Annotated in this window: 73 protein-coding genes and 2 pseudogenes; 34 read left to right on the forward strand and 41 right to left on the reverse strand. The window is 42.4% G+C overall.

What is annotated here, in order from left to right:
• The first annotated feature begins 199 nt into the window (after nt 1–199).
• From IQO02_RS01025 to IQO02_RS01045, 4 genes are all read left to right on the forward strand, one after another.
• Nucleotides 200–502 carry a hypothetical protein gene (locus IQO02_RS01025; RefSeq protein WP_016795728.1) on the forward strand — a complete coding sequence of 101 codons (303 nt, stop codon included), beginning with the start codon at nt 200–202 and terminating at the stop codon, nt 500–502.
• Nucleotides 503–649: 147 nt separating this feature from the next.
• The gene (locus IQO02_RS01035; RefSeq protein WP_016788690.1) at nt 650–1387 is read left to right on the forward strand and encodes a hypothetical protein; all 738 of its coding nucleotides are present in this window, start codon (nt 650–652) and stop codon (nt 1385–1387) included.
• Between the two features lie 161 nt (nt 1388–1548).
• Nucleotides 1549–2808: an SIR2 family protein gene (locus IQO02_RS01040; RefSeq protein WP_016788689.1), complete on the forward strand. Its 1260-nt coding sequence runs from the start codon at nt 1549–1551 to the stop codon at nt 2806–2808.
• Between the two features lie 133 nt (nt 2809–2941).
• Nucleotides 2942–3664: a hypothetical protein gene (locus IQO02_RS01045; RefSeq protein ID WP_016788688.1), complete on the forward strand. Its 723-nt coding sequence runs from the start codon at nt 2942–2944 to the stop codon at nt 3662–3664.
• Between the two features lie 209 nt (nt 3665–3873).
• Here IQO02_RS01045 and IQO02_RS01050 read toward each other — a convergent pair.
• Nucleotides 3874–4329 (reverse strand): annotated as a pseudogene (locus tag IQO02_RS01050) (transposase); the annotation flags it as partial.
• Between the two features lie 283 nt (nt 4330–4612).
• On the opposite strand from IQO02_RS01050, the gene IQO02_RS01055 reads away from it, so the two are divergent.
• The 13 genes from IQO02_RS01055 (at nt 4613) to IQO02_RS01115 (ending at nt 10781) form a co-directional block, all read left to right on the forward strand.
• On the forward strand, nt 4613–5023 hold the full coding sequence (locus tag IQO02_RS01055; RefSeq protein ID WP_010441004.1) for a hypothetical protein: 411 nt from the start codon (nt 4613–4615) through the stop codon (nt 5021–5023).
• 107 nt (nt 5024–5130) lie between these two features.
• Nucleotides 5131–5508 (forward strand): hypothetical protein, encoded by a 378-nt coding sequence (locus tag IQO02_RS01060; RefSeq protein ID WP_010441002.1) that lies wholly within the window; start codon nt 5131–5133, stop codon nt 5506–5508.
• Between the two features lie 147 nt (nt 5509–5655).
• Nucleotides 5656–6165 (forward strand): ClbS/DfsB family four-helix bundle protein, encoded by a 510-nt coding sequence (locus IQO02_RS01065; protein WP_010441000.1) that lies wholly within the window; start codon nt 5656–5658, stop codon nt 6163–6165.
• Nucleotides 6166–6267: 102 nt separating this feature from the next.
• Entirely contained in the window at nt 6268–6624 is a 357-nt protein-coding gene (locus IQO02_RS01070; RefSeq protein ID WP_010440998.1) for a hypothetical protein, read from the forward strand.
• A 44-nt stretch (nt 6625–6668) separates the two neighbouring features.
• On the forward strand, nt 6669–7199 hold the full coding sequence (locus tag IQO02_RS01075) for a GNAT family N-acetyltransferase (protein WP_010440996.1): 531 nt from the start codon (nt 6669–6671) through the stop codon (nt 7197–7199).
• A 133-nt stretch (nt 7200–7332) separates the two neighbouring features.
• Complete coding sequence (locus IQO02_RS01080) at nt 7333–7797, forward strand: GNAT family N-acetyltransferase (protein WP_010440995.1); 465 nt, start codon at nt 7333–7335, stop codon at nt 7795–7797.
• Nucleotides 7798–7938: 141 nt separating this feature from the next.
• Nucleotides 7939–8376, forward strand: a complete 438-nt coding sequence (locus IQO02_RS01085) for a GNAT family N-acetyltransferase (RefSeq protein ID WP_010440993.1) — start codon at nt 7939–7941, stop codon at nt 8374–8376.
• 109 nt (nt 8377–8485) lie between these two features.
• Complete coding sequence (locus tag IQO02_RS01090) at nt 8486–8683, forward strand: hypothetical protein (RefSeq protein ID WP_010440990.1); 198 nt, start codon at nt 8486–8488, stop codon at nt 8681–8683.
• A 168-nt stretch (nt 8684–8851) separates the two neighbouring features.
• A complete protein-coding gene (locus tag IQO02_RS01095) occupies nt 8852–9256 on the forward strand; it encodes a DUF1801 domain-containing protein (protein WP_010440988.1) in 405 nt (134 codons plus the stop codon).
• 176 nt (nt 9257–9432) lie between these two features.
• The gene (locus IQO02_RS01100) at nt 9433–9765 is read left to right on the forward strand and encodes a hypothetical protein (protein WP_010440986.1); all 333 of its coding nucleotides are present in this window, start codon (nt 9433–9435) and stop codon (nt 9763–9765) included.
• Nucleotides 9766–9827: 62 nt separating this feature from the next.
• Nucleotides 9828–10109: a hypothetical protein gene (locus IQO02_RS01105; protein WP_010440984.1), complete on the forward strand. Its 282-nt coding sequence runs from the start codon at nt 9828–9830 to the stop codon at nt 10107–10109.
• Nucleotides 10110–10198: 89 nt separating this feature from the next.
• Nucleotides 10199–10531: a YnfA family protein gene (locus IQO02_RS01110; RefSeq protein WP_010440983.1), complete on the forward strand. Its 333-nt coding sequence runs from the start codon at nt 10199–10201 to the stop codon at nt 10529–10531.
• Nucleotides 10532–10565: 34 nt separating this feature from the next.
• On the forward strand, nt 10566–10781 hold the full coding sequence (locus tag IQO02_RS01115) for a DUF6434 domain-containing protein (RefSeq protein ID WP_010440981.1): 216 nt from the start codon (nt 10566–10568) through the stop codon (nt 10779–10781).
• A gap of 87 nt (nt 10782–10868) precedes the next feature.
• Here IQO02_RS01115 and IQO02_RS22530 read toward each other — a convergent pair.
• From IQO02_RS22530 to IQO02_RS01140, 5 genes and pseudogenes are all read right to left on the reverse strand, one after another.
• Nucleotides 10869–11115 (reverse strand): annotated as a pseudogene (locus IQO02_RS22530) (hypothetical protein); the annotation flags it as partial.
• An 11-nt stretch (nt 11116–11126) separates the two neighbouring features.
• Nucleotides 11127–11459, reverse strand: coding sequence for a DUF3316 domain-containing protein (locus IQO02_RS01125; RefSeq protein WP_010440976.1), 333 nt, complete (start codon nt 11457–11459; stop codon nt 11127–11129).
• Between the two features lie 566 nt (nt 11460–12025).
• Nucleotides 12026–12991 carry a porin gene (locus IQO02_RS01130; protein WP_010440975.1) on the reverse strand — a complete coding sequence of 322 codons (966 nt, stop codon included), beginning with the start codon at nt 12989–12991 and terminating at the stop codon, nt 12026–12028.
• 173 nt (nt 12992–13164) lie between these two features.
• Nucleotides 13165–13776, reverse strand: coding sequence for a hypothetical protein (locus IQO02_RS01135; protein ID WP_010440973.1), 612 nt, complete (start codon nt 13774–13776; stop codon nt 13165–13167).
• 49 nt (nt 13777–13825) lie between these two features.
• Nucleotides 13826–14746, reverse strand: a complete 921-nt coding sequence (locus IQO02_RS01140; RefSeq protein WP_010440970.1) for a LysR family transcriptional regulator — start codon at nt 14744–14746, stop codon at nt 13826–13828.
• A 404-nt stretch (nt 14747–15150) separates the two neighbouring features.
• Here IQO02_RS01140 and IQO02_RS01145 point away from each other — a divergent pair, with 404 nt between their 5' ends.
• From IQO02_RS01145 to IQO02_RS01155, 3 genes are all read left to right on the forward strand, one after another.
• Nucleotides 15151–16329, forward strand: a complete 1179-nt coding sequence (locus IQO02_RS01145; protein ID WP_010440967.1) for an efflux RND transporter periplasmic adaptor subunit — start codon at nt 15151–15153, stop codon at nt 16327–16329.
• A gap of 12 nt (nt 16330–16341) precedes the next feature.
• A complete protein-coding gene (locus IQO02_RS01150) occupies nt 16342–19470 on the forward strand; it encodes an efflux RND transporter permease subunit (RefSeq protein ID WP_010440965.1) in 3129 nt (1042 codons plus the stop codon).
• Nucleotides 19471–19903: 433 nt separating this feature from the next.
• Nucleotides 19904–20827, forward strand: a complete 924-nt coding sequence (locus IQO02_RS01155) for a LysR family transcriptional regulator (RefSeq protein ID WP_010440963.1) — start codon at nt 19904–19906, stop codon at nt 20825–20827.
• 269 nt (nt 20828–21096) lie between these two features.
• On the opposite strand, the gene IQO02_RS01160 is transcribed toward IQO02_RS01155, so the two are convergent.
• From IQO02_RS01160 to IQO02_RS01260, 21 genes are all read right to left on the reverse strand, one after another.
• Nucleotides 21097–22599 carry an efflux transporter outer membrane subunit gene (locus IQO02_RS01160; protein WP_193838490.1) on the reverse strand — a complete coding sequence of 501 codons (1503 nt, stop codon included), beginning with the start codon at nt 22597–22599 and terminating at the stop codon, nt 21097–21099.
• Between the two features lie 11 nt (nt 22600–22610).
• The gene (locus IQO02_RS01165) at nt 22611–25739 is read right to left on the reverse strand and encodes an efflux RND transporter permease subunit (RefSeq protein WP_016795299.1); all 3129 of its coding nucleotides are present in this window, start codon (nt 25737–25739) and stop codon (nt 22611–22613) included.
• A gap of 10 nt (nt 25740–25749) precedes the next feature.
• Complete coding sequence (locus IQO02_RS01170; protein WP_010440958.1) at nt 25750–26862, reverse strand: efflux RND transporter periplasmic adaptor subunit; 1113 nt, start codon at nt 26860–26862, stop codon at nt 25750–25752.
• A 99-nt stretch (nt 26863–26961) separates the two neighbouring features.
• Nucleotides 26962–27840, reverse strand: a complete 879-nt coding sequence (locus tag IQO02_RS01175) for a LysR family transcriptional regulator (RefSeq protein WP_010440956.1) — start codon at nt 27838–27840, stop codon at nt 26962–26964.
• A gap of 152 nt (nt 27841–27992) precedes the next feature.
• Complete coding sequence (locus tag IQO02_RS01180; RefSeq protein ID WP_016795300.1) at nt 27993–28652, reverse strand: sugar transferase; 660 nt, start codon at nt 28650–28652, stop codon at nt 27993–27995.
• A gap of 9 nt (nt 28653–28661) precedes the next feature.
• On the reverse strand, nt 28662–29849 hold the full coding sequence (locus IQO02_RS01185; RefSeq protein WP_010440952.1) for a glycosyltransferase family 2 protein: 1188 nt from the start codon (nt 29847–29849) through the stop codon (nt 28662–28664).
• Entirely contained in the window at nt 29846–30946 is a 1101-nt protein-coding gene (locus IQO02_RS01190; protein WP_010440950.1) for a glycosyltransferase, read from the reverse strand. Before IQO02_RS01190 ends, IQO02_RS01185 begins: the two co-directional genes overlap by 4 nt.
• Before the next feature lie 329 nt (nt 30947–31275).
• Complete coding sequence (locus tag IQO02_RS01195) at nt 31276–32700, reverse strand: GumC family protein (protein ID WP_010440948.1); 1425 nt, start codon at nt 32698–32700, stop codon at nt 31276–31278.
• Entirely contained in the window at nt 32697–33815 is a 1119-nt protein-coding gene (locus tag IQO02_RS01200) for a glycosyltransferase (RefSeq protein WP_010440947.1), read from the reverse strand. Before IQO02_RS01200 ends, IQO02_RS01195 begins: the two co-directional genes overlap by 4 nt.
• Nucleotides 33808–34593 (reverse strand): acyltransferase, encoded by a 786-nt coding sequence (locus tag IQO02_RS01205; protein ID WP_010440945.1) that lies wholly within the window; start codon nt 34591–34593, stop codon nt 33808–33810. The genes IQO02_RS01200 and IQO02_RS01205 overlap by 8 nt, the downstream gene beginning before the upstream one ends.
• Nucleotides 34594–34686: 93 nt before the next feature.
• On the reverse strand, nt 34687–36060 hold the full coding sequence (locus tag IQO02_RS01210; protein WP_010440944.1) for an O-antigen ligase family protein: 1374 nt from the start codon (nt 36058–36060) through the stop codon (nt 34687–34689).
• Between the two features lie 311 nt (nt 36061–36371).
• Nucleotides 36372–37529, reverse strand: a complete 1158-nt coding sequence (locus IQO02_RS01215; RefSeq protein WP_010440941.1) for a glycosyltransferase family 4 protein — start codon at nt 37527–37529, stop codon at nt 36372–36374.
• Nucleotides 37510–39039 (reverse strand): sigma-54-dependent transcriptional regulator, encoded by a 1530-nt coding sequence (locus tag IQO02_RS01220; protein WP_010440939.1) that lies wholly within the window; start codon nt 39037–39039, stop codon nt 37510–37512. Before IQO02_RS01220 ends, IQO02_RS01215 begins: the two co-directional genes overlap by 20 nt.
• Before the next feature lie 211 nt (nt 39040–39250).
• Nucleotides 39251–39673: an Hpt domain-containing protein gene (locus IQO02_RS01225; protein WP_016792524.1), complete on the reverse strand. Its 423-nt coding sequence runs from the start codon at nt 39671–39673 to the stop codon at nt 39251–39253.
• A 397-nt stretch (nt 39674–40070) separates the two neighbouring features.
• The gene (locus IQO02_RS01230; RefSeq protein WP_010440936.1) at nt 40071–41315 is read right to left on the reverse strand and encodes a quaternary amine ABC transporter ATP-binding protein; all 1245 of its coding nucleotides are present in this window, start codon (nt 41313–41315) and stop codon (nt 40071–40073) included.
• On the reverse strand, nt 41308–42207 hold the full coding sequence (locus IQO02_RS01235) for an ABC transporter permease (protein WP_010440933.1): 900 nt from the start codon (nt 42205–42207) through the stop codon (nt 41308–41310). Before IQO02_RS01235 ends, IQO02_RS01230 begins: the two co-directional genes overlap by 8 nt.
• A gap of 259 nt (nt 42208–42466) precedes the next feature.
• The gene (locus IQO02_RS01240; RefSeq protein WP_010440931.1) at nt 42467–43459 is read right to left on the reverse strand and encodes an ABC transporter substrate-binding protein; all 993 of its coding nucleotides are present in this window, start codon (nt 43457–43459) and stop codon (nt 42467–42469) included.
• A gap of 612 nt (nt 43460–44071) precedes the next feature.
• On the reverse strand, nt 44072–44761 hold the full coding sequence (locus IQO02_RS01245) for a tyrosine-protein kinase family protein (RefSeq protein WP_010440929.1): 690 nt from the start codon (nt 44759–44761) through the stop codon (nt 44072–44074).
• A complete protein-coding gene (locus tag IQO02_RS01250; RefSeq protein WP_010440926.1) occupies nt 44761–46860 on the reverse strand; it encodes an SLBB domain-containing protein in 2100 nt (699 codons plus the stop codon). Before IQO02_RS01250 ends, IQO02_RS01245 begins: the two co-directional genes overlap by 1 nt.
• Nucleotides 46857–47690, reverse strand: a complete 834-nt coding sequence (locus tag IQO02_RS01255; protein WP_016790727.1) for an OmpA family protein — start codon at nt 47688–47690, stop codon at nt 46857–46859. Before IQO02_RS01255 ends, IQO02_RS01250 begins: the two co-directional genes overlap by 4 nt.
• Before the next feature lie 61 nt (nt 47691–47751).
• A complete protein-coding gene (locus IQO02_RS01260) occupies nt 47752–48081 on the reverse strand; it encodes an STAS domain-containing protein (RefSeq protein ID WP_010440922.1) in 330 nt (109 codons plus the stop codon).
• 298 nt (nt 48082–48379) lie between these two features.
• Between IQO02_RS01260 and IQO02_RS01265 the strand changes: the two genes are divergently transcribed.
• Complete coding sequence (locus tag IQO02_RS01265; RefSeq protein ID WP_016793298.1) at nt 48380–49222, forward strand: DNA ligase; 843 nt, start codon at nt 48380–48382, stop codon at nt 49220–49222.
• A 143-nt stretch (nt 49223–49365) separates the two neighbouring features.
• On the opposite strand, the gene IQO02_RS01270 is transcribed toward IQO02_RS01265, so the two are convergent.
• Nucleotides 49366–50736, reverse strand: coding sequence for an MATE family efflux transporter (locus tag IQO02_RS01270; RefSeq protein WP_010440918.1), 1371 nt, complete (start codon nt 50734–50736; stop codon nt 49366–49368).
• Between the two features lie 162 nt (nt 50737–50898).
• Between IQO02_RS01270 and IQO02_RS01275 the strand changes: the two genes are divergently transcribed.
• The gene (locus tag IQO02_RS01275) at nt 50899–51507 is read left to right on the forward strand and encodes a riboflavin synthase (protein ID WP_016793299.1); all 609 of its coding nucleotides are present in this window, start codon (nt 50899–50901) and stop codon (nt 51505–51507) included.
• A 217-nt stretch (nt 51508–51724) separates the two neighbouring features.
• Here IQO02_RS01275 and IQO02_RS01280 read toward each other — a convergent pair whose 3' ends face one another.
• Both IQO02_RS01280 and IQO02_RS01285 read right to left on the reverse strand, forming a co-directional pair.
• Entirely contained in the window at nt 51725–51928 is a 204-nt protein-coding gene (locus tag IQO02_RS01280) for a CPXCG motif-containing cysteine-rich protein (RefSeq protein ID WP_004733789.1), read from the reverse strand.
• A gap of 93 nt (nt 51929–52021) precedes the next feature.
• Nucleotides 52022–52888, reverse strand: a complete 867-nt coding sequence (locus tag IQO02_RS01285; protein ID WP_016768084.1) for a fructosamine kinase family protein — start codon at nt 52886–52888, stop codon at nt 52022–52024.
• A 546-nt stretch (nt 52889–53434) separates the two neighbouring features.
• On the opposite strand from IQO02_RS01285, the gene IQO02_RS01290 reads away from it, so the two are divergent.
• On the forward strand, nt 53435–53779 hold the full coding sequence (locus IQO02_RS01290) for a DUF3802 family protein (RefSeq protein ID WP_010440912.1): 345 nt from the start codon (nt 53435–53437) through the stop codon (nt 53777–53779).
• Nucleotides 53780–53933: 154 nt separating this feature from the next.
• On the opposite strand, the gene IQO02_RS01295 is transcribed toward IQO02_RS01290, so the two are convergent.
• Complete coding sequence (locus IQO02_RS01295) at nt 53934–54419, reverse strand: C40 family peptidase (RefSeq protein WP_016768083.1); 486 nt, start codon at nt 54417–54419, stop codon at nt 53934–53936.
• 104 nt (nt 54420–54523) lie between these two features.
• Here IQO02_RS01295 and IQO02_RS01300 point away from each other — a divergent pair, with 104 nt between their 5' ends.
• Entirely contained in the window at nt 54524–56572 is a 2049-nt protein-coding gene (locus tag IQO02_RS01300) for a methyl-accepting chemotaxis protein (protein ID WP_016768082.1), read from the forward strand.
• A 156-nt stretch (nt 56573–56728) separates the two neighbouring features.
• Here the strand turns inward: IQO02_RS01300 and IQO02_RS01305 are convergent, their stop codons facing one another.
• Nucleotides 56729–57538 carry a sterol desaturase family protein gene (locus IQO02_RS01305; protein ID WP_016784874.1) on the reverse strand — a complete coding sequence of 270 codons (810 nt, stop codon included), beginning with the start codon at nt 57536–57538 and terminating at the stop codon, nt 56729–56731.
• A gap of 74 nt (nt 57539–57612) precedes the next feature.
• Here IQO02_RS01305 and IQO02_RS01310 point away from each other — a divergent pair, with 74 nt between their 5' ends.
• Nucleotides 57613–58353 (forward strand): tRNA-uridine aminocarboxypropyltransferase, encoded by a 741-nt coding sequence (locus IQO02_RS01310; RefSeq protein WP_171343986.1) that lies wholly within the window; start codon nt 57613–57615, stop codon nt 58351–58353.
• Between the two features lie 163 nt (nt 58354–58516).
• On the forward strand, nt 58517–59425 hold the full coding sequence (gene nagK / locus IQO02_RS01315; protein ID WP_010440902.1) for an N-acetylglucosamine kinase: 909 nt from the start codon (nt 58517–58519) through the stop codon (nt 59423–59425).
• Nucleotides 59426–59568: 143 nt separating this feature from the next.
• Here nagK and IQO02_RS01320 read toward each other — a convergent pair whose 3' ends face one another.
• The 6 genes from IQO02_RS01320 to IQO02_RS01345 all read right to left on the reverse strand — a co-directional run bounded on the left by IQO02_RS01320 (nt 59569) and on the right by IQO02_RS01345 (nt 64919).
• The gene (locus tag IQO02_RS01320) at nt 59569–59835 is read right to left on the reverse strand and encodes a DUF2960 family protein (RefSeq protein WP_004733780.1); all 267 of its coding nucleotides are present in this window, start codon (nt 59833–59835) and stop codon (nt 59569–59571) included.
• A gap of 251 nt (nt 59836–60086) precedes the next feature.
• A complete protein-coding gene (locus tag IQO02_RS01325) occupies nt 60087–61904 on the reverse strand; it encodes a bifunctional molybdopterin-guanine dinucleotide biosynthesis adaptor protein MobB/molybdopterin molybdotransferase MoeA (RefSeq protein WP_010440900.1) in 1818 nt (605 codons plus the stop codon).
• Nucleotides 61904–62488, reverse strand: a complete 585-nt coding sequence (gene mobA, locus IQO02_RS01330; protein WP_010440899.1) for a molybdenum cofactor guanylyltransferase MobA — start codon at nt 62486–62488, stop codon at nt 61904–61906. Before mobA ends, IQO02_RS01325 begins: the two co-directional genes overlap by 1 nt.
• A complete protein-coding gene (locus IQO02_RS01335; protein WP_010440897.1) occupies nt 62466–63185 on the reverse strand; it encodes an energy-coupling factor ABC transporter ATP-binding protein in 720 nt (239 codons plus the stop codon). The genes mobA and IQO02_RS01335 overlap by 23 nt, the downstream gene beginning before the upstream one ends.
• A 10-nt stretch (nt 63186–63195) precedes the next feature.
• Nucleotides 63196–63894, reverse strand: a complete 699-nt coding sequence (locus tag IQO02_RS01340; protein ID WP_016784878.1) for an ABC transporter permease — start codon at nt 63892–63894, stop codon at nt 63196–63198.
• Between the two features lie 218 nt (nt 63895–64112).
• Entirely contained in the window at nt 64113–64919 is an 807-nt protein-coding gene (locus IQO02_RS01345) for a substrate-binding domain-containing protein (RefSeq protein WP_102282683.1), read from the reverse strand.
• A gap of 302 nt (nt 64920–65221) precedes the next feature.
• Between IQO02_RS01345 and IQO02_RS01350 the strand changes: the two genes are divergently transcribed.
• The 3 genes from IQO02_RS01350 to IQO02_RS01360 all read left to right on the forward strand — a co-directional run bounded on the left by IQO02_RS01350 (nt 65222) and on the right by IQO02_RS01360 (nt 70620).
• Nucleotides 65222–66685: a sigma-54-dependent transcriptional regulator gene (locus tag IQO02_RS01350; RefSeq protein ID WP_016768074.1), complete on the forward strand. Its 1464-nt coding sequence runs from the start codon at nt 65222–65224 to the stop codon at nt 66683–66685.
• Nucleotides 66675–68702: a cache domain-containing protein gene (locus IQO02_RS01355; protein WP_016784880.1), complete on the forward strand. Its 2028-nt coding sequence runs from the start codon at nt 66675–66677 to the stop codon at nt 68700–68702. Before IQO02_RS01350 ends, IQO02_RS01355 begins: the two co-directional genes overlap by 11 nt.
• A gap of 298 nt (nt 68703–69000) precedes the next feature.
• Nucleotides 69001–70620, forward strand: coding sequence for a methyl-accepting chemotaxis protein (locus IQO02_RS01360; protein WP_102282682.1), 1620 nt, complete (start codon nt 69001–69003; stop codon nt 70618–70620).
• A gap of 143 nt (nt 70621–70763) precedes the next feature.
• Here IQO02_RS01360 and IQO02_RS01365 read toward each other — a convergent pair whose 3' ends face one another.
• Nucleotides 70764–71651: a mechanosensitive ion channel family protein gene (locus IQO02_RS01365; RefSeq protein ID WP_102282681.1), complete on the reverse strand. Its 888-nt coding sequence runs from the start codon at nt 71649–71651 to the stop codon at nt 70764–70766.
• A 1-nt stretch (nt 71652) separates the two neighbouring features.
• Nucleotides 71653–73998, reverse strand: coding sequence for an ATP-binding protein (locus tag IQO02_RS01370; RefSeq protein WP_102282680.1), 2346 nt, complete (start codon nt 73996–73998; stop codon nt 71653–71655).
• Nucleotides 73999–74459: 461 nt separating this feature from the next.
• Here IQO02_RS01370 and IQO02_RS01375 point away from each other — a divergent pair, with 461 nt between their 5' ends.
• Entirely contained in the window at nt 74460–76043 is a 1584-nt protein-coding gene (locus IQO02_RS01375) for an ABC-F family ATPase (protein ID WP_010440871.1), read from the forward strand.
• Between the two features lie 175 nt (nt 76044–76218).
• On the opposite strand, the gene fdhD is transcribed toward IQO02_RS01375, so the two are convergent.
• Nucleotides 76219–77064, reverse strand: coding sequence for a formate dehydrogenase accessory sulfurtransferase FdhD (gene fdhD / locus IQO02_RS01380; protein ID WP_010440869.1), 846 nt, complete (start codon nt 77062–77064; stop codon nt 76219–76221).
• A 353-nt stretch (nt 77065–77417) separates the two neighbouring features.
• On the opposite strand from fdhD, the gene IQO02_RS01385 reads away from it, so the two are divergent.
• From IQO02_RS01385 to IQO02_RS01400, 4 genes are all read left to right on the forward strand, one after another.
• Entirely contained in the window at nt 77418–77882 is a 465-nt protein-coding gene (locus tag IQO02_RS01385; RefSeq protein WP_010440867.1) for a DUF3305 domain-containing protein, read from the forward strand.
• Complete coding sequence (locus IQO02_RS01390) at nt 77872–78543, forward strand: DUF3306 domain-containing protein (RefSeq protein WP_010440866.1); 672 nt, start codon at nt 77872–77874, stop codon at nt 78541–78543. Before IQO02_RS01385 ends, IQO02_RS01390 begins: the two co-directional genes overlap by 11 nt.
• Nucleotides 78544–78843: 300 nt before the next feature.
• A complete protein-coding gene (locus IQO02_RS01395) occupies nt 78844–80505 on the forward strand; it encodes a 4Fe-4S dicluster domain-containing protein (protein WP_046209398.1) in 1662 nt (553 codons plus the stop codon).
• A gap of 9 nt (nt 80506–80514) precedes the next feature.
• Entirely contained in the window at nt 80515–81147 is a 633-nt protein-coding gene (locus tag IQO02_RS01400; protein ID WP_010440860.1) for a TorD/DmsD family molecular chaperone, read from the forward strand.
• Nucleotides 81148–81246 lie beyond the last annotated feature (99 nt).

The raw sequence follows: 81246 nt of genomic DNA on the forward strand, positions 1-81246 counted from the left end.
GCAACGCGTGGCATTTTTACTATGCGTTGGTTTATGTGTTTAAGGTATTATGCGGAGGCCAAGGTATTGCTTTGCTCACACCTTAGCAAGGCGTTATACAACCACACACAAATTTCCTCATATGAGATATCCCCAATAGAAAAATATGCAATCCAATGTACAATAAGCCCCAGTAATTCATCAGGTTATAGGTTGTACAATGGATAAGCAGTTAGCGAAAGAGATCATGATGTCGATCGGTCATGAGTATGAATATGAAGTTTATGATGGCGGTTCTGAAATCCAGATTTATTTTGACCGAACAAAACATGGTATAGCATATCAAATAAAGGATTCTACGCATCCAAAAGCCAGAGAAGGGAATTGGCTTCAGGTACATCAGTGGGAAGACGAAATTAATGATTATGGTCCAGCTTTACATTCATTGCGGACCATGGGTGATGTTATTGCTTTCACACAAACACTTATTACCTTTGCAAGCATAAAATCCAAACGTCAGTAGCTGCATAACAAACTGTTCAAGAGTGATTCGCAACGCGTGGCATTTTTACTATGCGTTGTGTTTAGTGTCTAAGGTGGTATGCGGTAGCTTCGGTATTGCGTTGCTCACACCTTAACAGGGCGTTAGTTGTTTTATGAGGAGTTTTTAATGCGGTGGATATCTGCTTATAGCCATTTGTTTAATATCTTAGATAAGTCAGGGACACCTGCATATCATAGCGGCTCTGCGTTTATTAAGGTTGTTCAACAATTTGATCGCGGTTTACCGGGGTATTCACTCTATATAGAAGAAAGAAACCGATTAAATCAAAGTACTACGCGCCGAGACTTTTACTGGGATATTCTGCAAAATTTGGATGAATCGATACGATTTGAAGTATTTCGTGCCTTTATTGATATTGTTGAGCCTCATTTTCCAACGGAAGCCCAAGATCTCCGAGCGTATATGTTTGGGTATGGTAATCCTGTTCCCAAAGCGAGCATTCCGAATCATCAATGGAGCTCTGATAAACTCAACTCAACGTTGTCAAAAATCGATAATGCAATTGATACGTCGAACTACAATAATGCAATGACTTTGGCTTATACATGCTTAGAGGGTCTGTATAAATCGTATGTGAAAAAGCATATTCCAACTAGCGACCATATCACGGACTTAATGCCACTTTCTAAATTGGTTCGTACAGATATCGATTCAAAACTGTCTGTCACTGGTAGTTATCCTGCGCAAATGGTTACAAGTATTTCAACACTTACAAGTGCTATAGCAAACTCGAGAAATAGTTTTAGTGATTCACATTTCGACAACGATGCGAATAAGTGGTTAGCAATTTACAGTCGAGATCTAGTTAACTCTATTGGTCGTTTGCTACTGCACTTTCTTTGAGCCAAACAACTAACAAATTGTTCAACTGGATTCCAAAACGCTTGGCAATTTTGTATCGATTTGCTTTTGTGATTAAGGTGGTCAAATCAGGTTTAGTGGCAACGTTTTGTCACTAGTTAACAAAGCGTTAGATGTTTTTATTAATAAAGGTACTCGATTAAATGTCGGAAGCTGATAAAAAAAGATTAATGGTAGTAGTCGGGGCTGGCGCATCCATTGAACTTGGAATGCCAAGTGTAAACGAAGTGGACAGATTATTTTGCCAATGGTCAAAAGAACGTTTTCCATTAGCTCATGATGGAGAGGGAAGTTTATATTCATATATAAGGGATGAAGTAAATCGCCACTATAGCTTAAATCCAAAGAATGGTTTGATTAAAACAACAAATTTTGAAGAAATATTATATGTCATACTCCAGTTAGCAGCCGTTTTGAGTGATGATAACTATGACCTTTCGATGAATGCTTTTTTTGGTTTGAAAAAGCTCCCAAAAATAAGGTCATTCCAAGGTGAAAAAAACGTAGATGGTAATGACTTAAGACAACTGAACTCACTCTTAGTTGATAAATTAACTGCTGAATTTAGAGAGAGATGTAAATTTGTAAAAGAAAACTGCCAAACTGATTTTGAACACTTTGGGAATTTCATTAATAATCTGAATGAAGATTTCGATGTTGCATTCATTACGCTTAATTATGACAATTTAATAACTCAAGTATGTCCTGATCTTTTTACTGGTTTCGATCAAACAACAGGTTCGTTCAATACATCTAGTGTTTATGCAAAAGATGGGCGGGGGTTGATATACCATCTTCATGGCTCTGTGCATTTTGATATGCAGGGTGATGATTCAGATATGCATGCAATAAAGTGGAATTATGATCTAAGCTCAACCTTTAGTGGAAATTCATCTGGTCGAAATACACAGGAGACCGCTGAAGGTATAAGCATGCCTACATCAGTTATTGTTGCTGGTTATGGAAAAACAAATCAAATTCAGAGGCTTCCATTTAGAACATATTATTCAAGAGTGGATGAAATAGCTGAAAAAGCAGATGCTATTTTGTTTTTAGGCTATGGGTTTAATGACTTTCACCTTAATAACTCATTCCATTCAATTAGAAATGGAAACGATAAAAAATCAGTTGTAGTTATCGATTGGGCTGATGACAACCAAGACCCAATGCAATTTAGGCATGATGAATGGTCTTATAATCTTTGTAAGTCAATTAAAGTAAGTGCGAGTGAAATGGCTACGCGACAATATAAACATGTTGCACCAGATATAGCTAAACTTAAAAGTAATAGAGAGTTTGAAGTTTCTAGTAATCCTAACTATCCACTTTCTGTTTGGTATTGTGGGTTTATAGAAGCATGTATGAATTACTCAAAAATCAAGTCCGAGTTATTAAACATCTAACAAGAAATTTAAGAGTGATTCACAACGCTTGGCGCTCTCACTTCAAGTAAGTTTAGTGTTTATAGCACAATGGTTTAGTTAAGGTGTTAGCGTTGTTCACACCTTAATTTGGCGTTAGGCAAACAGAGGAAATATGAACAGCAAAATTCAGAATCGAATAGAAAAGAATGAGATGATGCTTTCCAGTATCGTAAACACCTACTTTCTAGCTGATCAAAATCAGAAGTTGTTCGGCCAATTATTAGACAACCCCGATTTACTTGCTCGTTGGGATGGTTCGTACGCAGCCAGTGGAGCTAACAGTATTCGATTTTCTCTATATATGTACGTACTGTCAGAAATGCGAGCAATCTTGTTCGATACGCACAAGAAAGTAGCAAGCATTCATAATGTTTTTAAGAGCCTTGAAGACGAAAGCTTTTTAAATCAATTAAGAAAATGGTTTTGTGACACGAGCCAAAAGGAAATTCTATCATTTGACGGAGATTTATCTGAGGACACAAAAGACTACATCCGCGCAGAGGATAGCAAGTTGAAAGCAACTTGGTTTGATCAACTTCTTGAGCAGGCAACTACCAATTATGAAGTGCTGCTTACTTCTGAAATTGGTTCACGGGTAAATAATGCTAGAAATAAAATGATATCCCATAAAGAATTCCAATCTGCTGATGGTTCGGGGCGAAGAGTGTTTGAAGCCAATGACTTCGGTTTAGTTTACTCTGATGCAAAAGACATTATTGAAATGTCTCATGACATCATTTTTCCACTATATAGCCTATTTACTAAGTCTCACTTTGATAGTGAACACTCAATGAATCATCACAAAATTGTTGCCGAAGAGTTTTGGGCGAAATAGTTTGCCTAACAATAAATTTAAGAGTGATTCACAACGCTTGGCGGTTTCACTTCAGTCTAGTTTTGTGTTTATGGCACAATCCGTTAGGTAAGGTAGTGGCGTTGTTCACACCTTAATTTGGCGTTGTATTGTCATCATTTGATATTGCTTTGACTCGGTGAGTGTTAACCGTTTACATAGTTATTCTTGTACTCTTTTCCTGTTGTTAATCATGCCCATATTATACGAGCATTCTTTGCTGCTAGGGCGACAGCTGCTCGTTTATAGCCTCGTCGTTCAACGAGTTGATTTAACCAAATACTGTTGCGATCGGTTTTCTCTTTACATTGTGCAATAACAGTTCTTACGCCATGAATAAGTAGAGTGCGAATGTGTTTTTCGCCTCTTTTGCTAATGCGACCAAGATGGACATGACCACCTGTTGAGTATTGTCTTGGAACCAACTCTATCCAAGCGGCAAATTGGCGGCTAGAGCCAAATTGTTTGGCGTCATTTACGGTCTCGACACTGGCACTGTGTTCATCGACTCCTGGAATATCCATATCCATCAGGGCTTTGGCTGAAGCCATCTCAGGGACTAAACCAGAGACTCTGCGATCATAGTGCAGTATTTCTAGGTTAAGGTATTAAATCTTGTTCGATAGATCTTGAAGCAGTTCTCTCGCTCAAAGGTGTGCACCAGAGCAAGTCTCGATGCCAATGAGGCAGAGCGGTAACTTAGCGAATGTGTCTAAGATTTTGTTTTTTTTAACAGTTTTGCGTAGGATGCACTTGCCATATGCATCAACGATGTGAATACTAAACGCATTCTTGTCGAGGTCACGTCAATAGTTTGAATGGTGGGTATAGTAACTTCTAGTTCTTAAGCGTGTACTAAATAAGTATGCCACACAGAGTGTCAGGTAGAAGGAGTCTATATCATTCGTTATATTTTTTATCGAGAATTATATGAAAAAATTATTGTTATCAACTATTGCTTTAATAATGGTCGCTGGTTGCCAGTCTACACCGGTTCAGAATGAAGAAACGACAATAGCTGATGTATTAAAAGCTTCAGTTAACGCAATTAACAAAATTGCACCACAAATGGTTGATAGTGAGACCCGAATTGATAGTTCGTATGCAGTTGAAAATAAGTTGGTGTATAAATACACCTTGATAAATTACAGCGTGGATGATTTCGATACTGAAAAAGTCCAAGAAATAATTACTAAGCAAGTAACCGGTTTTGTTTGTACTTCGCCAGGGATGGAATATTTTGTAGATAATGCTATCGATATTTCTTACCATTACTACGATAAAGATAGTAAATACATCACGGAAGCTAATGTAAAAACGGCTGACTGTTCAAAAATCTAACAAGTCACTCAAAAACGGAAAGATTACTGTTAGCTCTCGCTTGTGCTCGCACATTTTAGCCAACCGTATTTTTTCGCCTAGCTTAGCGCTATAAATGAGGCGGTGTAATGGTTATTAAAGCGGTTAAAGCACAGTATCGATTACCGATGAAATATCAAAAAATCACGTCTTATGTTGGCTTTTTTGGTGTAATTTTGGGCATCTTCTTCTGTATTAAATCAAGCATACTGTTAACAGGTTGGTTTGGCGTTGATCTTAATTTACCGTTAAGCCAATTAGATGGTTCAGAGTATGGTGTTTATCAATTTCTAGGTTCACAGATCTTAGTGCTAGTATTGTCGGTGTATGCCGGTGTTGTATGTGTCGCGAGTGTTTTTTCTTTAGTAATGTGCCTTTTAGGCAAGTTTAGTTTACGTGAAGCAATTAGTTATACGTTGTTCTCTAAATTTCCTAAGGCATGGATGAATCCATACTCAAATTTATAACAAATCATTTAAGTAGATTCTCAACGCTTGGCATTTAAGGTTTAAATCAGCTTTAGGGATTACGGCACAATTAAGCACCACATAAGTGTGGCAGATCCCCCCCTGTAGGGCGAATCCATGTCATTCGTTATGTTAATGGAGGTTAAAATGTCTTCTGTACCAAGAAATAAGGATGAATTGGAGCTAGCTATAAACTCGATATTTCCGAAACTCATGGCTGATTATCGTTCAACTCCAGAAAGGAAAGTTCGTACATTTGGAGTAGAGGGGAACGTCAAAGGTACAACCATTAGCGTTAGTGATACAGTGGCTTACTTGATTGGTTGGGGTAAGCTCGTTCTTAAATGGCATCACCAAAGATCTCAGCATCAACAGGTAGATTTCCCGGAAACTGGTTACAAATGGAACCAATTAGGCCCACTCGCCGAAAGCTTCCACGAGGAGTATCGTGATTGGAAATACGATGATTTACTCATTGAACTTGAGTCTACGGTTAACGAGATACTTTTACTCATTTCAAGCTTAAGTGACCATGATTTGTATGGTGTTGCGTGGTATGAACAATGGACTTTGGGGCGCATGATTCAGTTTAATACGTCATCACCTATGAAAAACATACGTACTAAAGTTCGGCGTTTCAACCGAGAATTCACATAACAAGTAGTAAAGCAGAACGTCAATGCTTGGTATTTTACGATACGTTGGGTTTTGTGTTTACAATGGTATGGTATGGTATGGTTAGGTTTAGGAGTATTGAAAATGTTTTTTTCTAGTTCATATCAACCCTTAGTTAATGGCACTCATTTGTGTGAAGAGTTGGCTAGGTTTTTATCCAAAAACAAAAGTAACTTTGAACAGAAACTAGTTCCAGATCTGTCTCACGTAGATCATATGGCTCACAATGTTAATGGTATTGAAGTTGTAAAGATTTCTTACGTGAGTTCCAATCAATATCAACTCGACTATTCATACGATTGGGAAGTCTATCGTGGTTGCTCTGACATGAATGACGCTGGTATCGAGCATGGAAGGGTACTGTTTGTCCTCAATGATAACGGTTCCATTGAAATTGATTTCCCTGAATATGAAGAGCGTGATACATGTGATGAATTTTAGTACTGACAAACGGTTTATAAGCACTTGTTAACATCGGAGTTTAGATGGAAAGTGAAAGATTAAAATTGGAACCTCCTTCCTTAAATTATATCGATGCTATGTATGGAGTCATTGAGGAATGTAAGCAAGATCTCTCCCAGTTTTTGCCTTGGGTTTCAGGCTTATTATCTAAACAAACTTTAGAAGATAACACTAAAGAAGCAATGGTGAATTTTGCCAGCTGTACTGGTGAATTTTGGTTTAATATCATTGAAAAGAAAACAGGGTTGTTTATCGGCGTTGTAGGTTTTATTGCCAGAGATAAATCCGTACCATATTTTGAAATTGGCTATTGGTTACAAACTTCAAAAACTGGTTTTGGCTACATAACTGAAGCTGTTGGTTTGGTTGAACAATACGCTTTTCATGACTTATTAGCACTACGATTAGAAATTAGAATGGCAGCGTCAAACCTTAAGAGTCAGGCTGTTGCAAAGCGTTGTGGTTATAAGGCTGAAGCAACACTAATTAACTCTAGGCGACTGCCGTCAGGTGAGATCGATAGCACGATGATTTATGCTAAAACGCGATGCTAACAAGCCATTTGATCAATCCAAGCAGACAGCCAACACGTGGTATTTTAAATTCCAAATTTGTTCAGAACTCACATTGAATTTCAAAACAAGGCGTTATATCGTTTTCTAAGTTCATCGTTTTAAAGGATTAGACATGATTAAGCTCAGACCAATGACCTCAAGTGAATATCCAGCTTATTGTGATTATTTTATTGATGATTACAGTCGTGAAATTGTTGAAAACTATGGTCATTCATTGGATAGGGCGATTGAATTGGCTAATCAGGATCTTCTTCGTAGTTTTCCAAATGGTTTAGAAACTAACGATCATGCGTTGTTGTGCGTTGAATCGGGTTCAGAATTGGTTGGTTATTTGTGGCATTCAATTAATGCAGCTGACAAATCCACGTTTATTTATGACTTCTTTATTTTTCCAAACTTCCGTAATAATGGTTACGGAAAATTGGCAATCTCTGTTCTTGAATCGCAATTGAAATCGGTTGGTATTGAACAGATAAAGCTGAGAGTCGCTTACCAAAATCAGAGAGCGTTAAAGCTGTATCAAGAAATTGGCTTTGCTATTTCTGGCTATAATATGTCAAAGAAAATAGTCACTTAACATTCTCGAGATAGCACACCCACCCAATTTGCGACCTTCGCCACTCTAGGCTACTTTTGGTTTACCGCGTTGAGTGGTAAGTTTGGACTTAATCGCATAGCAGAGAACGTGTTATGCAGCTATTAGGCTTACGGAGTAGGAATGGATATTTCCCTCAGACAGGCAAGTGAAAAAGATATTCCTTTTTTACTTTCACTGCGCGATAAAACGATGAACCAATATTTGGAAGATGTTGGTATATCAACAACTAACGAAGAGCATGAAAAGCGAATACGCTATGAATTTGCGCATGCGAAAATCGTTGAGTTGGACAATGAACCCATTGGATTATTCAAGGCTACCTACAATAAAGATCTTAACTACTGGCATTTGGTGCAAATTCAAATTGATCCCGAATACCAAGGTTTAAAGATTGGTAGGACGTTGATTAATGGATTGATCGAGAAAGCTGCAATAACGAGCTCTAAAATAGGTTTAAGTGTCATTAAAACCAATCCAGCTCAACAGTTGTATTTGCAGATGGGTTTTGTGATTGTGAAAAAAGCGGATGATGAGTACTTGATGGAGCTGCAAGCGTAACAAATACTTAAGTAGAACTGTCTCTTGAATAAGCATAGAGTCATTGACGCACCAGGTCTAAGTACAACAGTTGAACGATGGTCACGACAAAGAAACCAAGGGAATCAACATGAAACAACGAATATTCAGAAATATGCAGTTAGCTGTAAGTATTGGATCTGGTTTTGCGACCTATCAGTACTTTTTTATGACAGACGGTGCGTTTGATTTTTATGGGCCAATTGTGGTGTCTGCTTTTACGTTTGTAGTTAGCAGTATTGGTACCGTTCTAAAAGAAATAATCATGCGCAAAAAGGAGACTGCGTGAGAATAGTGGAAGCAAGTCGGTCTGATCTAGAGTATTTCTTCGAATATATAGGAGCGCTGCTTCTTGAAAATATGGTTTGGGTTCAACAGGAAACTTAGCAAGCTATATAGCCAAGCATCGTTTGAGTTAGCAACGCCTTTATATCGCAACAAGTGAATCGGAGGTTCAATGGACAAAGCAATCAAAACACATTTCGACGAGTATCCTGATGATGTTCGGGGCCGGCTTGAAGAGTTACGTTCATTAATCTTTGAGCTTTCCTCTGATTTGGGTTTAGGTGACGTCGAAGAGTCTCTGAAATGGGGTGAGCCGAGTTACAGCGTTAAGACAGGCAGCCCAATTCGAATCGACTGGAAATTGAAATCGCCAAACAACTATTTCTTGTTTTTTAACTGTCAAACAAAGCTAGTCGACACATTCAGAGAGTTACATGATGGTACGTTGGCATTTCAAGGTAATCGGTCAATCATCTTGAACCTAACTGAACCACTTCCAAAGGCGCCTATTAAGCAGTGCTTAGAGCTCGCCTTAACTTATCAGCAACGCAAACATCTACCGCTTCTTGGCGCGTAATTCTCACGCGCTGTCATGTGCTTAACTGAATGTGATTCGAATTTGAAAAGTACGCTTGCAACTGATTTACAAGGCTTGGCACTTCTCGTTTAATGCTAGGTTAGTGTTTAACGTCTTATGGTTTAGGTTAGTGGCGTTGCTCGGACCGTAAAGTGGTATATGAACAAGGACAGTTTATGAGTCAACAAGAAATCTTTATAGGGTTTATTGCTTATGGGCTTATCAGTAGCGTTATTGGATTTTTTACATTTTTTGTCATCAAAAACGCTAAGTTCAAACAAGCGTTGTGGACTTTCCAGAATGTTACTTTTGGTATTTTCTTAATTGGATATATCTATTCATCGGGTGGTGGAGGAGCAAAATTGTTGGTCTGGGTTCCATTGGTCACTTTAGTTTCCATTTACAATGTCCACTCTGTAAAATTTTGTAGTTCATGTGGAAAAACTAACACAAGAAAAAGCGGATTCTCGGCCATAAAATCATGTGGCGATTGTGGTAATACTTTATAGTGAAGCATCGACATAACAAGACGTTAGTGTCATCTTGAGTTTCAGCTTAAAAAGGAAGTGGTATGAATTTAGATAAAGCGAAGAAACGGATTGCTAAACAGGTTAAGAAAGGCGACAACGGCTACCCTAAAATTACGTTAGCGTACTTTGGCCCAACAAAAGAGGTTGCAACTCAAGTAGCCGTCCAATTTGTAATGGGCGAGGGAGACAGTGTTCAAGAAGAGCGTTTTTCTTGTGAAACTGAAATTAGAGATAATGAGCTCATTCAAACAACCTTACTCAAGGTAATCGAACGCGCTAATGTTAACTCAGTGATTGAAGTTGAAGGCGTAACTGTTCTCTAGCTTTCAATATCTAGTTTTTATTTTGAGTCTCGATCCTAAGGTGGCTCTATATTTCTGCTAGCTTGATTGGTTAGCCGATAAGGTATTTTGTGATTGAATTTAAAACAGTAGGTCTTTTTGTATTAACTGCGATAGCGGAAATCGTCGGCTGTTATTTACCTTACCTTTGGCTTAGGCAAGATAAGAGTATTCTGATTTTAATTCCGGCTGCAATTAGTCTTGCTGCGTTTGCTTGGTTACTCACTCTACATCCGACAGCGACAGGTCGGGTTTATGCGGCATATGGCGGTGTGTATATCTCGGTTGCATTGATATGGCTGTGGTTGGTTGATGGCGAAAAACCGACAACGTGGGATATGGTAGGTGGCTCAATCGCTCTACTTGGTATGGCGATTATCATGTTTGGTCCTCGAAACGCGTGATTCATGTATTGAGCGAATAGAAGAGGTTAAAGCCATGGAAAAGGTTGATTGGCATAAGAATAAAATTGACGACAGTACCGTTATTACAGATAGCTACAAAACGACTCAGAATGTTCGCCGATATTTCAAATCCCAATTTGGTGAGCAGTTTAAATTCAACCGTGATTTTATGCTTTGGATGAAAAGTGCGACTGGGTTGACAATGGGTGATGCCTTGAAAGAATGGGCTAAGCGACATCCAGACAGTTGAGTTTTATATAATGACAAAAATACCGCTGATCGAGTCAGCGGTATTTTTTATTGAGAGCATTGGTTTGAAGAGTCGCGTATAGCTTCTCTAGTTTGCAGAAACTAATTCGACACTTTGTATTTCACTAGCAACTTGCCAATCTCCACCTAACGCTTTATATACCGCAATCGTGGTGTTGATTATTTGAAGCTTTTCGGCCACTTGGCGCTCTCGTATCACTTTTGTTGCTTTGTGCGTCGAACAAAGGCAAATAATCGACTAGGCCCGCTTTATATAATGACTTCGCTTTGCTTACGGCGTTATCCACGGCGTCTGTTGCTTCATCTATGCGTTTGGGTTTCTAGATTAGTCACGGTCAAACGCAGTGAATGCGTAGTCTTGCTGTAGGTTTGCTTGATATTTACCACTTTCTATTTGTTCAACTGATACATTTGATTCACCTAGGTGTACGTTACGTACAAAGTGATGTTGATTCGTTGGTAACGTTGCTTTTAGCTCTTGATTGCTCATTGTATTTAGTGAAGAAGCAAACTCTTCAGCAGCGTTTTGTGCCTGTTTCTGAGTGGCAAAAACACCCACATTTAGATCGGCTTCACGATCAATTTGAACCCAAGAAGATGAAGCGAAAGAAGCTGAAGTAAATGCAATAGTTGCTGCAAGAGTAATAATGCGTTTCATAATGTAATCCTCAAATAATTTTATTTTCTTGAGGCGCTTAGCCTCGGTACAACGCTATTATTATGCAGAATTGAAGTGTGATAAATATCACATTCTTCTTTTCACTGATGTCAAAAATGCACGAATAAAGGCTTGGTTTTCCATTTTTGACCCAGGTGTGGTGACATTTTTAACGTTGGAGGTGTTTTTATACAGTTTGTGAAGCTTATAGAAACTATTAAATGAAGAGATCATCTAGTGACAATGCAGCTAAAGGTATAGCTACGTAATAATTTTATATTTTCGATTTTTTCTTTGAGAGGTTTATGTTTTTAGTGAAAGTGAAAGTGAAAGTGAAAGTGGCGGGTGTTTGATAGGTAAAAAAAGCAGCAATAAATTGCTGCTAGAATATTTCGTAGTTAATAAGTAACTTTCAAAGGCAGTGGGGAAAGTCAACGAGGTAAATAATATTTTAAATATAGTGATTTGTCTCGATAATAAATAACCATACATTGTGGTAATACTTGCATCAAGCTATCTTTAGATATAAAAAAGCCCACTATAAGTGGGCTTATTCTTGATTAATATTAGAACGAGTAGCGAAGTGCTAACGCTAAAATATCATCTTCACCGTCTACGTCGGTGATCTTGTATTCAGCAAGTGTTTTGAAGTTAGGAGTTAGGTTGTATTCACCACCTAGTGAGTAGTAATCAACTGTATCTACACCGTCTTTCTCTAGGTTGTTATAACCGATTAGAGCGTTAAGCTCTTTAGTTACCTGGTAAGTAATGACTGCTTCAATACCTTCGTAGTCAATATCGTTATCCGTACCATCTTTTTCCCAGTTCTCGCCATCGCTGAACACTACTGCAGCGTACAGATCTTCGTAGGTGTATGAAACTGCTGCCGTTAGAAGTTCAGAATCTGCGCCAGCAGCTGCACCTTCACCTTCGTTGTAACCTAGTGCTACTTTCATGCCAAACGGCAGTGCATAGTCTGCTGCAATGCCGTATGAAGAGGCATCTGTTGAAACTTGGTCATTCTCGCCTTGGTAGCTTACGTGTACATTAAGAGCATCGTAAGAACCCGTTGCTTTGAATACAGAATCTGAACGGCCAGTACCAAATAGATCAGCACTTACACCTGCAGCTTCGTTACCAAACTCTGGGAAGATATCTGTGTAATCAGACACTAGTGTTACTGCACCAAATTGGCGACCGTAGCTAACCGTCCAAAGCTCAGAACCCACACCTACGTAACCTTTACGTACGTCAAATTCGTCTTCGTTTTCGTTGCCGCTATTAGATTTAAATTGCAGCTCGTACAAACCGAATGCATATAAATCATCATTAATTTGAGATTTTCCGTCTAGGCCAACACGGATGTAGCTTTGGTCTCCATCGATATTTTTATCACTAGAAAAATAGTAAGCACCTTGAGCTCTACCGTGAATATTCAGTTCAGTTTCTGAATCAGAGTAAACTTGTGCTGCATTAACTGCAGAGCCAAAGATTGCGGCACCAATTGCCAGCGAAATGATTTTCTTGTCCATATTTTAATTACCACTACATTGTGTTTTAAGTCGAAGTAATTATCTATACACATGGATTATTTAAAAGTGAGTAATTATCAATTAACTATGGTAAATAATAAGCACAAGTATTTGGTATAAAATATTCTATCTTATTATTTTTCGATCTTTTATCAAAAATGATAGGAACTTGGTTATCTTTTTTCTCTTATTAATATAATTCCAGAGAGAAGGAAAGAGTAACCGAAGAATTCTAGTCCTTCTTCAACTAGTGTTTTTATATCTCTATTGTAGCCATCACCTAAAAAATCCATCCAGAAGCCTTTGTAGCCGGCAATGCGAGAAAATATAAAGAACATAAAGAAACCGATGACCCAGATAAGAAAACTATCTGTAGTGAAAAATCGGTTTGCTCCAGCAATGATGCTTTTTTGATTGGAAAGCAGTTTATAGAAGATTATTGCTGATATGACACTAGCGGGGACCTTCCAAAAGCCATGAAAAAAGAACAACTCAAACACTTGGTCAAGTTCTCTCGAAACGAGCAGTAACATGATCAGAGAATGAATTTTTAATATCGATGAAAAGGCATGACTCTCTCGCGCTTTGAAGTAACTGATTAGTGCAGTGCCTAGAAGGATAACAACCTGGCTGATCTCAAGTACAGAGCTCTCTTTGGTATGAGAGTCAAAGTGAATACTAATGTAAGCAACGACTAATGTGAGTACGAAGCTATGTAAAATAATGAACGTATCAAAAATGCGGTTGCCGCGTCGTTCGTCATAAATTGGGCTGATATATTGCATTATATGAATCCAGAAAGTGGTAAAACGATAGAGTAAAACGGGAGCCTTGTTACAAGTAGGTTTCCCAAATCGGCGTTGTACCAATTTCATTCTGTATTGAGTCGATAAACAGCTTGGCGAGAGGTTGTTGATTACGGTGTGAGTACATAGCAAATATATCGCTGTGAGTTGATAGTTGGTATTCAGGTAGAAGTTGTACAAGTCCTTGTTTTTCTAGTTCTTCCTGTAGCATGAATTGCCCAATAACAGCATAGCCAAGGCCGTCTTTCACTGCGTCCATGATGAGATCAGTTTCGTTTACCTTGTACTTGGCATTCATATTGAAGGTTTTGATTTCACCAGCTTGTTCGTCATCGACAATTCTAATCTTGTCCGATATGAAAGATTCACTTGAGTAAACCACCGCTGGTAGCTCTATCAACTTTTCCAGTGTTTGCGGATTACCGTGTCTTGCTAAGAAACCTTCTGAAGCAATGATGGCTAATTTATTGGTCGCAAGTTTGCGCACAATCATGTTCGACTCGCGAATTGGGCCGATGCGAAATACAACGTCGTAACCTTCACTGATCACGTCAACTTTATGATCAGAGAGTAAAACTTCTACCGTAATGTAGGGGTACTTGTGCATGAAGCTTTTGACGGCTTTTTTAAGGTATGTACGACCAAAGAACGACGAACTCGAGATCTTTAAATGACCCCGCGGCACAGCGTGAAAAGTGTCTGCAAGCTTTTTGGTCTCAGTCAGCAGCTCACGTATTTTCTTCGCCTGTTGGACCATCTCTTCGCCAGCATTGGTGAGTGATAGCGATCGGGTCGAGCGGTTGAGCAGTCTTAGCCCTAGGCTGTCTTCTAATTTTTTTATCTGTTTAGACAGTGCGGAACGGTCAATGTGGTTCCTATCGGCCGCCTTTGCAAAGGTGCCGTATTCAGATACGTCGAGCAGTAGTTCCAGTTGAGTAGCTAAGTCCATACTCAAACTCCTAGTAATATTTTTGCAATTAGATGTGATGAAGTGCGCATTCTACAAAACCTATTCGCAAAAATTATGGTTTTATTTGCACTTTACTAGTGTGTTTTGTGCACCAATATCGAGATACTTCGATAACTCTTCCGTTAGGCCATGAAAGTGTACAAAGAGTATGCAAATGTCCTCTAGTTAGACGTAATGGTTATTTTGTAGATGAAAATACAATAACGGTAATAGCTTGCTGGTAAAGAGGCTGAAAAGTGCGTTGAACCCGTGATAACACGGGTTCAACGATCAAGTCGGGTTTTCAATCGTGCAAATTAGGCATTACTAAATGTTTGAATTGGGGGCTTTTCTGCATCACCGCACCTTCTTAGAATAGCCGCCGCAAATAGGTGAGGTTATTTATGTATAAAAAAATGATTGCTGCTAGCGTGTTGTTAGCAGTGCTTAATGGGTGCAGTGGCGAAGAGGCAAAGGCCTTAGCACCATCGAAGGTTCTTCCTGAACTCGATATTGCACAAGTGGCGCAAGAGCCAGTACAACAGTGGTTTACTTACACCACACGCATAGAAGCGCCTAAAGAAGTGTCTTTAATGCCCCGAGTGTCGGGAATGATCGAGACGATTGAGTTTCAGGATGGACAACGAGTGGAAAAAGGCGATCTGTTAGTGACACTAGATGCTCGTCCATTTGCTGCTCGTGTTGAACAGCTTAAGGCTCAGAAGTCGAGTGCACTAGCCGCACTTTCTCAAGCCAAGAGTGAACTTAAGCGTGCGGACGAGTTGATTAAACGCAAAGCTATATCTGCAGAGCAGGCTGAAACGCGTTCTACAGCGGTGAAGCAACGTGCGGCGGAGCTGTCAGCGATTGTGGCTCAATTGAAATTAGCTCAACTAGACTTGGATTTTACACGTATCTATGCGCCCATCAGTGGCACAATTTCTCATGCTTTTATCACTGAAGGTAACAACGTTAATCCCAACCAGAGTGTGCTTACAGACATCGTCTCTAATGGAAAGGTATATGCGTACTTTAATGTGGATGAACGTACTTGGAACCGATACTTTTCTAGAACGACTGTAGAGTCTGAATTACCAGCTCGTCTTACTCTGTCTGGGCTATCTGATACATCGGTCACGGGGAGAGTTGACTTCGTTGATAACGCCATTGACATTAATACGGGTACGTTGACTGTGCGCGCCGTTTTCGATTCAAACAAACATCCTTTGTTGGTAGGTTCGTTTGGCCGTGTGCAAATCACAACCAGTGATGAGCAAGATGTTTTATTGGTTCCAGAGCGAGCAATAGGTACAGACCTAGAAAACCGTTTTGTTTTAACGATGAATGAAGCAAATGTCTTAGAATACCGACCTATAGAGCTGGGCGAGCGCTACGGTAAGTATCGAGCTGTTATTAGTGGCCTAGAGAGCAGTGATTACATTGCGGTAAATGGTCCAGCAAAGGTTGGGCCAAATACTGAGATTATTCCACGTCCTGTGGATCTTGATCTTTCAAGTACGCGATTGACATTGGCGAAGCTAGAAACGCAAGAGCAAAGTGTCTCTTCGATGCAAGGTCAATAGGAGTAGAGAATTATGAAATTTGCGCACTTCTTTATTCAGAGACCCATTTTCGCATCTATGCTTTCACTACTCATTCTTATTGCCGGTGGTATTTCTCTGTTTCAATTGCCGGTCAGTGAGTATCCTGAAGTAGTTCCTCCAACCGTAGTGGTGACAGCCAATTATCCAGGTGCCAACCCGAAAGTGATTGCTGAAACGGTTGCTACACCATTAGAGCAGGAGATCACCGGCACCGAGAATATGCTGTACATGTTTTCTCAAGCGACGAGTGACGGTCGTATGACACTAACGGTTACTTTTGCTCTAGGGACTGATCTGGATAAGGCTCAAGTACAGGTACAAAACCGTGTGAATAGTGCGCTTCCGCGTCTACCGCAAGCGGTTCAACGCCTAGGTGTTATCGCAGAGAAAGCGTCACCCGACTTAACGATGGTGGTTCATATCTACTCGCCAGATGAGAGTCGAGAAATCAGTTACCTGTCTAACTACACAAATCTCTACATCAAGGATGAAGTCGCAAGATTAGGTGGTGTGGGTGACGTGCGGCTATTCGGCGGCGGTGAATACTCGATGCGCCTCTGGCTTAACCCAGATGAACTCGCTTCTCGTAACCTAACCGCGATGGATGTGGTTAATGCTGTACGTGCCCAAAACCAGCAAGTTGCAGCAGGCTCGTTGGGTGCGCAACCTGCTAGTATCGATAACCAATTTCAGATTCTGTTAAATGTAAAAGGCCGTTTGGCAGACCTTGATGAATTTCGAGATATCGTAGTCAAAGTTGGCAAAAACGGTGGAATAACACGTCTTCGCGATGTCGCTGAGGTCGAGTTAGGTCAGAATACCTATGCGTTGAGAGCAATGCTGAATGGCAAACCTGCAGTGGCGATGCCGATTTTCCAGCGACCGGGTTCTAATGCAATTCAATTGTCTGATGATGTACGTTCTGTTATGGCGAATTTATCTGAGAAGTTTCCACAAGGTGTCTCTTATGAGATCGCGTATGACCCTACCGTCTTCGTACGAGAGTCTATTGATGCAGTCATTCACACGTTGTTGGAAGCGATCATTCTCGTTGTGATTGTGGTGATATTGTTTCTGCAAACATGGCGAGCATCAATCATACCGATTATTGCAGTCCCAGTGTCTTTGGTCGGGACATTTGCAGTCATGCAGTGGTTAGGCGTGTCTATTAATACCTTGTCTCTTTTTGGTTTAGTGCTCGCAATAGGCATTGTTGTCGATGATGCGATTGTGGTGGTTGAGAATGTTGAGCGGAATATTCATAACGGTCTCTCTCCATTGGATGCGACAAAACAGGCAATGTCGGAAGTTACAGGGCCAATCATCGCGATCGCTTTGGTCTTGTGTGCGGTATTTGTACCAACGACCTTTATTACTGGTTTATCTGGCCAGTTCTACAAACAGTTCGCATTGACGATTACGATCTCGACCATCATCTCTGCGTTCAACTCTTTGACGCTGTCGCCTGCGCTTTCTGCTCTTCTGCTTAAAGAGAAGGACGCCAAGCCAGATTGGTTGACACGTGTATTGGATACCATCTTTGGGCGTTTTTTATTTGCACCGTTCAATAGACTGTTTGATGCAAGCTCAAATCAATACCAAAGCTTGGTTAAAAAGCTCATTCGAATGAGTGCGATTGTTGTCGTGATCTACTTTGGTTTACTCGGTAGCACAGCGACCTTGTTTAACGCAGTGCCAGGAGGCTTCATCCCGCAGCAAGATAAACAATACTTGGTTGCAATAGCTCAATTACCTGATGCAGCGAGCTTAGACAGAACCGATGCAGTAATCCGTGAAATGGAGCAAATGGCGCTCGAAATTCCGGGGGTGGCGCAGACAATCTCTTTCCCTGGGCTTTCAGTGAATGGTTTCACTAACAGCCCAAATAGCGGCATTGTTTTTGTTAGTTTGGAGTCTTTTGATAAGCGTACGACGCCGGATCTCTATGCTAATGCTATTGTGGCTGAGCTCAATAAGCGTTTTTCTGCTATTGATGAAGCGTTTGTTGGGATTTTCCCACCCCCTCCAATTCAAGGCCTGGGCTCTACAGGTGGATTTAAATTGCAGATTGAAGACCGTTCGAATAAAGGATTCGAAGAGCTATTCAATCAGTTAAACCAAGTGATTCTGGAAGCGCGCTCTCGCCCTGAGCTCATAGGTTTGTATTCGACCTTTAGGGTTCAAGTTCCGCAAATGGAGATCAACATTGACCGCGAGCAGGCTATGTTACAAGGCATTCCGCTTGAGCAAGTGTTTGATGCATTACAGGTTTACCTTGGCTCTTTATATGTCAATGATTTCAATTTGTTTGGTCGCACTTATCAAGTGAACGCACAAGCGGACGCGAATTTTAGGGTCGATCCGAAACAGATTTTGAAATATGAAGTGAGAAACGCTCGCGGTGACATGGTGCCTTTAGGAGCTGTGCTGGAAGTCGTTCCATCAATTGGTCCAGACCGAGTGATGCACTACAACGGATACCCAAGTGCAGAGCTTAACGGTAGCCCAGCATTTGGTTACAGCTCTGACCAGGCTCAAAGTGCTATTGAAGAGGTACTGGCGCAAACCCTATCTGAAGGTATGGCTTATGAATGGACGGAGGTGACATACCAACAGATCATTGCGGGTAATACCATGGTCTATATCTTCCCATTGGTCGTGCTACTGGTGTTTATGGTTCTGGCGTCTCAGTATGAGAGTTTAACTTTGCCATTCTCTATTATTTTGATTGTGCCTATGACCATCTTATCGGCGTTGGCTGGGGTTTGGTATGTTGGGGGAGATAACAACATTTTCACTCAAATCGCCTTGATTGTGTTGGTAGCCTTGGCAAGTAAGAACGCGATCTTAATGGTTGAGTTTGCAAAAGAGCTAAAAGATCAGGGACAAAGCCCACTAGATGCTATTGTGGAGGCGTGTCGGTTGCGTTTACGTCCAATCTTAATGACTTCCATTGCTTTCACTGCGGGTGTTATTCCGTTAATGCTTGCCACAGGTGCTGGTGCAGAAATGCGTCAAGCGATGGGAACCGCGGTTTTCTATGGCATGCTTGGCGTAACCGTATTTGGGTTATTGTTAACGCCAGTCTTTTATATGTTGGTGAATAGAAAGCGGAATTGAATCTAATTCTAATTGAAGATTAGGCCTAAATTGAAAAGCCCTCTAACGTTTGTCGTAAGGGGCTTTGTTTTTGATATCTGTTGTCTGTCGAATAAAGGGGTTACCTTTCTCGGGAAAGCATACCATTAATAGTTTTCTGCGTTAGCTCACTGACTTGATTGATGTTTTTCTGTTTATATCTTTCTAATTTTGCTTGTTGGTGATCTTTTTAGTTGTCTTGTGTGGGGTTAGCAGACTGTATTGCTTTTTCCTTGCGTATGAACTCATTTTGTTGTGGTACATGAAAAACGACCGATCGCCTCATGGCTTGGGCTTGAAGATTAACTACATAGTACTTATTACTGTATTAGGCGCTGCCTAATAATTTTATAAATTTAAGTGACACTTCATGTGCAGTAATATCTTGTACAAAGTGTCAAAGTTGGACGAAACAATGGACTTAGCAACACGATTAGAACTGCTTCTTGAAGTTTCCAAAGCAGGATCTTTTGCCAAAGCTGCAGATAGGCTGAACGTTGATCGCTCTGTTTTATCAAAGCAGGTAAAACAACTAGAGGAGCACTTGGGCGTAAGGTTGATCAATCGCACAACCCGCTCACTTTCGTTTACTCATGTAGGAAAACAGATCGTAGAGCAAGCAGTGAAGGTGAGTGAGTTGCTTGAAGATACGGAAAATATAGCCGCGTGTTTCTATAAAGAACCTATCGGCAATCTCCGTATATCGAGCACGACTCTGTTCGGTCGTCGGTTTCTGCAAAAAGCAGTTGAGGAGTTTCTAACTCGTTACCCAAGAGCGTCGATTGAATTGATACTAGATGATAGCCGTGTTGATTTGGTGGGCGAGGGGTTTGATATTGTCTTTCGTATTGGCCCAATGAGAGATTCGTCGATGATTGCCAAGAAGCTTGCCGACAACAAAACGGTCATAGTTGCCTCAGAAGCATTTATTGATAAGCACGGTATGCCACGTAGCCCAGAAGAGCTGACGATGTTACCAAGCATTATCTACTCACATGCAGGTTTTGTTGCGGACAAAGTTCAGTTCTATCTAGAGAGTAACACTGGGGAGCTTGAAACTTACGCCCTAAAAGGCAACTACCGAGTGAACGAGCCTGAGTTAATTGTCGAAAGTATAAAAGCCTCGCTCGGTTTTGGTCAGATAGGCCAATTTATGCTGAATGAAGGTTTGGCTGAGCAAGGTTTGGTGCAATTGTTGCCAGAGCGCGAAATTCCGTCTTTTGGTGATATCTATGCTATGTACACTCATCGAAAGCAGTCGCCGCTGGTGTTGGCCTTTATTGAAATCGTTCAAGAGATCATTGGTACACCACCAAGCTGGGAGAAGCACTTCGCTTAAAGAGAAATATATATCAATCAGCTACTTGGTAGGCCTAGTTATTAATTATGCATTCAGTACAGCATGGTTTTTTTGTACGGATTGGTGTTGCCTGAGGTTACAGGCCCGTTGACATCCGGAATTACGGATAGTTTTCAGAGATTGAAACCTGCATCTTCATGTTGAGCAGGTAAAGATAGTTGAGTTTTATATAATGACAAAAATACCGCTGATCGAGTCAGCGGTATTTTTATTGAGATCATTGGTTTGAAGGGGTGTGTATAGATTTCCTAGTTTGCAGAAGCTAATTCGACACTTTGTGTTTCACTAGCAACTTTCCAATCTCCACCTAACGCTTTATATACCGCAATCGTGGTGTTGGCCGTTTGAAGCTTGGCGGCTACTTGACGATCTTGCATCGCTTTTTGTTGTCTTTGTGCGTCGAGTACCGACAAGTAATCAACTAGACCCGCTTTGTATAATGACTTCGCTTTGCTTACGGCGTTGTCCACGGCGGCTGTTGCTTCATCTATCCGCTTTTGGTTTTCTTGGCTTCTGCCATAAGCGAACAATGTTGAGTCTACTTCTGCAAACGCGCTGTCTACCGAGTGTTGGTAGTTAAGCGCAGCAGAACGGAATCTAGCTTCGTTCATTTCCACCATGGCTTCACCCCTGCCACCATCGAATACATTCCAACTGATGCCTGCAGATGCAGCCCAACCGAACGAGTCGCTACTGAACAGATCATCAAAGCTACCTGCGGTGATACCTGGTGTGCCCGTTAGGAAGAACTTCGGATAGCGATTAGCAATGCTGGCGCCGAGTTCTTCGTTAATCGCCGCCATTTCACGTTCTGCGATTCGGATGTCTGGGCGTTGTTCCAACAAGTCAGAAGGTAACCCCGTAGGGATAATGTCTATCATTCTTGGCAAGGTAAATTCGACAGCTAAACGCTGATTCACGCTTATGAGTGATTGACCTAACAATACTGCCATACGCTGCTTGTGAACTTGCTCTGCTATCTCCAGTTGCGGCACGATAGACTCTGTTCCGGCAAGCATTGCTTTGGCTTGAGCAAGGTCTAGTTCAGAACCATAACCACTTCTTACAACCTTGGTGACCAGTTCCAGTGTTTGCTTTTGATCTTGAATGTTCTCAAGGGCAATCGCTTTACGTTCTTGAGCGCCACGGTATTGCAGGTAGTTGTGAATCACATCTGCGGTGATCAGTGTGTTCAAACCGGATTGGAATATTTCAGCTTGTTCAATACGAATCGTTGCGGCGTTGGATTGCTTGTCAATTCGACCAAACAAGTCCATTTCCCATGCTATGCTCGCACCTAAGAAACTACCATCGTGTTGCGCTTCCAATAACGACATGCCTGTTGCAGATTCAACTGCGTCTGACGCCCCAAAGACTGGGCCGAGTAGGGAGTCGTTCTCACTCAGTTGATAGTTGTAGTAACCGCCGCCAACGTTCACTGTGGGTACTTTGAACGATTCAACGACACTCTTGTACGAGTTAGCGATCTTGATGCGTTCTGCCGCCAATTTAAGAGGGATGTTTTGGTTTTGAACGTCGGTCACTAATTGGTTTAGCGTAGGATCATTAAATTGCGTCCACCAGTGACGGTGTTGTTGGTTTGTCTCGCTGTGGTTCTCGCTATTCTGGCTGTAGAGAAAAGTTTCAGCCATTGTTGTTTGTGGTTCTTCGTAATCAGGTCCAACCGCACAACCTGTAAGCAGTAGTGCTAGGGCAATAGGAGCCACTTTAAACCGAGGTAATAGATACATGTTTATGCTCCTTATTTGTTAATGTTTGGTTGGTTATCATTTGGAGTTCCACTGACTGTACAATTGGGTGTTGCTTCAAGGGTGACAATTGCATCTTGAATGGCTTCGTTGACCGTAGTCGCACTCTCTTCTGAACGATAGAAGAGCTTATATAACGCAGGCATTACGAATAGTGACAATACGGTTGCAGCGGCAAGACCACCGATAATGGTTGCGGCCATTTGATCGAATAGCAGGTCGGTTAACAGTGGAATCATGCCAAGAGCAGTGGTTAACGCCCCCATTGAAATTGCCATGGTTCGGTTTACGGTAGCTTCTTTAATCGCGTCTGATAATGAACGACCATTGGTACGCTCAAGCTCAATTTGATCCATCAACACGATGCCGTTTTTGATGATCATCCCCGTGAGTGTTACTGCACCAATCAATGCCATAAATCCGAACGGTTTATCTAACAGCAATAAGCTGAACGTTGCGCCAGTTGCAGCTAATGGCAAGGTAGTGAATATGATAACGGGCTGTTTGAAACCATTGAACATCGCGACCAAGATAATCACCATCAACAAGATTGCTTTTGGAAGTTGCTTGAGAATATCGCTTACGGCTTTGTGTTCGTCATAATATTCGCCACCCCATTCAAGGCTGTAACCATGAGGTAGGTGAATCGCTTCGATTTGATCTTTGATGGAGTTTCTGACTGCCGCTGGCGTGGTGTAACGACCCACACCTGCTTGTGCTGTGATAGTTTTCACACGGTCACGACGCCAAATCATAGTTTCTTCACTGGTGAGTTCGAACCCATCAATAACTTGACCTAGAGGCACGCTATGCACACCAAGTAGTGAACGCACAGGCAGTGTTTCTAGTGATTCAATTGAGCTTTCAGTTCCACGTAGTTGGATCGTCACCAACTCATCGTTTAGGTTCATGCGGCCAAGAGGCATGCCTTCAGACGCACGCTTCATTGCAAAGGCGATATCTGCTCTATTAATACCCGCTAGGCGAATTTTGTCTTGGTTGATGATAGGTTCAAGCACTTTACTTTTCTGGCGCCAGTCATCACGAACGTACTTGGTATCGGGGTGCTCCGCTAGAATCGCTTGAGCTTGTTCAGATAGGTTGTGTAGAACGTTAACATCAGGGCCTGAGAAACGAGCTTCAACGCTGAATTTATCTGAGGTTGCGAGTTTTAAGCTTCTAAAGCGTGGGTCGGCGTTTGGAAATTCCTCAGTTAACCATTTGTCACCACGAGCAATTAATGGACTCAATGAAGGGAAGTCAGTCGCGTTGATTAAAATTTGGCCGTACGCAGGGTCAAACGGTTCTGGTTCAATGGTTACGGAGAAACGTGGGGCACCGGCACCGACATAGGTTGAAATGCTGGTCACTTCCGGTTGTTCTAATAACCAAGCTTCGATACGCTTCATGTCTTCCGATGTTTGCTCCACCTTTGCGCCATTCGGTAGCCAATAATCCAAAAACAGGATAGGTCGGTCGGCTTGTGGAATAAAGTTAACAGCAATACTTGGAATTGCGAGCGCCGTTACTAATATCAATGGAACCAGAGCGCTCAATGCTTTTAGCGGGTTATCTACGGTCCAATTAACACTCTTACGGTATAAGCTGATTTTAGTATTTTCTTTTTGCTTCGTTGGCTTGATGAAGATCCAACACATCAGTGCAGTGAAGGTCATCGCGACAAACCAAGATAACAACAGAGATGAAGCGATGATTAGGAATACTGAGCTAGAAAACTCGGCGGCATCTGTTTTTGAGAAGATAACTGGGCTTGCACCCATGATAGCGATGACGGTTGCACCAAACAGCGGTGTAGCCGTTTCTTTTACTGAATCTATTGCCGCTTTAGTACGGTCAATCCCTTTGTTGATTTTAACAATCATCATATCGGTTATAACAATCGCGTTATCGACCAACATACCTAACGCCAAGATGAACGTGCCTAACGAAACCCTATGCAAATCAATAGAAGTTAAGTTCATGTAGATTAGGGTCAGTAGGATAGTCAGGATCAAGCTAGTACCAACGATCGTGGCACTCTTTAGTCCCATGAAAACGGCAAGTACGATAAATACAATCGCGACACTTTCAACTAAGTTGTTGACGAAATTATCAATCGATTTTTGCACTTCATCTGGTTGATTGGCAACGGTTGCGATATCAACACCGAGTGGAAGAGTCGCTTGGAAATCATTCACGATACGGTTGATGTCATCGCCTAACGAAACAACGTTAACGCCAGTAACAGGGCTCATCGCTAAGGTCACCGCGGGTGAGCCGTTATAGCGATTTTCAGTCATCATTGGTTCTTGGTAACCCATGGTGACTTCAGCAATATCACCCAGGCGAATTAGGCCTGTGCCAAATTCACTTACACCGCCTTTAAGCATTAAGTTTTTGATGTCTTCCAGAGACGAAAACTCACTGGATTGTTGAACCCGGATTCTTTCGCTACCCGCGGAAAACTTACCCGCTTCAAATGTTGTGTTTTGCGTGTTCAGTTGACTCCAAACTTGTGCCATCGATAGACCGTATTGAGCCAGCCGTTCGTCTGGGATATCAATATGCACGACGCGAGGTTGAACGCCGTGTAGCTCGACTTTTTTAATGCCATCAACGGTTTTGATGCGTCGTTGTAATTCTTCTGCGTAACGGCGCAATTCGACAGGTGATGCATCTTCACTGTGTATTGAGAAAAGCATGCCATACACTTCAGAGAATTCGTCTTGTACAACGCTGATTTGGGCGGTACTGGGCAGAAGTATCTTCATATCAGACACTTTACGACGCAATAGATCCCACTCTTGTGGTAATTGGTCTGATTGTAGTGACTCCTTCAAGTCTACAAATACCATCGACATACCAGGGCGAGACAGCGAACGAAGTCGGTTTAATGTCGCCATTTCTTGAAGCTTAGTTTCGACGGTGTCAGTGACTTGTTGTTCAACTTCTTCAGCTGAAGCGCCAGGGTATAGAGTGACGACCACAGCGGTTTTGATGGTGAAGCTTGGATCTTCAAGCTTGCCTAAATCGAAATAAGAGAATAGGCCTGCGATCACACTCAATGCAGTGAAAAACAGGATGAAGGTGCGTTGTTTGATCGCAAAATCAGCTAGATTCATCATGGTCTACCTACAGGCTCTTGACTTGGATATTTGAGAAATGCTGACCTTCGATCACGTACTGAGATCCGCTAACGATCACGTAGTCGCCATCTTTCAATGTCGATTCAACACATGCTGAGTCTTTGTTAAGCGATACAACATTAACCATTACACCTTGTGCTTGTTCGTTTTCGATCGTGAACACTTGCTCGATACCCGATTGATTCACGATGGCTGAATAAGGTAGACAGAAGTTGTTAGAGATTTCACCTAGCTGAGTCGACAAGGTTACTGCTTTGCCCGGTAAGAGTTGTCCAGATACTTGTTCATCAGTGAGTAACGCTAAACGGTAAGTCACTGAGTAGGTTTGCTTGATTGGATGTGGCTGAGTCGAGATCTCACTGGCGTAAGCCGTTAGTTGATGTTTTGACCCATACCAACTGATTTGCGATTGTTGATCTGAGCTGAATTTATGAATGAGATTTTCAGGGACATCAATTTTAACTTCAAGTTGGTCCGGGTTGTGAATCGTAAACACAGAGATGCCCGGTAGAACTTGCTCGTACTGATCGAAGTTGGAAGAAGCAACGATTCCATCGAAAGGCGCGAGCAGTTGAGTATAACGAATGGCGTCTTTGGCACGGCGAATGTTTTGCTCAACGACTTTAACGGCTGCTTCGCTACGCTCGTAACCACTAATTGCTCTGTCTAGGTTAACGTTAGCAATGGCGTTGTCATCAATCGCTTGTTTTACGCGTGCGAGTTCTGCCTTGGCAAGTTTGTGTGCTGATTTCGCCTCTAATGCGCGAGCTTGTAACTCCTCTAACGCAACTTGGTAGTCGTGCGGGTCAAGTTCTGCTAAAGGTTGACCTTTAACTACGGTATCACCGGTCGACACTAGGATCTTTTGGATGGTGCCGGGAACACGAAATGCCACGCCTGCGGTTTCAGAAGATTGCAGTTTACCTGTAAACGATTTGTGAGTTTGATTCGCTAGTGGTTCTAGCTGAACGACTTGAATCGGGCGATCTTGTTTTTTCTTCTGACCCATGCCAGATGGTGTAGTTACAACGGATTGGTTACAACCGATAAGAGACAGAAGAGTCGCTGCAAGTAGGGAATAGCGATAGATTGGCATCATGAATTGCTCCTAAATATTGATAGAGCAATTGTATCTAGATGTAAGTCAGAGATAATCAGTGTTAACGGTATAACACTGTCATGCTAATCATGACAATAACTAAAGATTTGGCAGTTCTTGTAACAAGAAATCAATCAATAATTGGCTAGCATGACTCAATGCCTTGCGTTGTGGATACAACAACCAAGCCTCATCTTTTCGCATAGTATCGGTCGGGAAAAGGTTAATCAGTGAACCGTCTTTGAGCTCTTGCCTCACCATGAGTTCTGGTAATAGAGCGATACCTCGATGACGTGTTGATGCGCCTTTTACGAAACCGATACTGTCGCTGACGATAGAAGGTTCGACCTTAACTACTTGGCCTGATATCTCCCATTCTTTGTCTATATCGCCGCTTGGCCAGCGAAAACAAACACACGGAAAACGAGAGAGTTCTTCAATCGTTGAGGGTTTGCCATATTTCTCAATGTATTCTGGACTAGCAACAAAAATACGTTGTAAATCCATCACCTTACGCGCCACCACGTTGGAGTCACTTAAGCGGCCACCATGCATGGCGAGATCTAGTCCTTGGCGGTACATGTCAAGAAAGCCGTTACTGATACTTCTTATATCGAGTTCAACCTCAGGGTATAAATCTTGGAATTTAAAGAGCGTAGATTGAACGATATCGCCTGTCTCTGGAAGCAAACCAATTTTCACACGACCGTGTGGAACTTCTAAAAGGTTAGATGCCATGTGGTTGGCTTTTTCAAGTGCACTTAATGCTTTCAGTAACTCGTTATAATAAAGCTCACCTGACTTAGTGACCGATAAACTTCGAGTGGTACGAAAGAACAATTGGATATTGAGTGTTTTCTCTAAATCGTTGATCCGTCGACTGACATTCGCACGTGGTAGATCTAATGCGTTAGCTGCAGCGGTAAAGCTACCAAGTTCAACAACGGTCGTGAATAGTTTAAGGTCTTCGATTTTCATAATGATGGACGTGTTCGAATGCTGACTTGGGATAATTGGTTGGTATCGTATATCAAATGGTATATAAAATCGAAAAAACCGATGAGTAATTATGTACTCATCGGTTTTAGTTAAATTAGAATCGAGCAATGGTAAGCAACAAAATCCAAAGTTTAGCGACCGCGTCCGTCCAACATAACAACAATTGTTTTAGTAATGATGCTTAGATCTGCTGCAATCCAAGATTTAACAGAGCATAGACTCAGAGCGTAACTGTGATCAAAACCGACTTTACGACGAACATCATCTATGCACGTGTCATAACCTTGATTAACTTGAGCTAGCCCCGTGATACCAGGCATTACGCCGTATGTGCGGTCAGCGAAGTATGGAATTTCATTTTCCAATTTGTTGTAAAAGGTTGGACGCTCAGGGCGAGGGCCGATCAGCGACATCTCACCTTTTAATACATTAAATAGTTGTGGAAGTTCATCAAGACGCGTCTTTCTCAGAAACCGCCCAACAGGGGTGATGCGAGGATCGTTCTGAGTCGCCCAAACCGCACCAGAACGTGTTTCTGCATCTTCGTACATGCTGCGAAACTTCATGATTTCAAATATTTCCATCTTCTCAGGTGTTGATTTACCAACGCGCAATTGACGATAGAAGATCGGCCCGTGTGAGGTTAGCACAATAGCCAGTGCTATAAATGGGAACACCGGAGATAAGATAACTAACGCGAATAAAGAGCTTACAAAATCAAAAGTACGTTTCGCGCGAGCAATTTTATTTTGGTATAAGTTTTGGTTAGATAGTTGGTCAATGTTCATCATGGTCAGTCCTTAACGATTAGCTCGAGTCCAAGGGGCGTTTTCGAGTCCTAGTAGGTAACGTATGCCACCAATGAAGTTGGCATAATGACCAACGATTAAATATGAAATTAAAGAAATCGGTTTATTAGTGATATTCTTAGGCATGATGCAACCCAGTACGCCGATGCTATAAACAGCAATTTGCGCCCAAAGCATGACTTCGAATACTAAATAATCTCTAAGAAGAACTGAGCACACAAAGCAAACAATCATTAAATAGGGTGTTAACAGTCTTAATCCTTTTCCGGAGAAGAACGCAAACGCGATACCTTTAAATTTGGGGTTGAATAGGCCAATTAATCGAATTGCTTGCTGCATATTGCCTGCAGAAATCCTTAATCGACGTTTAAAGTCAGTTCTCAAGTTGGATGCTTCAAGCTCTAATGCCACCATCTGTGCTTCGTATACCGCGATGAAGCCTTGTTTTACGATTTGCATAGGTAAAATGAAGTCATCATTGATGGTATTTAGAGGCAGTGGCTCAAACAAGCTCGTTCTAATTAAATAGAAAGCACCGTGAGAACCTAAACTAGAGCCCATCGACGCTTCGCACTCTTTAACAACGGTTTGATACTTCCAGTAAGTGTTTTCACCTTCGTTTCCAATAGGGCATAGTTGATAAGTCGCATTAACAACACCAACCTTGTCACTTTCAAAATGCGCACTTGCGATTAACAGTGCATCCAATGATATCAACGCTGAAACGTCACTCAATGCTGTGATGTCACTTGTTATGCTCGTCACTTCTTCGTTGATAACAGAAACTTTTCCTCTGTTTTGTACATGGTCATGTATTTCAAAGTAAATATCGCTGCACATCGCTTCTTGAATGGTCATCTGCGCGATTTTGACCGTGTTGTCAGTACATCCGTCGCAGGCAATAATCACTTGCAATTTCTTTTTAGGGTAATCAAGAGCGGATAGGTTACGAATCTTATCTGCTATCCATTGTTCTTCATTAAATGCAGGCACAAGGATAGTGATAGTTGGAAGTGTGCAGTCTTGCTCTACATCTTTATAGCAACGAGAGTTTTCGCTTACAGTACGAGCTGGATGGTGTCGTGCATACCAACGTAACAGTATTGGATATGCTGCGTGGTGATAAACAATCAAAGCGCTAGAAAACAAAAATAAGCCAGCGAGTATCCAATCGTTCATGCGAAAGCTCCTTCAGAAATGTCGTTGTAAGAGGCGACCATTTTTACAATGTCGAAATGTTCAAGTACGTAACTCCGTGGGGATAAAAAGCATTCATTTTGGTTTTCTAACAATGCGTTGGCGAGCCCAGTAATGCTGCCACTTTTAACAAGTGTGCCACTCACTGGGCATAAAGTTTCATCAACCGCTCCAACGTTCATTGCGACCGTCGGGATGTTGCAGGCTTGAGCTTCAAGCGTTGAAAGCGGTAAACCTTCATATCGGGATGGAAGGCAGAATACGTTTAATGCGCCATAGAAGGTTGTCATGTCTTCAACTAAACCAAGAAATATTACGCGCTCATTTAATTGCAGTTTGTTGGTTAATGCTGCCAATTGTTCACGCTTAGAACCGACTCCAGCAAATGCCACTATGGTATTGGCTGGTAGTAGGGCAAGCGCTTTGATGAGTTGGTCTTGGCCCTTAACTTGTTCTAGTCGACCTGCGCAACCAATAATATGTTTGTCGAGTGGCAGATTGAGTTTCGCTCTGGCCTCTGTTATTGGCTGCGGTCTAAATTTGTCACAATCGACGCCATTTTTAATAGTAATGATGTTTTTGTAAGAGAAGGCGCGGCAAAGTTGTTTGTAAACACGAGTAGCATCAGCAACGAGAGTGGGCTGAGCGGCTTTCAATGCAAGAGCTTGCAGGCGACGACGTTTAGTGTTGTTTAGGTGCCATGCGTCGTGCTCGGTGTGAATTCGTGTTGGCACTCCCGTTATGCGTGCAGCATAGCCGGCGTACAGCAATGGGCCAATGTGATGAGTGTGAACCACATCTGGGCGGATAGCTTTGAACGCTTTAATTAGCTTGAGAATGACATTGAATTGAACGCCTGGCTCTTTGTCTAGAAATACGATTTGGTTGTGGTAAGACTCTAGTTTCGGCCAATTATCGATAGATTCTTGCTTTGTTCCCTCTAAGCTTACAATCAGCACCTGGTCATACGGTTTAGCAAAGCGAAGCAAATCTAAGGTAAGTGTCTCTAGACCTCCGGGTGCAAGGTGCTGAACAACATGTATTACCTTCTTTCCATGTGTAGCGAGTTGGTTTCCCATAATTTTCTCCCTGCAATAAAATGGTCTAAGTTTGTTCGATTTTATTCTCTCATTAGACAATTGCACGAGTTATGCCAACTTATTAATCCTTATTTATCATGGCCTTATGTTTTTACTTATGTTGTTGCTTTGTCATTCTCAATATAGGAATCAAAACACAATGATGGAATGAGTGAGTGAAAGCGAAGGTAAAGTACATGCTTAAACTGGCAGATGCTCAAAGATCAGGAATAAATAATAGTCGAAGAGTGAATACGTTTAGAAAGAGAAACACCAGCACTGAGCTGGTGTCTTGGTTAAAAATTAAATCGGCGTAGCTGGTTTTTGAACTAGCTCATTCTCGGAATAACAGTGATCACTGGCACACCTAAAATGTCTTCGATTTCTTCCTTACGTTTAATGGAAGAGTCGAACAACTCGAATAACACTGCCAAACCTATACCTAAACCAATTCCAGCTACTAGTCCTGCTAGGACAAACACGAAGGTTGGCATGTTTGACTTTACGCTCGGAGTGAACGGTAAATCGATGATTTTAACTCGTTTGTTCTGTTCGAATACACCTAACGACCCGGTTAGCTGCGCCATTTCATAACGTTCCGTCAACTCATCGTACAGTTGACGTTTGATATTCACATCACGTTGAAGTCGATACATCTCTTTGGCGTTTTCACCGAAATTGTTAGCCTTGTTTTCTAACTCAAAGATCATTGTTTTCAGGCTCTTGGTCTCTTCGGTTAATGATTCAAATTGAGCTCGAACTAATTGCAAGCTGTGTAATTGGGTCACAAGAAGTGGTTGAGTATCTGATAACTTGTTCAATGTGGTGCTACTGGCAATGTCCCATAACTGATCACTGTTCATACTCGGTTGTTTTAGATCGAGTAGCATTTTTCTTTCGTTCTCAAGGCGCTCTAATTCACGAACTTTTGCTTGCACGGCACTGTGTCTGTCGGTGTATTTGGCTTGTAGCAAAGTGAGTTCACTACGAATATCAATAATCTGATCTTCTAAGCGCCCAATCACGGGGTTGGTTTTTGATAATTGTTGATCAATCGAACCTAAACTTTTTTTAACACCAGATAATTCCGCTTCTTTTTCTGCAAGTGTTTGTTTGAGTGAAGCTAAACGATTCAAGCTCTGACTTTGCACTTCTGGTGTTGAGTGTACGTTTTCATTCACATAGAGCGCTAATGCTTCTTCTGCATCAGCGAGTTCGGCACTGCGCTCATCAATATGAATTTTCAAAAAGTCACTAGAATCTTGAATGGATGAACGTTCCGGGGCTAACAACTGCTCAATAAAGTGTTCGCTGACAGACTGAAGGGTCGCTTCCATACCAATCGATGTGTTTGAGCTTAGGCTGATTTTGAGAAAATCTTTGCCTAGCTGAGTCACGGATAAACGTTTAGACAAATCAGATATAATTTCCTCACGGTCCAAACTCGACATCTCTGGAGTAATCAGTTCAAGCTCTTCTGCTACTGAATAGAGGACATGACGGCTATGAAGCAGTGTTCTAAGTGCACTGATGCGATCTTTAAGCATAGTTGAAACGGCAATGTCCTCTAAAAAAGGGTTCATCTTCGCCGTTTCTTGAATCAACATACTGGTATGAGCATCATATTTTGTCGGCGCTAGCTTACTCACGCCGAAACCAACGAAAGGAAGGATAAGAATCGGTACCATAATTACGTAACGCTGGCGCCACGCCGCGTTCAAAAGAACTAATAGTCGCAATTTAAAATTATTCATAATAGCTCCAACATCCAATGTACGAAGTTACCACGGTTCTGCCAGCTGTCTTTTTCAACGATTGATATCGGTGAATTTGAAAGTTGGCGAGCTCTATCGAGTGCCTTTATCATTTGTTGTGCGTTGTTAACGGTTGTAACGTGTTCTTGATAAGGCAAGAGAGCAGGGAATGGCGTTGTAACAATAGGCGTTCCTGCTGCTAGGTATTCCATGAGTTTTAATGGACTACATGCGCGAATTTGTTCGTTATCAACGAAAGGCAGCAGACTCACATCCCAGTGCTGGGAATAACTTGGTAACGTATGATGTGGTCGTGGTCCAAGGTAATGCACGTTATTAAGTGTCGGCAGCGCTAAGTTATCTAATTCGTTTGGGCCAATAAAGACGAAATCCCATTCCGGCATTGCGCTAGCAACATGTCCAATCATTTCATAATCTAACCACTTAGATAAGCTGCCATAAAAGCCCGCGATTGGTCGATGATTACTCGGCAAATCGTCCGCTCTAACGGTTGGTGTTGAGAAGAGACCAACATCGACTCCGTGTGGCAATAGTTGAGATTTATCTTCAGGAAATTTAGTCATGAGCTTCTTGCTTGCTGCAAAGATTAGATCTGACTTTTCGATGAGTTCAGATTCATGCTCAGTAATGGTTTGATGGTCAACACCGGCTAAGGCGCTGAAATCGTCTCCACAATAATAAACCACTGCAGATTCGCCAAGGTGACCACACAGGTCAACAGCCGTGGGAAGTGATGTCCAAAGAATTGGAGCGTAAAGGTTGAGCTCTGCAATAATCGGCTTAAGTTGTTTCAACATCATTCGTTGCGCCAGCTTTCTTGATAATTTAGACGCTGGTGCCGGTATCGTCTTTAAATTGACGACTGTAATGTTGCTTTGCCCATTTGAGTCGAGCATATTCTGTGTTACTGCGTTTGTCTTACCCAATAGTTTGTTGAACGCACGAGAGACATCTTTTACTGAAAGTTTAGGCTGTCTCAAACCAATTGAATTTACCCAAAGCACTTTGTGTGTTTTAGCAAGATGACGAACAAGATGTTGAGTCGACGACGGAAGACCGCCAAAGTCTTCACCGAATACGATTAAATCACGCATGATCACCTCCACGAGTTTCAAATGAATCAAATGCATCAGATTTCTTCACTTCTTCGGACTTAATTTGACCAACGACTCGAGCAGGATTACCTGCGGCGATTGAAAACGAAGGGATGTTTTTCGTAACCACACTACCAGCTGCAACAACAGCGCCTTCGCCAATGGTCACGCCACCTTTTATAGTGACGTTAGTACCTAACCACACGTCTTGCTCAAGAACAATGTCGCCGATTTGTTGAGGGTCGTCACCTTCACCTGCAGCTCGACGTTTTGCATCAAGCGGGTGGCCAGAGTACCCAAACAAGAATGCACCGCCAGCGATGCGAACATTGTCTGAAATGATGACTTTACCTCCCACGGCAATCGTTGACTGCCAACCAATATCGACATTACTACCAATGGAAAGAAGAGGGTGCTCTAAGCCCTCTAATGGCTGAGTACAGCCTGAAAATGTACTATGGCCAGAGATACGACAGTTATCGCCAATTGAAATCTGTAGTGGACCGCTCACAAATGGCAAGCCACCGTATAGATACAAATGCTTTCCACATTGAGCGATTCTGCCTTTGAATGTGGGCGTCCAGTAGAAGAATCGGGTAAAGCCAGAAACCATATTTGCAACCAACTTGTGTGCTTGGTATAGGCAGCGATTAAGTATTTGTGGGGTAGGTAGTTCGGCGCTTCTTAGGTATTTCAAAATGAAAAATACATTTCTAATTCGAGAATTAGGATGAAATTTAAGCCAATGTTTGAATTGATGTATGGATGCTGACGTCATAATGAAGTTCCTTCTATGTTGTTATATAGATGTACTTTCACATTACGTGCCACTAAATTTATTTATTTATTTCAGTTAGTTAGAGTTTTTCTTTTAGGTTTTCTCATTTTGACAAGCAGTATGAGACACGTTTGATACGCAAACTGTGAGTGCAGCTAGAATGTAAATTGGCCAGTTGAAGCCTTGTGTGAGGAAGGTGCCAGATACTATGGTACCGACTAAACCGGCATACACGGCATAAGCGACGGCATTAAGTTCGGGTACGACAGACGTACCGGCTTGAGATAACCGTGCTAGTGTGGCTCTTGAGGTTCTGATTAACGAGATAATCAAAGTGACAAAAATGACTAAGCCAATAAAGCCTGTTTCTGCCAGAACGCCAAACCATGTGCTGTGAACTGCGTGATTCAAGCCGTCCCAATAGGAGCTATAGAAGAAGTAGTTTGAGTAGAAGTTATTTAAGCCAACACCTGTCAATGGATTTTCTACCGCCATTTTAAAGGCCGCTTCCCAAGCGTAAATTCTCCCCATGGCAGATTCATCAATACCTTGTTCCGCTGCCCCTCCAGATGATCTATCGCCTATACCTGCGACAAAATAGAGTACTATCGCGCCGACCGCCCCCAATGATATTAATAGCACTTTTGAACGAATGAGTTTCAGAGCAAAGATACCAACAACCGCAATCGAGCCAAGTAACCCACCTCGGCTTTGAGTAGCGATAATCGCAACTAACAATAAGACACAAACTAATGCACTAATTATCCGCTTGAAATTGGAAATACCGGGTGTAATGGTTTGGCTAATGGCGAATGCGAGCGGGAAAAGCAACACCAAGGCGAGATCGTTCGGGTCACCGAGCATCGAGCCTAAATCTCGTCCAATAGTCACCCTAGAACCTTCGACAATACCAATACCGTTTACTGAATTATAAACAGCGATGATACTCACCAAAGCCCCGGCATAGATAATAGTCATCGCTGTCTTTGCGAGGTTTTCCGTCGTATTAACCAACCAAGTAATGGCGAGCGTCATGACGATGATCTTCCAATAAATGCTTTTAAATTCTGCAAATGCGATTGAACGGCTAGATGCGAACACAAGGCCAACAATGGTCAGCAACCAAAAGATGGCCAGCCAGCTCAGTGAATGGTGCCAGAATATCTTAAGCTCTCTACTGATTAACGAATGCCATAGCAGTGCCGATAATGCTCCCAAAGATAATAGTAGAGGTATCTTTAATGGGTAAAGTTGAGGTAGTGCCTCATGAATTCTGAAGAATGAAAATACGACGAACAAAAGCACAAACCAAAACGCTTTATTGATAACGAATAAAGCGCCCAGCGGTATAAAGGCAAGCACGATAACCACCGCAGGATGAGGAACTAAATACCAAGCAGCACCAATTATTAGACTCATGGTTGAAAGCCCAATAATGAGTGGTGTTCTGTTGGCTTGGTAGTTCATCGCATCTCCTTGCGGCTTGCACATCAACGGATTCAGGTAGTCGAACTTTCTGAAAACTATCATGATTAAAATTTACGAAATATCGGCTTCTAAACTCAATAGAAAAATTTTGCGCGTATTAATAGATAGCAAGGTGAGTGCCACATGTGAATTGTAATTAAATCATTGAATTTAATGATTATTTACCTGGCAGGTTTCGATGGGTTTTGAGGTTATTTCAAATTGAGAATCAGATTGAATAGAAGCGTTACAGAGATCGAATTGGTTAACTAGACAGGATCTATCGACGAAAAGCGTTGATTCGATGACAATTAGCAATCATAGCAATCCAATATTTGGGGAATAACCGCTTGTGGAGAGTACCTTTCGACGATCGTGTTTCTTGCTTTATGACTCATCGCTGTTTTTCCTTTAAGTGAAAGTCGCAACCAATTTTCTAAGCAAGTGTTGAGTTCAGTTTCATTTTTGGCAATGTAACCACTGGTTTGATGTTCAATCAATTGTGGTAAATTACCAACCGCAGCCGCGATTACTGGAATACCACGTACCATTGCTTCGAGTGCCGCCATCGGTAATCCTTCATATCGAGAAGGTATCACCAACACATCGATGATTTGCCAAGCATAATCCATACATGATTGGTGTCCATGGAAAGTAAGATTGGTAGGCGGGTTGTTCTCTAATATTTGCCTTTCTGGGCCATCTCCGAAAATATGAAATCGATGACTTGGGTGTGAGTTGGCCAGCGTCACGAACCTATCGGCTGCTTTTTCGTGACTCAAACGCCCAACAAAACCTATATCATAGATAGTTGTCGTATCTTCTTTAACATCTTTAACGAAACCAGAAGCAAAAAGGGACGATGGGCTTTCTGGAATTGAAATGAAATTATTGAGCAGTGTCGTTTGAGAGGGGATCTTATCCTTTATTTTGTCGCTCACTACTAAAGAGTGATTTGAGATAAAACCACTGTATCGATCTAAAAAATCGTACAACCACACTTTTCCTGTTGGCGTTTCACCGGCATGGTAAGTGGATACCTGATACAACTTGTTGGGCTTGACCAAGGATAACTTTGTCACCTTACTCATGATACTCGCTTTATAGCCGTGAGCATGAATGAGACATGGTCTATGTTGGTCAACTGCTTGTCTGATCTGCGACAACACATTCGAACCATTCGGTGCAAGATCGCAAAGGTTACAAAAGGGGATTTGTAATTGAGTTAAGCGTTGAATGATTGGAGGTTCTTGGGTGAACTTGGTGAGAAGGACGACTCTTACTTGTTTTTGGTGCTCAATTAAACCGAGGGCTAATTCAATAACATGAGTTTCGATTCCTCCAAAGGTTTGGCTGTCGATCAACAACCAAATCTCGTTTGACTTAATTTTATTTGGATCAAGAGCCAATTGTTCTTGATCCGATGTAAGGTGTGTTAGGACCGTATGACTAGGCTTGATTGTACTCATCTTCCGATTCCCAAGCCTGTTTCTTACGATAAACAGTAGAAGGGCTTAGCTCTAGCAATACTGCTGCATTTAGTACATTACCATCACAATGATTAATCGCGTGTTGAATGGCTTCGCGTTCAATTTGCCACATCGGACGAATTGCACCGTCGGTGGTCACTAATGGCGGTGTCATTGGTGCCTGTTGCGCTGGTATTTGATGATGTTGAGTTGCAGAGTTGAGTTCGAGTTCCTCTGGTGTCAAGGGTGGTAACTTGGTTTCAGGGGTCGCTGAATGTTGGGGTACTGCTACTGGCGACATATTTCGTATCGGATTGACACTTTTGGACGTTCTGATGTCCGTTTTATTAATTGGTGGCGGCACCATATCTTTAGTCACACTGGTTTCATTGTTCAACACCACGATATTTCTAATGACATTCTGCAATTGACGAACATTGCCTGGCCAAGGATAACGCTTCAACAACGCTTGCGTCTCTTTGTCTATCGATCTGAATTTTTTCTTATCTTGCTTGGCATATAGCTTCAAGAAGTGGTTCGCCAAGGTGACAATGTCACTCCCGCGTTCTCTTAGTGGTGGCATCTCGATAGGCACAACGTGCACACGGTAGTATAGATCTTCACGGAACCGGCCTTCTTCCACTTCAACCAGTGGATCGCGGTTGGTTGCGCAGATGATTCGAACGTCGACTTTAATCTCGCGGTTACCACCGAGTGGTGTGAAAGTACCTGTTTGTAAGAACCTGAGGAGCTTTTTCTGCATCTCCAGTTCCATTTCACAAAGCTCATCGAGAAATAAGGTGCCGCCATGAGCTTGCATGGCTGAACCTTTTCGATCGGTTGTCGCACCAGTAAAAGCACCTTTGATATGACCGAAGATTTCACTTTCCATTAGGTCTCGAGGTATAGCGCCACAGTTAATCGCAACGAACGGTTTATCGCTACGTTGACTTTCTTGGTGTATCGCTTCCGCACAGACTTCTTTACCTGTACCACTCTCACCATTGATAAAAACACTGGCTGTAGTTGGCGCAACTGAGTCAATGATTTTGTAAACGGCTTGCATCGGTAGGCAAGAGCCTATGAAATTATGGAATCGGTCACGATCGAATTTGGTTTGAATATCGTCGACCAAGTTTTCGAGCTTCGCTCTGCGCAAGTGAAGATTAACCGATGTTTTTAAGCGATCTGCTTGAATGGGTTTTTCCAAGAAATCTTCTGCACCTCGTTGAATGAGGTCAACGGCGATATTCACAGAGCCGTGTGCTGTTGCAATGATAACCGCAGTCGGAACCTCGTTCTCACTGATCCAATCTAAGACCTCTTCGCCTGGCATATCCGGTAGTTTTAAATCGAGGATGACGAGCTGTGGTGCATGTCTCTTTATAAATGTTTTGGCTTCAGCGCCAGTTTCGACATGAAATATGTCGTATGGCTCATCTTTAACGTACTGTTTATAAAGTACGGCAAGGGAGGTGGAGTCTTCAACCAACAATACTTTAGGGCGCATTGTATAATTCCTTTTGAAACTTTATCCTAACCAATCAATAACATAGTGATATGTGGCCATCAATACGAAACTAGTGTAATTGTTACCTACCGCATGCAATATTCTAATAAACAATTGGCTTTAGCGATCGCTGACACTGACTATGCTTAAGTTTGTCTTTACAAGAGTGATGTTATAGCGGCAACTAGCCAACATTGATATTCAAATAGGTTTAACCAAAGCCTTGGTCTTTTCTTTTTAGTAGGGCTTTAATCGAACGTTCTGCAAGCTCTAACAGTTCATCAACTCTAAGAAATACTTCATCATGCTTTTGTTCTAAACATTGTTTTTCTAACGTTCGAGCGAGCACAGACAGAGGGCGGTTACCTAACGCGAGTGCAGTGCTGCCGACGGTATGAACTTCAAACTCTAGAGCTTGAATATTGTTATTTTTGGCTGCTTGTCTTACTGCGGCCAAACGGATTTGTGATTCTTCTACGTAATGATCGATTAAAATTGGAATAATCTCTGCACTCGTATCACGAATCATTTGTTCTAAGATACTTTCATCTACAAGCTCTGTATCGGCCAGTTGTGCATTCGCTTGTTCATTCAAACCAGCAGATGTCTCTGAAGCTAAAGTCGAATTATTCACACTAAATCCTTTCATTGTGTGTTGAGGAAATACGTTAGCTTGAGGCTAATATCCATGAGTATTATTAAGTTTTAGTCATTTTCTAGAATAATTTCAACTGCTTGGCTTAAAAACTATGGCATGAATCAGTTAATATGGAAGTGTGTATCTAGTAAAGTTATAGAAGTAATACTCTGATTTTTCTAATATTTACTCAAGAAATATGAACTTAGGTGATTAGTAAACGAATTTGCATTAGATTGAGTCAGAATGACAAGCAAAGAGACGCACGCTGAAAGCTAAGAAAAGAAAAAGGCCACTGCATTTATTCATACAGTGGCCTAGGCTATTGCAGTTAGTTAAGTGCCAACTAACGATAAACTCCGAAGCTTAAAAGCTTAAGAGCGAACAAATTAAGCTAAGAAGCCTTATCAATATCAATCTTTGGTTTCGGCTTTGGGGCTGGCTCTACTTCTTCCTCGCTATTCTCAGTGAATATTTCAGCAACAGCACTTCGTTCTAGTTCGCCTTTAAGATTACCATCTTCATCAACAACAGGTAGGGAGTAATCACATGACATTGTATCAGGCAATATTTCTTCGATAACAGCATCAGGAAGTACCGCTGGTACTTCCTCATATATCTCTTCACTGAAGTCGTGTACTGACACATCTTCCACGGCGTCTTGCAGGCTTTCTTGAGTGACTAAGCCTTGATAGCCCTCATCTGTTACGTGGTAAGCGTAATCGTTTTTCAGCATCTTCATTTGAGCAAGCGCACCTTCAATCGTTTCTGAAGTGATGCGGTAAAGAGGAGGCTGCATCACCGTCTCAACCGTTAATGCACGCGCGCGGTTCACGTCTTTTACAAATGCTTCAACATAATCATCCGCAGGGTTAAGCAGAATTTCGTGAGGCGTACCTTGTTGGACCAACTCACCATCTTTCAAAATTGCAATTCGGTCACCTAAACGTAGTGCCTCGTCGAGATCGTGGGTGATGAAGATAATCGTTTTATGAAGTTTCTCTTGTAGCTCGATCAGTTGATCTTGCATTTCGCTTCGAATCAACGGATCGAGCGCCGAGAAGGCTTCATCCATCAGTAGAATTTCAGCGTCAGTACATAAAGCACGCGATAAGCCGACACGTTGTTGTTGACCGCCAGAGAGTTGAGCAGGGTATTGTTGCTCATAACCCTTAAGCCCAACGGTTTCAAGCCACTCAGTCGCCTTTGCTAGCCGCTGCTGTTTCTTGATCCCTTGAACTTCGAGACCGTACGCAACGTTTTCAATGACCGTTCGATGGGGCATTAAACCAAAACGTTGAAAAACCATCGACATTTTATGGCGTCGAAACTCTTCTAGTTCTTTGGTATTAAGGTTCATGACATCAATACCTTCGACGGTGATCTTACCTTGAGTCGGGTCAATTAGGCGGTTGAAGTGACGAATTAGTGTCGATTTACCAGAACCAGAAAGCCCCATGATAACGAATATCTCGCCACGGTTAATTTCTAGGTTAATCTCTTTTAAACCAACAGTGTGACCAGTGTCTGCCAATATGGCATCTTTGTGCTCGCCGTTGGTAACTCGGTTCATCACTGACATTGGTTTTGGTCCAAACACTTTGTATAGACCACTAATTTCAATCAATGGTTTAGTCATGTTTGAATCCTCCTAGGTGTGCGTTGGTTCTACGTGCATAAGCTTGTGAAGCTCGGTCAAATAAGATAGCCAAAGCCACAATCGCGAAACCATTCATTAGGCCTAAAGTGAAATATTGGTTAGTGATTGATTTAAGAACCGGTTGCCCTAAGCCTTTAACGCCAATCATTGAGGCGATAACAACCATAGACAGTGCCATCATGATGGTTTGGTTGATACCGGCCATAATCGTTGGCATCGCAAGCGGTAACTGAACACCCCACAAACGTTGTTTCTTACTTGCCCCGAATGCTGTCGCGGCTTCTAACACTTCTTTATCTACTAAGCGTATACCAAGGTTAGTAAGACGAATTACTGGTGGGATAGCGTAAATCACAACGGCGATTAAACCTGGGATTTTACCAATACCCAAAAGCATCACTACTGGGATTAGGTAAACGAACGCAGGCATGGTCTGCATGATGTCGAGGAGTGGTGTCACGATTGATTGCACGCGATTAGAACGAGCCATCGCGATACCAATTGGGATCCCTAGGAAAATGGAGACTAAAGTACATACTGTTATAATACTGAGTGTCCGCATCGTATCTTCCCACATACCAAAGTAACCGATGAGAAGCAGGGAGCAGACACAACCCAAAGCCAATTTCCAAGAACGACTCGCGGCGTAAACTAGAGCGGTACAAACGCCAAGTACGATAAGCCAAGGGGTCGAAATAAGGAGTTTTTCAAACCAAACAAGGAAGGAAAGAAGGGGATCAAATAGTGATTCGATCATTTCTCCGTATTCACGGGAAAATTCACGGTATGCGCCATCTAGCGCCTTTTTTATTGCTCGCAAATCAGAGCGTTCCATCTCAGGAAAGCTTGATAACCAATTGCTGTCAGCCATTTTTATATCCTTATAGTCCGGAGCCACTTGTTCGTTAAGCTAACCCCATTTTTATAAGTTAGGGGTAATTAAAGTAGTGTTAGCGAACAAGGCTCCGAATCATGAATAACATCAAGTATAGCGACGTTATTTCCATTTTATTGAGCGTAATGATTGTTGAACTGCAGTTATCGTTGACTCCTAGCTATCAGTGAATCTAGCGATGTTCAAAAATAACGGCGATCAAACTTAGTAAGTTTGGCTATTGCCAAACGTAGTATTACAGCTCAGCTTCAACTTTCTTAGCCACTTCTTCCGAAACCCATGGGTGCCACACTTCTGGGAACTCGCTCAAGAAATGGATACTCGCTTCTTCACCATCTGCTTGGTTATCTTCCATCCAAGCAAGAAGTGAGTTCATTTTGTCGTTAGTGAAACCACGCTTAGTAAAGTAGTCGTACGCTTCGGGTGCGCGTGACGCAAAACTTTCTGTCGTAATAGTATGGACTGGCGAAGGCGGGTACATGGTAGCTTTCGGTGAGTCACAGTCTTCTTTAGTTGTACAGTTAAGGAACTCTTGTTCGTCAACGCCACTTCCAAAGTCAACTTTCACCATGTCGTATTTACCAAGAACGGCAGTCGGTGCCCAGTAATAACCAAACCAAGCTTCTTCGCGTTCGTAAGCTTTTGCGATCGACCCAGATAAACCGGCACTCGATCCTGGGTCAACAATAGTGAAGCCGCTATCTTCTAACTTAAGCGCTTCAAACAAGTTTCCGGCACTAATTTGGCAGTTCCAACCAGCTGGACAGCTGTAGAATGCAGATGTATCTGGGTCCTCAGGGTGTTTAAACATGCTTGCGTTTTTACGTACACCTTCGATGGTCGCCATCTCCGGGTACTGTTTAACTAAGTAAGCTGGAACCCAAAAGCCTTCTTCACCACCGTTTACTAGTGCTTTTCCTGCATAGCGGAGGCGTTTCTCGTTCACACCTTTATCAAGTGCGTCTTTAAGGCTGTTACTCCAAAGTTCTGGTGCGACATCGGGTTGGCCTTTTTCAATCATAGAAGTGCCAGTTGGCATGGTGTCACCAGGGATAAGTTCAGCGTCACAACCATAACCATGTTCTAAGATGAATTGGTCGATATTGGCGATCAGTGTTGCAGAGTTCCAGTTCATATCTGCGATTGTTACGCTGCCACATTCTCCAGCGTTAGCATTACCGCTGGCTGCTGCTACTAACAAAAATACGGAGCTTAACTTGTATTTCATATTGAGTTTCCTTTCTCTTTAATAATACAACCAAGCTAATCAAGGTCACTTGACTAACTAAATTGCTCGATGGTGATCCTTTCTGTGTATTGAACCATTTGAGCAGAAGGAGGGATGGGATAAAACAGAGTAGATAAGCGCGCAAAGCAGATAAGTGTGATTCGCTTGATTCATCCACTGTGTTTCACAGCCATCGGATAACTTTGTCAAACTATTACAAATTCGTCAAAAACCACCTCTATTTATAATCTTAGGGAATAATCGTACAAATTCCATCTTTGATGCGATCTACGTGGCACTTTAACAGTCTGGGTCACATTCCAGCGAAATTAGGCACAGAGGTGTTGATTTTAGAGTGGATTTGAAGGTGCTAAGACCATGATTGGCGAGTGTGAAATGCGTTGAATTTGCTTTAAAATCTGATTTTAACAGTTAATTTCGGCAAAAATTATCAATTTTGATTTGAGTGAAAAGTAAAGGGAAACGACTAAACAGGTCTCTGTCACTTTAGAATGGCAGCGAGTAAATGCTATTTAAATCTTATTATCTGACGAGCTCGAAGTATTTGATACAAATGGTGCCGAAACCTAATTCTGTTGAAGAATTAGGCCATCACATTGGTAAATTCAAGAATTCATTGCGATGAAGTCTATTCGCCAAGTTGTCGCGAACTTTTTGAGGGATAAACTTCATCCGATTCACCTGTCTAACAAGCTCTTGAGCAAAACTAGGGTGTTGTTTCATGTTCATCACACAACCCATCATAGAAATACTCTTCGCTTCGAGTAATTTCTTCGCTTGAGCAAGGTGATGGATTGATGTTTCTCCGTAAGCAACAACCAGCAGCGCACCATCACAAGCACTCGCAACCGATTGAGCTGGAATATTGCCTTTATTAATATTGAGCAAAGGTGAGGTGTCAACGATCACACGGTCATACTTTTCTAACCATTGAGTCACTGCTTTTTGAAGCGTTGCTGGGTCTTTATATGCCAATTGAGTCGATACCACGTCCGGAGCTGGGACGCCTATGAACATGCGCTGTGATTCGATGTGTTCAATAAGTTGCCCCGACTGATCTTCTTCAAGCACGTTCACATTCTTAAAAGCGGGATTAAACAAGTTAAGATCAACATATAGAGTCGAATGACCCGCCAATAAGAAACGCTCTGCAAGTGCAGTAGCAACAGATGTTACGCCGTCACCAGAGTGGCAAGCAGTGACACAAATTGAACGTTGATCGTTAAGTTCTGAAGCTAGGTACAATTGTTCAACTTCGGCATGTGTTGCTGAAATAGTCATTATAACGCTCCTATTAGGACGATAGTGGTCGTGATGCGTAAGATGTCGTCTAAACCTACACGTGCTTTTTCAATAAAGCTTTCACGGCGGTCAGGGATGTAAATCGTGTCTCCTGCGCGCAGCACCGGTAGGTTGTAAATATTGGCAGTTTTACTAAATTCAACAAGGTCAAAGGTGCGAGCTTGCCCTTGGCAGCAAGACATGTTCACAATGGTAATTTTTTCTACGTAAGCACTGTCTGTAGGGCCTGCGGCTTCGGCCAAGATATCAAGAATGGTCATGTTGTCATTAAACACATATCGACCAGGGTTGTTAATGGCACCAAGGACACGAACCGTCTCTTCTTTTGGTGTATCTAACCAGTTTTTGCCTTTTTCTGGGATGTAGATTGTATCCCCAGTAGTTACGTTTGGCAGTAACGATTCATCACCTGTTTCAAAATACAGCGACAGGTTCAGTTTACTGACCTTAGAATAAGTTTTATCGCGGTGTGTAACACGAACATTATGTATGTCAGCGTCCTTAGTTGGACCATCAGCTGCTGACAAGATATCTAAGAAGTGCATGTCTTTTGTAAAGCGGTAACGACCTGGCGCATTCACTTGTCCAAAAATGTAGATTGAAGCGTCTGAGCTTTGACGTACCCATTGTGATTTATTGTCGGATGGGTCTTGTGGTAAGTCGTGCACTCTTACGATAGAACCTGATCGTATATAAGGCATTTGATCACGCGGTGCGCCATTTTTAATGAACTCATCAAGATTAAACACAACTAACTTTCTACCTGTCACAACTTCAATCTTTGAGGTGTCTGCACGTAGTGTTGGACCGCCAACGTGTGCTAACAAGCCCATGAAGTTCATTTCATCTGACCATTCGATACGGCCAGGTCGGTTCACTTCACCAATCACGTTAACGGCTCTGTCTGGTGTGATTTTTAACCATGATTTTTCGTTCATGTCTGTTTTCTCAGGAACAAAAATCGCATCACCCGCTTGAATTGAAGGGGGAGCTGAATTTGCAAGACCTTCTGTATAAGCGGCCAGATCGAACTTAAGTACGCGACCGTTGGATTTGATCACACGGATTTGTCTCGATTCAGCAAAGCGAGTAGGGCCTCCTGCGTTAGCCAATATATCCATAAAGGTCGCGCCTTTTTTTCCTTCAAAAGCACCAGGCGCAGCAACTTCACCCATGACATAAACCGTGTTCGCACCAGATTTAATCTCTTCTTCCTGTTTAGGGACAAAAACCGTTGAACCCGGACGGAGAATTGGAAGCATGCTTTCATCGCCAGAATCTAGATAGCGCTTTAAGTTGAACAGAGTCGGTGTGTTGTTCGAGATAACACGGATTTGCTCGACACTTGCGTAACGCGTTACGCCACCAGATCGCATCAATACGTCGACTAAGTCTGAGTTTTCTTTATAGGTAAAAGAGCCTGGAGCATTTACTTCACCAAAAACCTTGATAGAGTTACGAGAATCAGCGCTATCACCTGAGTTAGCAAGCTTCGCGGCATCAAACTCTTGTTCAATGTTGCCCACTAAAGGAGACGCTGGAACAAACAACGAATCGAGCGATTGAAGGGTTGGAAGAGTTGATTCGTCCCCTGAATCTAAGAAACGTTTGTAGTTAAATTCTGTGTTATCGGAGCCACGCTTTAGGATGAGTTTGTCTAATTGTGCACCGGGACGTAAACCACCCGCAGCATACAATGCCATCTGAATGCTAGAACCCAGTGACAATGTGTACTCACCAGGTTGCTCAACGTAACCTTGGACAGAGATAATAATTTGCTGTTCTTTCACATAAACGGAAGCGTTTGATAGATCTTTGTAAGCGGTTGCCAGTGCCTCTAACACTACTTTATTTAATTGGTCATTATCGTAACCCGCAACAAACACAGTGCCGACTTCAGGAAGGGTAATTCGGCCGCGCTTGTCGACTTGGAAGCCTGTGTTCAAAGTGCTTTCACCGGGTACATTAACTTGAATAAGATCGCCCACTTGTACTGCACCTGTAAACTCATCTTCAGCAGTGGTCAGTGTCGAAAAACAAAGCGAGATGCTGAAAATCAGCGTCATTATAATTTTCATAGCGCACCTCCCATTTTCTCAGCATTTTCAGGCGAAATAATTTCAATACTTACTCGGCGATTGGTCAGGTGTGTCCCGTCTGTTTCACCTTCGAAAAGTGGTACGGTTTCACCAACAGAAACAGCTTTAATTCTAAGAGCATCTAACCCAAATATAGTTAGGTAACGTTCTACTTGTTTAGCACGTCCAAGTGCCAGTTTGTCGTTGTATTCTTCAGGACCTGAAGCATCGGCATGACCAGTGACAACTAAGTCCAGCGATTTGTGTTCTTTCAATAGGTTGGTCGCTTCAGCAAGTCGTCCCATGTATTTTGGGTTAACTTCAGTTGAGTTTTCAGCGAATTGGTTGTCGACGTTGAGTAAATCGTACAGTTGCTGAATGACAGAAAGTTGCATACGGAATTGGTTTTCGTTTTTAGGTGGCTCGCAACGCGCTTGAGAAGTCACGTAATCAAGTTGAACTTCCAGTTCATTCAAGCGCTTTCTTTGGATAACCAAATCGTTAGCTGCATCTAACAGCAATCCGCCTTGCAGTTCACGAGCGATACGGTTTTGTTTTTCGATAGCTTGAACGACAGCCGCAGGGAAGCACCAACGTGCCCCTTCTTGTATTAGGGCATCTAGATGGAGTTTTGCTAGTTGCCAATCGAAACGCAGGCCGTGTTCTGGGCCTAGAGGTTCGTCTGGCATAACAGGCGAGAAATCTGAATTTTGATAGTTTGTGGAATCGTAACTTTCAGCTAATCCGCCGGTACCATGTTCTGGGTAGCTTGTGCAACCCAGAAGTAGAGCAGACAGAGAAAGGGCTATGTAGTTTTTCAGTATTTTCATGCCAACGTCCTTGTTTTTTCTTTTTATTATTATTTTTTGTTACTTCTAGCTTAGTGGATCTTCATGAATTAGTAGGATTTTTTGAGTTAACTGGGATCGCGTGACCGATGCGTAATAAATTCATGATTTCAAGTGGTTGGCCTGATACATTTTCTAAGCGCATGTTCCTTTCTCGCTCAGTAAGACGTTTGAACATGTATACAATAGCCCCCACGCCTGATGAATCAAGAAACTGAACTTGGCTGAAATCAACTTCGATTTCTTGGTGACCATCGTTTGAAATAACATCATCAATATCGGTTTGAGCATCTCGGCTACCCGCTGCGTCTAGGTTACCAAAAATTGAAAGAGTCAATGTGGTTGTGTTTAAGTCAATCTTACGTAATTCCATAGCGTTATCTCCTTGAATGTATGAGTTAACAAGAGCACGTAATATGCCAACTTTTATATTGTTTATTTTCAATAGCTTAAATTGGTGTTTGAATTGGTTATCATATTGAGAAAGTTAAATTCTCATTCTGAGAACTAAAAATGAGTGGCTTTTTGAGAGCTATAACCAATTAGTTTTGCGAATGAAACGCTAGTCCGAATAAGGTTGATGGTTGAGTCGCATCTTTAATTAAATACCACATACTGAAACTAAGGACCATTTAGGATATAGCGTACTTGGGATAAAAAGAGAGCAAACAATGAGATTAACGAAATTGGCGATTGCGACCCTTTGGGCTTGTTCATTCACATCTCATTCTTCTTACTTACCACCAGAACACTTGGTTTTAGCCAACAACTACCAGCAAGGCATCGATGTTTCTCAATACTGGACCAGTGAAAAGCTAGATGGTATTCGAGCCTTGTGGGATGGCGAACATCTTTATACTCGCAATGGCAACCGAATTTATGCACCTAATTGGTTTATAGAAAAACTGCCAAAAGTTCAGTTAGAAGGAGAGTTGTGGGCTGGAAGAGGTAATTTTCATATCGTTCAACAAACTGTTTTGGATCATATACCCAGTGATACCGCATGGAGAAAGATTGATCTTATGTTGTTTGATATGCCTGGCGCAGCAGGTGATTATCAGAAACGCTATTACAATATTATTCATTGGGTCAGTGTGATTAATGAGTCCCACGTTGGTTATGTCGAGCATTATCCAATTCATAACGAAGAGACCTTGTTTCACCAATTAGACAATGTGGATGAACGTAATGGTGAAGGTTTGATGCTGCGTAAAATCACCAGTCGCTATCAAGCAGGTCGAAGTAATGATTTGTTGAAATTGAAAAGGCACCACGATGCCGAAGCAACGGTGATTGGCTATAAAGGTGGGACGGGTAAATACAAAGGAATGATGGGTTCGATACTGGTTCATACCGAAGGGGGTGTTGAGTTTTACATAGGAAGCGGGTTTAGCGATAAATTGAGATTGGCGCCGCCAGAGATTGGTAGTCGAATTACCTTTCGATACAACGGATTCACTCAAAATGGCAAGCCCAAATTTGCGCGTTTTGTCAGAGAGAAAAGTGAATATTAAGACATACTCGATATAGTGACCCGACAAATGCTATATCGACTTAGAAATAAATGCCTGTCTACGCTTACCTTATAAAAAGAGCCCTGAAAATCAGAGCTCTTTTTGTATGCGGTATCGATTCTTGCTGTTTGTTGAGAGCTAAATTAACGAGAACTAAACTCGAGCTGCACGTCATCATCCTGTTTATGCATCCAATGAAGACGCATGCCTAGCATAATAGCGGCTGATGTTAGACCGATAATGAAACCAATCCAAAAGCCGTGAGCGCCCATAGGCTCAACAATCCAATCTGTCATACCTAAAATGTAACCGATCGGTAGGCCAAGTAACCAGTATGCGACGAAAGTAATGTTAAAAATCGATCGCATGTCTTTGTATCCACGAAGAGCGCCCGCAGCTATCACTTGAATTGCATCAGTACATTGATAAACCGCAGCGAAAATAAGCAGCTGCATTGCAATGGTGATTACTGCTGTGTTTTCTGTGTAAAGCAATGATACTTGCTCTCTGAACAACACTGTCAAGGCCGCTGTCATCAATGCAGTCACCAAACCAACGATTATGCCAACATGTGTAGCAATCTTTGCGCCTTCGGTATTGTTTTCACCTAACTTATGACCAACACGAATACTGACAGCTGCGCCTATACTCATTGGAATCATGAATATCAAAGACGAGAAGTTGATCGCAACTTGGTGCGCAGCAACAATCAATGAGCCTAATGGAGCGACCAGAAGCGCAACAACAGCAAACAAGGTCACTTCAAAGAACAGAGCAGCAGCAACAGGAAAGCCGAGTTTGAACAGTCGAATTTGTGCCTTTAACTCTGGTTTATGGAATTGACCAAAGATGTTGATCTTCGCTAGTCGTTTTGAAGTCAGCACATACGCAAACAACAGAGCAAACATTATCCAGTATACGATAGCGGTTGCGACGCCACAGCCAACACCACCAAGAGCCGGTGCGCCAAGCTTACCGTATACAAACATCCAGTTGAGCGGGATATTCAATAACAAACCGATAAAACCAATGACCATCGCGGGTTTCGTCAAAGACATGCCGTCAGTAAAACTTCTCAAAGTTTGAAAAAGTAAGAAGGCTGGTACCGCAAACATGACTGCATACATGTAGCCAATGGTTTTTTTCGCCATTAAGACTTCTATATCCATCAGCTCAAGTATTGCTTGAGTTTGGAACAGTACACCGATGATTGGTAATGAGATAATTAACGCAAGCACTATGCCTTGTTGAATTTCGTATGGAATCTTTGCTTGTCTACCAGAACCGTTAAGTTGAGCAACAACAGGGACCAATGCCATCAGCAAGCCGACACCGAACAAAATCGAAGGCAACCAAATACTCGCAGCAATAGATACTGCGGCCATATCAATCGCACTTACGCCACCTGCCATCACAGTATCGACAAAACCCATTCCGGTTTGTGCCACAGATGCGATCAACACTGGGGTCGCAAGTTTGATTAGATTCAAGGCTTCTTCTTTGTAACGATGCACAAATTACTCCAGATTAGAGATTAAATTAGATTGAAAATGTGGGAATGGACACTCTGAAGAAATCAAAGACGCTGATCATTAAGCTTCCACTGGACGAATCATAAAGAAATGTCACAATAACTGCTATGAAAAACTGTTACTAAAATGCTAAATAGGAATCTTATGTTTACAGGTATTGTTCAAGGTATGGCAACACTGGTTGCGATAAACAAAAAAGAGTCGTTTCAAACCCATACCATTGAGTTGACAGACAAAATGGTAGAGGGCTTAGCGATTGGTGCTTCAGTAGCTCATAATGGCTGTTGTTTAACGGTAACTGAAATTTCAGGAAACCGTGTTGCGTTTGATTTAATGCAAGCAACGTTAAGATTAACTAATCTCGGTCAGTTGAATATTGGGGACGAAGTAAACGTAGAGCGTGCAGCTAAGTTCGGTGATGAAATTGGTGGCCACAGCATGTCCGGACACATTACGCTAATGGCAAAACTGGTTGAAGTCATCAAAACGGAAAACAACCGTACACTATGGTTTGAAATGCCAGAAGCGTCGATGAAGTACGTGCTAAGTAAAGGCTACATTGGTGTTGATGGATGTTCACTGACTATTGGTGAAGTCGAAGACAACCGTTTCTCTGTGCATCTCATTCCAGAAACATTGAATCGAACTTTGTTTGGAGGACGTGAAGTCGGAGATGAGGTCAATATTGAATTCGACCCTCAAACACAAGCGATCGTCGATACCGTTGAACGTATTATGGCGAACAAAAAGTAGCCTGAACCGTTAGCTTTAGGCTGGCTTGCACGTTTAACTATGATGGTTAAACGAATAAAAGTTGAAGCTGGCGGCTGAATAACTAGTGAAAATCACAAGCTGTATCATTCGATGGCTTAAACAATAAAAAGAGCACTTGATGTGCTCTTTTTAGCTTTGTTGTTGCTAGTATGACTTTAGGCATGTGGCAACAGTCATACTTGTTAGCAAACCTTTTTTAGAAAACCTGTTCGTCATCGGCATCAATCGATAGGTTTATCCTATCTCTAACTTCGTCGACCTGCATGTCCAAGTGAATGGCGTTGCAGCAAGCGGGGCAGTCATCGTAAAAATCCTGACTGCCATTGGAGGCGTCGAGCGTTATGCTGATTGCATGCCCGCAATGAGGGCAGGACACGTGTTTTTCTGTGTATTTATGCATGGCAAGTTCTCCTCACTGTAACTGATACTAACCTAAGTCGCTTATATCGATCGTGATAGCTTGAATCGTTTTGGTCAACCACCGTGATTGGTACTAAACGGCTTGAATCTTCTGAATACATGCTTCGGTTTGCGCTAAATATTCGCCGCCAAATTGATTGCAGTGATTGAGAAGATGGTACAAGTTATAAATGTCTTTTCGATCAGTATAGCCAACGTCCAAAGGCATGACGCTTTGATAGCCTTCATAAAACTCTTGAGGGAACCCATGAAACAATTCTGTTAATGCAATATCACATTCATGGTCACCCCAATAACATGCAGGGTCGTAACAGATAGGGCCAAACGCTGAATTAGCCACGTTACCATTCCAAAGATCGCCATGAAGTAGTGAAGGGGGTGGGTTACGGCTCGCTAGTCGCATATTCACCACGTCGACTATATCGTCAATGTCGCCAAATTCGATGCCTTTTTCTTTCAACAGCTGAAGTTGGAAACCAATACGTTGTTCAGAGAAAAAACGTCCCCATTTTTTATGCCACGGATTAGGTTGAAGAGTAATGCCTATGTAATTGTCTTGATCGCAACCGAACTCTTTTTGCTCTCCCCATTGATGAAGTCGGGCAAGCTGTACACCAAAATCAAAGCTGTTATTGCCAGTTTCAAGCGGCTTAGTTGGCAAGTAATTCAGGATAATGAACGAGCACTCCTTAGTCTTACCAATAAGCACAAGCTCAGGTACATAAACGGTGGAGGTATCTCTTAATAAGCGCAGGTTCTCAGCTTCTATTTCAAATTTAGGTAGAAACTCTCGTTGATTTACCTTAACAAAATAACGCTCATTGCCGTCGCTAATCATATAGCAATCGTTAATGTCACCACCAGAAACCTTAGTACGTTCAGTGATCTGAAAGTTGAATAAAAGTGTATCTGAAAGCTGTTGAGAAATGGCCTGCCACATAGGAAATCCTCAAAGAACGGTTGGTTAGAAATACGGTTTGTTGATTAACAATAGTTTAGGATAAAACTGAGCGATTTATAGACGCACTAGTCAATGTTCTTAATTCTAAGCCTTCTTATGATGAATGAATTGGCTGATCTGTGAACTCAAGCTAATTCAATACCATTGATAACTCGATAAAAAATGACAAATGGTAGCCATATGCACTTTGGAATAAACCTCACAGTTGACGTTCAATGTTAGGCTACTAACTAGAAAAGTGCGCATGGGTTGTTATTGTTTACGCTTAAATTTTAGTAGGTACTCATGCTAGGGTAAGTCATGGATAGCAAAACTTATGTTCTTGCGTATTTAAAAATGTTGAAAGCTATTGCTAAGTCGAACTTTCTGGCTTTATTTGTATATTGATTCAATTTTGAGCTTAAATGCTAACAGGGATCATTTAAATACGACTTTTGATAATAAAATGATGACAAATGACTTCATTTACATAGTATTAGCTTAATACGTATTAATCTGCTCTAGAGCTTAAAACGGAGATTTATTGTGGTTGTAGAAACCGATGGCTATTTGGCTTTAATCGAGCACTTATCGTTCAATTTGGATGTATTTACCAACAGTAATGGTGATACAGGAAATGAAAGTGTAGAAGACATTGTTACTGACATGATTTCAACCAACATCATGGCTATCTTTGAACAAAATCCTGAACTGCACTCTAGCGTGCGCTTTCAATTGTTGAAAGAAGCAGATGCCGTAGTCGCTGATTTAGGTGAAGTGCTTGCGGGCGTTTGGGCAAAGAAAGCAACTAACGAGCAGATTGTGTTCCTAGACGAATACATCGCCTTAGTTAAAAACTTATTTGATACTGCTGTCGCTAAATACGATTAACCGTCCGAGCTTATTTCTTTAAGCATTAGAAGTTTTAAGCACCAGTATTTTGAACGACTCTATTTGAAGCACTAATATTTTAAGCGTTAGTGCTTCTTACGTACATCTATTCACCGGGTCGTAAGCGTTATCAAAGAGGCGAAAGACTGACGCGTTATATGCGCCTAAAGTGCCAAAACTTCGAAGCCCAATAAGGGTTATCCAACCTTGAGATAATCACACCTTTAGATGTCGACGCATGTAAGAACTGTTTGTTTCCCAGATAAACACCTACATGTCGTACTTTTGGTGAGGTTTTGAAAAATACTAAGTCACCACTTATTGCTTGCTCATACGCAATTTCTACACCTTGTTTACTCTGATCTTTGGTCGTGCGCGGCAAAGCCTGTTGCGTTGCATTCTGAACAGCGATTTGAACGAAAGCCGAACAATCTATTCCTCGAAATGAAGTGCCGCCAAAATGATAAGGGACACCTTTCCATTGCTCGTACACGCTCAAATACGCATTTGCGGTAGCTTGCTCTGATTTCGATAAGGGTTTTGACGGTACTTTATTGTAACTAAAAGGCGGTGGCGTAGAGCTACAAGCAGTCAATGTTACTAAAGTTATTGTAACTGCAAGCATTTTTCTGATTTTCATATGTAACTCTTCTGACAAAAAACTGAAATAAAAACGTCATCAACGACTTCTAGTATACGGAACAACTTAAGGATATCTCTTTTCGTAGTCAAACTGGATTTCACATGCCCGACACAAATTTATCAATAAAACCTTCACGTTATACATTCTCGCTCATTCAAACCGTCACTGCTGTATTTATTTCGATTCTTTTGCTCGTCACCTTTTTATCGATGGTCAGTATTCGAGGTGTAGAGCGGGTTGGAGGGCATTTTGATACGTTGTCTGAACAAGCATTGCCCCTAGCACTAAACAACGCTCAGTTGACGCAGAGCGTATTAGAACAAGTAAAACTCCTTACCTACAGCACGCAATCAACCGATTTAGACACACTCAACACAACACGATCAGCAATTGAGCAATTAGCTGCAGAGAGCAATCAAACGCTAGACGAACTTCTTTTTATTTCTCAATCCTTCCCCGATGCGATTTCTCTAGAGCAAAAGCAAAGCCTGATTGATGATATGGCTCAGCTACAACATATGACCAACAGCGTGTTATTGGCTCAGATTGATATTCAAGGTAAACAAAACCTCATTGATAGCCAAATAGGAGGGTTTCGCTACGGTGTTAGTTCTATTGGGCCTGAAATGAATCGTATTAGCTCTTTTTTAGTTCAGAATAACCCCGAAGCACATGATGCCGCTAACCGATTCACGGCAAGTGCTTCGGCAATGGCGAACACATTCTTAATGCTGTTGATGCAATCTGACTTAGACAAAGCGGAAGATGAATTTCGAGAGTTAAGAAATCGCATTGCAGGAATAAACTTAGCGTACGACGATTTTTCAGAATGGCATCCAGATATTGTTGAGTTTGCCAGCCTGACTGCACCTTATGACATGGTGAAAGAAGGATTCACAGAAGAAGGGGTGATCAAACAGATCCTCTGGAAATTAGAGTTAGCTGAAAAACAAAAACAGAATTTAGCTGAAGTCATTACCTTAGCGAACAAGGTTATCGGCACACTGAATCAATTATCATCGACGGCTTCACACTTGATTGATGCAAGTGAGTTGGTTGTAAACCAAACCATCACTAACATTGACAGGGTGTTATTCACTAGCGGTTTAGTGATCGCTGTGATCATTATTATTTCGTGGCTTGTGCTACGTCATTGGGTCAATAAAGGCTTAAAAAACATTACCCAGCAGCTGAATTTACTCGCCGAACATGACTTTTCTAAACAAAGCGAATTAGTAGGGCCATTAGAGCTGCAGGTTATCGCATCACAGTTAAATACCGTCGTAGATTCCACCGCCGACTCAGTTCGCTTGGTCACTCGAAACTGTGAAACACTTTATCAAACAGCAGAAGTTAGTCACGATGCTGCAGAGCAGACGAATTCAAGCTTAAACGAGCAGAATGAATCTCTGCAAAACATGATCACAACGATTACTCAACTTGAAGCTTCTATAGGCGAAATTGCACGTATCTCGAATGCATCGAACGATGACGCTCAATTAGCGGAAGATGAATCGGTCACCGGAAGTCAGGTGGTTGGCTTGAATCAACAGCGTCTTCAGGCATTAGAGCACTCGTTAAGCTTGAACGAAGAATCGATGGCAGATCTAGACGGGCGAGTAAAACAAATTCGTGAAATGGTTGATATGATCAGTGGCATTGCTGAAAACACCAACCTATTAGCCCTTAATGCTGCGATTGAAGCTGCACGTGCCGGAGAACAGGGCCGTGGCTTTGCAGTGGTTGCAGATGAAGTAAGAAAACTGGCGAGCGGTACATCCCAGCAAACCACCAATATTCGCAGCATGATGAATGAGCTGGTGGCTGCAGCTGATCGATCTCGTATGTCAGTCAGCGAGTCTCGAAGCGAAATGGCTAATGCATTGAAAACCAGTGGTGATGTAAAACAAGCTTTTGAGAAAATCGACGTAGCAGTCAGCCAGATAAAAGGTAGAGTTGAGCAAATCATGGTCGCAACCGAACAGCAAGCTCGCGCTACTGTTGATGTAACCCATTCCATTACACGCGTGTCAGAGCAGGGCGAAAACACTAAGCTACAGCTAGAGTCTATGATTGAAAGCTCAGAGCAAGTTGCTGACATTGCAGGGCATCAACAAGCGATGCTTCATAAGTACGTATTAAGTAGATAACCAGTTAGAAAAGATTTCTCTGAATAACAAGCCAGCGTCTCGATACCAAGAGCAAGGCGCTTAAACTCATTATTAGCGCGGAATGACTAATAAATGGTTTGAGCGCCTGCTTTTTTTGGGCCTTATATTGAAAGATGGCATGTAGAAAACAAACCGCTACTTTGATTTTCTTGAATGTGGGTAATGGACAAATGGTTGACGCAGCATGAAATCCAATCTCTGTTCTTTGCCATCTTGTATCTCAGGCACGCCAATGTGGACGTGATCGTGTCCAAGCATAGGCTGGGCACGATAAGTCTTAAACCAGATATCCCAAACCGATAAAAAGAAGCCAAAATTAGAATGGGTTTCTTTCACAATGACCGAGTGATGAACACGATGCATGTCTGGTGTCACAATCACTTTTCTCAATCGCTTATCAATCCAAAGTGGTAGACGTGCATTACTGTGGTTAAACATCGCGCTCGCGTTAAGCACAATTTCAAATATCACCACGGCAATCACTGGAACCCCAAGGGTGATCACTAAACTCACTTTGATAAGCATAGAAAGCATCATCTCAATTGGATGAAATCGTGTACCTGTTGTGACATCAATATCTAGGTCGGCATGATGCACTCGATGTAATCTCCAAAGCCAAGACACACGATGAAACACCAAGTGTTGCAGGTAAATGGCGCAATCCAACAGCAATACACAGATCAGTACAACGAGTTCTTTAGGAAGTGACAGGGTATTAAATAAACCCCATTGATTGTCTTGTGCAATGACAGCCGCTTGGAATGCAGCAATAGGAATAAGTGTAGCTAGCAGAAAACTGTTGAGTGCAACCAACGCAAAGTTGTTCCCCCAACGGAACCACTTATTTTGAGTTAGCGTTTTGCGTGGAAAACGGTACTCCCAAATCGCACATAATCCAAAAACGACAATAAAACAAACAAGGCGAAGCAGTGATGGGTCTTGCATGGGAATTCCTTCTATCATTCTAAGGTCACTGTAAGTACAATCGTGCAACTTTTCTAGATCTATCGTTATTATCCATGAGAATCCACGCTTTTCACCGTTTATATCAACACCGCTTGTCTATTGCTACTAAGCCGTTTAACGCGCGCGGGTGCAAAGTCGTGCGATGCGAATACTGCAAAATAAAACAAGACAGCTGCATCTGCGAGCATCAACCGAATATAGATACGAATGTCGCTACGATGTTGATCTTGTCAGACAACGAAATCTTGAAGCCAAGCAATACAGGCCGATTGATTGTTGATACGGTCAAAGACAGCTATGCCTACCTTTGGCACCGTACTGAGCCGAATCAAGAGATGCTTGATGTTCTAAAGGATGATAAATATCAACCCATTGTTGTATTCCCTGAAGGCTACACCGATGACAAAACGCGAGTGGTTCAAGATTTACCACAAATGCGCGATCCTAATAAAACACTTCTTCTTATCTTCATCGATGGTAGTTGGCGTGAAGCGAGACGCATCTTCCGCCGTTCAGAGTATCTGCAAGATTTACCTGTGTTGTCGATTGAGCCTGAATCGGTTTCTCAATACATGATGAGAAAGTCAGATAACGAACAACACCTCTCAACGGCAGAAGTCGCCAGCTTAGTTTTAAAGCAAGCTGGCGAAGAAGAGGGCGCGAAGACTTTACAACTTTGGTTTGAAGTATTTCGTGAAAGCTACATGTTAAGTAAGACGCGTTATAAGTCAGATCCGACTAAACCTAGCTTGAATGCTTTCATAGAACACAGCAAAAATGAGAAGTCACTCTAACCTTTAACCGCTATGTGCTGACTTGTTGTTCAAACAGACTCGAACACAAGATAAGTTTGTTATCTATCACGGTTTGTAGGGGGAGTGTTATGGATAATGCTCCTTAGTTGTTTATTTACAAAATTTTATTTGCCCGAATTTAGGGAAGAATTGGAGAGATTTCATGTATTACGGCTTCGATGTTGGCGGCACAAAAATTGAGTTTGGTGCATTCAACGAGAAACTTGAGCGAGTGGCAACAGAGCGTGTACCGACGCCAACTGATAACTATCAATTATTACTTGATACGATTGCTGGTTTAGTAAAAAAGTACGATAACGAACTGTCTTGCGAAGGCAAAATTGGCCTTGGCCTTCCTGGCATGGAAAACGCAGACGATGGCACTATGCTTGTTGTTAACGTACCTGCATCAACAGGTAAGCCGCTACGTACAGATCTAGAAGCGCTTATCGGTCGTAGTGTGAAAATCGAAAATGATGCGAACTGTTTTGCGCTTTCAGAAGCATGGGATGACGAACTTAAAGATGAACCTTCAGTTGCCGGCCTGATTCTTGGTACTGGTTTCGGTGGCGGTTTAGTCTTCGACGGTAAGGTATTCTCCGGTCGTAACCACGTGGCAGGTGAGCTAGGCCATATGCGCTTACCTCTTGATGCTTGGCTTCACCTTGGCGATAACGCACCGTTACTTGGTTGTGGTTGCGGCAAAAAGGGCTGTTTAGACAGTTACTTGTCAGGTCGTGGCTTTGAGCTGATTTATGATCACTATTTTGGTGAGAAGAAAAAAGCAGTTGAAATCATTCAAGCTTACAACGAAGGTGAAGCAAAAGCTGTTGAGCACGTAGATCGTTTCATGGAGTTATTGGCTATCTGTTTTGCAAACCTATTCACAGCGCTTGACCCGCATGTTGTTGCGCTTGGTGGTGGCTTGTCTAACTTTGAGCTTATCTACGAAGAGATGCCAAAACGTATTCCTAAATACTTGTTGCCTGTGGCGAAATGTCCGAAAATCATCAAAGCAAAACACGGTGATTCAGGTGGCGTTCGTGGTGCTGCATTCCTTAACATTAAGTAATCTCAACTTAACGTTAAGCGATTAAAAACTATAAATAAAAATGCCGCAATCTCGAAAGAGGTTGCGGCATTTTTTATGATTTAGTGTTTTTGTTGCTAGAAGCTAGAAGCTAGAAGCAGCAAAGAAACAAGCTCCAAGAGGACTTACTTCTTCTTTTTGCCAACACCAAGGTTATCTTTTTGCTTCAACGTAAGCTTGGTAAAGCCAAGCTTACGGAAATAGTTATCTTGGTAGTTACGAACAGCTTTAGTATCAGAAATAAACTCAAGCTGTTGCTCAGTTTTTAGATACTCAGTGATGTCGATACCTTCAGCTGCCGCTACAGCTTCTTGAATCGTGCGGTGTTCTTGTTTAGAAAACAGTAACTCTTTGTCTTCGTCTTTATAAGTGTACAGAATGGTACGAGCCATGATGCTCTCCAATAGAATTATTACTTTGCGCGCACTCTACATAAAAACCGTACGTGGCTCAAGGCAATGGTAAGAAATCTTAAGATTATCGCTTATCGCGATCTAAGCTTTTTGTCTGTCAGGAAACGAACAGGTTGTCTTTCACGAAACGAATAAACAGAAAGCCCCTTAGTATCGAACGATCAATATAGGGGCTTCGTCTATCTTTTAGTAAAGTCTGCTAATTCAAATTTAAGCTAATGAGCTTTAAATTAAACACGACCCTGCAGTGGAATAATCGTGACTGTCTCACCAACTTTCACTGTATCAACCGCTGGCGAGATTTCGATTAAGCAGTTCGCTTCGCTCATAGAGCGCAGAATGCCTGAACCTTGTTTGCCAGTAGTTTTCACTTCAAGCACACCAAATTCACTCATCGAGAACACACCACGGCTGAACTCAGTACGACCTTGGCGTGAACGTAATTGCTCAGTCGCTACCGCGTTTGCTTTCACTGGTGTCCAGTTGGTTTGTCCTTGCAGTTTACGGATTGCAGGTTCAACGAAATTAATAAACGACACCATTACCGCGACAGGGTTGCCCGGTAAACCGAAGAATGGTTTGTTTTCAATCTTACCGTAAGCAAGAGGGCGACCTGGACGCATATTGATACGCCAGAAGTTAATTTCACCTAGTTTGTCTAGCGCGAGTTTAATGTAGTCGGCATCACCAACTGAAACACCCCCAGACGTTAGTACCATATCAGTTTCCAACGACGCAGCATGAAGCACATCCATCATCTTTTGTTCGTCATCTTCGATGATGCCGTAATCGACAATGTCACAGCCAAGCTTTTGAAGCATGCCGATAATAGTAAAACGGTTTGAATCGTAGATAGAGTTTGGTTTTTGCTCGCTACCGGGCGCTTGAACTTCATCACCCGTCGAGAACACGCCCACTTTTACTTTACGTAGAACAGGACATGTACCAAAACCTAACGACGCCATCATGCCCATTTCTGGTGCTTCGATGCGTGTGCCACGTGTAAAGACGGGTTGGCCGATTTCTAAATCTTCACCCGCCATACGGACATTTTGTCCAACCGAGATTTTAGCACCAGGGAAGCTAACTTTGTTGTCATCTTGAACGGCTTGCTCACGCATAACAACCACATCAACGCCTTCTGGCATTGGTGCGCCCGTCATGATCTTAACAGCTTCACCCTGTTTAACGGTTTTGTCGTAGCTATGGCCAGCCATAACTTCAGCAACCAGTTGGTAGCTATCCAATTCTAAGTCTTCACTGCGAATCGCGTAGCCGTCCATTGCAGAGTTGATGTTTTGAGGCACATTGATTGGTGAAATAACATCTTCAGCCAATACGCGACCGTAGCCTTGTAGTAATTCAACACTCTCTGTGAGTTCGAGCGCGTCAATACTATCGACGATCTTTTGTTGGCCTTGCGTAACGCTTAGGCCAGCAGGAGAGAATGAGTCACAGCACACAACAGGTGTATCGTCTTTTGAAGATGAACACGACGCTGTTTTGCTTGTTGTCGATGAAGAATCAAATGACTGAGCATATTCGATGATGAAATCACGAATCGCGTCTAAGTCGCTGATCGCCATTTGTGGCAGTTCGGATTCCACTTGTCTGTCTGCAGCAATGGCAATAATGTTGTCATCATTCGGATATAACCATGGTTTACCTACTTCATCTCGGTGCAATTCAATTTTAGGAAAAGCGATGTTCTTACAGCCTTCAACCAAAATCAGATCAAGTGTGTTGGTATCAAAGCGAGTCAGCAGGTAATCAAAGTCAGCTTCGGCTTCTGGCGTTTCTGTCATCATCACGTGACGGTTACGCGAAGCGATCAGCATTTGATTGGCTCCAGCCTTACGTAAGCGGTAACTGTCTTTACCCGGCTTATCGACATCAAAATCGTGGTGAGCATGTTTTAACACACCAACTTTTAAACCCGATTCAGTCAATAACGGAAGCAGAGCTTCAAGTACCGTTGTTTTTCCTGTACCGCTATAAGCAGCAAAGCCCAATAAAGGAAGGTTAGGGCGTTGTGTTGAATCTTTCATTATTGAAGCGTTCCGAATTGGGTGAGTTCTTCTGGCGTGTTCAGATTAACAAAGCAGTTAGGTGAATCGCTAAAATCGACATATTCCGTGACACACTCTTTGTATAGCAAGATGATCTTACGATCACCACGTTCCAAAAACGCTTCTAGCTTTGGCAGAACACGTTTGTGGAATAGAGTGAATACAGGTTGTTTAAATTCGCCATCATGCGCGACAAGAATGTCACTGTCTTCTTTAACTGCAGAACAAAAACGCTCAACAAGGTCGTCACTGATTTGTGGGCTGTCACAAGGGACAAAGCCGACCCAATCTGTGGTCGCGTTTTGAAGGCCAGCATGAATGCCACCTAAAGGTCCTGGATAGTCAGGAAATGAATCGGAAACAACCGGAGCAAATGCCTGGTAACTGTCTAGGTTGCGATTGGCATTGATAGTAATGCTGACATCTTGCTGTGACAGTTTATTAATTACGTATTGAATAAGCGGAGACCCGTTGAGCTCAACGAGTCCTTTATCTTTCCCGCCCATACGACTGGCCTGTCCGCCAGCCAAAATAACCCAACTAGTTTGCGTGGGAAGCAGCATAAATATTCTCTTGTGCTCTGTTTTTTTGAATAATTTGCAGAAGCGGTGATTCAGTCAAAGTGTTGTCTTTAATCCACCATTGCTTCTTACATAAATCGGTTAACGCGTTGGTTTGATGGCTAGTAATGACCAAACTTGCGCCTCTCTGAAGAAGATCTTCAGCCATAATCACCAATCTTTCAATAGATTCTTTATCTAAAGAGGCACTTGGTTCATCCATAAGCAAGATTGAGGGCTTTAGAATCCAAGCGCGCGCCATGGCAACGCGTTGACGTTCACCACCAGACAGCACAGAGATGTGCTCGTCTGCTAAGGTTTCCAAACCTACCATTCTCAGCGCGTTAATTATTTGAGCTCGCTTATCTTTTTGGCTCTCTTTATTAAAGCGAATACCATAAGCGACATTTTGGTACACCGAACCATCAAAAAGATAAGGGGTTTGGTGTAAATAGATGATGTCCTTGAACTTCAGTCTCGGGAATAAAATCTGCTGCCAACTTTGGGTAGGAGATTGAATGCGTCCAGAGCTAGGTTGGATAAGTCCTGACAAGATTTTAAGTAGGGTCGTTTTACCAACGCCATTATCACCTTTAAGATAAATGGCATCATTAGGGCCAATCGACAATTCGGGAATATGGAACAAAACACGCTCTTTGTAGCGCATTGAGATTTGCTGCGTTGTTATTTTTATACTCATGACAGCGTTCCTAAGTTCTTAAATAGCCTTTTCCTCTCACACTAGAGAGAAAAAAGTTAAGGGCTAATGCCAGTGCAAGTAAAACCATACCCAGCGCGACACCTTGTGCGAAAGCGCCTTTATGACTCTCCATGGCAATAGCCGTTGGGATATTTCTTGTCATCCCCATAATGTTGCCACCAACCATCATCGAACAGCCCACTTCAGTGACGATGCGAGAAAATGCAGCGATGGTGGCAGCCATTAAAGGAAAGCGAGTTTCCCAAATTAAAGTACATGCCACTCGAGTGGTTGATACTCCCAGGGTACGTGCAGTTTCAACCGCGCGACGGTCACTGGCTTGCAGCGCACCATGCATCATTGCGACAAGGATCGGGAAACAGATCAGCATCTGACCTAAGATCATCGCCTGTTGCGTGAATAGCAGTTGCCAATCGCCCAAAGGGCCAGAGCGCGATAGCATCATGTACATCAGCAAGCCGATTACGACAGTCGGAATAGCTTGTAAGGTGTTAATCACGGAAAGCAGCGCCCACTTCCCGGGAAACTCTGTGTACGCTAATAAAAAAGCCATGATGATTGCAGGTACGATCACCAGTGAAATGGCGGACAAAGACACGCTGAAAGATACCGCGACGATTTTCCACAATTCGTAGTCAAAGCTCACTAGTAAATTTAATGCATCAAGCGTTGTTTGCCATAAGGTCATGATGTATCTCGTTTCGATCGACAATAAGTCTTAGTAGGTATGACTGATTTAATCATAGCTGACTGAATTTGCTTGAGGCTTAATTGGTCAGCTATCGTATCTTAAAGTGGTCTTTTGCAAGAGTCGTTGTTAACAAAAGCTAACAGCTTTTACCAAGTAACTTTCATGAACATTATTTCTTCATTAATGTCACTTGGTAAAGGATAGTGCTTTGTTGACTACTCTGCGCTAGCAACAAACAACTGCTTACCGTGAAGCTTAAAGTCGTTGATTAGCTTTTGACCTTTCGGGTTCACCAACCAATCACTGAATACTTTCGCTGCTTGGTAGTTGATGCTTGGGTAACGTTCTGGGTTCACCAAAATAACTTGGTAAGGGTTGAAAAGGTTTTTGTCGCCTTGGAACAACACTTTAAGATCAAGTTTGTTTTGGTAAGCCAACCAAGTTCCGCGGTCTGTCATGGTATAACCTTGCATCTCTGATGCCATGTTTAGGGTAGGCCCCATACCTTGACCAACGCTGCGATAACCACCGAAGTTGGGTTCCATTTTAGTTTGAGCCCAAATACCCATCTCTTTTTTGTGAGTACCTGAATCGTCGCCACGAGAAACAAAAGTAACGTTGTTTTCTGAAATGGCTTTGAATACTTCAGCGACGTTTTCTTGAGACGCAACCTTAGCAGGATCCGTTTGAGGGCCAACGATAACAAAATCGTTGTACATCAGCTTGCGAGGTAGAACACCGTAGCCTTTTTCAACGAAGTTCGCTTCGGCCTTAGGAGCGTGCGTCATCACAAGATCAACATCACCATTTTCGCCCATGCGAAGTGATTTGCCTGTACCTGCAGCGATTACGTCGACTTTGATACCAGAATCCTTTTCAAATTCAGGTAATAAGTAATCGAGCAAACCAGAATGATAAGTACTTGTCGTGGTTGCAAGTTTGATATGAGTGGTGTCTTCTGCGCTGCTAGCCGTGTAACTGACGATAGATAGAGCTGCAAGGGTTAAGGGAATTGCTTTCATTATTATTATGTCCATTCTGTTATAAATGAATGACATGCCTTCAGTATAAAGGGCTCAAAGAAGGTCATGTACATAAGATGCTAATTGTTGTGATTAGAAATCATCACCTTACAAGCAAGCTTGATGCCAATAAATCATGCATCAGATCTCATTAAATTACTGTTATTTCGGACTAAGTTGCGCCATTTGACGCGAAAAATTGAACCAAAACATGAGCTAGGACAAAATGTCGCATATTGCCCCTGTAGCACAAAAGGTTAATTGGTACACTCTGTCCCAACTTTCACTGTGGGCTTATCAATATGTCTTTACCTAGTTCAACTGCATCTAATCTCAACCCAAACACATTGACTCAATATCAAGCATTTTCTGTCTTGGTGGTCGACGATGAAATTGGCATGCAGGCCATTTTGAAAAAAGCACTAGGTAAGTTCTTTGGTAAGGTCTCAAGTGCGGGTTCTGTAGAAGAGGCTGAGGTCCTCCGTTGCAATGAGCATTTTGATCTGATCGTTCTCGATATTAATCTTCCAGGTCGTTCTGGTATTGAGTGGGAAGAAGCCTTTAATGATGCAGATAAGCGTGCAGATGTCATTTTCATGACTGGTTACGCCGATCTAGAGATGACCATATCAGCGCTTAAGCTTGGCGCTTCTGATTTCATTCTAAAGCCGTTCAATTTGGAGCAGATGATACAAGCCGTACTTCGCTGCATGGATAAGCGCTTAGACCAACGAATGCAATATGCGCTAAAGCGAGATGTTAGCCGTCATATTAAAACCGAATTGATCGGTAATTCAGACAAAACCAAACAGCTTAAACAACTTATTAGTCAGTTTGCGCCATCAAGAGCCTCAGTGCTTATCGAAGGTGAATCCGGAACAGGTAAGGAACTGGTCGCGCGTGGTGTACATGAAGCCAGCAAACGTACGGGGCCATTTGTACCGATTAACTGCGGCGCGATTGCACCAGAGCTTTTAGAAAGTGAGTTGTTTGGTCATACATCAGGTGCATTTACTGGCGCGAAAAAAAATAGAGAGGGTCTCTTTAGAGTCGCAAGTGGTGGCACACTGTTCCTTGACGAAATAGGCGAGATGCCATTACCAATGCAAGCAGCTTTATTACGAGTTTTAGAGCAACGTACGATTCGTCCTGTCGGCAGCGAGAAAGAGATCGCCGTCGACGTTCGAGTTGTCGCTGCGACCAACCGAAACTTACAGGATGAGGTCGACAAAGGACATTTTCGCCGTGATCTCTTCTATCGACTCAATGTACTTAAGATAGATGTTGTTCCTCTTAGAGAACGTCCATCTGATTTGATTGAGCTTGTTCCGTACTTTACACGTTTATTATCAAGTGAACTTGGTATGCCTGTCCCTAATTGGGCGCATGAAGATATCTTGGCAATGAACGAGTACGAATGGCCGGGGAATATCCGTGAGCTTAAAAACTTAGTCGAACGATGCATTCTATTAGACAAGCCACCAGCTCACTATTGGCGTGAGATTAACGGTGATCCAGCACCAACGAGTATATCAGTGACGGTGTCACATGGGTCTGAAGTGCCTAACTTGGAAAACTATGACGCGGCAGAAGGGTATCCAAACAGTTGGACACTCAAAGAAGTGGAAAAAGCACATATTGAGCAACTAGTGAGTTTTCACGATGGCAACAAATCTGCTGCAGCGAGAGATCTCGGTGTTGCACGAAAAACGTTAGAACGTAAGTACAAAGATTGGAACACAGAAGGTTCTGAATATGCCGATTAGACGTCTTTGGTGGTCTAAGTGGACGTTCCGTTTCAAAACAATGGTACGTTATCGCTTATTGTTCCTGACATCCGCTCCGATTATCTTAACGCTCTGCGCATTGGTTGCCATTACCTTGTATTGGTCGGTTCATTATACGTGGCAGGGTGCGTTAATTGATGTCGATGAGCGTTTGGATGTCGCAGACAACAGTATTCATTTGATTCAAAGCCAACAAGCTTATAATGTTCAAGCGTTTGCTGAATCTTACAATTTCCGAGTAAAGCTCACCAGTAATGGTTCGAAAGAAGACTTCACTCGCTGGGTGTCAGAGAACAAGAAACGCTATAAGCTCGATTTTCTACGCTGGCGCAGTGTTGAGCAAATGGACAAAAAGCTTGAATACCTTGATCTTACGCACAAAGAGTCCTTTTTTAATGTGCTTACTCAAGATGAACTGAATGAACTCGATCGCAATCTAGCGAAACAAGCCGAAGTACCAATGCTCAACGGGCACGATGTCGAAACTCGAGGTTTGGTCAGTCGCACTGTTGTGTCAATTAGAGACAAACATGACCATGTAATTGGTTTTCTTGATGGCGGTATTTTACTCAATAATAGTACCCAATTAGTTGATCAGATCAGCAATCTGATATACCCACAACGCGATGGTTTTAATCGACGTATTGGTACCGTTACTGTATTTCTAGATGATCTTCGCGTTAGCACGAACGTTCCGCTAAGTAGCGAGGACAGTGCAGGACGCGCTATTGGTACTCGCGTCTCCAACGAAGTTCACACAAAAGTGCTCAATGAAGGCAAAGAGTGGCTTGACCGTGCATATGTTTACGATGCGTGGTACATCACCGCTTACCAGCCGATCCATGACCAATTCGACAACGTCATTGGCATGCTTTACACCGGTTATCTAATTTGGCCTCTCATACAAACTTATTTAACTAACCTTGGTGAAATAAGCATTACCATTGTATTGCTATTGCTAGCTTCGGGTTTGATCGTACACCGTGGCGCGCGTGATCTTTTCAACCCAATTGAACGCATTCATAAAGTCGTCAAGCTTGTCCAAATGGGGCAAGACAAGCGAATTGGTACGCTAGGATTGGATGACCAACACGAACTGACACTGCTCGCTAAACAGTTTGACAAGATGTTGGATCTTCTACACGAGCGTAATCAAGAGATTCAACAAGCGGCGTCAGAATTGGAATGCAAAGTTCATTCTCGTACCGCGAGTTTGAAAGAGAAAACTGAAGAGCTTGAGCTTCACATTCAACTACTCAACCAAGCGAGAGATAAGCTGGTGGTCAATGAAAAGTTGGCAGCACTAGGCGAGTTAACCGCAGGAATTGCGCACGAGATTAATAACCCAACAGCCGTGATTTTAGGCAACGTAGAGTTGATGAAGTTTGAACTAGGAGATGACATTGGTCGAGTCAACGAAGAAGTCCAAGCTATCATGGAACAAATCGATCGAATTCGAAACATCACACGAAGCCTGCTTCAATATAGCCGACATGGCGGTGTTCAAGACGAAGTCACATGGCAACATATCAACCCGATAGTAGATGAGAGCATCACATTAGTGAAAACGGGCGCTAAGAAGAAAGGTATTGTTTATGTCTCTAACCTTAGTGCAAAAACATCTGTTGAAGTTAATCGAAATCAACTGCTACAGATCCTCGTGAACTTACAAATGAACGCGATTCATGCCATGGATGGGCAAGGTACATTGACGATTTCAAGTGAAGATTGGGTTGAAAATGGTGTGTCTCATGGCGCTATCGTTCATGTTAAAGATGAAGGCTGTGGTATTAAAGAAGAACAACTAAAACGTATTTTCTCGCCTTTTTATACCACCAAACGCGACGGTACAGGCTTAGGCTTATCTGTCTCTCAAAGTATCTTGAGTCAGACTGGTGGTGAAATCCGAGTTGAATCTGAGGTAGGCAAGGGAAGTTGCTTTAGTATCTACCTTCAACAAAAAGCAAAACCGCAATTGCTGGTGTCCAACCTCTAAACTAAATACCTGATCGAACCGTTACTTACGCTTAGATTCGATCCTCCGTTAGAGGTTACCTAATTAGACCTCTAACGTTCCTGGGCTTCTCTCTTTTTTCTGCCCAGGCACGAAAATCACGTCCTACTAATCTATCACAAGCCAAATCTCAACCTCTGCCTGTTTGACGAGTGCCTCTTTTTGATTATGTAACACAGTGTATATTCTTCAGTCTTGATGCATATCATCTGAACTGTATGAAATTTTGATACCTTGGTCGAAAATTCATAATCAAAACAAATAATAAAGTCAGTCAGCTATGAAATTAAGTAACCTTTCTATCAAATCAAAACTCGTATCCATTGTCATCTTATCGGTTGTTCTCTTGGTAATGACGTCTACTTTTAATCTAATACAGCAGCGCGCGAGCTCCATGGAGGAACGGCAAGATAAGCTAAGTGCTCAAGTTGAAACTGCAGTCAGTTTGGCGAGCTACTATTACAGCCAACGTAACGTGCTTGGCGAAGCAGTCGCAAAAGAACAGGCTCTACGCGCAATCGAGACACTTCGCTATGACAGCACCAACTATTTCTGGATCTTAAATCAGCAGCTCAACATTATTAGCCACCCATTAAAGCCCGAACTGAACGATACGAATGCGGGCAACTTAAAAGATGGTGCGGGTAAACATCACTGGCGCGAAATGGTCACCATTTCTCGTTCTCCTGCGGAAAAAGGCTTTCTCGATTATCAATGGATGAGCCCTCAAGGTGAACTCAAAGACAAGATTTCATATGTACAATTATTTCCTGAATGGAACTGGGTGGTTGGCTCTGGAATATTAGTCGCAGACATACAAGAGGCATTTTACGCATTAGCAATCAAAGAAGGGCTGGTTGCCGTGGTGTTCTCAGTCCTTTTGTTTGCGATGGGTTATGCGATTTCCAATAATATTCTTGTACCACTCGACAAGCTTATCGGTAACACTCATAAAATTGCCGATGGCGATCTTCGTGTCCGCATGAACATGATGCGAAAAGATGAACTCGGCGATATGAGCCATCAGATCGATACCATGTTAGATAAACTTCAAAGTACATTGCGAACCGCGAATGAGTCTGCCGACTTATCCAGCAATATGGCGAGCCACATAGCTCAAGCGAGTGAAGAAGCCGCAACCAGTGTTAACTCTCAACATGCACAACTTGAGTTATTGTCTACCGCGATGACAGAAATGAGTGCGACCATTTCTGATGTTGCCGTAAATGCCGAAAACACAGCAGAGAGCACCAATAAAGTGGTGGTTCATGCGAATCAAAACGACCAAAACATGCAGGTGACCTCCAAAACGATATCTCAAGTTTCAGAAAACATTTCGACAGCGAATGACCTTGTGAGAGACCTACAATCCGGTGTGACTGAGATAAGCCAAGTGGTGAGTGTGATACGTGATGTATCCGAACAAACCAACTTATTGGCGCTAAATGCTGCGATTGAAGCGGCACGTGCTGGTGAGCAAGGAAGAGGGTTTGCAGTGGTTGCAGATGAAGTTCGTAACCTTGCGAGTCGTACTCAAAATTCAACCAACGAAGTCCAACACACAATAGAGAAACTCACTCAGCAAGCAGAACGAACCTACAAAGCGATGCAAAGCAGTAATGAGAAGGTCGATCATAGTGTCGTCGCTTCCAATGACACGCGCCAACAACTCGATGTGATTGTTACTGAATTACATAACGCGAACGACATGGTGGCACAGATTGCTGCAGCCTCGGAGCAGCAGAGTGCGGTAGCAACAGAAATGAGTGAAAGTGTCACTGGCATTCATTTAGCCGCGAATGAAGTTCTACAAGCATCACAATCACTGGCAGAAGACAGTCAGAAAATGGCTAACACCACAGAGTACCTAACAGAACAGTTGAAGTACTTTAAGGTATAAACCCAACAACTCTTACTCTTAGTCTTTCCGCACATAGAAACCTCATAAAAAAACACCTCCGCACTAGAGATAAGTTAGGAGGTGTTTTTGTTTATCGATAACGAGAAGGTTAATTCACTCTCCAAGCGTTAAACCGACTTCGATTAATGCGCAGTCACTGAAATTTTCGGAGGGTTGATATTGTGCTTTCTGAACTCCTTCATTACACGCAAAGTAATGTCGGTTTCAAACAACTTCTCATATGCGGTGTCCACTACGTAAGCTTTACAAGTTAGTTGTATCGCTAAGTAGTTATCCGTAATCGTCTGTTTTACTAAAACCGTGACCGGCTTGGGTAAATGAATATAGCGACTTGAAGAAGCCGCTTCTTGGATTAAGTCACGGGCTAGAGTGATGTCTTCATTCATTCCGACGTAAAACGGAATCACCACCTGCATATCCAACGCACCATAGTTACCACTGGTAGTGACTTCATTTAAGAACTTGTTGTTTGGAATTGTGATGATGTCATCATTCAAAGTTCTCATGCGCACAGAACGCAAACCAATCGTAATTATGTCGCCGTAATTACCTTCAAACGTGACGCGATCACCAACTTGAAAGGGTCTATCGATCATCACCGTGATACCCGCGATAAATGATGCTGCCAAGTCTTTAAGCGCAAAGCCTACTGAAACAGCAAGAGTACCCCCAATCAAAGCCAGTATTTGGTCGTTAATTCTAAAACTCATCATGAACACGATAAGACCCGTGCTTACGTAGATAAAGAACTGAGTAAACGACTGCAGTTTTTGTAGCAACATTCTATATTGCACAAACTGGCTACCAAAGCTGGTCACCAACGAATTGATGAACTTAAGCAACAGCCACATTGCTGCAATAACGATCATGGAGAAGAACACACCGCTCCATCGTACCAAGCTTGCAATCTTAGAGATGTTCTCTACGTTGGCTAACTCTTCCGTTGCATAGGTCGGAAAACTCACGGTAGTCGCTAAGCCAACAAGTAATAGGACAAATAACTTCTTCATTTCACTTCACCAATAAATGTTGACGGTCGAGAACATTAGTAATGTGACGGAACCAGTGATCCGATATCTTAGCCTTGTCTTCATTCCAACCAATGTAACCGCGACTTTCGAAATAACGCAGAATCCCGGTAATCTCAGCAATACTCAACTGAGTACATTCAGACAGCACTTCTGGCGACGCGATTTCCAACTGCACGATAGAACGAAGCACAGCCAGCATAGGTTTAGGCATGTTTTCTAGCTCTTGAGCTTCTGGTACGTGGAACAAGCGTACCACGGCTTGATCTGTCTCTTTATTTCGATTCAGAGATAAACGGAAGAAGCGCAGGGCAACGGTAGGGTTACCATCGGAGTAATGCCATAGAATTCGATAAAACCCTTTACGAGCGCGTTCCTCTTCTGTCATGTCATCTTGATCCCACTGCTTAGGAACCACCAAGCCATCAAATGACAACGGCTTTTCTAACTCGTTGTTGATGCGACTCGTTAAAAGCTCACTCACTTGTTTTTCTGTCCAACGAGGAAGGAAGCAAACCAGGTCAAACAACAAGCGCTCACCACGAGCTCGATCAACAAAGCGCCAGCTTGATTTGGCAATCGACATGACTACACGGTGATTTTTTTTAGAACGACGAAGCAAGTTTGTTAGGCGGATAAGATCAGATAATCCGCCCACCATAGGCTTGACTAAGCGCTGTGCATTATCAATCGCAATAAGATAAGTGGTTTCGCTTTTACGTAGATGCGCCAAAATCTGAATCTCGGTGGCTTCCTCATCCAAACCAATACTCACTGCTAGATGGGCTAGGAACTCTTGGTACCCCGCATATGGGCAGCTTACGTAGACTGGCTCGGCATTTGACACCTTGTGCAGCAGGGTATAAAGCAGAGTCGTTGAGCCAACACCACGCTCGCCAGACACGATACAAATTGCAGGGCTATCTGACATGAGGTAGCGAGAAAGCTGTTTCACCTCGTCGCCGGCATAATCAATAAGCGTGCTGTCTATTGAACCCGGTAAAATGTATTCAAAGGTTTGGTCGCCTTTTATCCTCACTAAATTCTGTTGGTTCTTATCAAGGTCAGACTGTTTCGCCACTTCAATTCGAAACAAATAAGCTAAGGCTTGACTAAACAGAGTGTAGTTAGAAAGTAGAGCCATGATTCGATGCTGAAAGTTATAAACACTCAACCAAGCGATCCCCAGCGCTGTTGCAACAATATTAAGGAGAAAAGTGTCCTTACGGTTTACCGCCCAATTGACCCATACTGGTCGATCGGAGATGTGTTGTAATGTATCGAATACTTTTGCTCGCCATAATCGAAGAACTGAGATAGTAACCAACACAAACCAGAAAAACAGAACGCTGTATATCCAACTGTAGATCGTGCCTTTGCCCAGGGTTATGCTCGATATTTGCAGAATCACACCCGCAATAATGAAGCTCCACACATAACGGCGAATTGTTGATAGACGCAGAGCAATCACTTCTTGATTCGATGTGCGGCCTAAACGGTAAGCAAATTCGAGGATAAAGCTAATCGCAATCGAGCCACCAAGAATCCACCATGTGAAGATCTCAAGGAAAATCAGGTGTTGCAGGCTAGAGATGCTAGAAAGTACTCTCAATGAAAGTGTAATGGCAATTAGCCAAGCAATCGCTCGATCAGCGCGGCTGATATACCAAATCACGCGAACTAGGAAAGGAGGGTTCGTTTTCGCTTCAAGAAAGTTAATTCGAAACAACTCAATCAAGCGAGTGCTGTTGGCAAGCCACCACACTAAACCGAAGTAGATGAACAACACTTTTAACGACGCGCCAATCACAGGTACGGGCGAAATAAAGATATCGTTAACTAACGCCTTGAAGCTACGGATCTGAAAATAGACCAGATATTCAACGTTGAGCTTAGTCAGATCCCACTCTTGTTTAAACTGAGTTACCCCATAAGGGCCAAAACCTGTCAGGCGTTCTTTGTTTGCAGTGGTCGTCTGTTCAAGCAGGTGCTGCTTACTGACGTTCAAACTATTCAATGTCACGTAGCTTGACTCAACCGCAAACCACAGATCGACATTGTTGTTTTCTTTGTAGGCTAACAACTGCTGGTCAAATGTCGTGATTTGCTGATTTTGAACTCGAAGCACTTCAGCCAATAGAGTGTTGACTTTGCGTTTATCCAATTCATCCATAAACAAAGGATCGGGTAGGGCATTTATACGGTTGTCCAGAGCTTTGACTGCGTTCGATACCTGAGGTTGTGATTGTAAGTCATATTCCAAGTTGGCATGACTGGGCCAAGAGAGCATGGCTAATAAAAGCAATAAGAAGCGCGATAGTGAACGCATAAAAATCTCTTAGAATTATGAGGTTAGGATTACTATAGTTAGTTAATCTTGCTTTGTGAAATCTAACCACTTTTCGGGGGAGAGTACTTTATTCCTGTTTCTTTCATCATTGTCATGAAATTGTCAGGGGTTGGGCTAGTATTTGAGCAGTTAGCTATGTCGCTGGTTGCTAGTCTGAAAGCAGGTTCAACTGTAACAATGCGCCATGCGATATATTCAATTATCAGCATTACATCAGTCGTAATATAAAACCCAATAACGACTGGTGTTCGCTACTTTGTTTCTCTTGAAGAAAGACGTTTTTTCTCTGCAAAATAGAAAATCAAAAGTGTGAGTCAGCTCAAACTATGATTTGGCAAGGTTATCACTCACTTAATGGTCAGTAATTGCAATCAATACTTGCAGTTAAAGCCCTGAACAAGTAACGTTGCGGCGTTTTTCACATTAAAAAGGTAACGGCATTGATCTCCACAGCAAATATCACCCAACAATTCGGCGCTAAGCCACTTTTCGAAAATATTTCAGTTAAGTTCGGCGAAGGCAACCGCTACGGTCTAATCGGCGCGAATGGCTGTGGTAAATCGACATTCATGAAGATCCTATCAGGTGAACTTGAGCCGACTGCCGGTAACGTAAGCTACGATCCAAATGAGCGCGTTGCAAAGCTAAACCAAGACCAATTCGCTTACGAAGAATTCACGGTAATCGACACGGTTATCATGGGTCACAAAGAGCTTTGGGCTATTAAACAAGAGCGTGACCGCATTTACTCTTTGCCAGAAATGAGCGAAGAAGACGGCATGAAAGTGGCTGACCTTGAAGTTCAGTTCGCTGAAATGGACGGCTACATGGCAGAAGCGAAAGCGGGTGAGCTTCTTCTTGCGGTAGGTATTGAAGAATCAATGCACTTCGGCCTGATGAGCGAAGTAGCACCGGGTTGGAAACTTCGTGTTCTATTGTCTCAAGTACTGTTTGCAGACCCGCATATCATGCTTCTTGACGAACCAACGAACAACTTGGACATGGACACGATCAAGTGGTTGGAAGATACGCTAAACCAACGTAACTGCACAATGATCATCATTTCGCACGACCGTCACTTCCTAAACTCTGTTTGTACACACATGGCTGACCTTGATTACGGCGAACTTCGTCTATTCCCAGGTAACTACGATGAGTACATGACGGCTGCGACTCAAGCTCGTGAGCGTCTACTGTCTGACAATGCTAAGAAGAAAGCACAAATCGCTGAACTTCAAACGTTCGTTTCTCGTTTCTCTGCTAACGCATCTAAAGCGAAACAAGCGACGTCTCGTGCTAAACAAATCGATAAAATTCAACTAGACGAAGTTAAAGCGTCTAGCCGTCAAAACCCATTCATCCGTTTCGAACAGTCAAAAGAGCTATTCCGTAACGCGCTTGTGGTTGAAAACCTATCCCAAGGTTTTGAAGAAGACCTATACAGCAAGTTCGATGCAATCTTCGAAGTTGGTGAGCGTGTTGCTATCATCGGTGAAAACGGTGTAGGTAAAACAACACTACTTAACACACTAGCTGGCGCTCTTGAGCCTCGCACTGGTGAGTACAAGTGGTCTGAAAACTCAAACATCGGTTACTACGCTCAAGATCATGCTCATGATTTCGAAGAAGACATGAACCTGTTTGATTGGATGAGTCAATGGCGCCAAGAAGGTGAAGACGAGCAGGTTGTTCGTGGTTTCCTAGGTCGTATGTTGTTTGGTCAAGATGACATTAAGAAATCTGTAAAGGTTATTTCTGGTGGTGAGCAAGGTCGTATGCTTCTTGGTAAGATTATGATGCATAAGCCAAACATCCTACTAATGGATGAACCAACAAACCACATGGATATGGAGTCTATCGAAGCGCTTAACTTGGCTCTTGAGAACTACAAAGGCACATTGTTCTTCGTATCTCACGACCGTGTATTTGTAGACTCGCTAGCGACCCGTGTTCTTGAAATCAAGGATGGCAAGATCAACGACTTCCGCGGTACATACGCTGAATTCTTGAAAGCTCGTGGCTAAGCATTAAGCTGACCTTAGTTTCCTACTCAGCAGGTGGGAAACTTGAAGCTTTAACTAAGAAAACGCCGTCATACTGAAAAGCATGACGGCGTTTTTGTATCTATATATTGTGAGCCACTAACTCTTCACATCAGAATTTCACATTAAAAGCAGTTAGTGAATCACCAAGTCAAACTCACGCTTTTTGTCCGGGTGCTGATTGTTCACCTTTCACATCAAAATCGATCTTGTCTGCACCGGTGAACACTTGGAAACGTAAACCTTTAGCACGAGCAATCGTTGTGATACCGAACTTCTGAGCCAAGTCTAAGCCCATTTGCGTTACGCCAGAGCGTGAGAGCAGAACAGGGATACCCATCTGCGCAACCTTAATCACCATCTCAGACGTTAAACGCCCTGTGGTATAGAAGATCTTATCTTCACCTGACTCTTTGTTAAGCCACATCTCACCAGCCAATGTATCAACGGCATTGTGTCGGCCAACATCTTCAACAAACGATAGAACCTTGTCGTCTTTGCAAACCGCACAACCGTGCACCGCGCCGGCTTTCTTGTAGGTATCATTATAATGAGTCAATGCTTCAAGCGCTGTGTAGATTTCAGATTGCTTGATCTTGTTTTGAGGCACTTGGTAATCTTCCAACTGCTTCATCACGTTGCCATACATGGTGCCCTGACCGCAGCCAGAGGTCACTGTTTTCTTCTTAAGCGCTTGCTCAAGTTGGCTCGTATCTTCTTTGGTAATAACTGCAGCAGAGCTGGTTTCCCAATCGATGATGATAGATTCAACCGCTTCGGGATCGGAAAGGAAGCTCTGGTTTTTCAAATAACCTAATACTAATGACTCAGGACGAGAGCCGAGTGTCATCAGGGTTACGATCTCTTTCCAGTTCAACATCACGGTAAGAGGGCGTTCGCAAGCGATCTGTTTAGTTAGTTTCTCACCATATTCGTCGAACACTTCAACTTCGATTGTCTGAAGTGGGTTTTCGCTGGTTTTTATTATGTTTGGTTTTACCACAATCACTTCCTACTTAATGAGATAGGTTTGTAACAAGGAGGTCTAGCACCGCTCTGTTAATTGATTCTTTAGTTCATACTTAAAGCAAATCTCATTCCAAAATAACGGGGATTGATGGAAACATGAAGCATTAGATGAAAATAGCGCAAAATATGAGAGTTCATCGTGTGGAGTTGTATGAAACAACCGCTATCAACTAACGTTATAGTGACAACTTGATGGCGGACGCTATAGATACGCTCTCGCAATTAATCCATATTGGCGTGTTTATTGCTTTATGGGGTGTATATGATTGCGCACAGTACAAAATGTCCAAAGTGCATTCAGACCAAAGAAAATCAATTGGGTGAAGTATGTCTGAGACAAAAGAATTCAAAGAACAATATGAAAAAACTGAAGCAGCTTGGCCAATCGGTGTCCAAAGAATAGAGAAAGAGATCAAAACAGGTATCTGGGTAACCACGCAATGGGAATTGACGGGATTTGAACTGTCACCAGAATACGATACCCAAGACGTTTGTTTGCTTCAATTACATAAAGACGAGCGTACAGACTACCGTTTCAACCTAAGTTCTCAGCAACCTAAGCTATTCTTAGTGATGGATAACGTCGATTCTGGTGTTAAGCCTGTGATTCAGTTACTTACGGCATCACAAACCGTTGCAGGGCAATACATGGACGGTGACAACCAAGTACTTTCATACGACATTCCGTTGCCTGTACAAGCTTGGATGGAAGCGTTCATCGGTCGTCATGGCGAGTTATTAGAAGCAAGACGTAAAAAACGCAAAGGCGCGGGTCGATCAAATGGCAACTAACTTTTTTAGTCGTTGGTCTCAACGAAAGCTTGATGAATCTACTGACGAGTCTCAGGAAACAGAACAAACGCTTGAGATAACTGAATCTTCTTCTGAGATTTCGTCAGGTCAGTCAAATGCATCCTCTGAGATCGAACAAGTCGATACTGAAGCTTCTACTGAAACGACGTTGTCATCAGCAGGCGCTGAAGAGGCGACTGATGTTCAAGGTTTAGCGCCAGAAGAAGACGTTTCTGTTGCTCAATTATTGGTTTCAGAAGCATCAGAAAGCGTAAAAAAAGCGGCGTTGCGTAAATTATTCCTCTCAGAAGAGTTCAACGTTCGTGATGGTTTAGATGATTACGACGATGATTACAGTAATTTGAAGTCTCTTTCTGAAGGGGTTGCGGAAACCTTGCGTGATTGGGTTAAAGATAAAACAGAAGAAGAAACTACGCTAGAAGAAGAGCAAGTCATTGATAATAAAGATGAGGGTGACGTTTTAGAAGGTACTGAAAGCGATCTTGAGGTCTCTGACAATGAACTTGAAACGTCAGAAAGTGCCGAAATAGCCGAAGAAGAAAAAGAACTGTATAAAAACACAGTTCCCGATATTGGCGCTGCAATATCAGACGAAGCTGACCTGAAAAAAATGGGACAAAATATACCACACAAAGAATAGGTACATTTTGACTAAACACTCAATGAACCGCTTGCGACAAAATGTCCCAAGCGGTTTTTTTATTCTTAATTCAAATGATAATTACGCAAGAATGCACTCTAACCTATTGAAATAAAATGGATATTAAATTGGCATGGCATTTGCTAAATAACGTTTATTATCAACTTTTTTGTAGATAGCCTGAGTAAGATTGACTTGTTGAGCAATCTCAAACGGTTAAGCGATTACTCAGCAAGTTCTCGAACGCTAACTACAATGAAGGTTGAACAGATTATCCATGTCCAAAGATGGAACTGAGCAATGCTTAAACAACTATTAGAACAAGCAACTTCAAATAACGCTAAAGCAAGACTGTATGCCTTTGAAAATACAGTTGAGTTAACAAATCTGATTCCACCAACTGTTAGCTACGAAAGCGGCGGTAACACTCTTATTATTGGTCCAACTGCGATCATTGAAAGTGCTGCAGCTCAATTACCTCAATTGACGAGCCTAACCTTATTGTCAACAGACGGCGAGAAGGGCACAAACCCGGAACTGTACTTCGCGAATTCGGTTCAAGTATCCGGTTTCCTTGGTACGTTTGAAATCGTGATCGAAAGTAAAGGCACATCAAGCAATCTGGCGAAAGTCGCAATTAATCACGATTGTTTCGATGTTGTTCTGGACTTATGTCTGAATAGCTGCATGACAGAAGAAGTCCCTGTACCGGGTTATTACCCAGTAGGCCGCGGCTATCCAAAGCTGGCTGAAGCGTTAGAAGAGATTCCAACGTTAATGGGCACGTTTGATAAGCCTAAATTCTTCCGTTTAGACACAGATCTTTGCGCACACAGTTCACGTGGCGTTAAAGGCTGTGAGCGTTGTGTTGACGCTTGTCCTGCTGGCGCACTGTCGAGTGAAGGTTCAGATAAAACAGGTCACAAGATCGAGATTAACCCCTATCTATGTCAAGGCGTTGGGACTTGTGCAACAAGCTGTCCTACAGAAGCGATTACCTATGCGCTTCCAAATCCTGACGATACTCAAAAGTTCATTGAACGTACGCTAGCTAACTATGAGCAAGCGGGCGGTCTGGATCCTATCGTGCTTATCTGTAGCTCACGTCATGAAACCTACAATGTAATGGCGCTTAAAGCTCTGCCGGATAACGTGATTCCGATTGTCGTCGAAGAACTGCCTTCTATTGGTATCGATACGTGGTTTGCAGCTTTGGTTAATGGCGCGACTCAGGTTCTGTTTGCGGCTTCTCGCTTTATGCCAGAAACCATCATTCGTGTTCTGAATAACGAAGTCGGGATCGCTCAAGAGCTTCTTGACCAAATCGGTATTCCAAAAGAAACCATTGATATCCTTTATCTAGAATCGCTTCGCGAAGGTCCTCCGACATTGTGTGTGGATTCGTTTGACCTTGCACTTGGCGATCTTCAAGGCAATAAGCGTCAACGTTTGTTCACAGCACTTGATGCGATGTCTTCATCTCGTATTCCAGTTGAGAACATTGTTGAGCTTCCTTCGAATGCACCATACGGCACGGTTTCATGTGAAAGCAAAGATTGTACTTTGTGTATGAGTTGTGTGGCGGTGTGTCCAACACGTGCTCTGCATACCGACGGTGCGTCTCCATCGCTTAAGTTTGTAGAACAAGACTGTATTCAATGTGGTCTGTGTGAAAAGGCATGTCCTGAGAACGTACTTACTCTGACTCCTCGTATGAATTGGGTGAAAGAAGAACGTCAGAAGGCGGTTGTAATTCATGAAGAGAAAGCAGCGGAATGTTTACGTTGTCATAAGCCATTCGCACCACAGTCTATGATTGACATGCTACAGAATAAGTTACGCGGTCACTCTCATTTCTCGGATGAGACAGCAATTAATCGTATTGCGATGTGTGAAGACTGCCGTGTGGTAGACATGTTCGATTCAATGGCTCAAGACCCATTGAAACAATTGAAATACTAGGAGTTCGCCTTGGATACTCATTTAGATCAAGAACAGACACTAAGAACTGAAATCTATCTGGTTCTTTCTGCATTGTTTCGTAGCGCACCTTCTGAAGAGGTGATCGACTTTCTCAAGACGCTAGACATTGAAGCATCAGAAAGCGCGATGCAGAAGGCTTGGATTGCGATTCAACAAGCAGCAACCGAATCAAACCGCGAAGCATTAGAAGACGAATATCAAGACTTGTTCATTGGCATTGGTCGTGGGGAGATTGTTCCATTTGGGTCTTGGCATAGAACAGGATCGATGATGGAGAAACCATTAGCTGAGATCCGTCACGATCTTGAATTGCTTGGCATTGAGCGTGATGAGCAGGTTAAAGAGCCTGAAGATCATATCGCGGCTCTTTGTGAAGTAATGGCGATGCTAACCGATGAAGAAGACGCGTTACAACAAGCCGTTTTCAATAAACATATCGGTCCTTGGTTTAACTCATTTACACGTCAGCTTGAAGCAGCAGAGAGTGCCAACTTCTACAAATCTGCAGCTCAGCTATGTGAAGCATTCTTAACGTTGGAGCAGGTTCGTTTCAGCGTGAATACAAAAAGCAGTAAACACAAATTAAAGATTGATGTGAAAAACGTCACTGATTACGAGTAATCGAGCAGTACGCGATTATATCGATAGAGGGGCATGAAGCCTCCAAAAAGATCTACCGCAAGGTAAGGAAGCAATGATGAAAGATAATAAAGAAATAGA

This window comes from Vibrio sp. OPT24 (assembly GCF_015163545.1).
GTDB classification, from domain to species: domain Bacteria; phylum Pseudomonadota; class Gammaproteobacteria; order Enterobacterales; family Vibrionaceae; genus Vibrio; species Vibrio cyclitrophicus.

Excerpts from the sequence above, each read along its gene's own strand:
- IQO02_RS01025 (WP_016795728.1), top strand. The coding sequence starts at position 200 with ATGGATAAGCAGTTAGCGAAAGAGATCATGATGTCGATCGGTCATGAG.
- IQO02_RS01035 (WP_016788690.1), top strand. The coding sequence starts at position 650 with ATGCGGTGGATATCTGCTTATAGCCATTTGTTTAATATCTTAGATAAG.
- IQO02_RS01040 (WP_016788689.1), top strand. The coding sequence starts at position 1,549 with ATGTCGGAAGCTGATAAAAAAAGATTAATGGTAGTAGTCGGGGCTGGC.
- IQO02_RS01045 (WP_016788688.1), top strand. The coding sequence starts at position 2,942 with ATGAACAGCAAAATTCAGAATCGAATAGAAAAGAATGAGATGATGCTT.
- IQO02_RS01055 (WP_010441004.1), top strand. The coding sequence starts at position 4,613 with ATGAAAAAATTATTGTTATCAACTATTGCTTTAATAATGGTCGCTGGT.
- IQO02_RS01060 (WP_010441002.1), top strand. The coding sequence starts at position 5,131 with ATGGTTATTAAAGCGGTTAAAGCACAGTATCGATTACCGATGAAATAT.
- IQO02_RS01065 (WP_010441000.1), top strand. The coding sequence starts at position 5,656 with ATGTCTTCTGTACCAAGAAATAAGGATGAATTGGAGCTAGCTATAAAC.
- IQO02_RS01070 (WP_010440998.1), top strand. The coding sequence starts at position 6,268 with ATGTTTTTTTCTAGTTCATATCAACCCTTAGTTAATGGCACTCATTTG.
- IQO02_RS01075 (WP_010440996.1), top strand. The coding sequence starts at position 6,669 with ATGGAAAGTGAAAGATTAAAATTGGAACCTCCTTCCTTAAATTATATC.
- IQO02_RS01080 (WP_010440995.1), top strand. The coding sequence starts at position 7,333 with ATGATTAAGCTCAGACCAATGACCTCAAGTGAATATCCAGCTTATTGT.
- IQO02_RS01085 (WP_010440993.1), top strand. The coding sequence starts at position 7,939 with ATGGATATTTCCCTCAGACAGGCAAGTGAAAAAGATATTCCTTTTTTA.
- IQO02_RS01090 (WP_010440990.1), top strand. The coding sequence starts at position 8,486 with ATGAAACAACGAATATTCAGAAATATGCAGTTAGCTGTAAGTATTGGA.
- IQO02_RS01095 (WP_010440988.1), top strand. The coding sequence starts at position 8,852 with ATGGACAAAGCAATCAAAACACATTTCGACGAGTATCCTGATGATGTT.
- IQO02_RS01100 (WP_010440986.1), top strand. The coding sequence starts at position 9,433 with ATGAGTCAACAAGAAATCTTTATAGGGTTTATTGCTTATGGGCTTATC.
- IQO02_RS01105 (WP_010440984.1), top strand. The coding sequence starts at position 9,828 with ATGAATTTAGATAAAGCGAAGAAACGGATTGCTAAACAGGTTAAGAAA.
- IQO02_RS01115 (WP_010440981.1), top strand. The coding sequence starts at position 10,566 with ATGGAAAAGGTTGATTGGCATAAGAATAAAATTGACGACAGTACCGTT.
- IQO02_RS01125 (WP_010440976.1), bottom strand. The coding sequence starts at position 11,459 with ATGAAACGCATTATTACTCTTGCAGCAACTATTGCATTTACTTCAGCT.
- IQO02_RS01130 (WP_010440975.1), bottom strand. The coding sequence starts at position 12,991 with ATGGACAAGAAAATCATTTCGCTGGCAATTGGTGCCGCAATCTTTGGC.
- IQO02_RS01135 (WP_010440973.1), bottom strand. The coding sequence starts at position 13,776 with ATGCAATATATCAGCCCAATTTATGACGAACGACGCGGCAACCGCATT.
- IQO02_RS01140 (WP_010440970.1), bottom strand. The coding sequence starts at position 14,746 with ATGGACTTAGCTACTCAACTGGAACTACTGCTCGACGTATCTGAATAC.
- IQO02_RS01145 (WP_010440967.1), top strand. The coding sequence starts at position 15,151 with ATGTATAAAAAAATGATTGCTGCTAGCGTGTTGTTAGCAGTGCTTAAT.
- IQO02_RS01150 (WP_010440965.1), top strand. The coding sequence starts at position 16,342 with ATGAAATTTGCGCACTTCTTTATTCAGAGACCCATTTTCGCATCTATG.
- IQO02_RS01155 (WP_010440963.1), top strand. The coding sequence starts at position 19,904 with ATGGACTTAGCAACACGATTAGAACTGCTTCTTGAAGTTTCCAAAGCA.
- IQO02_RS01160 (WP_193838490.1), bottom strand. The coding sequence starts at position 22,599 with ATGTATCTATTACCTCGGTTTAAAGTGGCTCCTATTGCCCTAGCACTA.
- IQO02_RS01165 (WP_016795299.1), bottom strand. The coding sequence starts at position 25,739 with ATGAATCTAGCTGATTTTGCGATCAAACAACGCACCTTCATCCTGTTT.
- IQO02_RS01170 (WP_010440958.1), bottom strand. The coding sequence starts at position 26,862 with ATGATGCCAATCTATCGCTATTCCCTACTTGCAGCGACTCTTCTGTCT.
- IQO02_RS01175 (WP_010440956.1), bottom strand. The coding sequence starts at position 27,840 with ATGAAAATCGAAGACCTTAAACTATTCACGACCGTTGTTGAACTTGGT.
- IQO02_RS01180 (WP_016795300.1), bottom strand. The coding sequence starts at position 28,652 with ATGATGAACATTGACCAACTATCTAACCAAAACTTATACCAAAATAAA.
- IQO02_RS01185 (WP_010440952.1), bottom strand. The coding sequence starts at position 29,849 with ATGAACGATTGGATACTCGCTGGCTTATTTTTGTTTTCTAGCGCTTTG.
- IQO02_RS01190 (WP_010440950.1), bottom strand. The coding sequence starts at position 30,946 with ATGGGAAACCAACTCGCTACACATGGAAAGAAGGTAATACATGTTGTT.
- IQO02_RS01195 (WP_010440948.1), bottom strand. The coding sequence starts at position 32,700 with ATGAATAATTTTAAATTGCGACTATTAGTTCTTTTGAACGCGGCGTGG.
- IQO02_RS01200 (WP_010440947.1), bottom strand. The coding sequence starts at position 33,815 with ATGCGTGATTTAATCGTATTCGGTGAAGACTTTGGCGGTCTTCCGTCG.
- IQO02_RS01205 (WP_010440945.1), bottom strand. The coding sequence starts at position 34,593 with ATGACGTCAGCATCCATACATCAATTCAAACATTGGCTTAAATTTCAT.
- IQO02_RS01210 (WP_010440944.1), bottom strand. The coding sequence starts at position 36,060 with ATGAACTACCAAGCCAACAGAACACCACTCATTATTGGGCTTTCAACC.
- IQO02_RS01215 (WP_010440941.1), bottom strand. The coding sequence starts at position 37,529 with ATGAGTACAATCAAGCCTAGTCATACGGTCCTAACACACCTTACATCG.
- IQO02_RS01220 (WP_010440939.1), bottom strand. The coding sequence starts at position 39,039 with ATGCGCCCTAAAGTATTGTTGGTTGAAGACTCCACCTCCCTTGCCGTA.
- IQO02_RS01230 (WP_010440936.1), bottom strand. The coding sequence starts at position 41,315 with ATGACTAAACCATTGATTGAAATTAGTGGTCTATACAAAGTGTTTGGA.
- IQO02_RS01235 (WP_010440933.1), bottom strand. The coding sequence starts at position 42,207 with ATGGCTGACAGCAATTGGTTATCAAGCTTTCCTGAGATGGAACGCTCT.
- IQO02_RS01240 (WP_010440931.1), bottom strand. The coding sequence starts at position 43,459 with ATGAAATACAAGTTAAGCTCCGTATTTTTGTTAGTAGCAGCAGCCAGC.
- IQO02_RS01245 (WP_010440929.1), bottom strand. The coding sequence starts at position 44,761 with ATGACTATTTCAGCAACACATGCCGAAGTTGAACAATTGTACCTAGCT.
- IQO02_RS01250 (WP_010440926.1), bottom strand. The coding sequence starts at position 46,860 with ATGAAAATTATAATGACGCTGATTTTCAGCATCTCGCTTTGTTTTTCG.
- IQO02_RS01255 (WP_016790727.1), bottom strand. The coding sequence starts at position 47,690 with ATGAAAATACTGAAAAACTACATAGCCCTTTCTCTGTCTGCTCTACTT.
- IQO02_RS01260 (WP_010440922.1), bottom strand. The coding sequence starts at position 48,081 with ATGGAATTACGTAAGATTGACTTAAACACAACCACATTGACTCTTTCA.
- IQO02_RS01265 (WP_016793298.1), top strand. The coding sequence starts at position 48,380 with ATGAGATTAACGAAATTGGCGATTGCGACCCTTTGGGCTTGTTCATTC.
- IQO02_RS01275 (WP_016793299.1), top strand. The coding sequence starts at position 50,899 with ATGTTTACAGGTATTGTTCAAGGTATGGCAACACTGGTTGCGATAAAC.
- IQO02_RS01280 (WP_004733789.1), bottom strand. The coding sequence starts at position 51,928 with ATGCATAAATACACAGAAAAACACGTGTCCTGCCCTCATTGCGGGCAT.
- IQO02_RS01285 (WP_016768084.1), bottom strand. The coding sequence starts at position 52,888 with ATGTGGCAGGCCATTTCTCAACAGCTTTCAGATACACTTTTATTCAAC.
- IQO02_RS01295 (WP_016768083.1), bottom strand. The coding sequence starts at position 54,419 with ATGAAAATCAGAAAAATGCTTGCAGTTACAATAACTTTAGTAACATTG.
- IQO02_RS01300 (WP_016768082.1), top strand. The coding sequence starts at position 54,524 with ATGCCCGACACAAATTTATCAATAAAACCTTCACGTTATACATTCTCG.
- IQO02_RS01305 (WP_016784874.1), bottom strand. The coding sequence starts at position 57,538 with ATGCAAGACCCATCACTGCTTCGCCTTGTTTGTTTTATTGTCGTTTTT.
- IQO02_RS01310 (WP_171343986.1), top strand. The coding sequence starts at position 57,613 with ATGAGAATCCACGCTTTTCACCGTTTATATCAACACCGCTTGTCTATT.
- nagK (WP_010440902.1), top strand. The coding sequence starts at position 58,517 with ATGTATTACGGCTTCGATGTTGGCGGCACAAAAATTGAGTTTGGTGCA.
- IQO02_RS01320 (WP_004733780.1), bottom strand. The coding sequence starts at position 59,835 with ATGGCTCGTACCATTCTGTACACTTATAAAGACGAAGACAAAGAGTTA.
- IQO02_RS01325 (WP_010440900.1), bottom strand. The coding sequence starts at position 61,904 with ATGAAAGATTCAACACAACGCCCTAACCTTCCTTTATTGGGCTTTGCT.
- mobA (WP_010440899.1), bottom strand. The coding sequence starts at position 62,488 with ATGCTGCTTCCCACGCAAACTAGTTGGGTTATTTTGGCTGGCGGACAG.
- IQO02_RS01335 (WP_010440897.1), bottom strand. The coding sequence starts at position 63,185 with ATGAGTATAAAAATAACAACGCAGCAAATCTCAATGCGCTACAAAGAG.
- IQO02_RS01340 (WP_016784878.1), bottom strand. The coding sequence starts at position 63,894 with ATGACCTTATGGCAAACAACGCTTGATGCATTAAATTTACTAGTGAGC.
- IQO02_RS01345 (WP_102282683.1), bottom strand. The coding sequence starts at position 64,919 with ATGAAAGCAATTCCCTTAACCCTTGCAGCTCTATCTATCGTCAGTTAC.
- IQO02_RS01350 (WP_016768074.1), top strand. The coding sequence starts at position 65,222 with ATGTCTTTACCTAGTTCAACTGCATCTAATCTCAACCCAAACACATTG.
- IQO02_RS01355 (WP_016784880.1), top strand. The coding sequence starts at position 66,675 with ATGCCGATTAGACGTCTTTGGTGGTCTAAGTGGACGTTCCGTTTCAAA.
- IQO02_RS01360 (WP_102282682.1), top strand. The coding sequence starts at position 69,001 with ATGAAATTAAGTAACCTTTCTATCAAATCAAAACTCGTATCCATTGTC.
- IQO02_RS01365 (WP_102282681.1), bottom strand. The coding sequence starts at position 71,651 with ATGAAGAAGTTATTTGTCCTATTACTTGTTGGCTTAGCGACTACCGTG.
- IQO02_RS01370 (WP_102282680.1), bottom strand. The coding sequence starts at position 73,998 with ATGCGTTCACTATCGCGCTTCTTATTGCTTTTATTAGCCATGCTCTCT.
- IQO02_RS01385 (WP_010440867.1), top strand. The coding sequence starts at position 77,418 with ATGTCTGAGACAAAAGAATTCAAAGAACAATATGAAAAAACTGAAGCA.
- IQO02_RS01390 (WP_010440866.1), top strand. The coding sequence starts at position 77,872 with ATGGCAACTAACTTTTTTAGTCGTTGGTCTCAACGAAAGCTTGATGAA.
- IQO02_RS01395 (WP_046209398.1), top strand. The coding sequence starts at position 78,844 with ATGCTTAAACAACTATTAGAACAAGCAACTTCAAATAACGCTAAAGCA.